This window comes from Mycobacterium toneyamaense (assembly GCF_055384815.1).
The window spans coordinates 2,602,450-2,714,642 of the sequence record NZ_AP040333.1; the positions used below are offsets into that span (position 1 = coordinate 2,602,450).

Consider the following 112,193-nt stretch of genomic DNA (forward strand, 5'->3'; position numbering starts at 1 on the left):
TTCAAGAAGATGGGCATGATGTCCTCGCCGACGGGCGAGCTGTTCTTCGACAACGTGCGCATCACGCCGGACCGTCTGCTCGGCGAGACCGAAGATCACGGCGGCGGCGACGGGCGGGAAAGCGCCCGGGCGAATTTCGTCGCCGAACGGCTCGGCGTCGCGCTGATGGCGTTGGGCATCATCAACGAATGCCACCGGCGTTGCCTCGACTACGCCAGGACCCGCACGCTCTGGGGCCAGAACATCGGGCAGTTCCAGCTGATCCAGCTCAAGCTGGCCAAGATGGAGATCGCCCGAATCAACGTGCAGAACATGGTGTTCCAGACGCTGGAGAAGGTGCAGGCCGGGAAGATTCCGTCGCTGTCGGAGGCGTCCGCGGTCAAGCTGTACTCGTCGGAGGTCGCGACCGAGGTGGCCATGGACGCCGTGCAACTGTTCGGTGGCAACGGTTACATGGCCGAGTACCGCGTCGAACAACTTGCCCGGGATGCCAAGTCGCTGATGATCTATGCGGGCAGCAATGAGGTCCAGGTGACCCACATTGCGAAGGGGCTGCTCGCCGGATGAGACCCGCGGCCCCACTCACCATGATGGCGATTGTCGATCGGATGACTGCGAACTCGGCTGCACGCATGACTTTCGGTGTCGCCCTGCGGCTGCTGACCGCCAACCCGTGGTTGATCACCCGCCTGCGGCCGGCCGCGAACACCGCGATCGTCGGCCTCAGCCCCGTGGTCGCCGGAACCCGGGTCGAGCCGGTCGACGCGCCACTGCGTGGTGAGTGGGTCCGCGCTCCGGGCGCCCGCGACGACGCGGGCGTTGTGCTGGTACTCCACGGCAGCGGCTACCTGATCTGCTCACCGCGCACGCATCGCGGGTTCGCGTCGTACGTCTCGCAGCATTCGGGGCTGCCGGCCTTGGTCATCGGTTATCCGCTGGCCCCGGAGAACACCTTTCCCGCGGCCGAGGACGCGGCGATGGCCGCGTATCGGTGGCTACTGGTCCAGGGTTACGACCCACGCAAAGTCGTGATCGCCGGCGATTCGGCGGGCGGTCACCTCGCGGTGGCGACGGCCCTGCGGGCAAAGCGGGAAGGGCTACCGGCACCCGCGGCCCTGGCGTTGTGGGGCCCGTTGATCGACCCGGCCTACCGAGCGCCGATGGCTGACCCGAGGGTGCGCCGGCAGCCGTTCGATCCACGGGGAGCCGCCCGTGCCGTGGCGTTGTACGTGGGTGGCGCCGATATCGAGGACCCACGGCTGTGCCTGCTTAACGCTGACCTCGAGACCCTGCCGCCCATTCAGTTGCACTATGGCACAAGGGAAGTGATGCGTGCCGATGCCGAGGCGTTCGCTGCCCGGGTCGTGGCCGCCGGGGGCCACTGCGAGCAACGCGTCTGGCCGGGACTGGCGCACGCCTATTGGATGTTTCCGCGCAGCCGCGACGGAAGTCTGGACAGCATGACGGCAGGCGGTGAGTTTCTCCGGGCGGCCGTGACGCAGCCCGGCCAGCCCGTGGCACAGGACTGAAGGACGTGATGACACAGCTACTGGATCAGGTGCGCGATGTGGTCGAGGCCGCCATCGTGTTGCAGCGCAGGGGATTGGTGGACGTCTGTCGACCGCTGGACGCGATAGCCGCGTCCCGGGGCCTGCGGCGCTACGGGTCGTTCGGTGGGTTGGTGGGACACGTCGCATCGCGTTACGGCGATGCCCCGGCACTCACCGATGAGGACGGCACGCTGAGCTTCGCCGACCTGGAAGCGACGTCGAACGGATTGGCGCGGGGCCTGGCCGGCCGCGGGATCGGGGCAGGCGCCGTGATCGGCCTGATCGCACGAAACCACCGCGCGCTGATGCTGTCGCTGTTCGCCGCCGGAAAGGTCGGCGCCAGAGTGGTTCTGCTCAACACCGGGTTCGCGGCGCCGCAGCTGGCCGACGTGTGCAAGCGGGAGAACGTCACCGCGGTGATCGCCGACGACGAGTTCACCGACCTGATCGACGTCCTGCCGTTCGAGGTCGACCGCATCGGCTGGTCCGGCGTGAGCGGCCTGGCGGCGCTCGCCGCGGGCCGGTCGACGGCACCGTTGCCCGCGCCGGCCTCGGTCGGGGGCATGGTCCTGCTGACCAGTGGCACCACCGGCACGCCGAAGGGTGCGCCGCGGAACAAGGTCAGCCCGTTGCAGTCCGCGCAACTACTGGACCGGATTCCGTGGCCGTCGGGCGGTGCCTACTACGTCGCCGCCCCGATGTTCCATGCCACTGGATTGGCCACCTGCGCTTTGGGTTTGGCGCTCGGTAACCGTGTCGTGCTCGCGCGCCGGTTCGATCCCGAGGCGACGCTCGCGGCGATCGAACGCCACCGGGTGGGGGCGCTCATCGTCGTGCCTACGATGCTGACCCGGATTCTCGACCTCGGCCCCGAGGTCCTGGCGCGTCATGACACGTCGTCGCTGCGGGTCGTGTTCGCCGCGGGTTCGGCGCTGTCCCCGGATCTGTGCCGCCGCACCATGGACGCTTTCGGTGACGTGCTCTACAACCTCTACGGGTCGACGGAGGTCGCCGTCGCGGCGGTCGCCACCCCGAGCGAATTGCGCAGCGCGCCGGGCACTGTGGGGCGCCCGCCGGTCGGCTGCACCCTCGCCGCGTATGACGAGCAGCGCCGCCGGATCACCGAACCCGGCCGCAGCGGAACACTTTTCGTCGCCAGCGGTCTCAGCTTCGCCGGTTACACCGACGGCGGTAACAAGGAGTCGGTCGACGGCTTGTTGTCGTCGGGTGACACCGGCCACTTCGACGAGAACGGATTGTGGTTCGTCGACGGCCGGGAGGACGACATGATCGTGTCCGGCGGCGAGAACGTCTTCCCGTTGGAGGTCGAGAATCTGCTCGCCGGCCATCCCGCGGTGGCGGAAACCTCGGTGGTCGGCGTGGACGACGCCGAGTTCGGAAAGCGGTTGTGCGCGTTCGTGGTACGCCGCCCCGGCGCCGAACTCGACGCCGACGAGGTCAAGAGCTACGTCCGGGCCGGCCTCGCGCGGCACAAGGTGCCGCGCGATGTCGTGTTCGTCGACATCCTGCCCCGCAACGAGACCGGCAAGGTGCTCAAGGCGCAATTGCAGAAGGTGATGGAGCGATGACCAAGAAGCACAACGATATTCGCGGCCGGGTGGTGGCAATCACCGGCGGTGCCAGGGGCATCGGACGCGCAACCGGCCTGGCGTTCTTGCGCGCCGGTGCGCGGGTCGCCCTCGGTGACGTCGATGTCGAGCTGGTCGAGAAGACGGCCGCCGAATTCGCCGCCACTGGCGAACAGGTCTGCGGACTACACCTCGATGTGACGAGCCGGGCGTCGTTCGCGGATTTCCTCGACGACGTCGAGAGCCGGTTGGGTCGCGTCGATGTCCTGATCAACAACGCCGGCATCATGCCCACGGGGCTGTTCGCCGACGAGACCGACGAGATGACCGACCGCATGGTCGCCATCAACCTCGGAGGCGTGCTGAACGGATCGAAACAGGCCGCCATCCGGATGCGTGGGCGCGGCGGCCACATCGTGAACGTCGCCTCACTGGCCGGCGTCAGCGCGTTCCCCGGTCTCGCCACCTACTGCGCCACCAAACATGCCGTCGTCGGATTCACCGAGACCCTGCACCTCGAACTCGCCGCCGCCGGCATCGCCGTCACCGCGGTGCTCCCGGGTGTCGTGCACACCGAGCTCTCGGCGGGCCACAGCGCCCCGCGGTGGATTCAGCCCATCAGCGAAGTGGAACCCGACGACGTGGCGGCGGCCATCGTCGAGGCCGTCACGCGAGGTAGATCGAAAGTGGCTGTGCCGCAAGCACTCGGCGCGATGATCAAGATCCTGGGCGCGCTGCCGGACGGTGCCCGGCACTGGATTTCCCATGCCGCGCACTTCGACACCGCGTTCACCCACACCGACGCCGCGGTGCGCGCGGCGTACCACAGCAGACTCCAGCATTGACCGAAAGGCGCCAACGTTGACTTCAGCCACGGCCACCATCACGGTCTGTTCTCCGGCTGATGGCCGGGTCATCGATTCGATACCGGCGATGAGCGTCGAGGCGGTGGCCGCGGTGATCGCGGACCTCCGTGTCGAACAGGCCGGGTGGGCCGGCCTGTCGCCGCGAGCGCGGGCAGCGCATCTGCTGAAATACCGGGACTGGTTGCTGGACAACGAATGTCGGCTGGCGGTGATGCTGCAGCGCGAGACCGGCAAGCCATGGGCCGAGGCCAATCTCGAGATCCCGTACATCGTGGATGCGATCAACTACTACGCGCGGACCGCACCCGGATTGCTCGCGGACCGCACGCCGCCGCGCCACGGCATGATCGCGGCGACCAAACGCCAACTTCTGGTGCAGCGGCCGTACCCGGTCGTGGGTGTGATCACCCCGTGGAACTTCCCGCTGGGGCTGTCGCTGCTGGATGCCGTGCCCGCGTTGCTCGCCGGGGCCGCCGTGGTGGTCAAGCCCTCGGAGTTCACCCCGTTGACGGTGGCAGCGGCGGTTGACGGCTGGAAAGCCGTTGGTGCGCCGCGGGTTCTGGAGTGCGTGACCGGTGGGGGTGAGACCGGTGCGGCTGTCGTCGACAACGTCGACTACATCCAGTTCACGGGCTCGACGCGAACCGGTAAGACCATTGCGCATGCGGCTGCCGAGCGGTTGATTCCGTGCGGTCTGGAGCTCGGTGGCAAGGACGCGATGATCGTGCTCGACGACGCGGACGTGGCGCGGGCGGCGAATGCGGCGGTGTGGGGCGGCATGGCCAATTCGGGCCAGATGTGTACCTCGGTCGAACGGGTCTACGTGCAGGCGGGTGTGTACGACGAGTTCGTCGGTCTCGTTGTCGAGAAGCTGAAAGCCTTGCGCGTGGGGGAGGACGACCAGCAATTCCGGTATGACGTGGGGCCGTTGGCCACCGAGGCGCAGCTGGCGATCGTGCAACAGCACGTGGACGATGCGGTGGCCCGCGGCGCCACGGTGCTGACCGGCGGCGCACGGGTCGAGAGCACCGGCTTCTTCGAGCCCACGGTCCTGGTCGAGGTCGACCACTCGATGCTGTGTATGCAGCGGGAGACGTTCGGTCCGACGCTGCCGATCATGAAGGTGCGGGACGAAGACGAGGCGGTCCGGCTGGCCAACCACTCGGATTACGGCTTGTCGGCGACGGTGTTCTGCGGCAACAGAACTCGGGCGGAACGAGTGGCGTGCCGGCTCGATGTCGGCGCGGTGAACATCAACGACGTGTTCGGCAATCTGTTCACGCTGTCGTTGCCGCAGGGCGGCTGGAAGCAGTCCGGGCTGGGCCGCCGTAACGGCGCCGATGCCGTGCTCAAATACGCACGGCCGCAGGCGATCGTGTCCGCTCGTGTGCAACCGGACAGCGAGTTCATCTGGTACCCGTACACCGCGATTCGCGGGGCCATCGTGCACCGCGTGGGGCGTCTTCTCGGTGCCCGCGATCTGCTTCGCAGGCTCGGCTGACCGGCACAACGGCAGGCCGACAGGGCCACCTGGATCAGGCGACGACCCAGATCGCTTCCGCCGCCGGGCTGCCCAGGTCGACGGTCGTCGTGTCGTCGTTCACGGCGTCGGCAGCCGTGACCGCCACCGAGATCATCCCGGCGAAGTCGCGCCGGGCCACCACGCGCAGATGTGAATCGAGCGTGATCCCGACGCTGTCGAAGTACCGCAACATTTCGGGGTCGTGATCGGAAATCCGGGCGACCGTGCCGGCGTCGCCGTCCGCGCACGCGGACAGCTGCCGGGCGGGGGGAGTCGGCACCTGGCCGTCGGCCGCGGGGATCGGGTCGCCGTGCGGGTCGCGGGTGGGGAAGCCGAGCTTGGCGTCGATGCGGTCCAGCATCCGGTCCGACACCGCGTGCTCGAGCACCTCGGCTTCGTCGTGCACCTCGTCCCAGCCGTAGCCGAGCTCGCGCACCAGGAACGTCTCCATCAAGCGGTGCCGTCGCACCATGGCCAGCGCCGCGCTGCGGCCGGTGTCGGTGAGCGTCACCGCGCCGTACTTCTCGTGGTGCACCAGGCCCTGATCGGCAAGCTTGCGAATCGACTCGGAGGCCGTCGAGGCCGACACCCCGATGCGTTCTGCCAGCATTTTCGTGCTGACTTTCTCGCGCGACCACTCCTGCGCGGTCCAGATGACCTTGAGGTAGTCCTGGGCAACCGGGGATAGATCCGGCGGGTTGCCACCGTCTTCTGCAGGACTCACAGCACAAAGTTTAGGCAATCGTCACCTCATCCGGGGATCTCACGGTGCCTGCCGCGGCGGCGCGCCGTAGGCTTGCGGTCGTGCAACGCTGGCGTGGGCAGGACGAGATCCCCACGGATTGGGGCCGATGTGTGCTCACCATCGGAGTGTTCGATGGCGTACATCGTGGACATGCAGAACTGATCAGCCATGCGGTGAAGGCCGGCCGGTCTCGCGGCGTACCCACGGTGCTGATGACGTTCGATCCGCATCCGATGGAAGTGGTCCTCCCGGGCAGTCATCCCGCGCAGCTGACGACGCTGACCCGCCGGGCCGAACTGGTCGAGGAACTCGGCGTCGACGTGTTCCTGGTGATGCCCTTCACCACCGACTTCATGAAGCTGACCCCCGAGCGGTACGTGCACGAGCTGCTCGTCGAGCGCCTGCACGTCCTCGAGGTCGTGGTCGGCGAAAACTTCACCTTCGGCAAGAAGGCCGGTGGCAACGTTCCACTGCTCCGCAAGGCCGGCGAGCGCTTCGGCTTCGCGGTCGAGGGCATCTCGCTGGTGGCCGAGCACCACCAGGCCGAGACCGTCACCTTCTCGTCGACCTACATCCGGTCGTGCGTGGACGCCGGTGACATGGCCGCCGCGACCGAGGCCCTGGGCCGCCCGCACCGCGTCGAGGGCGTCGTCGTCCGGGGTGACGGCCGCGGTCGTGGGCTGGGCTTCCCGACCGCCAACGTCGCCCCGCCCATGCACTCGGCGATCCCGGCGGACGGCGTCTACGCCGCGTGGTTCACCGTCCTGGGGCACGGTCCGTCGGTCGGCACCGTGACGCCGGGGGAGCGCTACCAGGCCGCGGTGTCGGTGGGTACCAATCCGACGTTCTCCGGCCGTACCCGCACCGTCGAGGCCTTCGTGCTCGACACCGAGGCAGACCTGTACGGACAGCACGTGGCGGTCGACTTCGTCTCGCGGATCCGCGGCCAGGAGAAGTTCGAGTCGGTGGACGACCTGGTTGTGGCCATGGACCGCGATACGCAGCGGGCTCGCGCGATTCTGGTTCCGCAGTAGCTTCCTGATAAACTGCCCGACGCGCGTGCTGCAGTTCGCGGCGGCCGCGCCCTCGTTGTTCTTCGCGGACCGAATTGATGGAGTTGTTTCGTGGCACTCACTGCCGAGCAGAAAAAAGAGATCCTGGGTCAGTACGGCCTGCATGAGACCGACACCGGTTCGCCGGAGGCTCAGGTCGCCCTGCTGACCAAGCGCATCTCGGACCTGACCGAGCACCTCAAGCAGCACAAGCACGACCACCACAGCCGTCGTGGCCTGCTGCTGCTGGTCGGCCGTCGCCGCCGGCTGCTCAAGTACGTCGCTCAGGTCGACGTCGCGCGGTACCGCTCGCTGATCGAGCGTCTGGGTCTGCGTCGCTGACGCACCACTGATTCACGACCATCGCCAGGTCTGCTCCGGCAGGCCTGGCGATGGCTGTTGGTACGGGTAGTAACATAAAACTGTTTTGGGCCCAGCGCCCAAGACGTCGGAACGTCACACAGCGTCCGCCTGAACCTCGTGGGGCGGTCTTCGGTAGTGGCTGCCGGGGCATGAACCCCGGCCGCTTCGATCGACGGCCGTCAGCAGTAAGCGGGATGGTTTTCGGGTTTTCTGGATGCTCGCGTGTGACGATGCGACAGCAGTAACAAAGAGGAACCAGAAAAAACGGAACCCGCATAGGGCGGGCCCAGAGAGGTTATTGCGACATCCATGTCTGCAGTTGAAATTGAAGAGGGCGTGTTCGAGTCGACCGCCGTCATCGACAACGGGAGCTTCGGCACCCGCACCATCCGCTTCGAGACCGGCCGTCTGGCACGTCAGGCCGCCGGCTCCGTCGTCGCCTACCTGGACGACGAGACCATGCTCCTGTCGGCCACCACGGCCAGCAAGAGCCCCAAGGACCACTTCGACTTCTTCCCCCTGACGGTGGATGTCGAGGAGCGCATGTACGCCGCGGGCCGCATCCCCGGCTCGTTCTTCCGTCGCGAGGGCCGGCCCTCCACCGACGCGATCCTGACCTGCCGCCTGATCGACCGGCCGCTGCGCCCGTCGTTCGTCTCGGGCCTGCGCAACGAAATCCAGGTCGTCGTCACCGTGCTGAGCCTGGACCCCAAGGACCTGTACGACGTCGTGGCCATCAACGCCGCGTCGGCGTCCACCCAGCTGGCCGGTCTGCCGTTCTCCGGTCCGGTCGGTGGCGTCCGCGTCGCGCTGATCGAGGGTCAGTGGGTCGCGTTCCCGACCAACGAGCAGCTCGAGAAGGCTGTCTTCGACATGGTCGTCGCCGGCCGCAAGGTTGAAGGTGACGTCGCGATCATGATGGTCGAGGCCGAGGCCACCGACAACGTGATCGACCTGATCGCCGGTGGCGCCGGCGCCCCCACCGAGGCCGTCGTGGCCGAGGGCCTGGAGGCCGCCAAGCCGTTCATCGCCGCACTGTGCACCGCCCAGGCCGAGCTGGCCGAGGCTGCCGCCAAGGAGACCGGCGAATTCCCGCTGTTCCCCGACTACGCCGACGACGCCTTCCAGGCCGTCGCCGCGGTGGCCACCGACGCGCTGTCGCAGGCGCTGACCATCGCAAGCAAGCAGGAGCGTGAAGAGCGCACCGACGAGATCAAGGTCGAGGTGCTCAGCCGGTTGGCCGAGACCTATGCCGGCCGCGAGAAGGAGATCGGCGCGGCGTTCCGCTCGCTGACCAAGAAGCTGGTTCGCCAGCGCATCCTGACCGACCACTTCCGCATCGACGGCCGTGGCATCACCGACATCCGCGCCCTGAGCGCCGAGGTCGCCGTGATCCCGCGGGCGCACGGCAGCGCGCTGTTCGAGCGCGGCGAGACCCAGATCATGGGTATCACCACGCTGGACATGATCAAGATGGCTCAGCAGATCGACTCGCTCGGTCCCGAGACCACCAAGCGCTACATGCACCACTACAACTTCCCGCCGTACTCGACCGGTGAGACCGGCCGCGTGGGTTCGCCCAAGCGCCGCGAGATCGGCCACGGTGCGCTGGCCGAGCGGGCCCTGATGCCGGTGCTGCCGAGCGTCGAGGAGTTCCCGTACGCCATCCGTCAGGTCTCGGAAGCGTTGGGCTCCAACGGTTCCACCTCGATGGGCTCGGTCTGTGCCTCGACCCTGGCGCTGCTGAACGCCGGTGTGCCGCTGAAGGCCCCGGTTGCCGGTATCGCCATGGGCCTGGTGTCCGACGAGGTCGACGGTGAGACCCGCTACGTCGCCCTGACCGACATCCTGGGCGCCGAGGATGCCTTCGGCGACATGGACTTCAAGGTCGCCGGCACCAAGGACTTCGTCACCGCCCTGCAGCTGGACACCAAGCTGGACGGCATCCCGTCCAAGGTGCTGGCCGGTGCCCTGGCCCAGGCCAAGGACGCGCGTCTGACCATCCTGGACGTCATGGCCGAGGCCATCGACGAGCCGGACGAGATGAGCCCGTACGCGCCGCGCATCACCACCATCAAGGTGCCGGTCGACAAGATCGGTGAGGTGATCGGGCCCAAGGGCAAGGTGATCAACCAGATCACCGAGGAGACCGGTGCGAACATCTCCATCGAGGACGACGGCACCGTGTTCGTCGGCGCCTCGAACGGCGAGGCGGCGCAGGCGGCGATCGACAAGATCAACGCCATCGCCAACCCGCAGCTGCCCAAGATCGGTGAGCGGTTCCTCGGTACCGTGGTGAAGACGACGGACTTCGGTGCGTTCGTCTCGCTGCTGCCGGGCCGTGACGGTCTGGTGCACATCTCCAAGCTCGGCAAGGGCAAGCGCGTCGCGAAGGTCGAGGACGTCGTGAACGTCGGCGACAAGCTGCGCGTGGAGATCGCGGACATCTCCGCGGACAACCGTGGCAAGGGTCAGAAGATCTCGCTGATCCTCGTGGATGAAGAGGGTGCGGCAGCGGCGGATTCGACCGCCGATGCTGCTGCCGAAACGGAGACTGCACCGGCAGATGCCGCGCCTGCAAACTCCTAAATCGACAACGCGCGACGGCCGGGGTTCTGCAGCGACATCGCTGCAGGCCCCGGCCGCCGTGCGCAAGACCAACCTCCCGGGCGGGCTGCGGGTCGTCACCGAACACCTGCCGCACGTGCACTCGGCGTCGGTCGGCGTGTGGGTCAACGTCGGTTCACGCGACGAGGGCCCCAGTGTCGCCGGGGCCGCGCACTTCCTGGAACACCTGCTGTTCAAGTCGACCCCGACGCGTACCGCTGTCGAGATCGCCCAGTCGATGGATGCCGTCGGCGGTGAGCTGAACGCCTTCACCGCGCGCGAGCACACCTGCTACTACGCCCACGTGCTGGACAGCGATCTCGGGCTGGCCATCGACCTGGTATCGGACGTCGTGCTCAACGGCCGTTGTGCCGCAAGCGATGTCGAGCTGGAACGCGACGTGGTGCTCGAAGAGATCGCCATGCGCGACGACGATCCCGAGGACACCCTCGCGGACGTCTTCCTCGGCTCCATGTTCGGCAACCACCCCGTGGGTCGTCCGGTGATCGGCAGCATCGATTCGATCACGTCGATGACCCGCAACCAGCTGCATTCGTTCCACGTCCGCCGGTACACCCCGGACCGGATGGTCGTCGCCGTCGCCGGCAACGTCAACCACGACGAAGTTGTGTCCATGGTGCGCAAGCACTTTCGGCCGCACCTTGTGCGTGGCCGCAAGCCCGTGCCGCCGCGTAAGGGCGCCGGCCGCGTGCCGGGCACCCCGACGCTGCAGTTCGTCAAACGTGACTCCGAGCAGGCCCACATGTACCTGGGTGTGCGTACGCCGGGGCGCAACTGGGAACACCGCTGGGCGCTGTCGGTGCTCAACACCGCGCTCGGTGGCGGGTTGAGTTCGAGGCTGTTCCAGCAGATCCGGGAGAACCGTGGTCTGGCCTACTCGGTGTACTCCACGATCGACACGTTCTCCGATGCCGGTGCGCTGTCGGTGTACTCGGCGTGCCTGCCCGATCGCTTCGACGAAGTGGTCCGCGTGACCACCGACGTGCTGGAAGACGTTGCGCGCGAAGGCATCACCGCCGACGAATTGCGCATCGCCAAGGGCTCGATGCGCGGCGGTCTGGTGCTCGGGCTGGAGGATTCCGGTTCCCGCATGCACCGCATCGGCCGCGCCGAGCTGAACTACGGCAACCACAAGTCGATCTCGGACACGCTCGCGTCGATCGACGCGGTCACCCTCGAAGAGGTCAACGCCGTTGCGCGCGAACTGCTGACGCGGCCTTTCGGTGCCGCGGTACTGGGCCCGCACCGGTCCAAGCGCTCACTGCCGAAGCAGCTGCGCGCCATCGGCTAGGGATTTGTGCACGATTATCCGCGCAGGCCGCGGATTTTCGTGCACAAATCACGTCAGCGGCTGAGGCGAAGCGAGTTGTCGCGGCGCAGCACGAAGAAATACGGCTGTGCTTCGCCGCGGAGATCCATGGCGCCCAGGACGGCGTCGTCGGTCAGCTTGCGGAACACGTCGTTGATGGGCAGCTGGTCGTAAACCATTGTCGCGGTGTCGACTCCGCGGTAGCGCGTGGTGCGCAGCCGAGCCTTGGCCGAGCGGGCCTGCAGTAGCGGGCGTAGCGCGGTGATGGTCTTGGCGACGGGAAGTCGGTGCAGGGGCACCTTGTTCGCCAGTCCGGCGCCGGAGAATGCCAGCACCGGGTTCAGGGGCCACAGCGTTTCGCCGGAGGCGTCCGGGAACAGCAGCGGGTGGACGGTCTCGGCGTCGATGAACTGCTTGCCCCACCAGCCGCTGGCTTCCAGCAGGCCGTCCATCGGATGTCCGGTGGGCACTTCGGCGCCGTGCCAGGTGCCGATCATGAAGTCGGGTTCGATGGCCGGCGCGGCATCGAAGATTTCGAGGGCTTGGGCCGCCGTGGTCGGCGGGGCGGGCAGCAGTTCCTGCAAGAGCATGGCCACGACGATACTTGACACCTGTCAAGAACGGCAGTGCCGGGCGCTGAAAAGTCATCGCCCGGCCAGCGCGACGCTGCGCTGACCGGGCGATGGGTATCAGGTTCGGGGGCTACAGCGCGACGCGGCCGAGCGGAATGTCGAGGTCCGCGGCGACCTGGCTGCACAGCAGCTCGCCGTCGTGCGTCGACAGGCCCTTGGCCAGCGCGGCGTCGTTGCGGCACGCCGCCTGCCAGCCCTGGTCGGCGAGCTTGAGGACGTACGGCAGCGTCGCGTTGGTCAGTGCGTAGGTCGACGTGCGCGGCACGGCGCCGGGCATGTTGGCCACGCAGTAGAAGACCGAGTCGTGCACGGCGAAGGTCGGGTCGTCGTGCGTGGTGGGCTTCGAGTCCTCGAAGCAACCGCCCTGGTCGATCGCGATGTCGACGAGCACGGAACCCGACTTCATGTGCGCCACAGTCGAATTGGTCACGAGCTTCGGTGCCTTGGCGCCGGGGACCAGCACCGCGCCGATCACCAGGTCGGCCTGCTTGACGGCGTCTTCCAGGTCCAGGCTCGAGGAGTACCGGGTGTGGATCCGGCCGTTGAACTCGGCGTCGATCCGACGCAGGGTGTCCAGGTTCAGGTCGAAGACGGTGACCTGCGCGCCCATGCCGCTGGCGATCTGTGCCGCGTGGAAGCCCGCGGTGCCACCGCCGATGACGACGACGTTGGCGGGGGCGACGCCGGGCACGCCGCCCATCAGGACGCCGCGGCCGCCGTGGCTGCGCATCAGGTGGTAGGCGCCGACCTGGGCCGACAGCCGGCCTGCCACCTCGCTCATCGGGGCGAGCAGGGGCAGGCGGCCGTCGGCAGTCTGAACGGTTTCGTAGGCGATCGACGTGGTGCCCGAGGCCAGCAGTGCGTCGGTGCACTCACGCGAGGCGGCCAGGTGGAGGTAGGTGAACAGGGTCTGGCCCTTGCGCATGCGGTGGTACTCGGCCGCGATGGGTTCTTTGACCTTCAGGAGCAGGTCGGCTTCGGCCCAGACCTGGTCCGCGGTGGTGACGATCTGCGCGCCGGCGGCCTTGAAGTCGGTGTCCGCGATCGCGGATCCTTCGCCGGCCCCGGCCTGGATCAGCACCTCATGGCCGTGCTTGATCAGTTCGGCGACGCCGGCCGGGGTGATGGCCACCCGGTACTCGTTGTTCTTGATTTCGGTCGGGATGCCGACGTGCATCTGGGGTTCTCCTCAGGGCGGATCAGGTGGTGTCCTAAGTGTGAATAAACGTCGACTGACCTGCAATATCTGTGATTATAATTCTCAATATGGCGCCTGCTAGTGAACGATCTTCGAATCCGCCGTTCCAGGAAGGGTCCCAGCCGAAGGATGTTCAGCCCGTCGAGCTCGACGACATCGACCGGCAGATCGTGACCGCGCTGCATGCCGACGCACGCATCCCCAACAGCGCGTTGGCGGAGCTGGTCGGCATCGCCGCTTCGACCTGTCACGGCCGGGTCCGCCGGCTACAGCAGCTCGGGGTGATCCGCGGTTTCCACGCCGACATCGATCCGGCGGCCATCGGCCTGGGTCTGCAGGCGATGATCTCGGTGAGCCTGCAATCCGGGGCCCGCGCGCGCATTCGCGACTTCATCGCCCATATGCGGCGGCTGCCGCAGGTGATGGACGTCTACTTCCTGGCCGGCGCCGACGACTTCATCCTGCACGTCGCCGCGCGCGACACCGCGCACCTGCGGGCGTTCGTGGTCGAGCACCTCAACGCCGACGCCGATGTGGCCGGCACCCAGACGTCGCTGATCTTCGAGCACCTGCGCGGCGCGTCACCGCTGTAACCGGTTGCCGCAGTTCAGGATTGGGTGGCAGCCTTGAGTTCGGCGAGTGCCTCGCGGATGTGCTCGGCGAGGCTACGCTCGGCCGGATCGGCGAGCCACTGGTCGAACGCGACCTTGAAAACCGCGATACCGGTCTCGGCGACCAGGCCGGCCGCGGGGTCGGCGACGCCGCGGCGGCGCAGCGCGTCGGCGATGCTCGTCGCCAACGACGCGAGCTTGATGAGTTCGCGCTCCTGCAGGCTGGGGTTGGCGCTGATCACCGTCTGGCGTCGGCGCGCGTGTGGGCGGCGCTCGGCGAAGAAATCCGACACCGATTCCAGTGCCGCGGCGACGGCGTCGAGCGGCGCGGTGGCTGCGGGGGCGTCGTCGATGGCTGTCTCGAGTGCGTCGGCGAGTTCGCGGCCCCGAAACAGCACCTCGCGCTTATCGGTGAAGTGCCGGAAGAACGTGCGTTCCGTGAGGCCGGCGCGAGCGGCGATCTCGGCGACTGTCGTCTCGTCGAAGCCCTGCTCCAGATACAGCTCCAGGGCGGCCTGCTCGAGGCGGCCCTGCGCGTTCGGTTCCCATCGGCCCACGGGCGGATTGTAGGCGATGTCAGTGACTGTCAGCACGACTGATGACAGTGGCTGACATCGGGTGTACGTTTGGTGATGTCATGGACTGACATCACCTGAGGAGTTGAAACCATGCGCATTTTCGTCACCGGCGCCAGCGGGCACATCGGATCCGTGGTCGTCCGCGACCTGCTCGAAGCGGGTCACCACGTCACCGGCCTGGCCAGATCGGACGCCTCGGCCGCCGCCGTTGCCGCCGCGGGCGCGCAGGTGCACCGCGGCAGTCTGGATGACCCGGACGGCCTCGCTGCCGCGGCTGCCGCTTCCGACGGCGTCATCCATCTGGCCTTCAATCACGACTTCGCCAATTACGCCGACTCGCTCCAGTTGGACCTGCGTGCGGTAGAGGCCATGGGAGAGGCTCTGGCAGGCTCGGGCAAGCCGTTCGTGAACACCTCGGGCACGCTCATGCTGGCCTTCGGTGAGCCGGGCCGGCTCGGTACAGAGGACGCCGACGTGGACCGGTCGGCACCGCGGGGCGCATCAGAACGGGCGACGCTCGCGCTGGCCGAACGCGGCGTGCGGTCATCGGTGATCCGGCTCGCCCCGACCGTGCACGGGGACACCGATCACCACGGCTTCATCCCCAGCCTCATCGAATTCGCCCGTGCAGCAGGACGATCCGGATATCAGGGTGACGGCTCTAATCGATGGCCGGCGGTGCACACCGTCGACGCCGCGCGGCTCTACCGGCTGGCCGTGGAGTCGGCGCCCGCCGGTTCGGTTTTGCACGGCGCTGCAGAACAGGGCATCGCCTTCCGCGATATCGCGCAGGCGATCGGTGACGGTCTGGGCGTGCCGGTGCAACAGATTCCGGCGGACGAGGTCCCGGCCCACTTCGGTTTTCTCGCGGGCTTCGCCGCGCTGGACAACCCGACCTCCAGTGAAAAGACGCGGGCCCTGCTCGGCTGGGATCCCGTACGTCCGACCCTGCTCGAAGACCTCAAGGCCGGTCACTATTTCGCGCACCGGGCCGGCTGAGGCAGCGGGCGGCTAGACGCCGACCAGCTCCGGGTGGAACTTGGTCACCAGACGGCGGATGCCGTCACGCCAGTCGACCGACGTGCCGCCGATCAGTTCGTGCATGCGGGTCGTGTCGGTCGGGCCGCCGCGCAGCGCGTTCGGGTCCTCGGCGAAGACCGGCTCGCGGCCGACCAGCTCACCGATGTAGGTACACCATTCCTGCAGGCTGACGGTCTGATCGCCGCACCAGTTCACGGTCGTCGCGGGCACCGATGCCACGTCCAGCAGCTTCGGCAGCGTCGCCAGGATGTCGTCTTCGTGGATCGGGTTGTACTGCGCCGGCCCACCCGGCGGCACCGGGATCGGGATGCTCGCCAGGATCATCTCCATCTGGTAGTACGGCCAGCCGCCGTTGTCGCCGTACGGCACGTTGAACCGGGCGATGGTGGCCGGCAGATCGAGGACCCGCGACATGGTGCGCACGACCGTCTCGCCGGCGATCTTGGAGATCGAATAGGTGGGGAAGAGGTGCTTGTGGTTGTCGCCCAGCGCCGCCGACTCCGAACGCGGCTCGTCGCCGGGCGGGTCGTACACCGCCGCTGACGAGGTGTGCAGGAACGCCTTGGCGTCGCGACAGTGCGCCATGAGCAGACCGACCGACTCCGCATTGGCCGCGAGGTCCTTGTCCCACCGGCCGCTCTTGGCCACCGCGAGGTTGACCACGTAGTCGAAATCGGTTGGCAGGGCACTGAAGTCGCCGACCGCCAGGTTGACCGCCGTGCACCGGACACCGCCCTGCTCCAGGTTCTGCCGGGCCTGCGGGTTGTTGAACCGGGCGACACCCCACACCTCGTTGTCGGCCGCCAGGGCCGTGGCGATCGGGGTGGCCACCTGGCCGGTGACTCCGGTGATGAGGATCTTGGCGCCGCGCATGGGGCTGATAGTAGGGGGCCGCTAGGGTTGACCTCATGCGAGTCGGAGTTCTGGGTGCCAAGGGCAAAGTCGGTGCGACCATCGTCGACGGTGTGGAAGCCGCTGACGATCTGACGTTCACCGTCGGCGTCGACGCCGGTGACGAGCTGAGCCTGTTCACCGACAGCGGCACCGAGGTCGTCGTCGACTTCACGCACCCCGACGTCGTGATGAACAACCTGAAGTTCCTCATCGACAACGGCATTCACGCCGTCGTCGGAACCACGGGCTTCACCGCCGAACGCCTCGACCAGGTTCGCGAGTGGGTGGCCGCCAAGCCCGGAGTCGCGGTGCTGATCGCCCCGAACTTCGCCATCGGCGCGGTGCTGTCCATGCACTTCGCCAAGCTGGCCGCCCCGTTCTTCGAGTCGGCCGAGGTCGTCGAGCTGCACCACCCGCAGAAGGCCGACGCCCCGTCGGGCACCGCCACCCGCACCGCCCAGCTGATCGCCGAGGCGCGAAAAGGCCTGCCGCCCAACCCCGATGCCACCAGCACCGGCCTGGAGGGCGCGCGCGGCGCCGATGTCGACGGCATCCCCGTGCACTCGGTGCGGCTGCGTGGTCTGGTGGCGCACCAGGAGGTGCTGTTCGGCACGCAGGGCGAGACGCTGACGATCCGGCACGACAGCATCGACCGCACGTCGTTCGTGCCCGGAGTGCTGCTCGGTGTCCGTGAGGTCGCCAAGTACCCCGGGCTGACCATCGGCATCGCGAAGCTCATGGGGCTGTGACGGGGCGGTGATGACGAAACCGAGCTCGCAGGTACTCCGCATCCAGCTGGTCGTCGCATTCCTGTGCGCGGCACTGGTGGTCTACTTCGTGATGCTCGGGCGCTCCGGCGTCATCCTGATGCAGTCGGGAGAGGCCGCGGCGATCGGCCTCGGCATCGGTATCTTCGTGCTGCCGCTGATCGGCCTGTGGGCCATGGTTGCCACGCTGCGCGCCGGTTTTGCGCACCAGCGGCTGGCCCGGCTGGCCCACGAGGAGGGCGTCGAGCTCGACGTCAGTGACCTGCCCAAGCGCCCGTCGGGCCGCATCGAACGCGACGCCGCCGACGCACTGTTCGAGTCGGTGCGCGACGAAGTCGAGGCCAGCCCTGACGATTGGCGCGGCTGGTACCGGCTGGCCCGGGCCTACGACTATGCCGGGGACCGGACCCGGGCCCGCGAGACGATCCGCAAGGCCGTCCGGCTGGAGCAGGCATCACGATGAAACTCCTTGTCGTGCACCACACTCCGTCTCCGCACTGCCAGGAGATGTTCGAGGCGGTGCTCGCCGGAGCAACCGATCCCGAGATCGAGGGCGTCGACGTCGTGCGCCGTCCGGCGCTGACGCTGTCGGCCGCCGACGTGCTGGAGGCCGACGGCTATCTGCTCGGCTCGCCGGCGAACCTGGGCTACATGTCGGGTGCCTTGAAGCACGCGTTCGACCAGATCTACTACCCGTGCCTCGATGCGACACGTGGCCGGCCATTCGGTCTGTGGCTGCACGGCAACGAAGGCACCGAAGGCGCCGAGAAGGCCGTCACCTCCATCACCACCGGGCTGGGGTGGGTGAAAGCGGCTGAGTACGTGGTGGTTTCGGGCAAGCCCAGCAAGGCCGACGTGGAGGCCTGCTGGAATCTGGGCGCGACGGTCGCCGCGACGTTGATGGGTTGAGTCAGCTCGTTATCAGTGCCCAGAACCGTTGACCCCGACGTGACGGCGCACCGCACTCGAACAAATGCGCCCTGGGTCCAGGATCAAATCTCAAAACGCCGTATGGTGATTGACGTTTGCGTCGATAGGGAGGGGCCGACATGGGAATCGCGGACCTGGCGTTGGGAGCCGCGCCGCTCGCCGGAGGCGCGCTGCTGGGAGCCGTCGCGGGCAACCTGAAGCCACCGGACGTGCGCGCCGCGATCAAGGCCGACATGGACCTGCTGGACCGGCTGCCGGCCGAGCAGGTCGAGCGTCGCGCCGAGTTGCAGCGCACCATCGACATGCGGATCGACGAGGTGATCGCAGCTGTCGACCGCAGCCGCCAGCTCAAGTCGACCGCGATCGGCTACGCGTTCAACCGCGAGGGCCGGCTGCGCGACATTCTGGTCTTCATCCTGGCGGTGCTGTTCACGATCATCTGGTGGAATCTCAAGCACTCGCGCACGGGCTGGTTGCCGATGTTCATCGCGCTGATCGTCTTCACCGTGCTGTCCGGCTGGTACGCACTGCGCGGCATCGCCCGGGCGTTCTCGTCGGTGCTGCACCGGAACAAGAAGGCCGGGGACGCCGCTCAGTAGTGGTAGGTGTCCGACGGCGCCGACACGTGGTCGGGGTCGTCGCCGAACATCGACGGGTGAATGCCGTAGGCCTTCGCCAGATCGAGGATCTTGTTGGCGCGCGCGATACGCGGCAGGTCCGAGCCGTTGCGGATTTCGCCGCCGTCGCGCTCGAACTCCGCGAAAAACTCCTGCGCCCAAGCGATCTCGTCGAGTGAGGGGGACAGGCCCTCGTTGACCGTGCCGCACTGCTCCGGAGTCAGACAGATCTTGCCGGTCATGCCGAACTCGAGAGACACCGCGGTGGCCTCGCTGAGCTTGCGCGAGCTGGAACCGATGGTCGGACCGTCGATGGCGCCGGGCAGGTGCGCGGCCTTGGCGGCGATGGTGAACCGCGAGCGGGCGTAGGCCAGCGTCGCCGGGTTGTCACCGAAGCCGGTGTCACGCCGGAAGTCACCGATACCGAACGCCAGCCGGAACGTGCCCTTGGCCGACGCGATCTCGGTGATGCGCTCGAGCCCGCGGGCGGTCTCCACCAGCGCGACGATCGGCACGTTGGGCAGCCGCTTGGCGGTCTCGGTGACATGGTCGACGGACTCGACCATCGCCAGCATGATGCCGCCGACGGACGTCTTCGACAGCATCTCCAGGTCGTCGGCCCACCACGGGGTACCGAAGCCGTTGACGCGCACCCAGTCGGTGTTGCCGCCGCCGAGCCAGCGCGCCGCGTTGTCGCGGGCGGAGTCCTTGTCCTTGGGCGCTACCGCGTCCTCGATGTCGATGATGACGATGTCGGCGCTGGAGCGCGTCGCCGGTGAGAACCGGTCGAACTGCGATCCGTTGACCAGCAGCCAGCTGCGCGCGAGTACCGGGTCCAGGCGGGATCCGTGCTCGTTGGCATCAGGTTCGTAGGTGCTGGTCTGGTCGTACACCCGTCAATCGTCCCGCACAGCGGGAGCAGCCCCCGCCCCGGGGGTTACTTCAGTGCCGCGCCGAACACCCGCTGCATCGCATCCCAGTGCCGCTTGGCCGCGGCTTCGTCGTAGGCGCCGACGTTGTCGGGCACCGCGAAGCCGTGTGCGGCGGGGTAGAACTCGACGGTGTGCTCGACGCCGGCGTCGGTGAGCGCGCGGTCCAGAATCTCGCCCTGCTCGGCGGTGAAGGACCCGTCGTTCTCGGCGGCGCCGACGTAGACGACGGCGCTGATCCGGTCGGCGCGCAGGTGCGGGCTGTCGTCGGTGTCGGTGACCAGGCCACCGCCGTGGAACGACATCGCCGCGGCGACGCGGTCGGGCAGCTTGCCGGCGACGACGAACGACGTGCGTCCGCCCATGCAGTAGCCGGTGGTGCCGAACTTGTCGCCCGTGACATCGGGCCGGGCCGCCAGATAGTCGAAGAAGGCGCCGGCGTCGGCGGCCATGACGTCCTGTGTGACGTTGCGCATCATCCCGAACAGCCGCGCCCGCTCGTTCTCGTCGGAGAAGGCGGTGGCCATGTCGAACGGCGCCCACCCGGCCTCGCGGTAGTAGATGTCCGGCACCAGCACCACATAGCCCAGCCCGGCGAGTTGTGCGGCCATGTCGTCGAAGGTCTGCCTGGGGCCGCCCGCGTCGGGGTACATGACGACCGCGGGCCACGGTCCGGTGCCTTCAGGGGTGGCGATGGTGACGGCACAGGTGCCGTCGGCGGTGGTGATGGTGTCCTTGGTCACTGGCATGGCTTGGTCCTCTTCCCGTCGCTTCGCTCGCCCATTACGTTCTACTCCTCGGCCCAGAACGTAAGCTGGCAGTGTGGCTGTGCCGACTCCCTATGAAGACCTGCTGCGCCTCGTGCTGGAACAGGGCACGCCCAAATCTGATCGCACCGGGACCGGCACCCGGAGCCTGTTCGGCCATCAGCTGCGCTACGACCTGGCCGCCGGGTTCCCGCTGCTGACCACCAAGAAGGTGCACACCAAGTCGGTGATCTACGAACTGCTGTGGTTCCTGCGCGGCGACTCGAACGTGCGCTGGCTGCAGGAGCGCGGCGTCACCATCTGGGACGAATGGGCTTCGGAGACAGGCGAACTCGGGCCGGTGTACGGCGTCCAGTGGCGGTCGTGGCCGACGCCGTCCGGCGAGCACGTCGACCAGATCAGCGCGGCGCTCGAGATGCTCAAGACCAACCCGGACAGCCGGCGCAACATCGTCTCGGCGTGGAACGTCGGCGAGATCGCCCAGATGGCGCTGCCGCCGTGCCACGCGCTGTTCCAGTTCTACGTCGCCGACGGCAAGCTGAGCTGCCAGCTGTACCAGCGCAGCGCCGACCTGTTTCTCGGCGTGCCGTTCAACATCGCCTCCTACGCGCTGCTGACGCACATGATGGCCGCCCAGGCGGGCCTCGAGGTGGGCGACTTCGTGTGGACCGGCGGCGACTGCCACATCTACGACAACCACGTCGAGCAGGTGCGGCTGCAGCTGTCCCGCGAGCCCCGGCCGTACCCGGAACTTGTTCTCGCGCCGCGTGATTCGATCTTCGATTACCAGTACGAGGACATCGCGATCGTCAACTACGACCCGCACCCGGCCATCAAGGCACCCGTTGCGGTCTGATGCCGTGAAGCTGATCTGGGCCCAGGCCAACGGCGGCGTCATCGGCCGCGACAACGAGATTCCGTGGCAGCTGCCCGAGGACATGGCGCGTTTCAAGGAGCTGACGCTGGGCTCCACGGTGGTGATGGGCCGGCTCACCTGGGAGTCGCTGCCTGAACGCTTCCGGCCGCTACCGGGCCGCCGCAACGTCGTGGTCAGCCGCGACGCCGGTTATGTCGCCGAGGGCGCCGAGGTGGTCACGGCGCTGCCCGCCGAGGTCGACGGCTGGGTGATGGGCGGGGCGCAACTGTACGCGCTGGCGCTGCCGTCGGCGACGCTGTGCGAGGTCACCGAGATCGATGTCGACGTGCCGGACGGTGACGCATTCGCGCCGACGTTGGACGACTCCTGGACCGTCACGCACGGCGAGTGGCAGACCAGCAGAACCGGCCTGCGCTACCGGTTCTGCACCTATCGGCGGTAGCCGGCGAGCCGCCGGACGTCGTCGTCAGGATCGTGGGCGGCCAGGTCGGCGATCCGGGCGCTCAGTGCCGCGACGTCGTCGGGGTCCAGACCTTCGGGTCCCATGGGCCCGATCAGTTCACCGAGAACGACGACGGCGTGCCGGCGGATCACCGGCTCGGCGTGGTCGAGTCCCCGCCGGGCGCCGGGAAGGTCGGCGGCATCCAGCGTGCAGTAGCCCTGACCAGGCGCCAGTTCCTGCGCGATCAGTGCTGCGATGGCCGGGTCGGCCAGTCCCGCGGCCAGGAGTGCGTAGTCGAGCGGCCGATGGCTGCGGCCGTGATCGCGGAACGACCGATACGGCGCCGTGACGGCGGCCGCGCGGCTGGCCGCGGGCAGGTCGCTCTCCAGCACCTGCGGGCCGCAGTCCAGCCGCCCCAACGCGGTGGCCGCCCAGTCGTGGCCGGGGCCCGGCAGGGGCACCGCCGCCCACAGCGCGTCGATGACGTCAGCCGATGCGATATCGAGGTCGGCCAACAGCTTGGCGCCGAGCCAGGCGGTATCCCGACGTTCGAGGGCCGCGACGGCGACCGGCACCGCGGCGGCGCCGAGATCGAGCAGCAGGGTCCGCGCGCGTTCCTGACCCAGGTCGCCCGGCGGTCCGGGCACCAGCCCGGCAGCAGCCGCGAGCGCCGCGACCCGCTGTTCGACCGGCAACGCCAGCACCGCCTGCTCGGCTTCGTCGGCCGCGAGGTACTCGGGGAAGTGTCGCCGCAATTCGTCGGGCGTCAATGAGCGCACCAGCAGGTCGCCGTCCTCGTCATCGAGGTAGACGACGACGTCGGCCGGCAGGGTGCCGTCGGCGACCAGCACCGCTCGCACGCCGGCGGCGATGGTCAGCATCGCCTGCGCGAACCGCTCCCAGGCCTGGTCCCACTGTGCGCGCGGCAAACCCGACACCGCCTCGATCAACCGGTCACCCCAGTCGCCGGCGCTGTCGCTCCACTCGTAGTCCTGGTGCTCCCAGTCCGGCGGGCTGAACCGGCAGGACGGCTCCGGCACCGACTCCTCGGTGCCCAGCGCCAGATTGGGCAGGTAGATGACGCCCGTGGTCTCGGCGTAGAACTCGCTGAATGCCACCGCGTACGGCTGTTGTCCGGACGCCGCGCCGACCAGCGCCCGGACGGCCGTCACCGCCGCAGCGGTCAGGTCGGTTTCGAATCCCGCCCAGTCGAACTGCACCGGTGCCTACGCCTCGGCAGGCACCACGTCGGCACCCGTGCCCTTCACCGAGGACTTCGCGCGCTTCTCGGCACGCACCGCCTTGCCGTTGCGCACGAACCCGGTGGGGGAGACCGCCGCCGACAGCAGCGCGTCCTCGCCACCCACGAACGGATGGAAGCCCACGCCGGCGCCGCCGCGGCCCTTGACCGGGATGTCGGCGACTTCGGTTACCTTCCAACCCTTTTCGGACGTCGACAGGATGGCTTCGCCGTTGCCGCACGTGATCGGCAGCGCGGCGATGACTTCGTCGCCGTCGCCCGCCAGCTTCACGCCCGCGACGCCATTGCCCGCCGCGCCCTGCGGGTTCACCGCCGTCGGGTCGATGCGCAGAATCTTGCCGCGGCGCGTCACGAGTGCCAGGTGATAGCCCGGCGTCAGCACACCCGAGCGCAGCAGCCCGGTGATGTCCGGGGCCACCGGGATGTCGCGGGTCTTGAACGGCAGGCCGTTGCCGTTGGTGAACTTGATGCGCCCGTCGGTCCACACCGCCCAGCCCAGCCCGGCGGAGAGCAGGTCGCCGTGGGTGTCGGAGAACACGCCGCGGTCGTCAAGCCGCCAGTTGGCGTTGACCTTCTTCTCCCGCGGGCCGTCGTCGTCGGAGCTCGACGCCGTCGGGGTGCCCTCGAAGTCCAGGACCGTGCGGCGGTCGAATTCGGGCCCCGCGAACAGCTTCGCCGTCTCTTTCAATTCGTTGTCGATCACCACGCGCCGGGCGTCGGGGTTCGACACCAGCTCGGTGAGTTCCGCGAACTCGGCGTCCAGCTTGTCCGCTTCGGCCTGCAGCTCGATGACGTCGAGCTTGGTCAGTCGCCGAAGCTGCAGTGCCAGCACGTAGTTGGCCTGTTCCTCGTCGATGCTGAACCGTTCCTGCAGCCCGCGGCGGGCGTCGTCGACGGTGTCGGAGCCGCGGATGACCGCGACGGCGGCATCGATGTCGAGGTGGATCTTCATCAACCCGGCCACCAGATGCCTACGGGCAGTGACCTTCTCGAGCCGGTACTGGCTACGGTGCAGGACGACGGAGTCGCGCAGGTGCAGGAAGGCGCCGATCAGCTCGCGCACCGTCCACCAGCGCGGCACGCGGTCCTCGTCGAGCGCGACCAGGCTGGCGGCGAACGTCGACTCCAGCGGGGTCAGGGCGAGGAGCTGGTCGCGGATGGTCTCGGCGGCGTGGCCGCGTTTGGCGGTGACGACGATCCGCAGCCCGTTGCGGCGGTCGGTCAGGTCGGACATGTCGGCCACACCGGCCAGCTCACCGGACTCGACGAGCGCCCGAATCCGGTCCTGCACAGTGTTGCTCGCGACGCCGGGCGGCAGCTCGGTGATGACGACGTTCTTGCCGTCGATCGACAAGGTGCCGCGCACGGTGAGCGCACCCCGGCCGGTGGTGAGGTACTCGCGCAGCCCGGCCGTGCCGACCACCGTCGCCCCACAGCCCCAGTCCGGGCCGGGAATGAGTTTGGCCAGCCGGTCGTCGGTCATGTTCGGCGTCTTCAGCAGCGCCCGGCAGGCCGCCATGATCTCGCGCGGATTGTGGGCGGGCACCTTGGTGGCCCAGCCTTCGGCGATACCGACGGCACCGTTGCAGAGCAGCACCGGCCACTGGGCCGGCAGCATCGTGGGCTCGATCCACTCGCCGTCGAACGTGGGCACCATCGGTACCGCGTGGTCGTCGAGTTCGGCGGTCAGTGCCGCACCGGGAGCCGACAGCCGCATCTCGGTGTACCGGTCCGCGGCGGGGATGTCGCCCTGGATGCGCGGGAAAGCACCTTGTCCGTCAATGACTTTCACGCGCTGGAACTCGGCGGCCATCAGCGCCGCGGCGCCGTACATCGAGGCGCCGCCGTGCGGGTGCAGGTTGCCGGTGACGGCCGAGCACACCTTCGAGGACTTCTGTGGCTTGTTGCCGGGCAGCAGTTTCGAGTCGTGCATCTGGTACAGCAGCCGGCGCTGGCCCGGCTTGAGGCCGTCGAAGGCCGACGGGATGGCGCGGTCGCTGACGCTGTAGAGCGCGAACGTCAGCTGGTAGTGGTTCCAGTAGTCGTCGGCGCTCTGGTCGAGGACCAGGTCCGGATTCTGCTCGGGAACGTCCAGGGTCGAGGTCACGGTTGACTCTTTCTAGTCCAGGTCCAGCGCGAGGGTGTCGACGACGGCGGCCACCTCGGCCATCCACGTGCGCCGGCCCTCGGGCGGCCCGCCGAACAGGGTGTGGTGCAGCTTCTTCTCCGCGTCGTCCGGGTGCACGCGAATCACGGTGCGCCGCTGCGGATCCAGCACGGTGTTCCAGAAGTCGTCGGCGTCCATCTCACCGAGACCCTTGTTGCGCTGCACCTCCACCCGGCGTTTCGAGCGGGCTTTCAGCTCGGCCACGGCGGTGTCGCGCTCGGACTCGTCCTGGCAGTAGATGCGCTCTTGGCCGTCCTTGACCACGAACAGCGGCGGCAGTGTCACGTAGACCATGCCGGCCTCGACGAGCGGGCGGTAGAAGTCCAGGAACATCGAGATCAGGCTCGAGTTGATGTTGCCGCCGTCGGGGTCGGCGTCGGACGCGAACAGGATCCGGTCATAGCGGCACTGTTCGGGGTCGCAGTTGTCGCGCACGCCGCAGCCCAGGATGCGTTCGATGGAATCGAACTCGTCCTTGACCCGCGCCTTGTTCACGGTGAAGCCATAGACGTTGGGCGGCTTGCCTTTCAGCGGGAAGGCGGCCTGGAAGGTGGCGTCGCGCGCCGCTTTGATGGTGCCCAGTGCCGAGTCGCCCTCGCACAGGAACAGCTCGGCGCCCGACCCGCGACCGGTCTCGCGGCTGGGCAGCAGCTTCGGCGGCAGCGACAGGTTGGTGCCCAGCCCCTTGGCCTTCGACGCCGCGCGGGACCGTGCCTTGGCGCCCTCGGCGCTGCGGCGCGCGCGGGCCGACTCCAGCGCCAGCTTCGTCCACAACGACACCGTCTCGCTGTTGGCGGGATTCGCCGCCCAGACGTTGACGCTGCGCGTCACATCCGGGGCCATCGCGACGTTCAGCGAGCGCGACGAGACCGCGGTCTTGGCCTGCGAGTCCCAGCCCACATCCGGTGCGCGGGTGTCGACGGCCAGCGCGGTCACCGCGGCGAAGTCCTGCGGTTCGGGTCCGTCCTCGCCCTTGGCCAGGCCCAGGTCGCGGATCCGGGACGCGCGGTCGGCCAGTGCCTCCGTGAGTCCCTTGATGGCCGCGGTCAGGTGCGATCCGCCGCCCGGGGTGCGCACGGTGTTGCAGAACGCGGCCACGGTGGTCGGCTCGGCCGGTCCGGCGGTCATCGACCAGCGGAACGGGGTGGGCCCGCGCCCGGTGGTGTATTCGCCACGGCCCTCCACGACGGCGCGCACCGGCGGCAGGGGAGTGCCGGCCGAGGTGCACATGAGGTCCAGCAGCGCCTCGGTGCCCCAGGGGCCGTTGAACGGCTGCAGCAGGGCGGCGGGGACCTCCTCGCCGGGCCAGCCCTCGTCGACGACGGTCAGGTGCACACCGGGGCACATCCGGGCCGCGGCGTGCGCGCGCAGCAGGACCTCGGCGATGTCCACGCTGGCGTCCGGCACCACGGCCTGGTCGAACAGAATCCGGACGGTCGTGCCGTGGGCGTCGGGTTTGCGGTTGCCGACGCCGCGCAGCTTCTGGTTGTCGGCACGCGTGAACTCGGCGTTCGGGTCGAATTCCTTGCCCTCGAACGTGCCGGGGTAGCCGTGGCCGAAACTCTGCAGGTAGGTCTTGCCGGCCCGGCGCACGGTGACGTCGGTGCGGGCGGAGATGAACACCGCGGCCGCGGCGCCGATGCCGTTCAGGCCGGCGCCGGTGCTGCTGGCGTCGGCGTGGGCCGAGAACTTGCCGCCGGCGCGCGCCGTCCCGAGGGTCTTGACGATGCCGTTCTTGCCGGTCACGGGGTCGGAGTCGATGGGAAGGCCGCGTCCGTCGTCGGCGACGCTGACCGAGCCGTCGGCATGCAGGGTGATCGTGACGGTGGAGCCGCCGTGGCTGGGGTCGGCGACCTCCTCGACCGCGTTGTCCACCAGCTCGCGCAGGGCGGTGTTGAGCACATCCAGGCCCAGGTTGACCGCCGGTCGCAGGCGGGTGTGCTGAACATCGTCGAGTTCGGTGATGTCCGCAGCGTTGTAGCTCACTGCTGGTCCTTTCCGTCAGGGCCGGCCGGGTGAGACCGAAGCCCCAATACAGGGTGTGCCGCAGGAATGGTAGGCGGTTCGGCCGACAACCTTGCAGATCCATGCGCGAGTTTGTCGGTGGTCTGCGCCACGATGTGACAGTGGCAGCACTCACCACGGTCCAGGCCCGTCGCATCGCCGTCGCCGCCCAGGGCTTTCACGAACCCAAGCCGTCCGGGGCGGTAACCCGGGCACACCTGAAGCGTTTGATGTCCAGAATACAAGTGCTGCAATTGGATTCGGTATCGGTCTGCGTGCGGGCGCACTACGCGCCGGTGTTCAGCAGGCTCGGTCCCTACAATCGCGACGCGCTCGACGCGCTGGCGTGGAGCCACAGCGCGCGGTCGCCGCGGCAGTTCATCGAATATTGGGCGCACGAAGCGGCGTTGTTGCCCGTGGAGGACTGGCCGCTGCTGCGCTGGCGGATGCGTGAGTACACCCACGGGCGCTGGGGCACCGAGATCGTCAAGCGCAACGGTGAGCTGGCCGAGAAGATCGTCGCCGCCGTCGCCGAACTCGGGCCGTCGACGGCCGGACAGATCGAGGCCCACCTCGAAGCCGAACCCCGTGGCGCGAAAGGGCCCTGGTGGGGGCGCAGTGACACCAAGTGGGTGGCCGAGGCGCTGTGGTCGGCTGGCGTGCTCACCACGGCCACCCGCGCCGGGTTCGCACGGCACTATGACCTGGTCGAACGGGTGCTGCCGGCGGAGGTGCTGGCCCGGGAGGTCTCCGACGACGAGGCGGTCCGGCAACTGGTGCTCAAGGCGGCCGGGGCGCTGGGCGTGGGGACCGAGTCCGACATCCGCGACTACTTCCGGCTGGGCGCCCGTCAGGTGAAGCCCGCTTTGGCGGCGCTGGTGGCGTCCGGAGAGCTGGAGCCCGTCACGATCGATGGGGCTGCGGCCTACCTGCGCGCCGGGCAGAAAGTACCTCGTACGGACCGGGGCACCGCACTGTTGTGCCCGTTCGACCCGCTGATCTTCTTCCGGCCCCGCGTCGAGCGGCTGTTCGGCTTCCACTACCGGATCGAGATCTACACCCCGGCCCCGAAGCGCCAATTCGGTTACTACGTCTGGCCTTTCCTGCTCGACGGCCGGCTGGTGGCGCGCGTCGACCTCAAACGCACGGCCGACGCGCTGCATGTCGTGGGCGCGTTCGCCGAGGACGGCGAGGACCGCGTGCGGGTGGCCGCGGCCCTGGTGCCGGAACTCAGCTCGATGGCGGCGTGGCTCGGCGTCGGCGACGTGACGGTCGGGGACCGCGGGGATCTGGTCGCCGAGCTGGGACGGCGGGTCTAGCGCCGGCTAGTTCGCGGCGTGGTACGCCTCGACGATGTCGGCCTTGATGCGGCCGCGGGCGGCGACGTCGTAGCCGTTCTCCTGTGCCCACTCACGGATCGCGGCGAGCTGTTCCTTCGAGGACTCGGCCTTCTTGCCGCGGCGGCGCGACGTGCCGCTCTTGGCGGCCCGAGTGCTCGGCTCCGCGACCTTCTGGGTCCGGGTGCGACGGCCGCCGACGCGGGTCGCGGCGTCCAGATACGGTGCCAGCGCCTTCTCGAACTTCGCCACGTTCGCAGCAGAAAGATCGATCTGGTAATCAACCCCGCGTACCGAGAAGTTAATCCGCTCACCCGTGTCGTCGGTGATTTCAGTGCCGTTAATATCGTCAACAAGTTGGACGACAATGCGTTCGGCCACGAATGATCTCCTTTATCGGGGGTGTTCGGCCGGAAGTGTAACGATAAAAAATAAGAAGGGCACCCCGGAGTCTTCATTGCCGGTAGTGGTACGCCCGCTCAATGCTTTTTCGCGGCAATCCTGCTGAATATCGAGAATTCAATTGGGCGGGTAATTCCCACGGCCCCAATATGATTCACTGCGCATTCCCGCGCGAACGCGATCACTGCGCGTCGTGGTGGCACACCACTTCCAGCATCATGCCGAACGGATCCAGCCAGAACATGGCGAAGTAGGGCGGCGGATATTGCGGGAACGGCTGTGGTCTGTGCAACACCTCGCCACCGGTCCGCTGGACGAACTGATGGACGCCCTCGACCGCGGATCGCGTCTTGACCATAAAGGCGAGGTGTTGCAGCCCGGTGCGGTGCCGCGAGTGATCACCGGGCGCTGCGGTCGGATAGAAAAACAGGTAGGTGCCAGGTTTGCCGCCGGCCGGGCGAAAGGCGAACTCGTCGTCGGCGGCAATGAAAGGCTCGAAACCTACCAATGGCATGAATTCGTCGTAGTAGTTCTTCGCGGCCGCAAGGTCGGGCACGTTGATTCCGAGGTGTCCCAGCATCATTGGAATCTAGACCGTCCCGGCATCCGGGTGGCAAGGTGGTGAAACGGCGCGGTAGCTCGCCGTCACGCCGAACTTATCGGCTTTGTTGCCGTAGGTGAGTGAGGTGTATTGCTCCGCAGCGGCATTCGTAAGGTACTTGCGGTGTGTACTTTCCCCTGCCGCACTTGCCGCGCCGCTGCATTGCTCTGATGGCTGCCCGCGCGTTCCGCTCGTTGGGGAATGACTGTTTGTACGGGGTGGGGCAGCACGATGCGATGCTCATCGACCGCCGATCACCTGAGTGACCGTCGCCTGGAGATTGGCTCCTTCGGGGCCGTCAATGGTTGTCTCCCGGTCGAAGGTCGCGGTGCCGTTCTTGTCGATGGAGAAGTTGCCGATCTGCGTCTGATCGCCGCCGGTGACTTTGAAAACCACGGTGGTCTTCGTCGGTAGCGCCGCGGTCCCGGTGTAGTGCGGGTCGATGGTGTAGTGGTAGCTGCAGCCTGCAGAGCCAAAGCACTTCTGTTCGGTGACCAACACGTCCACCCGAAAGTCGCCGGGCCGCGGCGAGGCCACCTCGCTCACTGAATCGGAAGTGTCCGACGTGCTGCCCACGATTGACGGCGTTGCGCCGCGCGTGTCTGTCGACACCTGTGGTGCGCACCCAGCGCACCACGCGGCGGCGATGATGGCGGCGGCGGCCTGAGTTTTGTTGATCATGTTGAATCCCTTCATTTCTGGATCGTCATCCGGGCGGTAGGGTCGTGTGACGAGCCTTGATCCCGCTGTCCGGCGCGGAACGTGACAGTTAAGCGCAGCGGTCCGACAAGTTCGGATCAGGCGACGGCGCCTGACTCGTGAGGTTGGTCGGCCGGCACTTCCGTGAGCGCCTCCAGAGCATCGGTGAGTAGGCGCTGGATCCCGGCATTGATGCCGGTGCAGTCGTTCTCGATCTTGGTGGCGTTCTTCTGGATCGAGCTAGCCAGCTTCTTGACTCCGTCGATCTTCTCGAGCTGCTTGATGGCCTCGGTGATCTTCTCCTCGGCAGTGGCGATCTCGTCCGCGCCGCGGCGGCTCGAAGCCGCCAGGGCGCTGGCGCGCAACAGCATGACCACCGTGCGCAGCAGCGCCGGATCATCAGCCTCGGGCTTGAAGGCCATCACAACTCGGCGGGGCCCCAGGACCCGGATCGACTGACCGCCATTCTGTTCCGGCGTCGGAACGATCCCGAGAGAGGCGTTGGCTTCGCGGTTCCGTTCGGCCAAGTCGAGGTACGGAGTCCATTGGCGTTCCTTGATCGAATCGGTCACCTCGATCACCACCTGTGCGGTGCCGCCGCCCACCGTCCAGACGCCATCGCCCTTTTGGCAACGCGCGATGACGCCGGTCGTGTTGCGGGTGTCTGTGTACTCGTCGCCCATGCCGGCTGCGATGTCCTGCAGGAGCCCGCCGAGGACATCCTCGAACGCTGCTCCTTTCCGAGTGGTCCGGGTGGTCACCGAGTTTCTAGCCTCTTGGATTTTCAGCGCCACCACGACTTCGTCGACCTTCTTGGCTAGGTCGGAGTGGTTGTCGGCGATCAGCTTGGTCAGCTTCTCCTGCTGGGCGTCCAGTGCCTTGGCGTGTTTGGCCATCGGCGAGGTCGGATCGGACGGGTCGAACTGCTTGGCTGCCTTGGCGAGCAGGTCGCCGGTTCCCACCTTGACTTTCGCGTCGAGGTCGGCACCGAATTTGTCCAGCACCGGCTGCAGCTTGTCGATCAGTTCGGGATTCGTGCCGCCGAAGATGCGGCGGAGTTCGGCATTGAGGGACTTCTTCGCGTTGTCGACCGACGTGGTGAATTCCTTGCGGCTGGCGGCGTCGGCCTCGGTGATCGCCTTCTTGGCATCATTGGCGGCCTTCGCCATTGCTTCGGCTGCCGTCTTGGTTGCGCGCTCAGTCGTCTCCACCGCCTTGGTGGTCGACTCGGCCGCCTTTTCGCCGACATCCTTGAGCATCTGCTGCAGAGCCTTGGCGTCGTGGGCCTGCCCGGCAGCGGACAACGCGTGCGCGCCGATCTTGATGGCCTCGGTGACGAAGGTGGTGAGGTCGGCTGCGGCGAGGACGTCAGGGTCGTCGATGACGGGGCCACGTTCGCCCGCCGTCCATCGCTGCGCTTCGTGCGCAACGTCCTTGTCGCGCACGGTGAGTCGTTCGATCTCGATCCCGGTGAGGGCGTCGTCGAAGTGGGCGGAGTTCTTCTTAGCCGGCATTTGTGCCTCCTGGGTTTGGTGCCTCCACGGAGCGCGGAAGCGGTATGCCCGAGAATCGGCGCTACGGCTGGGTCACGTCAATATCTACAACTGATAAGCGGGCTTATCAGTTGCATACGTTGGATTTGATGGCAAGACGGTCTACTTTGATGGAGAGCGCCGAAAGGAGGCCCCGTTGAACACGCTGACGCTGCAAGACATCGCTGACCTTGCCGAGGTACAGCGGCCCGTAGTCAGCATGTGGCGAAAGCGGCCAATGGTGCGTGGCGTGTCGATGCCGTTCCCGGACCCGGTGGATACCGTCGATGGCGCTGCGCGTTTCTCTCGGCACGAGGTCGTGGACTGGCTGGCCCGGACCGGGCGCGGCAACAACACCGAGCACAACTATGACGCTCCGGCGATCGCAGTTCCAGACGGTGTTGCACTTGTAGATGTGGTCACGCTGTTGTGCTGGCACGTGCTTACAGGTAGAGAGCTCACCGGTCTGTCGAAGGCGGCTCTCATCACGTCGGCAGAGCAGTTCGATCCCGACGACACCTTATTGGTCGCCGAGCTACGCGCACTTGCCGTGTCGGATGAGTTGCTCGGCTATGTCGACGATCTGTTGGAAGCCTCGCTCGGACCGGCTGATGCGCTTCAACGTGTGGACTCCGGGCGGCTCAAGCGTGATCAGCAGTTGCGCGAATTCACCGACGAGGCCGTAATTCTGTTGCGCTGCGTCATCGAAGCTGCCGCGATTCATCTCGAACACGATGAGGTGGTGCTGCGCACCGACGGCTCATCGATGGCACTGGATGTTGCGGAGGCACTGGAACTTGACGTTGTAACCAAGGACCGTCAGATGCGCCGCCGGGCAGTGATCCGGGGAATCCACGTGCGAGAAGGCATGTCACGCAAGCAGGTCTCGGCGGTATCCGTCGTGGGGCTCGACAACAGCGATGCGCTTGATCAGGCAGACGAGGTGATGCTCAGTCTGCAGCCGGGTGACATCGCGATCGTTGTCGGTTCGGCGGCCGTGCTTTCCGATGAATTGGCGGGACCGCTGCAGAATCGCCGCGCAGAAATCTTGCGGGTGGGCAACCTTGTCGCAGCTATGCGAATGCCGCGCGGGTTCTGGCGTGAGGCGCACCGGCAAAGCCTTGCGGTATGGGTTTGCGTCGGCGGGGCCCAGGCTGAGCAGATTTGGGTCGCGGACCTCGCGGCGGTCGAGCATCTCGAACTGACCGATGTCGCCGCCGATGTCGCCGGCGCGCTCGATCAGACAGACAATCGTGCCTTCCGTTACGCGCGCCGTATTCCGCTGTCGGGCGTGCTCGCCGGGGCAGCGGCAGTCGTTCCGCGAGGCGTGCGTGCGGTGCAGTTCCGTGAGCGGGACGAATCCCAGCACCTCGACCGCGTCCACCGCGTCACGATGGTGACGACGACGCCGCTACCGGTGCTGGATGTGCTTGTGGCGCAGGCTCCGGGCAGAATCCAGCTGGCTCATCGGTCGCTGGCGGAACTACGCGCCGGCAAGCGACTGGAGGTCAAGAGGGGCAGGCGCATCGACATCGGGCATGGATCGCCGGAAGGCACGGTGCGGGTAGTGCCAGAGGAATTGGTCGGAGTCCTGGCTTTGGACCCATTCGATGCGGTGGCGAAGTATCCCAGGGCGGCGCGTACCGAGCCCGGGGATGTGATCTTCCTCGAGAAGCCACGCCCACGGGCTTGGGTCGATCGGGTCGGCGGCGCCATGGTGGCGTCGCCGGCGAGAATTATCCGGTTGCGAGACACCGCCGAGGTCGGGCCGATGGTACTCGCGACGGTTATCAACCAGATGGCTGCTCCCGGAACTGAATGGCCGACGTGGAGCGTGCCGGTGCTTCGGCGCGATGAAGCCGAGCGGCTTGAAGCGGCATTGCTGGAAGCTGAGAACTACGAACAGGAAGCGTGTCGCCGAGCCGAAGCGGCGCGCGAGTTGAAGACGGCGTTGATCAACGGGGTGGCTGCGGGCGCCCTGACGCTCGACGCGCAACCCACCACACCCGGTGTTGCCGCGGTGTCGAGATAGGAAGGGCCACGATGCCTCCCCGGAAAAAGACTGAGCCACAGGCACCGTCGACCATGAAGGAACTGAAAGACACGCTCTGGAAGGCCGCCGACAAGCTGCGTGGATCGCTGTCGGCTAACCAGTACAAGGATGTGATCCTCGGTCTGGTGTTCCTCAAATACATCTCTGATGCCTACGACGAACGTCGCGAGGACATTCGCACCGAGCTTGAAGCCGATGGGATGGACGAATCGCAGATCGATGATTTGATCGACGACCCGGAGGAGTACCACGGGTACAACGTGTTCGTGGTGCCGCCGATCGCGCGGTGGAAGTTCTTGGCGGAGAACGCAAAAGGGAAACCGGCCACCGATGGCGAGGTTGCCAAGAACATCGGCCAGCTCATCGATGAGGCGATGGACGCGGTGATGAGAGAAAACCCGACACTGGTCGGCACCTTGCCGCGACTGTACAACCGTGACAACGTCGACCAGCGACGCCTCGGTGAGCTGATCGACTTGTTCAACAACGCCCGGTTCAGTCGACAGGGTGAGCACAAGGCCCGCGACCTCATGGGCGAGGTCTACGAATATTTCCTCGGCAATTTCGCTCGCGCCGAAGGCAAACGGGGTGGAGAGTTCTTCACGCCGAGGAGCGTGGTCAGGGTGATTGTCGAGGTGCTTGAGCCCACTCGTGGGCGAGTGTATGACCCCTGTTGTGGTTCGGGTGGCATGTTCGTACAGACCGAGCAGTTCATCCATGAGCACGACGGCGATCCGAAAGACATCTCGATCTACGGGCAGGAGAGCATCGAGGAGACGTGGCGAATGGCGAAGATGAACCTGGCCATCCACGGCATCGACAACAAGGGTCTCGGTGCTCGATGGGGCGACACCTTCGCGCGCGATCAGCATGCCGAGGTGCAGATGGACTACGTGATGGCCAATCCGCCGTTCAACATCAAGGATTGGGCGCGCAACGAGGAAGATGGGCGTTGGCGCTACGGCGTGCCGCCGGCGAACAACGCGAACTATGCGTGGCTGCAGCACATTCTGTCGAAGTTGGCGCCCGGCGGAAAAGCTGGCGTGGTGTTGGCCAACGGGTCGATGTCATCGAACTCCAACGGCGAAGGCGATATTCGGGCGCAGATAGTCGAAGCAGACTTGGTGTCGTGCATGATCGCGTTGCCGACCCAGCTGTTCCGCAGCACCGGTATCCCGGTGTGCCTGTGGTTCTTCGCGAAAGACAAGACAGCGGGCAAGCAGGGGTCGGTAGACAGGTCTGGGCAGGTGCTGTTCATTGACGCCCGCGAGTTGGGCTACATGGTGGACCGGGCCGAGCGCGCGCTGAGCAATGAGGACATCGTCCGGATCGGCGACACGTACCACGCCTGGCGCGGGTCTTCGTCGGCAGCCGCGAAAAAGATTACGTACAAAGATGTTCCGGGCTTCTGCAAGTCGGCGACGCTGGCGGAGATCAAAGCCGCCGATTATGCGTTGACGCCGGGCCGGTATGTCGGGGCCGCCGAAGTCGAGGACGACGGCGAGCCGATTGACGAGAAGATCGCGCGGCTGAAGGCGGAATTGCTTGCAGCGTTCGATGAGTCGGCGCGGCTGGAGAAGGTCGTGCGGGAGCAGCTGGAGCGGGTCGATGGGTGAGTGGGTTCGCACAAAATTTGGGAAGTTGGGCGAGCTGTTTGATGGCCCACACGCGACGCCCACACGTCGCTCAGAAGGTCCCTACTTCCTGAATATTTCGAGTCTGCAGTCAGGGAGACTCGTTTTGTCGCAATCGGACCATGTATCTGAGTCTGACTTTGTGAAGTGGACTCGACGAGTGACACCAGAGGCGGGCGACCTTCTGTTTTCGTATGAAACGCGGATTGGTGAAGCAGCGCTGATGCCGGCAGAAGTTCGGGCTTGCCTGGGGCGCCGGATGGCGCTGCTACGGCCGAATCGTTCACAAGTCAATCCGAGGTTCCTCTTGTACTTTTATCTAAGTCCCGATTTTCAGAGAACGATTGCGAAGCACACCATCCATGGCGCCACGGTTAGCAGAATCGGCCTCGCTTCGATGCCAGACTGGGATATTGAGATTCCGAGTTTGGGCGACCAGCACTCAATCGCCGAGGTGCTCGGCGCTCTCGATGACAAGATCGCCGCAAACGAGCGGCTGATGCATGTGGCTCGCGACCTGGCTAATGCCAGGTTTTCGCACGCATTAAACGGGGGCCTGGAGATCCGTGTCGCCGACGCTGCCGAGATGTTAAGTCGAGGCGTAAGTCCGAAGTATGTCGAGCGGGGCGGCGTGACCGTTCTGAACCAGAAGTGTGTTCGGAATCAGCGGGTGTCATTGTCGCCAGCCCGGTCGATGGCACCGCTGTCGACCCGGTTGGATCGGCTACTTCGGAAGAACGACGTTCTGGTGAATTCAACGGGCGTCGGGACGTTGGGCCGAACCGCTCGGTGGACCGATAGCGTCGAGGCAACCGTTGACTCGCACATCACGATAGTGCGGTTCGACGACGCGGTCGTCGACCCGGTCTGTGCGGGGTTCGGACTTCTCCGTTTGGAGAGTGCTATCGAGTCGCTCTCCGAAGGAAGCACAGGACAGACTGAGTTACGGCGAGATCTGCTTGGCAACTTGCGACTCCTCGTCCCACCACGAGCAGCGCAACGCCAAACTGCTGAGGAACTCGACAAATTAGATGCGCTTGAGCGTTCATCTGCGATCGAATCCGCCAAACTCGCTCGCACTCGCGACGAACTTCTTCCGCTACTTATGTCCGGCAAGGTTCGGGCCAAGGATGCCGAAACTGTCCTGTCGCAGGTGTTGCCATGAGACGCAGTCAATTTGGTCATTTTTGGACTCCTTTTTCTGTCGGTAGTGGCTGCGATACTGGAACGAAATACGCGGGCGTACATGGACGTTCGCGTGCGATCCGGTATCGGGGCGCTTATTCGAGACCGATGACGTGGGGCGATTCATCATGAGCAAAGACGAGAGCACAAGCGACCAGGCGAGGTTCCCTGCAGCACATGGCAGCGAGAGCGTTCCGAGCTGGTACCCGGAGCTGCTGAACGCGGTTGCCAACCGCGTACAAACAGGCCGTAAGCGTGCGGTGGCAGCGGCCAACCAAGAGTTGGTCGCCACATATTGGGCCGTCGGCAAGGAGATCCTCGCCCGCCAGGATGCTGAGGGCTGGGGGACCCGCGTCATCGACCGGTTGTCGGCAGATCTCCGTGAACGCTTTCCAGACGCCAAGGGATTCTCGCCTCGCAGCCTGAAGTACATGCGTGCTTTCGCCGCGGCGAGGCAGGACGCGGCAATTGTGCAGCGCAGCGCTGCACAATTGCCGTGGCGTCAACACATGGTGCTGTTGGACAAACTCGACAGTCCCGACCTGCGGCTGTGGTATGCGCAAGCGGCCATCGAACAGGGCTGGAGCCGGAACGTCCTGGTTCACCACATCGACAGCCGACTCCATGAGCGAGCTGGGCAGGCCATTACCAACTTCGCTCGTACGCTGCCGCCGGCCGATTCGGACCTCGCGCAGCAGGCCACCCGCGACCCGTACTTCTTCGACTTTGTCGGCATCGCCGACATCCGCCGCGAGCATGACCTCGAACATGCGCTGACCGAACATGTGGAGAAGTTCCTTTTGGAATTCGGTCAGGGATTCGCCTTCGTCGGCCGTCAGGTCCACCTCGAGATCGGCGACGCCGACTTCTACGCCGACCTCATCTTCTACCACTTGAGGCTGCGCTGCTTCGTGGTAATCGAACTAAAGGTGGGCGACTTCGACCCCAGCTACCTTGGGCAGCTGGGCATGTACATGGCGGCCGTCGATGACTTGCTGCGCCACCGCGACGACAAACCCACTATCGGGCTCATCCTCTGCAAGACCAAGAACAACGTCGTCGCCGAATACGCGCTGCGCGGATACACCGCGCCGATCGGTGTTGCCGAATGGAAGACCGCAATCACAGCGAATCTGCCCGCCGAACTCGAAACCAGCCTGCCCACGGTCGAAGAACTCGAGGCGGAACTGGAAAGCGGTACCTATCAAGGAGATGCACCATGACCGGATTCAGCGAAGCCGATTGGGAACTGGTCACCCTCGACACCCTCGGTGAGCACGAGTGGACGGTCATGACTGGAACCCAAATCGCCCCCGGCACCGAGAACGGCCGGGAGTCCTGGGCCGACATCGTGCTGCCCGACCGCATGCTCGCCAAGATGCGCGAACTCAATCCCGATGTGCCTGGCGAGTACCTGGACCAGGCCCGGGCCGCGATCATTCAACCGCGGTCGCAGGAGGCCATCGCCGAAAACTTCAGATTGCACATGTATCTGGTGGAGGGTTACCGCGGTATCAGCTATATCGACCATGACGGGATCGAGCAGAACCCCACCATCAGGCTGGTGAGTCACCGCCCTGAAGAGAATGAATTCCTTGCTGTGCAACAGGTTACGATCCGCACCACGGAGAAGCATCGCCGCTTCGATATCGTGCTCTACCTCAACGGAATGCCCGTCGCCATCATCGAACTCAAGCAGGCGGGCGCCGAACATGCCGACATAACCGCCGCGCACACCCAGTTACAGACTTATCTACGGGAATTTCCGATGGCGTTCCGGTTCGCGGTGCTCACCGTCGTCAGTGACGGCATCTCCGCCCGTTACGGGACTCCGTTCACCCCCCTGGAACATTTCGCGCCGTGGAACGTGAACGATGATGGCAAGCTCATCAAAGTCGGTGACCTGGGCGTTGACGAAAACGTCCCCATCGAACTCGAAACGCTCATCGATGGCTTGTTCAACACCGAGCGGTTCCTGCAACTGCAGCGCAACTTCACCGCCTTCGACGAGGACGGCGACGGTCTGACCAAGCGAATCGCCAAGCCGCACCAGTATTTTGCGGTGACCAAGGCGGTCGGGTCGACGGTGCAGGCTACCGAGACCAACGGTAAGGCCGGCGTGGTCTGGCACACCCAGGGCTCGGGCAAGTCAATGGAGATGGAGCTCTACACCCACCTCGTCGCCCAGCAGGCCAAGCTCAAGAACCCGACCATCGTCGTCGTCACCGACCGCAAAGAACTCGACTCCCAGCTCTACGAGACGTTCAACCGGTCCCGGCTGCTCGCCGAATCCCCGGTCAAGGCCACCAAGCGTGCAGAGCTACGCGACGAGCTGTCCAACCGCGCCACCGGTGGCATCTACTTCACCACGCTGCAGAAGTTCAACCTCACTGCACAGGAACGTGAATCCGGGGCCGACCACCCCCTGCTGACCGACCGGCGCAACGTCGTCGTCATTGTCGACGAAGCGCACCGCAGCCACTACGACGACCTGGACGGCTATGCCCGGCACATCCGCGACGCCATGCCCAACGCCGTGTTCATCGCTTTCACGGGCACACCGATCTCCGGGGTGGATCGCGACACCCGCGACGTGTTCGGTCCCGATATCGATGTCTATGACCTCACCCGTGCTGTCGCGGACAAGGCGACGGTGCCAGTGTTTTTCGAGCCGCGGCTGGCCAAGGTCGGCTGGTCGAGGGATTTCAGTGAAGACGATCTCGATCACGCTGTCGATGAGGCGACTCTCGGCCTCGACGACGTGGAACGTGCCCAGATCGAGAAATCCGTTGCCGTCATCAACGCGATTTACGGTGCACCCGAGCGCCTTGCCAAGCTGGCCGAAGACATTGTCACGCACTGGGAAGCTCGCTCAGAGGCGATGCGCCCCTTCATCGAATCACCGGGCAAGGCTTTGATTGTCGGTGCTACCCGAGAGATTTGCGCCCGGCTCTACGACCAGATCATCCATCTCCGACCCGACTGGCACAGCGACGCTGACAGCGAGGGCGTCATCAAAGTCGTGTACTCCGGCTCCCGCCAGGACTCCGAGCACATCGCTGCACATGTGCGCCGAGAAGCCCAGAACAAGGCAATCCAACAGCGGCTGCGCGATCCGGCCGACAAGCTGCAGATCGTCATCGTCAAGGACATGATGCTCACGGGATTCGATGCACCGCCGTTGCACACGCTGTATCTGGACCGGCCGCTGAAGGGTGCACTGCTGATGCAGACTCTGGCCCGGGTCAATCGGACCTTCCGCGGCAAACCGTCGGGTCTGTTGGTTGCCTACGCCCCATTGGTCGACAACCTGGCCGCCGCGCTTGCCGAGTACACCGAGACCGACCGCAAAGAGCAGCCCGTCGGCAGGGACATCGACGAGGCTGTCGCGCTCACCACGGCACTGATCGGTCAGCTCGACGAGCTCTGCGGCGGATACGACTGGCGGACGAAAGTTGCCTCGGGCCAAGCTAGTTGGCTGAAGACAGCGGTCAACCTCGCTGGCTATTTGCGCGCACCCAGCACGCCCGGAAACCAGACGGAGCCCACACTCGGGGACCGGTTCCGAACGCTGTCCGCACAGCTGGCGCGGGCGTGGTCACTGTGCGCTGGAAACCAGACCTTGGACGAGTTGCGGCAGACCGTCAAGTTCTACGAGCAGGTGCGGGTGGTGATGGGAAAGTTCGACGCCCAGCAGCGCCAGGCCGAAGGTAAGCCGATCCCCGAAGACATCAAGAGGCTGTTGTCGGTTCTTGTCGATGAGTCGACGGCCGCCGGTGGCATTGTCGACATCTATCAGGCGGCCGGCCTTGACAAACCCTCGCTGTCGGACCTCACGCCTGAGTTCGAAGCCAAGGCGCGTGATTCGGAGAATCCGCACCTGGCCATCGAGGCGTTGCGGGCCCTGCTGACGAAAGAACTGGGTGCCGTCACCAAGAACAACCTCGTGCGCCAGCGCGCCTTCTCCGACCGGGTTGCCGAGCTGATGCGCAAGTACACCAACCAGCAGATCACGGCAGCCGAAGTGATCGCGAAGCTGGTCGAGATGGCCAAAGAGGTTGCCGCTGAGGGCGACCGCGGAAAGAAGTTCACACCGCCGCTGTCCCATGACGAGCTCGCGTTTTACGATGCGGTCGCCGACAACGAGTCGGCCGTCGAGATTCAAGGCGAGGACGTGCTGGCCCAGATCGCCCGCGAACTGGTGGCAGTGATGCAGCGCGACACCAAGACCGACTGGACGGTCCGTGATGACGTCCGGGCGAAGCTTCGGTCGTCGATCAAGCGGCTGCTGGTCAAGTACAAGTACCCGCCGGACAAACAGCCTTCTGCCATCAAACAGGTGATCGAGCAGATGGAGGAACTGGCGCCCCAGTACGCCGAGCGGGCGCGCCGATCGACAGAAGGGGAGAGGCATGGCTGATCGACTGTCTCGGGTGTTTGCCACGGTGCAGGAGCGTTATCTGCGACGTTCAGACTTCGCGGGTGAGGAAGCTGCTGCGGCTCACGTCGATCGGTTGCGTGAGATAACGCGGCGGACCATTGAAGAGTTGCGGGCCTCGGGAGCTGACCCCGACTGGCTTGACGAGCGCGCCGAGGATCTGGTGATCGCACGGGAGATCATCGGCAGGTTGCCGCCGCGACTGGTACACGAGGTGCGGAACAATTGGGCGTATCTCGAAGCTGAGGTGACGGTCCCGGTTGATACCTCGATTCCACATGACGAGCTCAGCACCCTGCACTGGTATGACCGCGCTGCTGAAGCAAAGGTGGATTTGCCTGCGCCAGTAGGTAACCCCGCAGACTATGAAGGTGCTATCGAGGACGTCGCACTACCCCCAACCGTTCGCTGGACGGACGCCGACCAGAAAGCGGCTTTGGAGTACGCGATCGACATATTTGGCGTGGAGCCGGGGCAATGGGTTGAGCTTGAATGGCCGCCGGCTGCTCATCTCTGGGATCCGGGACGCGTGTATCAGACGGATTTCGAACCGTGTGAAGCCCACGTCGACGAGGAGAGCGAGGGCTGCGCAGCCTGTGACGAGTCAGTCCAACAACTCACCGAACGGAACGCTCAGTGGAAGTGGACGACGACCTTGCGGATCAACGAGATCGCTTTCGATCGCGATGGCAAGGAGTACTCGACTGAGATCTACAGTGACCAGGCCTTCGAAGTCGCCACCACGGAGCAGGACCCGCGCGAAATTGTGATCGGAACACCTGGACAGGGGAAGCAGTGGTGACTGCGCCCGCGGGCACAGCGGGCGGCGGTGCAAAACCAGGGCGAACCAGCGGGTAATCTTTCGCCCGTGAGCACCACCGGAATTGATGTCAGCGCACGTGTGGGCACCGTGCTGACTGCCATGGTGACGCCGTTCGGCCCGGACGGCTCGCTTGATCTGGCTGGTGCGAAGAAGGTAGCCAAGTATCTGGTCGACAAGGGGTGTGACGGCCTCGTCGTCTCCGGCACCACCGGTGAGTCGCCGACCACCACCGACGACGAGAAGGTCGCCCTGCTCGAGGCGGTTCTCGAAGAAGTCGGCGACCGCGCCCGGATCATCGCCGGCGCCGGCAGCTACGACACCGCACACAGCGTCCACCTGGCGAAGGCCTGCGCCGCCGCCGGCGCGCACGGTCTGCTCGTCGTCACGCCGTATTACTCGCGGCCGCCGCAGGCCGGTCTGCTCGCGCACTTCACGGCCGTCGCCGATGCCACCGAGTTGCCGGTGATCCTCTACGACATCCCGCCGCGGTCGTCGATCCCGATCGAGTGGGACACCATTCGCACCTTGGCGCGGCACCCGAACATCGTCGCCGTCAAGGACGCCAAGGGTGACCTCAACGGTGGCGCGCTCATGATGGCCGAGACCGGCCTGGCCTACTACTCGGGTGACGACGCGCTCAACCTGCCGTGGCTGGCGATGGGTGCCACCGGATTCATCAGCGTCTGGGGCCACGTGGCCGCCGCGGAGCTGCGCGCGCTGCTGTCGGCGTTCAACTCTGGTGACATCGCCACCGCCCGCAAGATTCACCTGGGGCTCAGCTCGTTGAGCGAAGCGCAGAACCGGCTTGGAGGCGTCACCATGAGCAAGGAAGGGCTGCGGTTGTTGGGTATCGAGGTCGGTGACCCGCGATTGCCCCAGGTGCCTGCCAGTGCCGAACAGCTCACGGCGCTCGAAGCGGACCTCCGCGCAGCATCGGTGCTTGCGTGACCAGACCCGACTTCGCACCGCCCGGCCCCTTGGAGCCGGGCGGTCTGCGTGTGACGGCCCTGGGCGGCATCAGCGAAATCGGCCGCAACATGACCGTTTTCGAGCACCTGGGCCGGCTGCTGATCATCGACTGCGGCGTGCTGTTCCCGACGCACGACGAGCCCGCCGTCGACCTGATCCTGCCGGACATCCGGCACATCGAGGACCGGCTGGCCGATATCGAGGCGCTGGTGCTCACGCACGCGCACGAGGACCACATCGGCGCGATCCCGTATCTGCTCAAGATGCGGCCCGACATCCCCGTGGTGGGCTCGCGGTTCACGTTGGCCCTGGTGGCCGCGAAGTGCCGTGAGCACCGGATCAAGCCCAAAGTGCAGATCGTCGCCGAGGGGCAGCGCAGCACCCACGGGGTGTTCGAGTGCGAGTACTTCGCGGTCAACCACTCGATTCCCGACGCCCTCGCGATCGCCGTGCACACCGGTGCCGGCACGGTGCTGCACACCGGTGACATCAAGCTCGATCAGCTGCCGCCGGACGGCCGGCCCACCGACCTGCCCGGCATGTCGCGGCTCGGCGAACAGGGCGTCGACCTGTTCCTGTGCGACTCGACCAACGCCGAGATTCCCGGGGTCAGTCCCTCCGAGAGTGAGGTCGGCCCCAACCTGCACCGGCTGATCCGCGGCGCGGACGGCCGCGTGATCGTCGCGTGCTTCGCGTCGAACGTCGACCGCGTGCAGCAGATCATCGACGCCGCCGTGGCGCTGGGGCGCAAGGTGTCCTTCGTCGGCCGCTCGATGGTCCGCAACATGGGCATCGCCAAGGAACTCGGCTTCCTCAACGTCGACGACGATGACGTCGTCGACATCGGCGCGGCCGAACTGCTGCCGGCCGACCGGGTCGTGCTGATCACCACCGGCACGCAGGGTGAGCCCATGGCGGCGCTGTCCCGGATGTCGCGCGGCGAGCACCGCAGCATCACGCTGACCGCCGGCGACCTGATCATCCTGTCCAGCTCGCTGATCCCCGGCAACGAGGAAGCCGTCTACGGCGTGATCGACTCGCTGGCCAAGATCGGCGCCCGCGTCGTGACCAATCAGCAAGTGCGCGTGCATGTTTCGGGCCACGCCTACGCCGGCGAGCTGCTGTTCCTGTACCGCGGGGTGCGGCCGCGCAACGTGATGCCGGTGCACGGCACGTGGCGGCACCTGCGCGCCAACGCCAAACTCGCGATCCGCACCGGGGTGCCGGAGGAGAACGTCGTCCTCGCCGAGAACGGTGTCAGCGTCGACCTGATCAATGGGCAGGCCCGGATCGCCGGCGCGGTGCCCGTCGGCAAGGTGTTCGTCGACGGCCTGGTGCTGGGTGACGTCGGTGACGCCACGTTGGGCGAAAGGCTCACGCTGACATCGGGTTTCATCGCCGTCACCGTCGTGCTCAGCCGCGAGACCGGCAAGCCGGTGGCTCCGGTGCATCTGCACTCGCGCGGCTTCTCCGAGGACCCGAAGGCACTCGAGCCCGGTGCGGAGAAGGCGCAGACGGCGCTGGATGCCCTTGTCTCCGAGCAGGTCGCCGACCCCGCACGCATCGCCCAGGCGGTCCGCCGGGCCGTCGGCAAATGGGTCGGCGAGACCTACCGGCGCCAGCCGATGATCGTGCCGACCGTCCTCGAGGTCTAAATCTTCCGGGCCAGCGCCGACCACTCGAGACTCGAGGTCGGCAGCGCCCGGCCGGTCGGACGCACATAGCGGTCACGCGCCTGGTCCGGCCCCAACTGGTCGAGCAGTCGCCAGCCGTAACCGTCCAGGAACCGGTCGATCTCGTCTGGTCGGAGTCCGTACTTCCAGACCTCGCTGCGCTCGCGGAACCGGCGGTACAGCGATGGCGCGGCGGCGATGTCGACGCCGTCGATGAAATCGCGCTGCACGTAGGTGAAGTCGAGTCGGCTGCCCGCCGGCGCGGAGCGTAGTTGCGCGAGCGTGGCATCGACCGCTTCGGCGGTCAGGTATTGCGTGACGCCCTCCCAGATGAAGAACGTGCGGGCATCACGGCGGTACCCCGCAGCGGCGAGGGCGGCCATCAGGTCGTCGTGCTCGAAGTCGACGGCGACCACCGGGTGGCCGCCACCAGTGTGCGAAGGCCCGGCGGCAGGAAAGATGCCGCCAGGTCGTCATCGACCAGACGACGACCCGGCGGCTCGTGCTGCTCGATCGCGGCGAGCACCATCGGCCCGAAAGCCGTCTGCGCCGCGGCATTGCGGGCCATGTCAGCGCTTGTTGACGAAGCCGGCGTCCACCGGCAGGGTCACGCCGGTGATGTACCGCCCGGCGTCCGACACCAGCCACGCCACGGTGTTGGCGATGTCCTCGGCCTCGAGCACCTGCACGGGCAACGCGTTGGTCATGTTCGGCGCTGATTTGGCCGCTTCGGAGTCGGAGGTCAACTGGCTCAACCACTTCCGGGTGAACTCGTTGTCGATCATCGGGGTGTCGACCCCGGCCGGATGGATCGAGTTGACCCGGATGTTCTGCGACGCAAGCAGATTCGCGTAAACCCGCATCAGTCCCACCATGCCGTGCTTGGCGGCGGCATAGCCCACCGACCCGGCCATCGGTGAGGCCAGCCCGACCAGTCCGGCCACCGAGCTGATCAGCACGATCGATCCACCGTTGCCGGCCTTGACCATCGGCCGCATCGCCACGTCCAGCGTGTTGTACACGCCCGTCAGGTTGACGTCGATGACGTCCTGCCAGGCGTCTTCACCGGCCATCGGCGCGATCCCGGCGTTGGCGATGACGATGTCCAACCGTCCGCCGAGTTCCTCGACGCCGGCCTTGAGCGCGGTCTTGAGGGCATCGCGGTCGCGGACGTCGGCCTGGCCGGCGACGATCCGTGCGCCGTTGTCCTGGACCAGTTTCACCGTCGCGGCCAGATCGTCGGGCGTGGCCATGGGGTAGGGGACCGACGCGATCTGGTCGCACAGGTCGACGGCGATGATGTCGGCGCCCATCGACGACAGCTTCACCGCATGCGCGCGGCCCTGGCCACGCGCCGCGCCGGTGATGAAGGCGACCTTGCCGCTCAGCTCACCCATGGCTACTGCCCCCGCAGCCGGCCCTTGGCCGGATCGCCGGCGACCACGGGAGCCAGCATCTTGATGTCGGGCGCACCGTCGAGGTGCTCGCCGATGGCGCCGAACAGCTTGCCGATGGCCGGGGCGGTGCTGTGGGTCTTGATGGCGTCCGCGTCGGCCCACTGCTCGACGAACACGAAGGTGCCGCCCTCGGCCTCGTGCAGTGAGTAGAGCTCACAGCCCGGTTCGCCGTGGACGGCGTCGACGGCCTCGACGCACGCGGCGCGGACCAGGTCGACGGACTCGGGCTTGGCTTTCATGGTGGCGACGACGACGACGGGCATGAACGACTCCTCGATAGCTAGCTGACCTAGACAGGTGTCCACGTTAGACCCGGCCGCGCGGCGCGTGTGACGTGGCTCCCACTGCGGCATGACCAGCGGATATGTGGCCGGGGTCGTGACCCAAGCGTTACTTGTGTGGCAGATGGTGCAGATGGGGTAATTGCGACTAGGCTGGCAGCCATGGCGAGTAAAACCGCAACGAGCTCAGCTAACCGGGCCAAGGCCGGGTCGGCGAATCGTGGCGCAGCCGGTTCGGGGGCGCGTTCATCGAAGTCAGGCAGTGCAAAGTCGGGCCGGCCGGCGCGTCCGCCGGCCCCGAAATCGCCCGCCCGCAAGCCGGCCCGCAAACCCGCGCCGCATCCGTCTCCCGTCGCGACCGCCGGCGCAGCGGTGGGTCGTGGCGCCCGCGCCGGCTGGCTGATGCTCGCCAAGGGTGCCGGAACCACCGCCCGCAGCGTCGGCCGCGCCCGCGAACTCGAGCCCGGACACCGCCGTGACGGCATCGCGCTGGCGCTGCTCGGTGTCGCCTTCCTGATCGCTGCGAGCTCCTGGTTCGACGCGGCCCGGCCGGTCGGTGCCTGGATCGACTACGGCGTCCGCACCGTCGTCGGATCCGCTGTCGTGGTGCTGCCGGTGCTGCTGCTCGCGCTGGCCGTCACGCTGATGCGTACCCACCCGAATCCCGACGCCCGGCCCCGGCTGATCCTCGGTGCCGCGATGATCGGGCTGCCGGTACTGGGCCTGTGGCACATCTGGGCCGGCGGGCCCACCGAGCCGGGGGAGCGCCGCGGCGCCGCCGGCTTCGTCGGCTTCGTCATCGGCGGGCCGCTGTCGGACGGCCTGACCGTCTGGATCGCCACGCCGCTGCTCATCATGGGCGTGCTGTTCGGCCTGCTGCTGGTCACCGGCACGACGATCCGCGAACTGCCGGACACGTTGCGCTACATGGTTTCCGGTCGCCTGCACGGCGAGCATGACGAGGACGACGACGCGCCGGCCGGTTTCGTCGACGACTTCGCCGATGACTTCTCCGACGGCTACTACGACGACCCGACGTACAACCGGGACGAGCCCGAGGCCTGGCCCGGTTCGGACCAGTCCACCGCGGCGATGACGCGGCCGCTGGGCCGCACGCCGATGGACAACTACCCGGTCGAGCCGGCCGCCGACGAGGCGCCGACGACTCCCGAGCCGGCCGCCAAGCCGCGCCGCCGCAAGGCGCAGAACGTCGCGGATCCCGTGCCCACCAAGGCCAAGGCCGTGGAAAAGGCGCCGGACGACGGCTTGTCGATCGACCGTGTCATCGAGGGCGACTACACCCTGCCGCCGCTGGACCTGCTCGCCGACGGCGACCCGCCAAAGCGCGTCGGCCGCGACAACGACCGCATCATGAACGCCATCGCCGAGGTGATGGAGCAGTTCAAGGTCGACGCCACGGTCGTGGGATTTCAGCGCGGCCCGACCGTCACCCGGTACGAGATCGAGCTCGGGCCCGGTGTACGCGTCGAGCGGTTCACGCAGCTGCAGCGCAACCTCGCCTATGCGGTGGCCAACGAGCACATCCGACTGCTCGCCCCGATCCCCGGCAAGTCGTTGGTCGGTGTCGAGGTCCCGAACAGCGACCGCGAGATGGTCCGGCTCAAGGACGTGCTGAACGCGCCGACCACCCGCAAGGACCACCACCCGATGGTGTTCGGCATCGGCAAGGACGTCGAAGGCCACTTCATCAGCTACAACCTGGCCAAGATGCCGCACCTGCTGGTGGCCGGCTCCACCGGTTCGGGTAAGTCGAGCTTCATCAACTCGATGCTGGTGTCGCTGCTGCAGCGCGCCACCCCGGACGAGGTCCGGATGATCCTCGTCGACCCGAAGATGGTGGAATTCCCGCCGTACCAAGGCATTCCGCACCTCATCACGCCCGTCATCATCGACCCGAAGAAGGCCGCCGCCGCGCTGGCCTGGCTCGTCGAGGAGATGGAGCAGCGCTACCAGGACATGAGCGCCAGCGGTGTCCGGCACATCGACGACTTCAACAAGAAGGTGCGCTCGGGCGAGATCACCGCACCGCTGGGCAGCGAGCGGGTCTACAAGACCTATCCGTACATCCTGTGCGTCGTCGACGAGCTGGCCGACCTGATGATGCAGGCGCCGCGCGACGTCGAGGACGCCATCGTCCGCATCACCCAGAAGGCCCGCGCCGCGGGCATCCACCTAGTGCTGGCCACCCAGCAGCCGGTGGTGTCGGTGGTGACCGGTCTGATCAAGGCAAATGTGCCGTCCCGCATGGCATTCGGCGTCACCAACGCGACCAACTCGCGCGTCATCCTCGACCAGATCGGTGCCGAGAAGCTCACCGGCAAGGGTGACGGCCTGTTCCAGCCGTCGGAGGCACCCAAGCCCATCCGTGTGCAGGGCGCCTTCGTCAGTGACGACGAAATCCAGGCCGTTGTCGCCTTCACCAAGCAGCAGGCCCAGCCCGAGTTCATCGACGGCGTCACGGTCAAGACCGTCGAGAAGCGCGACATCGACAGCGACATCGGCGACGACATGGACGTCTTCCTGCAGGCCGTGGAGCTCGTGGTGTCGAGCCAGTTCGGCTCGACCTCGATGCTGCAGCGCAAGCTGCGGGTCGGGTTCGCCAAGGCCGGCCGCCTGATGGACCTGATGGAGACACGCGGCATCGTCGGACCGTCCGAGGGCTCCAAGGCCCGCGAGGTCCTGGTCAAGCCCGACGAGCTTGCCGGCACCCTGATGCTGATCCAGGGCGGCTCCGACGCCAACGGCTCGGCGGGCGACGACCCGGGCTTCTGACCGGTGTTGCCGGGGTCACACCCGGGCTGATCGGCGGTGCGGATAACACCGACGATCGGTGGCTGACGGCGCCGACTGTGGGAGGCTGGACTCCTAAGGAGGCTTTGCCGTGGTTGACATTTCGCGCAGCGCAGCGACGGAAGCGGAGCTCGACGCCGAGTACGAATCCGGTGGCCGCAGCCGGCCCGCGCTGACGGCGTTCACCGACTTCGGGTTCCGGAAGTCGACGGCGCAGCACGTGGTCCCGCTGTTGTACGGGCTCGTCATCGCCGGTGCGGTGGTTCTGTACCTGACGGGCGCCGTCGTGGCCTTCGAGTTGTCCCCCTGGCTCGGCGTGTTCTGGCTGCTGCTCGCCGGCCCCGTGACCTGCGTCGCGATCGTGTTGGTGGCGCGGGTGGTCCTCGAGTCGCTGAGCGCCTTCATGGCGATGGGCCAGCAGGTCGACGAGCTCAACGAACTGGTGCTGGAGATCGCCGAGCTGATGATCGGGGTCTCGGACAAGATCGAGGTGATCCCGACACTGCCGTCGTTCGGCCGGGGCGGGCGGTCCCGCCGGCGGGCCGCGATCATGGACATGCGGGACCGAATCGTCGCACGCCGCAACGCCGCGGCCGACAGCGCCGATTAGCTACAGCGTGACCAGCATCCGGGTGTTGCCCAGGGTGTTCGGCTTGACGTAGGAGAGGTCGAGGAACTCCGCCACACCGGTGTCGTACGAGCGGCACATCTCCTCGTACACCTCGGCGGTGACGGGCGTGCCCTCGATCTCCTTGAAGCCGTGGCGGCTGAAGAAATCGGTCTCGAAGGTCAGCACGAAGACGCGCTGCAACTGCAGTTCCCGCGCCACGTCGAGCAGCTTGGCCACCACGGCGTGCCCGACGCCCATGCCGCGCACCTTGGGGTGCGCGGCGACGGTACGCACCTCACCGAGGTCGGCCCACAGCACGTGTAATGCGCCACAGCCGACGATCTCGCCGTGCAGGTCGGCGACCCAGAACTCCTGGACCGCCTCGTAGAGGGTCACCAGGTTCTTTTCCAGCAGGATCTTTCCCGCGTAGATGTCCACGAGGGCCTTGATTCCCGGTACATCGGAAGTCCGGGCGCGGCGAACCACCAGCCCAGTGGTGGCGGGTTTCGGTGCGTCGCTCACATGTGGAGGGTATCGGCTGCGTATCGCCCGGTAGGTGACCGGATATCCTGTGTCGGTGACAGGCCAGTCAGATACCGATCCGCGCGCCTCGCGCGCCGGCGTGGCGAACATCGCCAATCTGCTGACCGGACTGCGCATCGTGCTGGTGCCCGTGTTCCTGGCCGCGCTGTTCGCCGGAGACGGTCACGAAACTCGTTGGCGGATAGCCGCTTTCGTCGTGTTCGCGGCCGCCGTCATCACCGACCGGTTCGACGGCGAGATCGCCCGCAGCTTCGACATGGTCACCGAATTCGGCAAGCTGGCCGATCCCATCGCCGACAAGGCGCTGATCGGCGCCGCGCTGATCGGGCTGTCGATGCTCGGCGACCTGCCGTGGTGGATCACGGTCGTGATCCTGGCCCGCGAGCTCGCGGTGACGCTGTTGCGCTTCGCGGTGATCCGGCGCGGCGTCATCCCCGCCAGCCGCGGCGGCAAGCTCAAGACGTTGGTGCAGGCCGTGGCGATCGGCCTGTTCGTCCTGCCCCTGCACGCCTGGCCCGCGCCATGGCTGACCACCGCCTGGGTGTTCATGTGGGCCGCCGTCGTGCTGACGGTGCTGACCGGCATCGACTACGTCGTCTCCGCTTTTCGCCGGCCCTGATCCGGCAGCCCGGGAACCAAAGCGGTGCGTCGCCACGTTGGTGCCTACAAGACCGTGTAGAACGGGTGGTCCGGCCGGGCTGCGCGGCTGCTGTTACTTCAGGGCGAAGGGAAACACGATGACGACATTGCTGCGTGAGGTCATCGGCGACGTGCTGCGTCAGGCCCGTACCGGGCAGGGACGCACACTGCGCGAGGTGTCCGACGGTGCTCGGGTGAGCCTGGGCTACCTGTCCGAGGTCGAGCGGGGCCGCAAGGAACCCTCGAGTGAACTGCTCGGTGCCATCTGCGGCGCCCTGGACGTGCCGCTGTCCCAGGTTCTGGCCGACGCCGCCGAGCAGATGCTGCACACCGAGCGCGCCGAGGCCGACCGCACGGTGGCCAACATCGACGTCGCGACCAAGGTCGTCATCCCACAGGCTCTCGCCATGGCAGTTGCCTGAGTCGCCGGGGCCGGAACCGCAGCTCGAACGCGTCTGGCATTCGCCGCGCCGTAATCCTGCATGCGGGCTGCGTCCGGCTGTCCATACCCACTAGGTTGGCTGTAGACGCGCTGCCACCGTGTGGCCGGCAACCTGACAACCGATCCCGAATCAACGAACGACACGAAGGCGGACCGATCTCATGGCCAATCCCTTTGTCAAGGCCTGGAAGTACCTCATGGCGCTGTTCAGCTCCAAGGTCGACGAATACGCCGACCCGAAGGTGCAGATTCAGCAGGCGATCGAGGAGGCCCAGCGCCAGCACCAGGCCCTGACTCAGCAGGCCGCCTCGGTCATCGGCAACCAGCGCCAGCTGGAGATGCGCCTGAGCCGTCAGCTCGCCGACATCGAGAAGCTGCAGGCCAACGTCCGTCAGGCGCTGACCCTGGCCGACCAGGCCACCGCGGCCGGCGACGTCGCCAAGGCCACCGAGTACAACAACGCCGCCGAGGCCTTCGCCGCCCAGCTGGTGACCGCCGAGCAGAGCGTCGAGGACCTCAAGGGGCTGCACGACCAGTCGCTGCAGGCCGCGACGCAGGCCAAGAAGGCCGTCGAGCAGAACGCCATGGTGCTACAGCAGAAGATCGCCGAGCGCACCAAGCTGCTGTCGCAGCTCGAGCAGGCCAAGATGCAGGAGCAGGTCAGCGCCTCGCTGCGTTCCATGACCGAGATCGCCGCGCCGGGCAACACCCCGAGCCTCGACGAGGTGCGCGACAAGATCGAGCGTCGCTACGCCAACGCCATGGGCTCTGCCGAGCTGGCGCAGAACTCGGTGCAGGGCCGCATGATGGAGGTCCAGCAGGCCAGCGTGCAGATGGCCGGGCATTCGCGCCTGGAGCAGATCCGTGCCTCGATGCAGGGCAACTCCCTGCCGTCCGGCGGCGCCGCCGCACCGGCCACTCCCGCGGCTCCGGCAGCCAACCCGGCTCCGGAAAATCCACTGTCGCAGTAACTTTCGAGATGTGAGGGGGCAGCGGTGAACGCCCAGTCGGCCGGCCGTCCCGGGGAGACCCGGGGCTGGCAGGCAGTCCTGCAACGCAGCATCGACACCGCTGCCGAATTGTCCGACCTGGTGGCCCAGCGCCTCGGCGCCGCCGCCGACCCGCGGGCGCGCCTGCTGCGCAAGCGCCGCTGGGCGCTGCGGTTGGGCTGGCTCTTCGCCGGCGCCAGCGCCTTCTGGATCGGGCTGACGGCACTGCTGGCGGCCTGGAGCACGCCGTTCTGGGTGCTGATCATCACCGGCCCCATCGCCGGCGGCGCCGCCTTCCTGGCCACGCTGTGCTTCCTGCGGTACCGGTGGCTGCGCGGCGAGCCCCTGCCGCCCGCGCGGACTTCACGGCGGCTGCCGCCCAGAGGCTCGGCGGCCCGGCGTCCGATGGAGACCCTGGCATCGGCCGAACGCGGGCTGTACTCGCTGCTGAGCGTCATCCAGCGCGGCCAGTTGCTGCCGGCCGGCGAGATCGCCGAGGTGACCGCCGCGGCCAACGTGTCGGCTGCGGCGCTGGCCGGTACGGCCGCGGAAGTCGTCGCCATGGAACGCGCGGCCGGCTCGGTCCCGCAGTCCCGCGGACATCTGGTCCCGACCATCAAGGCGTACACGGCCCAGCTCGAGGCAGGCGTGCGGCAGTACGGCGACATCGCCACGGCGGCAGCACAATTGGTGTCCGCGGCGAACAGCGGTGCGGGCTCGGCGCGGTCGATGTCCGAGCAGCGTTACCGCAGCGAACTGGTCGCCGCCACGGACCGGCTCAGCGCCTGGGCGCAGGCCTTCGACGAACTCGGACGGCTGCGCCAGGCCTGACGGCCGCTAGATCGTGGTGCTGCCCGTGCCGTCGTCGGACCGGCGGCCGTACCGCTCTTCGTAGGCCGCGTGGATGTGGGCGTTCTTCTGCCGCAAGGACTCTTCGAGCAGCTTCGGGTCGATGCCGTGCTTGACCAGCATGTGGCGGCGCCAGATCTTGTTCAGGGCGTGCGAGAAGTAGATCACCGGGATCAGGATCGGCACTGTCGCGCTGAGGCGGATGACGAGATCCTGCCCTCCGGTGATGCCGAGGAGCTCGGGCAGGAACCAGATCGGGATCAGGATCAGAAACGCCGGGACGAACATGCGGATGACGATCCGCAGCGTCGCGCCCTTGCCGATGAGGTCCTCGGTCACCCACGCCCGCATCGAGTCGGGCAGCCGGCCGCCGTAGCTGTACTTGATGTACTGCCAGGCGTTGGGCTTCGGGCGGTTCTCATTGGCCATGGTGGCCGATTTTACCGGGGGTCACATGGTCGGACGCAGAGCCGGGACGACGGCGCCGATGAGGCCGCGCAGCGTGGCCTTGGCCATGTCGAACATGTCGAAGTAGTCGCGCCACAGCGTGATCTTGCCGTTGTGCACCTCGAAGACCCCGCAGACCCAGAACTGCAGGCGCACGGGACCGATGACCAGCGCGTCGGTGCGCTCGTTGAGCACCGTCGTGCCCTCGCCGACGATGCGGTGGAACTTGACCTCGAAACTGACCGGGCTCTTCTTCATGGGGCGGAACAGCTTCATCGCGCGCGTGCGGCCGTGGATGGTCGGCAGCCCGACGTTCTCGTAGACGAGGTTGTCGTCGAGCAGGCAGTCGGCGGTGTCCATGTCCTCGGCCTGCAGGGCGTAGAGGAAGGATTCGACGATCTCGGCGTTGGTCTGGGTCACGGCCGGTGTGCTCTGTGTCATACCGGCCACGGTAGTGCGCCTGCCCGCCGGCGCACAGGCCCCGGTGTGACAGGGTGACCCGATGCGCGTCGCCGTCGTTGCCGGGCCGGACCCCGGCCATGCCTTTCCGGCCATCGCGCTGTGCCTCCGGTTCCGGGCTGCCGGCGACCATCCGGTGCTGTTCACCGGCCGGCAATGGCTCGACACCGCACGGCAGGCCGGCGTCGATGCGCGGGAGCTGCTCGGGCTGGATCCCGAGGACGGCGACGACGACCTCGACTCGGGCGCCAAGATTCACGAGCGTGCGGCCCGGATGGCGGTGCTCAATGACTCGTCGCTGCGAGAGCCGGCGCCCGACCTGATCGTGTCCGACGTCATCACGGCCTGCGGCGGGATGGTCGCCGAGTCGATGGGCCTGCCGTGGGTCGAACTGACCCCGCACCCGCTGTACCTGCCGTCGAAAGGATTGCCGCCGCTGGGCAGTGGCCTGGCGCCCGGCGTCGGCGTGCGGGGCCGGCTGCGGGACGCGACACTACGGTTCCTCACGGCTCGTTCGGTGCGTCAGGGCAACCGGCAGCGGTCCGCGGCGCGCGTCGGGATCGGCTTGCCCGCAACCGATCCCGGGCCTGCGCGGCGGCTGATCGCGACCCTGCCCGGGCTGGAGGTGCCGCGGCCGGACTGGCCGGCCGAAGCCGTCGTCGTGGGGCCGCTGCACTTCGAGCCCACGACCGCGGTGCTCGACATACCGCCCGGTTCGGGGCCGGTCGTGGTGGTGGCGCCGTCGACCGCGACGACGGGGATGCAGGGCCTGGACGACCTGGCGCTCGAGACGCTGATCCCCGGGCAGACGCTGCCCGACGGCGCGCGCGTCGTCGTCTCGCGGCTGCGCGGTCCCGACGCGCCGGTGCCGCCGTGGGCCGCCGTCGGGCTCGGGCGGCAGGACGAACTGCTGAAGCGGGCCGATGTCATGATCTGCGGCAGTGGCCACGGCATCGTGTCCAAGACGCTGCTGGCCGGGGTACCGCTGGTCGTGGTGCCCGGTGGCGGTGACCAGTGGGAGATCGCCAATCGGATTGTGCGACAGGGGAGTGGCGAGCTGATCCGGCCGTTGACCGCCGAAGCACTGGTGGCGACAGTGGGCCGCGTGCTGGCGACGCCGTCGTACCGGGAGGCGGCCCGGCGCGCCGGTGCCAGCGGCGCGGACGTCGCCGACCCGGTGGCCGTATGCCGAGCGGCGCTCGGCGGCGCCGCTGAGTAGGTTGGTGCGGTGCGACTGACCGAATTCACCCTGCTGATCGAAGAGCAGTTCGGTGCGGCGCGCGGCGCTGCGTTGGTGTCGGACCATGTGCTGGCCGCGCTCGGTGGCCGTACCCCGGCGCAAGCGATCGAAGCGGGCGTCGAACCCCGCGACGTCTGGCGCGCCCTGTGCGCGGACTTCGACGTCCCGCGCGATCAGTGGTGAGCGCCGGTCTTTTGGTCTCTCCGCACGGTTCACGCTTCGGTGTTTGTCGGCCGACGACATGGTGTTCGCCGAGAGTGCCCCGATAGCGTCGTGCGTGAACCCCACGATGGAAGGACGACAACACGCCGATGAGCGCCAGCATTGCCGTAGTCACCGGAGCTGGGCGGGGAATCGGCCTCGCCATCGCGAAAGCCCTTGCCGCGGCGGGACACCGCGTACTGATCACCGACGTCGACGGGGACGCCGCACAGCGCGCGGCGGAGTCCGTCGGGCGCGGTGCGTGGGGCGTCGCCCAGGATGTGCGCGACGTCGCCGGCCATGAGGCCGTGGCGGCACTGGCTGCGCAGCAGGGCCGACTCGCGGTGTGGGTCAACAACGCCGGTGTGCTGCACGCGGGGAACTCCTGGGAGCAGCCCGCCGAGCACGTCGTGCAGACCCTCGACGTCAACGTCCGCGGCATGATGGCGGGCTGCATGGCGGCGGTCAACGCCATGGGAGCCGGTGGCGGTGTCATCCTCAACATCGCGTCCATCTCGGCGCTGACGCCGGTGCCGGGGCTGGCCGTGTATGCCGCGAGCAAGGCGGCGGTGCTGTCGTACACCACCTCTCTGCAGGGCGAACTGCGCGGCGCGGGCCTGCCGATCCGGGTCAGGGCGCTGTGCCCCGATGTGGTGAACACCGAGATGGTCAACTCGCGGACCCACGACCCCGGTGCGGCGCTGCTGTTCTCGGGTCCCAAGCCGCTGGCGGCCGACGACATCGCACGAGCTGCCCTGGAGCTGATGGATTCCCGTCAGATCTTCCGTGTCGTACCGCGCTGGCGCGGCGTGATCGCCCGCGGTACCGACGTGGCACCGGCCGCCGGTCTGCGCGCGCTGTCCCTGATGAGGGCGCTGGGCCTGCGGCGCCAGCGTTCACTGTGACCTCGAAGGCGATGACCACGAAGACCGTGGCGATCACCGCGTGACCGGTCATTGATCGGCGTGTCCGCTTGAAGTCGAACATCTGTTCGCTACTGTGGTGTCAGTTCGAAAAACTTGTCGGTGGCCTCATCTAGCGTCACGGCCAACCGATCGGAAACCCGATCAACGGACACCCACGAGGACGGAGACCACCATGGCAGCACAGGCCCCAGATCGCGAGAAGGCACTCGAGCTCGCGCTGGCACAGATCGACAAGAGCTTCGGCAAGGGCTCGGTCATGCGGCTGGGAGAAGAGTCGCGCCAACCGATTTCGGTCATTCCGACCGGATCCATCGCACTGGACGTCGCGCTCGGTATCGGTGGCCTGCCGCGTGGCCGCGTCGTCGAGATCTACGGCCCGGAGTCCTCGGGTAAGACCACCGTGGCCCTGCACGCCGTGGCCAACGCCCAGGCGGCCGGCGGCATCGCGGCGTTCATCGACGCCGAGCACGCCCTGGACCCCGAGTACGCCAAGAAGCTCGGCGTCGACACCGACGCGCTGCTGGTCTCCCAGCCGGACACCGGTGAGCAGGCGCTGGAGATCGCCGACATGCTGGTCCGCTCCGGCGCCATCGACATCCTGGTCATCGACTCGGTCGCCGCCCTGGTGCCGCGCGCCGAGATCGAGGGTGAGATGGGTGACAGCCACGTCGGTCTGCAGGCCCGCCTGATGAGCCAGGCGCTGCGCAAGATGACCGGTGCGCTGAACAACTCCGGTACCACCGCCATCTTCATCAACCAGCTGCGCGAGAAGATCGGCGTGATGTTCGGTTCGCCCGAAACCACCACGGGTGGTAAGGCTTTGAAGTTCTACGCCTCGGTGCGTATGGACGTGCGCCGTATCGAGACGCTCAAGGACGGCACCGACGCGGTCGGTAACCGCACCCGCGTCAAGATCGTCAAGAACAAGGTGTCGCCGCCGTTCAAGCAGGCCGAGTTCGACATCCTCTACGGTCGCGGTATCTCGCGTGAGGGCTCGCTCATCGACATGGGCGTCGAGCACGGCTTCATCCGTAAGTCCGGTTCGTGGTTCACCTACGACGGCGAGCAGCTGGGGCAGGGCAAGGAGAATGCCCGTAACTACCTGCTGCAGAACGCGGATGCCGCCAACGAGATCGAGAAGAAGATCAAGGAGAAGCTCGGTATCGGTGCAGTGGTGACCGATGGTGCGGCCGATGACGTCCTTCCCGCCCCGGTCGACTTCTGAGGCCGAGCCGGCGCAGCCGCAGCGGCGTGAGGAGCAGGCGCGGGACGTGTGCCTGCGTCTGCTCACCACCCGGGCGCGCAGTCGGGCCGAGCTCGAAGCTCAGCTGACCAAGCGCGGCTTCCCCGAGGATGTCAGCGCCCGGGTGCTGGACCGGCTCGCCGAGGTCGGCCTCGTCGACGACGTGGCCTTTGCCGAGCAGTGGGTGCGTGAACGTCGCACCAATGCGGGAAAAGGCAAGCGTGCCTTGGCTTCTGAGTTGCGGACCAAAGGAATCGACGCCGACGTGATCGCCGAGACGCTCGACAGCGTCGACGCGGGTGAGTGGCGGGTGCGCGCCGAGGAACTGGTCGCCGCGAAGCTCCGGCGGGAGAACCTCGACGACGAGATGAAGGTGACCCGGCGCCTGGTCGCGATGTTGGCACGCCGCGGGTACAGCCAGGGCATGGCCTTCGATGTGGTCAACACCCAGCTCACGCAGGAACGGCAGCGCCGCGCGGTCTAGCCTTTGGCCGCTCCCTTGGGTTGCGGGTGCGTGATCTTGGGCAGCGACAGCTTCGGTAGCGACAACTTGGGCGCGGAGAACTTCGGCGCCGAGAACTTGGGTGCCGACAACTTCGGTGGCGCGAACTTGCCGGCCGGTGGGTGATCGATGTCGCCGGCCGCCACGTCGACAAGTTGGCGGGGCTTCTTCGGCGGCGCCGGGAGCTTGGGTGGCTTGGGGCTGAACGTCGAGGCGATCGAATCCTGTTGCATGGTCGGTGTTTTCGTGGGGGCCAGTGTCTTCGGTGTCTGCGGGACGTCAATGGCTGCGGTGGGATTCACCGCAGCGATCGTTGTCGGCACTGGTGTCCCCAGCATGTTGTGGGTGAACTTTTCCACTGACGTGATCACCGCTCGTGCGAAGTCCGCCATCTGCTGTGTGACGTTGAGGCCGAGTGTGGTGGTGTCGACGACGAACTGCTGACCGGGTCCCGAGTTGAACGGCGGGAATGCGGACAGGGTGGTGGCTCGGAACTGGAGCTGGAACACCGCGATGTCCTGGGCGAACCCGACGAGATCGCGTCCGGCCTCGAACTCGATGTCGGCGAACGCACTCAAGGCTTGCGCGGCGGCAGCCGGTGGCGGCGTGCCACTGCCGATGGCCGCCACGAAGTTCCCCGGTATCTGCGCCTGGCGCTGGAACAGGGCGGCGCCGGTGGTGACCCAGTCGACCAACAGCCCGACGTTGAACATCACCTGCTGGTTGAGCAGATCGAGCGGCAGCGGCTGCGCCGTCAGCGAGATGCTCGGTTCGGTGAGCACCGGCACCGCTTGCGCGGCGGCGCGCCCTGGCGACGGTGCCGCGGTGAGAACCAGGCACGCGGTGCACAGCGCCGCGACGGTCTGGGTTGGAGCTGGAACTGCTGTGAACGCACGTACCGCGACGTTCATGACGCCTCCCGGGATCGAGTGAACCTCCATCAGGGACACGACATGCATGCCCGCGGGGTTCACCGGGAAGGCGAACCCCGCGGACTGCTGCGATGACGCGGCGTCAGATCACGAAACCGCCGTCGATGTTCCAGCTGACGCCCGTGACGAACCCCGACTCGGGGGACGCCAGATAGGCGACGGCGCTGGCCACGTCGCGCGGCTGGCCGTAGCGGCCGACGGCGATCAGCGGGCGCAGGGACTCGGCGAGCTCGCCCTCGTCAGGGTTCATGTCGGTGGCGATCGGGCCCGGCTGGATGTTGTTGATGGTGATGCCGCGTGGGCCGAGCTCGCGCACCAAGCCACGCGTCAGGCCGGCCACGGCCGCCTTGGTCATGGAGTAGACGGACAGGCCGCCCACCGGCGACCGGTCGCCGTTCACACTGCCGATGGTGATGATGCGTCCGCCCTGGCCGAGGTGCGGTACCGCGCGCTGGATCGCGGCAAACACCGCGCGCACGTTGATGTTCACCAGGCGGTCGAACTCTTCCAACGGGAAGTCGTCGATCGGGGCGATGTGCGCGACGCCGGCGTTGTTGACCAGGATGTCGAGGCCGCCGAGCCGCTCGACGGCTTCATCCACGGCCGCGGCGACGGCCAGCGCATCGGCGCTGTCGGCTTTGATGGCGGCCACCTTGGCGCCGGTCGCTTCGAGTTCGTCGACCAGGTCCTGCGCGGCATCGGGCGACGACTGGTACGTGAACGCGACCGCGGCGCCGTCGGCGGCGAGCCGGCGCACAGTCGCGGCGCCGATGCCGCGAGAACCGCCGGTGACCAGTGCACGTCGGCCGGCAAGTGGTGCTTCCGAGGTGGTGCTCATGAGCTCTCCAAGTCGTGGGGATGATTCTTTCGAACCGATCGGTTACTAAGTACGCTCAGGACAAGCTGCTACGGCGGGACTTCATTCCGAACTGTGGCCCGGATCACACAAGGGGGGCTGATGGCGATCGGCAGACCTCGCATGTACGACCCGGAGTGCGTCCTGGACATTGCGATGCGACTGTTCTGGGCGCACGGTTACGACGGAGTGTCCATCGCCGATCTCGCGGCCGCCACCGGGGTGAACCGGCGCGGGCTGTACGCCGAATACGGTTCCAAGGCCGACCTTTTCCGGGCCGCCGTGCGGCGCTACCAGGCCGGACCCGGTAGGTACGCGGAACGGGCGCTGGCCCTGCCCACCGCATGGGATACCGCGTACGCCATGGTGCACGGCGCCGTCGACGCGTCAGCGGGGACAGCGGGTCCGCGGGGCTGCCTGCTGGTGCAGAGCGCCCTGGCCTCCGGCGACGAGGCGGCGGCATTGCACGCCGAACTGGCGCAACTGCGCGAAGACGCCGTTGCTCACATGGCCGAACGGTTCACCGCAGCCCAACGTGTGGGCGAACTACCCGGGGCGGACCCGGAGGTGCTGGCCCGCTGGATCGGGGCGGTCTGTCAGGGCCTGGCAGTCCAGGCCAACAGCGGTGCCGACCGCGACGAATTGCACGCGGTCGCCGATCAGGCGCTGCGCGCCTGGCCCGAACCGCGTCAGGCCGGGGTTCCCGGCGCATCCTCCTGAACCCCGGTCTTGATCTGCAGTGGTTCGGGGCTGCGCCGGGACTTGCGCAGCCGGGCTTCGAGGCGGGTCGCCAGTGCCGACAACGCGAAGTTGAGGCTGATCATCAGGGCCGCGATCACCAGCAGCGCGGGGATGTAGTTGCTGTACGCCGAACCGATGTTCGTGCCCTGGCGCACCATCTCGACGAAGGTGATCTGGTAGCCGATCGCGGTGTCCTTGAGCACCACCACCATCTGGGACACCAGCACCGGCAGCATCGACGTCACGGCCTGGGGGAGCAGGATCAGTCGCAGGGTCTGACCGGGCCGCAGACCCAGTGCGACGGCGGCCTCACGCTGGCCGCGCGGCAGCGCGTGCACACCGGCCCGCACGATCTCCGCGATCACGGTGCCGTTGTACAGCGTCAGGCCGGTGATCACGCCGGCCAGTGCCAGTTGGCGCGACGGGAAGACGTCGTACAGCGCGTACAGGAAATACGCGAACAACATCATGATCAGGACCGGGACGGCACGGAAGAACTCGACGACCACCGAGCAGACCCAGCGCACCGGACGAGCATCCGACAACCGGCCCATGCCCAGCGCCAGACCTAGGACGAGCGCCAGCACGATCGAGACCGCGGCCGCCGTCAACGTGCCGGCCACCCCGGGCAGCACGTACGTCGTCCACAGGTTCGCCGTCAGGAACGGGTGCCATTTCGCTTCGGTCAGTTGGCCTTTCGACTCGAACTGCCACAGCACCCAGCCGGCCATCGCGATGATCACCGCGACGATGACGGCGGCGAACAACAGGTTGCGCCGCTGCGCCCGTGGGCCCGGGGCGTCGTAGAGGACGGAAGCTTCGCTCATCAGTGCCCGCCCTTCGCGCACGCGCTCAACCGGAGTCCTCTGTTCTTCGCGCAAGCGCTCATCACCGCACCACCGCGTATCGCTTACCCAACCAACCGAACAACAGCCCCAACGGCAACGTCAGGACCACGAAACCCGCGGCGAAGATCGAGCCGACCGCCAGCAGCGCCGCGGTGTTCTCGATCATTTCCTTCATCAGCAGCGCCGCCTCGGCCACGCCGATGGCCGAAGCGATGGTGGTGTTCTTCACCAGGGCGATCAGCACCGAACCCAGCGGATTGATCACCGCGCGAAAAGCCTGCGGCAACAGGATCAACCGCAGGTTCTGCCCGAAGCTCATGCCCAGCGAGCGCGCGGCCTCGGCCTGCCCCAGCGGCACGGTGTTGACGCCCGAACGCAGCGTCTCGCACACGAACGACGCGGTGTAGACCGTCAACCCGAGCGCCGCGAGCCGAAAGTTGCTGTCCACCACGGCCGTCGGTGAATGTGGATCGACCAGGGTGATCCGCAGGGTGTTCCCGATACCGAACGAACAGAACAGGATGATCAGCGTCAACGGGGTGTTGCGGACCACGTTGACGTATGCCGTGCCCAGCCAGCGCAGCACCGGCACCGGCGACAGCCGCATCGCCGCCAGCACGGTGCCCAGGATCAGTGCCCCGGCCGCGGCGAGCAGCGTCAGCTGGATCGTCGTCCAGAACGCCTTCACGATCTTGCCGCCGTAGGTGCCCCACAGATCGACGCGCTTGGCGCCGCCGGCGCCATTGATGTTGGTGTCCAGCGGAGGAGGCGGCGGCGCCGACAACCCGGCCGGCCCCAGGTTGCGGTCGAACGCGGCCTGCCACTCGCCGGTCTTCTGCATCTTCTCGATGGCGTCGTTGATCTTCTGGCGTAATTCCTTGTCGCCCTTGAGCAATCCGATGCCGTACTTCTCCACCGAGAACGGCTTGCCGACGAGTTTGAAGGCACCCGGCGTCTGCGCGGCGTAGCCCGCCAGGATCACCTCGTCGGTGCTGAGCGCGTCGATGGCGCCGGTCTTCACCGCCTCCAGGCACGCCGAGTAGGTGTCGTATTGCTGCAGCTGCACGCCCGGGTACTTGTCCTTGATGCGTTGTGCCGGTGTGGAACCCGACACCGAGCACAGCTTCTTGTGGTTCTGCAGCGACTCGACGCTGGTGATCTCGTTGTTGTCGGCGCGCACCAGCAGGCTCTGGCCCGTGACCAGATACGGTCCGGCGAACGACACCTTCTGCTTACGGGCGTCGGTGATCGAGTAGGTGGCGACGATGAAGTCGACCTGGTGGTTCTGGATCAGGTTCTCGCGCTGACCCGACGGTGCTTCTTTCCACTCGATGTCGTCGGGTTTGTAGCCCAGCTGCCCGGCCACGTAGGTCGCGACGTCGATGTCGAAGCCGGCCAGCGTGCCGTCGGGCTTCTTCGCGGCCAGGCCGGGCTGGTCGAACTTGGTGCCGATGGTGATCTTCTTGCTGTTGGCGCCGCACGCGCTCAGCGACAACAACGCCACGATCAGCACAGTGACGGCGGCCAGGCGGCGCAGAGTGCGCGTCACGAACCTCTGCCCAATCGATCGTTCCACGATCAGTGGTCCAAGATCTTGCCCAGGAAGTCCCGGGCCCGGTTGGACTTCGGCGCCGTGAAGAACTCGTCGGGCTCGGCGTCCTCGACGATGGTGCCGTCGGCCATGAACACCACCCGGTTCGACGCGCGGCGGGCGAAGCCCATCTCGTGCGTCACCACGATCATGGTCATGCCCTCGGTCGCCAGCGACGTCATCACCGACAGCACCTCGTTGACCATCTCGGGGTCCAGCGCGCTGGTGGGCTCGTCGAACAGCATCACCTTGGGGCCCATGGCCAGGGACCGGGCGATCGCGACGCGCTGCTGCTGACCACCGGACAGCTGCGCCGGGTACTTGTCGGCCTGGTTGGCGACCCCGACCCGCTCCAGCAGCTCGAGCCCCTTCTTGCGGGCCTCGTCCTTGTTCTTCCGCCGCACCTTCATCGGCGCGAGCGTGACGTTCTCGAGAATTGTCTTGTGCGCGAACAGGTTGAACGACTGGAACACCATGCCGACCTCGGACCGCAGCGTGGCCAGCTTGCGGCCCTCTTCGGGCAGGAGCTCACCGTCGATGTGGATCGACCCGGAGTCGATGGTCTCCAGCCGATTGATGGTGCGACACAACGTCGACTTACCCGAACCTGACGGCCCGAGCAGCACCACCACCTGTCCGCGCGGGACTTCGAGATTGATGTCCTTCAGCACATGCAGTGCGCCGAAGTGCTTGTTGACCCCCTTGACCGAGATCATCGGGGTGGCAGGTGACTCGCCGGTGACCATGCGCACAGACACTACCCAGGTAAGCCACGGCGCGCGGATCAGTCACAGAAACCCGGAAACCCTTCGGCAAATTTGGTATAAATCGCGCCGCCCGTACGATTGGCACGTGATTTCGACAGCGACTCCGGACGTGGAAGCTGACGCCACGGAGTCCGCTACGGGTTCCGGCGCGGGACGCACCTACCAGGTCCGCACCTACGGGTGTCAGATGAACGTCCACGATTCCGAGCGGCTCGCCGGCCTGCTCGAAGACGCCGGATACCGGCGTGCCGAGGACGGCACCGACGCCGACGTCGTGGTCTTCAACACCTGCGCGGTGCGAGAGAACGCCGACAACAAGCTCTACGGCAACATCAGCCACCTGGCGCCGCGCAAGGAAGCCGACCCGAACATGCAGATCGCCGTCGGCGGCTGCCTGGCGCAGAAGGACCGCGACACGGTGCTGAGCAAGGCGCCGTGGGTCGACGTGGTGTTCGGCACGCACAACATCGGCTCACTGCCGGTGCTGCTGGAACGCGCCCGCCACAACCGCGAAGCCCAGGTCGAGATCGTCGAGGCCCTTCAGGAGTTCCCCTCGGCGCTGCCGGCCACGCGCGAATCTTCTTACGCCGCTTGGGTTTCCATCTCGGTGGGCTGCAACAACACCTGCACGTTCTGCATCGTGCCGTCGCTGCGCGGCAAGGAAGTCGACCGGCGTCCCGGCGACATCCTCGCCGAGGTGAAGTCCCTCGTGGACCAGGGCGTCCTGGAGATCACGCTGCTGGGCCAGAACGTCAACGCGTATGGCGTTTCGTTCTCGCAGGACGAACGACTCCGCGAAAATCCGGACGCCTGGACCGACATCGAGCGCGACCGCGGCGCGTTCGCCAAACTGCTGCGCGCCTGCGGCGACATCGAGGGCCTCGAGCGGGTCCGGTTCACCTCGCCGCACCCCGCCGAGTTCACCGACGACGTCATCGAAGCCATGGCGGCCACCCCGAACATCTGCCCGACGCTGCACATGCCGCTGCAGTCGGGATCGGACCGCATCCTCAAGGAGATGCGCCGCTCCTACCGCGCCGAGAAGTACCTCGGCATCATCGAACGGGTGCGTGCCGCGATCCCGCATGCGGCCATCACCACCGACATCATCGTCGGGTTCCCCGGGGAGACCGAAGAGGACTTCCAGGCCACCCTCGACGTCGTCGAACGCGCCCGGTTCTCCAGCGCCTTCACGTTCCAGTACTCCAAGCGGCCTGGTACCCCGGCCGCCGAGCTGCCCGACCAGCTTCCGAAAGAGGTTGTGTCCGAACGGTATATGCGGCTCATCGAGCTGCAGGAGCGCATCTCCTGGGAGGAGAACCTGGCACAGGTCGGCCGTGAGGTCGAGCTGCTGGTGGCCACCGGCGAAGGCCGCAAGGATTCCGCGACCGAGAGAATGTCGGGCCGTGCGCGCGACGGCCGGCTCGTGCACTTCACCCCGGGTGACGCCGACATCCGTCCCGGCGACATCGTCGCCACGACCGTCACCGGTGCCGCCCCGCACCACCTGATCGCCGACACGCCGATCATCAGCCACCGCCGCACCCGCGCGGGCGACGCGCACGCCGCGGGCCGCAAACCCACCACCGGCGTCGGGCTGGGCATGCCGCAGATCGGCGCGCCCCCCGTCACGCCCGTAGAGCAGGGATGTTCACGATGAACGACACCAAGCCCGGACAGCCCAACGGCGGCGCGAACGGCGAATTCGAGGAATTCAAGGACGACATCGACGCCGCCGAGCAGCGCATCGCCCGGGAGATCGACCCGGGCGGCCGCGCCATGGTCGTGGCGATCTGCGTTTTCGTCATCCTGCTGTCGTTTGTGCTGCCGCACACCGGTGGCGTCAAGGGCTTCGACGTCCTGCTCGGCGATCAGGCCGCCCTGGACGCCAAGATTCTGCTGCCGTCGCGGGTGTTCGTCTGGCTGATCCTGGTCTTCAGCGTCGGCTTCTCGATGCTGGCGCTGCTGACCCGCCGCTGGGGCCTGGCCTGGATCGCGCTGGCCGGCTCCGCCGTGTCGTGCTTCCTCGGGATGCTGGCCATCTGGTCGCGCAACACCGTCGTCAAGCCCTACCCGGGACCCGGATTCGGGCTCTACCTGGCATGGATCGCCGTCATCCTGCTGACGTTCCACTGGGCCCGCGTGGTGTGGTCACGCACCGCGGTGCAGCTGGCCGCCGAGGCGCAGCGCCGCGAATCGACCGCCGAGCAGCAGAAACGCGGGCTGCTCGACGGCCCGGACGAACCTACTTCTTGATCGCGGCGGAAGCCGCGTCGGCCCACTCACGCCACTGCGCCGCACTGGCCCGCGCCTTCTCGGCATCCTTCGTCTTGCCGGCGGCCTCGGCCTTCTCGGCCTGACGCTCGAACTGCTCGGCGCGCTCGCGGAACTGGTCGGCCCGGGCCTGCGCCTCCGGGTCGCTCCAGCCGCTCTGCGCGGCGTCGCGGATCTTCTTCTCGACGGCCCGCAGCCGGCGCTCCAGCTCCGCGGTGCGGTCGCGTGAAGCCTTGCCGATGGCGTCCCACTTGTCGCCGATGGCCCGGAATGCCGCGCGCGCGGCCTCGACATCGCTGATGTCGATCTTCTCGGCCTCGGCCAGCAGCTCGGCCTTGGCGTCGGCGTTGGCGTTGAACTCGGCGTCCTTCTCGGCGTTGACCGCGTTGCGGGCGCTGAAGAACGTGTCCTGGGCGGCCTTGAACCGCTTCCACAGGGCGTCGTCGACGTCCTTGGCGGCGCGGCCCGCGGCCTTCCACTGCGTCAGCAGATCGCGGAATGTCGCGGAGGTGGCGCCCCAGTCCGTGGAGCTGGACAGCGCCTCGGCGCGTTCACACAGCGCCTCCTTGGCCTGACGGACGCCGACCCGCTCGCGATCGAGCTCGGCGAAGTGCGAGCCCCGGCGCCGGTTGAACGCCTCGCGGGCCGCCGAGTAGCGCTTCCACAGCGCGTCGTCGACCTTGCGGTCCAGGCCGGTGATGGTCCGCCACTCGTCGAGGATCGCGCGCAGCCGGTCGCCGCCGGCCTTCCACTGTGTGGAGTTGGCGCCGATCTCCTCGGCCTCGGCGGCCAGGGCTTCCTTGCGGGCAGTCTGGGCGGCCCGGTGCTCGTCGCGCTTGGCCCGCTCCTCCTGCGCGCTGGCGCCCGCCTGCTCGACGATGGTGCTCAGCCGGGCACTCAGGGCATCGACATCGCCCAGTACCGAGGCCTCCGGCAGCGATTCCAGCAGCGTCGCGGCGGCCGACTTGATCTTGCGGGCGTCGCCACTACCGCTACCGAGCCGGTGCTCCAGCAGCGCCACCTCGGTGCTCAGGTCGTCGTACCGGCGGCCGAAGTGGGCGTACGCGGCCTCCGCGTCGCCCGCCTGCCACGACGCGATCTTGCGCTCGCCGGCGGCGGTGATGAGCCATACCGTGCCGTCGTCGTCGACGCGGCCGAAGCGGTGCGGATCGCACGTCGGCGCGGCAGCCACAGGTGGCGCCGGAGGGTGGTGCGGGATGGCGCTCGGTTTGGGACCGGGGCGCGGCGGACCGGGCCGAGGAGTCGGTTTCGGGGTGTTGCCGGGTTCGGTGGTGGTCATCTCGTGCTCCTCATGCCCGCGCGTGGGTGACCCACGCTTCTGCCGCGCGACGCGGCGCCGTCATCTGGTACTCGCACGCTATTCAAACAGGTCGACCCGCCGTCTGCGCAGGCGTTTGCCGGACTCGTTAGCGTGGACGCGTGCGTAGCGCCGGCCTGACACATATCGCCATCGTCCCGTCGGCCCCCATTCTGGTGCCTGAGCTGGCGTCCGGCGCGGCGGTCGAACTGGCCGACCTGACGGCGGCCGTGCGCGGGGCGGTGCAGGACCTGCCGTCGCGTTGGGTGGCGGTCGGCGTCGGTCCGGAGGATGGCCGGGTGCCCGGCGACGCGGTCGGCACCTTCGCCGGTTACGGCGCAGACGTCCGGGTGACGTTCACGCCGGCCGCGGACGGGGAGGTACGGCCTCTGCCGCTGTGCGCGCTGATCGCCGGCTGGCTGCGGGGGAGTGTCGACGCGGGAGCGACCGTCGACGTGCGGGTTTTCGCCGACGGTCTGGCGTCGGACATCGCGCTGGAGCGCGGCCGTGCCCTGCGCGCGGAGCTGGACGCGGTCGCTGACCCCGTCGGCGTGCTGGTGGTCGCCGACGGCGCGAACACCCTGACGGCCGCGGCGCCCGGCGGCTTCGATCCGGATTCCGTTGCGCGACAAGCACAGTGGGATGACGCGTTGGCCACCGGTGACGTGGCGGCGATCGCGGGGCTGTCCGGCGTCCTCGGCCGCGTCGCCTACCAGGTGCTGGCCGGGCTGGCCGGACCCGACCCGAAAGCGACGGAGCTGTATCGCGGCGCGCCCTACGGCGTCGGCTACTTCGTCGGTACCTGGACCGCGCAGTGAGGCCCATCGCGGTCGTCGGCCCCACCGGCACCGGCAAGTCGGCCCTGGCACTCGACCTCGCCGAACAGCTGGGCGGCGAGATCGTGAACGCCGACGCCATGCAGCTCTACCGCGGCATGGACATCGGCACCGCCAAGCTGACGGTGCCCGAGCGGCGCGGCATCGTGCACCACCAGCTCGACGTCCTCGAGGTCACCGACAACGCGACCGTCGCGAAGTACCAGGCGGCCGCCGCGGCCGACATCGAGGACATCGCCGCTCGCGGCGCCGTGCCGGTGATCGTCGGCGGATCGATGATGTACATCCAGGCACTGCTCGACGAATGGTCGTTCCCGGCGACCGATCCCGCGGTGCGGGCCCGGTGGGAGGACCGGCTGGCCGAGGTCGGGGTCACCGCCCTGCACGGCGAGCTGGCGCGCGTCGACCCCGAGGCCGCCGCGTCGATCCTGAACACCGACGGCCGGCGCATCGTGCGGGCGCTCGAGGTCGTCGAACTCACCGGGCAGCCGTTCGCGGCGTCGGCGCCACAGATCGGGGCCCCGCGCTGGGACACCCTGATCGTCGGATTGGACTGGGACACAGAGGTTCTCGATGACCGGCTGCAGCGCCGTACCGACTTGATGTTCGCCTCCGGGCTGGTCGAGGAGGTGGTGGCGCTGCGTGCCCGCGGCCTGCGCGACGGAGTGACGGCGGCCCGGGCCCTGGGCTACGCGCAGGTGCTGGCGGCGCTGGACGCCGGGGGCGACCCCGCTACGGCCGATGCCGCGATGGCAGAAGCCAAGGAGCGGACGTTCATCGGCACCCGGCGCTACGTGCGCCGGCAGCGGTCGTGGTTCCGGCGCGATCACCGGATCGTCTGGCTGGCCGGTGACGCTCCGGACAACGCAGCCGAGGTGGCGCGTCGGTGGCGCCACGTATCCTGAAGCTGTGCGGTTTTCGAAAGGGCACGGCACCCAGAACGACTTCGTGGTGCTGCCCGATGTCGACGCCGAACTGAACCTGACCCCCGCGGTCATCGCTGCGCTGTGCGACCGGCGCCGCGGACTCGGGGCCGACGGCCTGCTGCGCGTCACCAAGGCCGGCGCCGCGCAGAACGCCGGTGTGTTCGACGACCTTCCCGACGGCGTCGCCGCCGACGACTGGTACATGGACTACCGCAACGCCGACGGCTCCATCGCCCAGATGTGCGGCAACGGTGTCCGGGTCTTCGCGCACTACCTGCGCGCGTCCGGGCTCGAGCACCGCGACGAATTCGTGGTCGGTTCCCTGGCCGGGCCGCGTCCGGTGGTCGTGCACGGCGCCGACGCGGTCAACGCCGAGGTGACGGTCGAGATGGGCAAGGCCCGTTCGTTCGGGCCCGGCAAGGCCGTCATCGCCGGGCGCACCTTCGCGGGCCTGGCGGTGGACGTCGGCAACCCGCACCTGGCCTGTGTCGACCCGTCGCTGAACATGGCCGGGCTCACCGCGCTGGATGTCGCGGCGCCGGTGTCCTTCGACGCTGACCAGTTCCCCGAGGGCGTCAATGTCGAGGTGCTGACTGCGCCCGCCAACGGGGTCGTCGCGATGCGGGTGCACGAGCGGGGCGTGGGCGAAACCCGCTCCTGCGGAACCGGAACCGTCGCTGCCACGTTGGCAGCACTGAACCACATCGGCGCCGACACCGGCAGCCTGCGGGTGGTGATCCCCGGCGGCGAGGTCAGCGTGACCATCACCGAGGACACCAGCTTCCTGCGCGGGCCGTCGGTGCTGCTGGCGCACGGTGAACTCGCCGCCGAATGGTGGCACGAGAACGAAGGAAATTCAGATGCGTCCCGCTGACTTTGCGGGCACCATCGATAACTACCTATGACCTCTCCTTTCGATCCTGACAACACCCCCAGCGTCGGTGAACTGGCGCTCGAAGACCGCGCGGCACTGCGCCGCGTTGCCGGCCTGTCGACCGAACTGGCCGACATCTCCGAAGTCGAATACCGCCAGCTGCGCCTCGAACGCGTGGTGCTGGTCGGCGTGTGGACCGACGGCACGTCGGCCGACGCCGACAACAGCCTCGCCGAACTGGCCGCGCTCGCCGAGACCGCGGGTTCCGAGGTGCTCGAAGGCCTGATCCAGCGCCGTGACAAGCCGGACGCCTCGACCTACATCGGCTCCGGAAAGGCCCTGGAGCTGCGTGAGATCGTGCTCGCCACCGGCGCCGACACCGTCATCTGCGACGGTGAACTGAGCCCCGCCCAGCTGAACTCGCTGGAAAAAGTGGTGAAGGTCAAGGTCATCGACCGCACCGCGCTGATCCTCGACATCTTCGCCCAGCACGCCACCAGCCGCGAAGGCAAGGCCCAGGTGTCGCTGGCCCAGATGGAGTACATGCTGCCGCGACTGCGCGGCTGGGGTGAGTCGATGTCCCGGCAGGCCGGTGGTCGTGCCGGTGGCGCCGGCGGCGGCGTGGGTACCCGTGGCCCCGGTGAAACCAAGATCGAGACCGACCGGCGGCGGATCCGTGAGCGGATGGCCAAGCTGCGCCGCGAGATCAAGGACATGAAGAAGATTCGCGACACCCAGCGGCACAGCCGCCGGGCCAGCGACACCCCGTCCGTCGCGATCGTCGGCTACACCAACGCCGGCAAGTCCAGCCTGCTCAACGCCCTCACCGGCGCCGGCGTGCTGGTGCAGAACGCGCTGTTCGCCACCCTCGAACCCACCACGCGCCGGGGCCAGCTCGACGACGGCCGGCCGTTCACCCTGACCGACACCGTCGGGTTCGTGCGGCACCTGCCGACGCAGCTGGTCGAGGCGTTCCGGTCGACGCTGGAGGAGGTCGTCGACGCCGACCTGCTCGTCCACGTCGTCGACGGCTCCGACGCCGATCCGCTGGCGCAGATCAACGCGGTCCGCACGGTCGTCGGGGAAGTCGTCGCCGAGTACGACATCGCCGCCCCGCGAGAGCTGTTGGTGGTCAACAAGATCGACGCCGCCGGCGATCTGGCGCTGGCCCACCTGCGGCGCGCGTTGCCGGACGCCGTGTTCGTGTCGGCGCACACCGGTGAGGGGCTGGACCGGCTACGGATGCGCATGTGCGAGCTGGTCGAGCCGACCGACGCCGCCGTCGACGTGACCATTCCCTACGACCGCGGTGACCTCGTGGCTCGTGTCCACGCCGAAGGTCGTGTCGAGGCCACCGAGCACACCACCGACGGCACCCGGATCAAGGGCTGGGTGCCGATGGCGCTGGCCGCCAGCCTCGGCGAGTTCGTCACCGCCTAGTTCACGCGGCGGCCTTGGCCGGCTTGTCGGCCTTGTCGGCGGCCGGCTTCACGGCCTTGGGGGCCTTGACCTTCTTGTCCTTCTTCGGCTTCTTGGTCTTATCGGTGGTCTTGTCGCCGGTCTTGTCATTGGTCTTGTCGGTGGCGCCGGTCTGACCGTCCTTGGCCGGGTCGGTGCCGGGCTTCGGGTCCTGCTTCGGGCCGGTGGTGTCGGTGGTCTTTGGATCCGTCACCTTGGTGTCCGGGGTCTTGGTGTCGGTGTCCTTGACGGCCGTGATCTTCGTGTCGCCGTCCTTGGTGTCGGTGTCCTTGGTGTCCGGGGTGGTCGAGAGCTTCGGAGCAGTCACGGGCGCGAGCTTGGTGTCACCGGTCGGGGTGGCGGAAACCGCCTTCGGTGCGGTCGAGCCGGACAGGGCCGCGACCGTCGCCGGCGCGGGGGTCGGGGTGGTCGCGGCGATGGGAAGCTGCACCTTGCCGCCGGTGATGTCGCTGATCGCGGCCTTGACACCCTCGCCCGCGGCGTTGATCAGGTCCACCGTCAGCGTGATCGGGTTGATCAGCGGGATCAACCGGAACGGCGCCGGGACGCCCGGGCTCAGGCTGCGGTCATAGCCGGTGTCGATGAGCACCCGCAGCACGGGGGAGACCAGGTCGACGATCGGCTTGATGATGAAGCTGGTGTGGGTGAAGCCGCCGAACTCCAGGAACGGCCGCACGATCGGCAGGGTCTTGGTCGGGATCGTGATGTAGGTGGTGTCGCCGTACACGGTCTGGTTCGCGGGGTCCTTCAATGCGGCGTCGAGCTCTGCGGGCGTGTACTCGAGGTCGGGGATCTCACCGGGATCGCTGTTCTCGTTGGGCGCCAGGTAGGTGCCGTGGGTGTACCAGAAACCGGCGATGGCGTTGAGGTCGGCGAGCAGGTTGATCGGGTAGAGCGGGAAGTCGGACACGCCGTCGTACTCGAACGCGATGTCGGTGGTCTTGATGCCGGTGTTGGTGGGTGCCGGCAGACCGAAGGTGACATCGAGGATCGGCACCGTGCCGAGGAAGGCCAGTCGCTCGAACAGACCGCCGTTGGGCCGGTTGGTGTTGCCGATCATCACGAAGGCCAACGAGGCCTTCTGCGCGTCGGTCAGTCCCGACAGCGTGGCCTTCTCGCGGCTCACGATGTTGCCGCCCTGGGAGTAGCCGAAGATGATGACCGGATTGGCCGGCGTCGCGGTCGGCAGCAGGCCGGTCAGTGCGGTATCCAGGTTGGCGATGCCCTGTCCGGTCGAGTCGTTCCACTTGGCGCCGGACAGGCCACCCCAGCCGGGCAGCGGGATCGGCCAGAACTGGGCGGGGTAGTTGATACCCGTCAGGGTGCAGGTGGGCTGCGTGCACAGCGGGTTGAAGGGCGCGATGTAGTAGTTGTCGGCGTTCTCCTTGTACCCCGCAACAACATTCGCGTTCGGGGTGCCGGTGCCCGGGACGATCAGCGCGGTCGCGGCGAGGGTGAACGCGGCCGTCACCATCGAGACCACGCCCAGCAGAACCGTGCTCAGCACCGTCAGCATCACGGCCACGGCTGCGGGGATGGTGCGTCCGAAGTTGCGCATGGCCTCGCGCCCTTTCGACGTCGCCGATCCGATGATCGGCACCTGTTTCGCATCGTCGCACTGTGACCGGACCGGGACCGGGTGTTTGCCGAAAATTTGTCGAGCGTGTCGATTCTCTGGTACGGCAGCGCGCGGATCGTGGGTGAAATCACACCACCGCGATACTCATTGCGGGACAGGGCTTTTCGTCCCGCGACCGGCCGTACCGATTGCCGTGGTCGGCGACGGGCGATGTTCGGTACTAAGCTCTGACTCAACATCAGTTGCGCTCCTTCGCAGGACACGCCCGCTGATCACGTCGTGGAACGGCTGAGAGCCGTGTCAGTCCATCTGCACCAGCACTTCTCGCGGCGACCGATACTGCCGCCGGCATTGTCGACCCTCCGTGCCGGAAAGGCTGTACTCATCCATGTCTGCAGAACAATCGTCGTCCTTCGCTGAACTCGGCGTCCCGGAGGCGCTCGTCGCCTCGCTCGCCGGCCGCGGCATCGCCGCGCCGTTCCCAATCCAGGTCAGCACCCTGCCCGACACCCTGGCCGGCCGGGACGTCCTCGGCCGCGGCCGCACGGGCAGCGGTAAGACGCTCGCCTTCTCCATTCCGCTGGTGGCCCGGCTGGTCGGCGCCTCGCGACGTCCGTCGCGGCCCACCGGCCTGGTGCTGGCCCCGACCCGCGAGCTGGCGACCCAGATCGCCGCGACCGTCGAACCGCTCGCCACTGCTGTGGGACTCAAGGTGACCACCATCTTCGGTGGCGTTTCGCAGAACCGTCAGGTCGACGCGTTGCGCGGCGGCGTGGACATCGTCATCGCCTGCCCGGGCCGTCTCGAAGACCTCATGAAGCAGAAGCTGGTGAGCCTGGACGCCGTGCAGGTCACCGTGCTGGACGAGGCTGATCACATGGCCGACCTGGGCTTCCTGCCCGGCGTCACCCGGATTCTGGCGGCCACTCCCGCCGGCGGCCAGCGCATGTTGTTCTCCGCGACGCTCGACAACGGCGTCGACAAGCTCGTGCGGCGCTTCCTGTCCGATCCCATCACGCATTCGGTCGACGAGATCGATGCGCCGCCGCCGGCCATGACGCACCACGTGTTCCACGTCGCCGGTGTCGCCGAGAAGCGCGACCTGGTGCAGCGGCTGGCGTCCGGCACCGGCCGGCGCATCCTGTTCATGCGCACCAAGCACCAGGCTCGCAAGCTGGCCCGGCAGCTCACCGAATCCGGTGTGCCGTCGGTCGACCTGCACGGCAACCTGTCCCAGCCCGCGCGGGACCGCAACCTCGCCGCTTTCAGCTCGGGAGAGGCGCGCGTCCTCGTCGCCACCGACATCGCCGCGCGCGGTGTGCACGTCGACGAGGTCGAGCTCGTGGTCCACGTGGACCCGCCCGCCGAGCACAAGGCGTACCTGCACCGCTCGGGACGTACGGCCCGTGCCGGAAGCGCCGGCGACGTCGTGACCGTGGTGCTCCCGGAGCAGCGCAAGGATGCCCAGCAGCTGCTGCGCAAGGCCGGCATCACGGCCCGGCCGCAGGAAGTCGTCGCCGATTCGGCGTCGGTGCAGGCGCTGGTCGGAGAGATCGCGCCGTACCGCGCGCCGGCCCCCAAGGAGGCGCCCGCGCCCCGGGGCGGCAACCGTCCGGCCAAGACGGCGACCGCCGGGCAGGCGCAGCGCCGCCGCCGGCGTTCGAGCGGTGGGCTGCAGGCGCCCGGGCGTACCCAGGGTGGTCGTTCGCAGGGGCAGCCGGGCCGTTCGCAGTCCGGCCGCAGCCAGGCGAGGTAGTCGCCACCCGGCGACGCGCCGGGTGTGGGCCCGCTCACAACCAACCGCCCGGTTGGGATAAGTTGTTGCAAACTTATCCAGTACCGGAGGTCTCACATGGGTGTCATCAAGTACGACCGCACGTTGTTCGAACCCGAGCACGAGCTGTTCCGGGAGTCGTACCGCGCGTTCCTCGACCGCCATGCCGAGCCCTACCGCGAGGAGTGGGAGAAGGCCAAGATCGTCGACCGCGAGGTCTGGCGCGAGGCGGGTAAACAGGGTTTTCTCGGCATGGCCGTGCCGGAGGAGTACGGCGGCGGCGGAAACCCGGACTTCCGCTACAACGTCATCGTCAGCGAGGAGACCGCGGCGGGACGACACAGCGGTCTGGGCTTCACGCTGCAGAACGACGTCATCGCGCCGTACCTGCTCGAGCTGACCAACGACGAGCAGAAGCAGCGCTGGCTGCCCGGTTTCTGCAGCGGCGAACTGATCTGTGCCATCGCGATGACCGAACCGGGCACCGGTAGTGACTTGCAGGGCATCAAGACCCGTGCGGTCAAAGACGGCGACCACTACGTGCTCAACGGCTCGAAGACGTTCATCACCAACGGTATTCACGCCGACCTGGTGATCGTCGTCGCTCAGACCGACCCGGACAAGGGCGCGCAGGGCTTCAGCCTGCTGGTGGTCGAGCGCGGCATGGCGGGTTTCGAGCGCGGCCGTCACCTCGACAAGATCGGCCTCGACGCGCAGGACACCGCGGAATTGTCGTTCACCGACGTCAAAGTCCCGGCCGAGAACCTGCTGGGCGTCGAGGGCATGGGGTTCGTCTATCTGATGCAGAACCTGCCGCAGGAGCGTATTTCCATCGCCGTGATGGCTGCCGCGGCGATGGAGGCCGTGCTGGAATCGACATTGCAATACGCCAAGGAGCGTAAAGCGTTCGGCAAGCCGATCGGCAGCTTCCAGAACAGCCGATTCGTGTTGGCGGAACTGGCGACAGAGGCCACGGCGGTGCGAATCATGGTCGATGAGTTCATTCGCCTGCATCTCGATCGAAAGCTGACAATCGACCAGGCGGCGATGGCCAAATGGTATTCCACAGAGGCGCAGGTTCGCCTGGTCGACCGGTGTCTGCAGCTGCACGGCGGCTACGGCTATATGCGCGAATATCCCATTGCGCGGGCATTCCTGGACTCGCGCATCCAGACCATCTACGGCGGGACCACCGAGATCATGAAGGAGATCATCGGCCGCGGATTGGGCGTTTAACAAATTGCCGCGCGAATTTATTCGCATATCGAAGCGCGACACACTGGTGCGTCACCGCCCGATATCCCGCACGATGGGCATGAACTGAAGCAAAGTTGACAGAATCTCTCAATCAAGAGAGTTTGTCTGACGGAATTTTGTATCCGGAGTTTTGCCGACCGCGGGAGGAATTCGATGACCGGGCTGCGAACCCGTGGCGGATGGGCTGGTGTCGGGGCCCTTTCTGTCGCGGTGGCATTGCTCATGGCTCCGACGGCATACGCGACACCGGAAAGCGACGCCGACGCGGCGATATCCCACACGTGGGATGCCGCGGGCGGTGACACGGGTGAGCTGGGTGCCAAGGACGGTGACGTCTACCAGGTCGGCGCGGGCTTTGCGCAGAACTTCGCGGGCGGCAAGATCTATTTCAGCGAGGGCACCGGCGCCCATCTCATTTACGGCGCGATCCTCGACAAGTACCAGGCCTTGGGCGGCGCCGCGGACAGCGATCTCGGCTTCCCGACCATCGACGAGGGCGCGGGCAAGGCCACTGACAGCCGCAACAGCACCTTCAGTGCCGCTGACAAGCCGGTCATCTTCTGGACGCCCGACAACGGCGCCTGGGTGGTGCGCGGCGCCATCAACGCCGCCTGGGACAAGCTCGGCGGGTCGGCCGGCACCCTCGGCGTACCCACTGCCGACGAGTCCTGGAAGGGCGACGTCGTCACCCAGCCCTTCACCGGCGGTGAGGTGAGCTGGAACGCCAAGACCAAGGCGTTCACCACCACGCCGGCCGACCTGGCCGGCCAGCTGACCGGCCTCGACGTGCCGGGCGACGCGACGACGGCCATCGCCGCCGCACGACGGGCAGCCGGCGGGCCGCAGGGCACCCTCGGAGACGAGCAGGGTGCCCAGTACAAGGTCGGCGACGGCGTGGCACAGAACTTCGCCGGCGGCACCATCTTCTATTCACCGGCGACCGGTGCGCACGCGATCACCGGCGACGTACTGGCCAAATACCGCGCGGCCGGCGGCCCGCAGGGCGATCTCGGATTCCCGGCGAGCAACGAGACCGACGGCGGCATCTCGCCCACGAGCCGCATCGCCACGTTCGCCGCCGCCGACAACCCGGCGATCTTCTGGACGCCCGAGCACGGCGCGTTCGTCGTCCGCGGCGCGATGAACGCGGCGTGGGACAAGCTCGGTGGCGCGACCGGCAAGCTCGGCGCGCCGACCGCCGATCAGACCGTCAGCGGCGACGTCGTCAGCCAGAAGTTCACGGGCGGTTCGATCTCGTGGAACAAGTCCAGCCGTGCGTTCAGCACCGAGCCGGCAGAACTGGCGTCGCAACTGAGCGGCCTCCAGGTGCCCAGTGTCGATCTGCCGGGTGGCGTGACCTCGCAGGCCGATGAGTCCGGCAAGTGGTACCAGTTCCACTGGTGGTGGCTGCTGGCGATCATCCCGCTGTTGCTGGTGGTGGTCGGCATCGTGATCGCGGCACTGCTGCGGCGCCGGCGGAATGCCGGTCAGGACGCCATCGACGACCAGGACGCGTACGACTACGACGACCACGAGTTCGGCGACGGCGAGTACGGCGACCCGCAGTATGCCGATGGCGGCGCCGACAGCGAGTACGGCGACGAGTACGCGGCCGAGGACCAGCAGTTCGACAACCCGCACGGCGGCCCCGCGTTCCAGAGCAACCCTGATGTCATCGACACCGCGCCGACGGTGTACCCGGATTTCACGGCCGAACAGCCCACTGAAACGCCGGCCGAGACGGCCGAGGGTGAGCGGTCCGAGGAGGTGCCCGAGGCGCAGGCCGAAGCCGAGGCCCAGCCGGTGGACGCGGCCGAGCCCACCGAGCCGGAGCCGGAGCCGGACGCCGACGAATCCGCCGACGAGCCGACGACATCGGTGCAACTGCCCGACGCCCTGCGTCGCGGCGGTGCGGCGGCAGGCCTCACCGCGGCCGGGTTGGCGGGCTTCGCGGGCCTACGGCCCCGGGACCCCGGCGACCGCGTCTGGGCAGCGCCGGCCGACGGCCGCGACGCCGACGCCCAGGCCGGTGACGAGTGCGCGCCCGAGCCGCAAGAACAGGCCCCCGAGGTCGAGGCGGCTGAGACACCGGCAGCGGAACCGGCCACCGAGACGCCCGTGGACGAGCCTCCTGTGCACGAGCCGCCTGCGGTCGCGACACCGCCGGAGGAGACGGTGGTGGCCGGTCCCGCCAGCGGCAGACACCATGCGCTGGGGGCCGAGGAACCCGAGACCGCGCAGATGTCGTTCCGCGTGGCCACCGGTGCCGAGCCGCCCGAGGGCTATGACATCAAGGCCAATACGGAGTCGGGTTTGTACTGGGTGCCGGGGTCTCCCGGATATGCCGAGGCGCCTGTCCAAATCTGGTTTGCCAGTGAGGAATTCGCGGTCACCAACGGGTTCATCCGCGGCTGACCGGAGTCACGACTGAGCCCCGCTGCGAGCGACTGCAGCGGGGCTCATCTGTAGGTCTGGCCGGCGTCAGATCTTGCGGATGACGGTCACGACCTTGCCGAGTACGACCGCGTCGTTGCCCGGGATCGGATCGAACGCCGGGTTGTGCGGCATCAGCCACACCTGGCCCTTCGTGCGCTTGAAGGTCTTCACCGTGGCCTCGCCGTCGATCATCGCCGCGACGATGTCGCCGTTGTCGGCCACGTTCTGCTGCCGCACGACGACCCAGTCGCCGTCGCAGATCGCGGCGTCGATCATCGACTCGCCGACGACCTTCAGCAGGAACAACGAGCCCTCGCCCACGAGTTCGCGGGGGAGCGGGAAGACGTCTTCGACGGCCTCTTCGGCCAGGATCGGGCCACCGGCCGCGATCCGGCCGAGCACCGGGACGAAGGTCGGCTCGGGCAGCGCGTCCGAACCGGCGACATCGGTGGTGATGGTGGCTCCGGTCGAATCGTCCGCGCCGCGCACGTCCACCGCGCGCGGGCGGTTCGGGTCACGGCGCAGGTAGCCCTTCTTCTCCAATGTGCGCAGCTGGTGGGCCACCGACGATGTCGAGGTGAGACCGACGGCGTCACCGATCTCCCGGATGCTGGGCGGATAACCGCGCGTGGTGACCGAGGTGCGGATGACATCGAGGATGGTCCGCTGGCGCTCGGTGAGGCTGCTGGACCGTCCGCCTGCCTGGGTGTCCGGGGTATCGGTGCTGTCGCTCATGGAGACGAATCTAGCCCAGCGCACCCGATTCATCAAACATGTGTTCGAGATCGGGCGGCTCGGCGTGTCGCGGGCGTGATCCGGTGGTGACGTCGTGAAAGGGGTGGCGGAGTCGGGGTACGGAACTTGTCGGTGGGTGGTCGTATCGTTCGCAACAGTTCGATCACATGTTCTACCCTTCGAACATTTGGGCGATATAGTCGAACACAAGAGCGATCGAACCTATGTACGAACTCCTGAGAGGAACCGACATGACCGTCATCACCCGCGAATACCCGACCGACGTCGTCGTCCGCACCGTGCCTCGGCGTTCAGATGTCAACCGGCACCGCCAGGCCCGGCTGCGGCCGGCCGGCGCGCGTCCCTCGGGCGCGGCCTTCCGGCACCGGGGTACGGGCGTGCTGACGTCGCGTGCCTCGCACCGCCGCAATCCGATCACCCCGTTGACCACGGTGATGCTGGCCCTGGTCGCGGCCGGGATCACGGTGTGGCTGGGTCTGGTGGCGCAGTTCGGCGAAGCGGTCCAGCCGACTTCTTCGACGGCCTCCGTGCCCGCGCAGCTCGCGGTGGTCCGGGTGCAGACGGGGGAGTCGATCCAGCAGGTCGCGCGGCGGGTGGCGCCCGACGCGCCGGTCAGTGCCGTCGTCGACCGCATCAAGGAGCTGAACAAGCTCCCGTCGGTGGCCCTGAACGCCGGGCAGACGCTGATCGCGCCGGTCGGCTGAGGACAGTCCGTGCGCGCGTCGATCGGCACGGCGCCCGGCCGCGTCAGAGCGGCACGGGTAGGCTCGAGACCGTTCGAAACGGTCGATTGTCGGTGCGGCGAAGGAGCGGTGATGCACTGTCCGTTCTGCCGGCATCCGAACTCGCGTGTAGTCGATTCACGAGAAGCTGACGAAGGGCAGGCGATTCGGCGTCGCCGGTCATGCCCGGAGTGCGGTCGCCGGTTCACCACGGTGGAGACCGCAGTCGTCGCGGTGGTCAAACGCAGCGGCGTCACCGAACCGTTCAGCCGGGACAAGGTGATCAAGGGCGTACGGCGCGCCTGCCAGGGGCGGCAGGTCGACGACGATGCCCTGAACCAGTTGGCGCAGAAGGTCGAAGATGCGGTGCGGGCCACCGGATCTCCCGAAGTGCCGAGCCATGAGGTCGGGTTGGCGATCCTCGGTCCTCTGCGTGACCTCGATGAGGTCGCCTATCTGCGGTTCGCGTCGGTGTACCGCTCATTCTCGTCCGCGGAGGACTTCGAACGCGAAATCGAGGCGCTGCGGGCGCACCGCGGTGTGACGTCGTCGGGCTGACGGCAGCTAGGTCGCGCTGCGCTCGTCGGTCTCCATGGCGTCGAGAACCGCATACTTCGTATCTTGCGGGGCGTCGATGGACTTCGCGGTGACACCGGTCTGCAGGAGTCCGCGCAGCGCATCACGGTCGTAGACCGACGGCGCCGTCGTGTCGATGAATTCCTCGATGAGTTTCACGAACCGATCGGGGTCGTCGTGAAATGGGAAATGTCCTGAGTTGTCGAAGAACTCGAGCCGGGAGCCCGGCATCGCGGCGTGGGCGAGTTCTCCGTGGGCGGCCGGGATGACGGCATCCTGGGTGCCCCAAACCAATTGCACCGGAATGGCTTCGGTCAAATAACATCGGTCCAGCATCGTGACCACCTGGCCGCGCCAGTCGACCACTGCGCGCAGGGTCCGGGCGAAGGCGGATGAGGCCTTGGGTTCGGGCAGGTCGTTGAGGATGCGCAGCATGTTCGGCAGGTCGTGGCCCAGGCCGGTCGACCCGAGCAGCGCTCCGCCGAGACGCCCGGCGAGCTGAAGGGCGGGCAGTACCAACGGGATTCGCAACAGTGCCAGCGCTTCGGTGCCCAGCGGCAGCGCCGCGAGTCGCAGTGCGATGTTCACGTCGCGGGTGACACCGCCGGCACCCACCAGCACGAGGCGATCGACCAATTGCGGGAACTGATAGGCGAACTGCATGGCCACGCCGCCGCCCAGTGAATGGCCGATGACCGTCACGCGTTCGATGTCGAGCACGCTGAGCAGGTCCCGCATGCCGTTGGCGTACGCCGCCACCGAGTAGTCGGCGCGCGGCTTGTCGGACTGGCCGTGGCCCAGCAGGTCAGGGGCGATGACGGTGAACCGCTGGGCGAGGCGCGTCTGAACGGTTTCCCACGTGGTGGAGTTGTCGCCGATGCCGTGGATCAGCAGGATCGCCGGCCCCGAGCCCGCCACCCGGTACGCGCGGCGGTAACCATGGATGGTGCGGTACTCCAGCCGCGGCGTCACGTCGCGCACCGAGTGCAGGTTGGGCTTTCCATCGGACATCGTCCCAGCTCCTTCCCATGGTGTCGGCCAAGCCGACCGCGTGGTCAGTCGCCGACAGTGCCGTCGTCGCCGGCTTGGGGATCGGAGAATCCGTCACCGGACTGTTCGGCGAGGAACTGCTCGAACTGTGCGCCGAGTTCGTCGCCGCTGGGTAGTTCCTCGTCACGTGCCAGCAACGACCGATTTTCCTGAGCAGCGACGAACGAATCGTACTGTTGTTCCAGTGCACTGACCACTTGAGCGACTTCGGCGCTGGCCTCCACCTGCTCGCTGATCTTGGCGTACACCTCGGCGCCCGCCTCCGACAGCGCGTGCAGCGGAATCTGCAGCGACGCGATCCGGGAGACCTCACCCAGCAGCGCCTCGGCGGCGGGCGGATACGCGGTCTGCGCTAGGTAGTGCGGCACATGCACGGTGAAGCCGAGGGCTTCGTGGCCGTGCTGAATCATCCGGTACTCCAACAGGTTCGACACGCTGGCCGGAACCTGTACCTCGCCAACCCACGGCGTGTGATCGGCGATCAGCTCCTTGTTGCCGGCGTGTGCCGTCATGGTGACGGGGCGGGTGTGCGGGACCGCCATCGGGATGGCGCCCAGCCCGATGATCTGCCGGACCCCGAGCCGCTCGGACAGCAGCCGCACCGCCGTGATGAAACGTTCCCAGCGCAGATCCGGCTCCATCCCGGCCAGCAGCAGGAACGGCGTCCCGGCGGTGTCGTGCAGCGCGTACAGGTTCAGTTCGGGATCGTCGTACTTGGTGAAGTGGTCGGTGGTGAACGTCATCAGCGGCCGGCGTGACCGGTAGTCCAGCAGTTCGTCGATGGCGAACGACGCGACCAGTTCGGTGTCGAGCGTGTTCTTCAGGTGCTCGGCGGCCAGCCGGATGGCGTGACCGGCATCGGAGAAGCCTTCGAGGGCGTGCACCATCACCGGTCCGCGGCCGTCGGCGGCGGACAACTGGGGCGCGGGGAATTCCAGCTCGTACATACCGCTCTGCTCGGGCTGATACTGCTGGCCCCGGCTGTTGTCGGGCCGCTGGCCGCTCGCGTTGCGCGCGTTCCCGTCGTGCTCGCTCACCTTCACACTCCTTGCCGTCGTGCGTTCACATCTCGCCGGATGTGTCTCCTACAAGTGTCGCGCATTCTTGTGTTGTTCCCGGTGTCGGCCCGCAGTACGCATGGTGCACCAGGTGCTGCTCGTGCCGTCGGTATCGGGCAAGATCGGACAGATGCTTCGCACCCGACTGGCCGTGAGCGCATTCGCCGCGCTGCTGGCCACCGCGTGCAGCCCGCCTGCGATCAAGGCCGATCCCCGTGCCGGCGACCCCGGTACGGTCGCCGCCGGCGCGGCCGTGGTCCCGGGACCCCGGCCCGATCCGCGCGTCGGAGCGGTGTTCCTGGGCAGCGATTCCGTGCACACCTGCAGTGGCGCGGTCCTCGACTCGCTGGCCGGGAATCTGATCATCACGGCCGCACACTGCCTGGACGCGGCGTTCGACGCGACGTTCGCGCCCGGTTACCGCGGCGGTGTGCCCGGCGACTTCTGGCACATCGATGCGGTGTACCTGGACCCGCGCTGGGTTCGCAGCCAGGACCCGGCCGCCGACTACGCGATCGCCCGCGTCAGCCACGGCGGCGCGGCCACGACCGAGACGCTGGAACGTCACGCCGGCGGCGGCTTCGTGCTCGGCGCCGCACCGGGCCCCGACGTTCCGATCACGGTGACGGGATACCCGCTCGGTGACGGCGGGGACCAGGTCAGCTGTAGTGCGCCGACATCACGCCCCGACCGCGGGTTCCCGGCGCTGCGCTGCCCGGGCCTGGTCGACGGCACCAGCGGCTCGCCGTGGGTGTCGGCGACCGAGGTCAGGGGAGTGGTCGGCGGCCTGCAGGGCGGTGGCTGCAGCGGCAACGACGTGTCGTACTCGTCACCCTTCGATGTGCAGATCCAGCTGCTGTATCAGCGAGCCCAGGAGGGCGGTCCCGCGGACCGCGCCACCGGCGCCCCTGACGACGGCTGCAGCGCCTAGCGTCTGAACTGGTTCAGCGCCCGCAGCTTGTTCATCACGTCGAGCGCGGCGACCTTGTAGGCCTCCGAGAAGGTCGGGTAGTTGAAGACGGCGTCGACCAGGTATTCCACCGTCCCGCCGCACCCCATCACGGCCTGGCCGATGTGGACCAGTTCGGTCGCGTTGGAGCCGAAGATGTGCACGCCGAGCAGCGTCAGGTCCTCGGTGGACACCAGCAGCTTGAGCATGCCGTACGAGTCACCGGCGATCTGCCCGCGCGCCAGTTCGCGGTAGCGCGACACCCCGACCTCGTAGGGAATCGAGCTGTCGGTGAGATCGACTTCGGTGGCGCCGACGTACGACACCTCGGGAATGGAGTAGATGCCGATCGGCTGCAGGTCGGTCATGCCCTTACAGGGCTCGCCGAACGCGTGGTACGCCGCCAGCCGGCCCTGGTCCATCGAGGTCGCGGCCAGCGCCGGGAAGCCGATGACGTCACCGACGGCGTAGATGTGGTCGACCTTGGTCTGGTAGTTGTCGTCGACGAAAATCCTTCCGCGACTGTCGACCTCGAGGCCCGCCTGGCCGACGTCGAGGTGCTCGGTCTGCCCCTGCCGGCCGGCCGAGTACATCACCGTCTCGGCGGGGATCTGCTTTCCGCTGGCGAGCGTGGTCAAGGTTCCGCCGGGACCCACGTCCACCGCGGTCACCTCTTCGCCGAACCGGAAGGTCACCGCGAGGTCGCGCAGGTGGAATTTGAGGGACTCGATGATCTCGGAATCGCAGAAGTCCAGCATTGTCGGGCGCTTCTCGATCACGGTCACCTTGGTGCCGAGCGCCGCGAACATCGACGCGTACTCGATACCGATGACTCCCGCGCCGACCACCACCATCGACTGCGGCAGGCTCTTGAGGTCCAGGATCCCGTCGGAGTCCAGGACGCGTTCCTCGTCGAACTTCACCCCGGCCGGACGGACCGGCTTGGTACCGGTGGCGATGACGACATACCGCGCCCTGATGTTGACGTTCTCGTCGCGGGTGGGGTCCTCGATGACCAGGGTGTGCGGGTCGAGGAACCGGCCGTGGCCTTCGAACAGCTCGACCCCGTTGCGCAGCAGCTGGTTGCGGACCACGTCCTGTTCCCTGCCGATGACGTGCGTGGTGCGGCGCAACAGATCGGCGGGGGTGATCCGTTCCTTGACCCGGTAGCTGGAGCCGTACAGTTCGCGCTGACTCATCCCGGTGAGGTAGACGACCGCCTCACGCAATGTCTTGGACGGGATGGTCCCGGTGTTCACGCAGACCCCGCCGAGCATGCGCCCACGCTCGATGACTGCGACGGATTTTCCCAGCTTGGCGGCGGCGATCGCAGCCTTCTGCCCGCCGGGACCGGATCCGATGACGACGAGGTCGAACTCCTGCGTGGAACCCATGACAGCCAGGTTGGCACGGCACGCGTGATCATGCAGCCGGATCATCGGCGAACTTTGCGGAAACACCACGGGTGCGGCCCGTTATCCACAGATCCGAGTTCATCCACAGCCGGGGTCGCCGGCGGTGTCGGCCGACGATTCCTGACGGACCGTGCTGCCACGTTCAGGGCATGACAACTTTCAGCTCATTCGATTTCCAACTGAACCGGCCCGGCGCCCTGATCGCGGCAGTGCCCGCGGTCCTGGGGTTCGCGCCCGAGAAGTCGCTGGTCCTCGTCACCATCATCGGCGGTGAGATGGGCGCGGTCCTGCGCGTGGACCTCTCGGCAGGATTCTTCGAGGCCCTGCCCGAGGCCCTCGGCCATCTCTCCGGCATGGCCGCCGCGGCAGATGCGGACGCCGCCGTCGGGGTGATCGTCGACGAACACGGCGTCGACTGCGTGATGTGCGCGGACATGTACCGCGACGTGACCGACGAACTCGAGGAGGCGCTGGCCGAGCGCGGCATCGAACTGCTCGCGGTGCACGTCGTCGACCGGGTGGCGGCCGGCGGCCGCTGGCAGTGCGCCGACGGCTGCGGGAACGCCGGCGTCGTCGAGGATCCCGAATCGTCACCCGTCACCATGGCCGCGGTGCTCGACGGCCGGCGCCTCTACGCCCGGCGCGCGGACCTCGTCGACGTCGTCGCCGTCACCGACGCGCGGCGTGCCGAGGCGTTGCGGCCGGCGATCGAAAAGCGCGCTGCCACAGTGGATTACCGCGGGCGTCCCGATGCCGAGGTGCGCGCCGATATCGAGCATGCGGTGGCGTGTGCCACCGGGTCCCCGGACGGCTCGCCACTACCCGACGACGACGCGGTGCGCCTGGCGTGCGCGGTGACGGATTCGCGGGTGCGGGACACGCTGTACGCGTTGGCGGTCGGGGAGCGCGCGGCCGCGGCCGAGTCGGTGTGGGCCGCGCTGACCCGCACCCTGCCCGCGCCGTGGCGGGTGGAGGTATTGGTGTTGCTGGCGTTCAGCGCGTACGCCCGGGGCGACGGACCGCTCGCCGGGGTGGCGTTGCAGGCCGCACTGGACGTCGACAGTGGGCACCGGATGGCGGGCATGCTCGACGCTGCCCTGCAAAACGGTATGCGGCCGGACCGCATCCGCGAGTTGGCGCTGACGGGCTACAAGCTGGCCGAGCGCCTCGGCGTGCAGATGCCGCCGCGGCGCATCTTCGGCAGGTCGGCGTGAGCCTCGTGGGCCCGGGTCAGACCTTCTCGACGCGAACCGCGTGCGCCATGTGATGCGGCAGCTCGACCTGTTCGTGGCCGGGGATGACGATCAGCACGCTGCCCTGCTCGGTGGCCTGCACGGTGACGCGCGCGTTCGGCACGACGCCGGCGTCCTTGAGCCGGGCGATCAGCTCGGTGTCGCCCTGGACGTGTTCGGTCAGCTGACGCACGCGGACCGCGACCGGGAATCCGGTGGGCAGCTCGGTGAGCCGGACGAGGCTGACGTCGGAGTCACCGGTCGAGATGACGCCGAGTTCGGCGAGGCCGGGGATCGGGTTACCGAACGGGGAGGTGGTCGGATTGTCGAGCACCTGGACCAGCCGGCGTTCGACGTCCTCGCTCATCACGTGTTCCCAGCGGCACGCCTCGGCGTGGACTTCCTCCCACGGCAGGCCGATCACATCGACCAGCAGACGCTCGGCAAGCCGGTGCTTGCGCATCACCGACACGGCCAGCGAGCGGCCCTTGTCGGTCAGTTCGAGGTGGCGATCACCGGCGACGTGCAGCAGCCCGTCGCGCTCCATCCGCGACACCGTCTGGCTGACGGTGGGGCCGCTCTGCTCGAGTCGTTCGGCAATGCGCGCACGCAGCGGCACCACGCCCTCTTCTTCGAGGTCGTAGATCGTCCGCAGGTACATCTCGGTCGTATCGATCAGATCGTTCATGCCAAATTCCTCCAGGCCTCCGCCGGTGCCCAGCTTACCGGTTTGGCCGGGTCAACAGGCATCCACCACGGCCGATCGACGCTGTGATTGCTGCGGCGGACAACGGCGGGCAGACCGGCCGGAAAAAACGGTGCCCGCCGGATATTCCGGCGGGCACCAGGGTGTGCAGTTGTTGGGTGGCGGCGATCAGCTCGCGTAGGCCCGCAGGCGCTCGGCGCGCTCGCCGTTGCGGAGCTTCGACATGACCTCGCGCTCGATCTGGCGGACCCGCTCGCGGGACAGGCCGAACAGCTTGCCGATCTGGTCCAGGGTGCGGGGCTGGCCGTCGTCGAGGCCGAACCGCAGCCGGATCACCTGCTGCTCGCGCTCGTCCAAGGTGGCGAGCACGTGCCGGATGTCGGTGTGCAGCAGCTCCGAGATGACGGCGTTCTCGGCAGAGAGCGCCTCGGAGTCCTCGATGAAGTCCCCGAGCGGAGCCTCCTCGTCGGTGCCGACCGGCATGTCCAGGCTCACCGGGTCGCGGCTGTGCTCGAGCAGGTCGTTGATCTTCTCGACCGGGATGCCCGACTCTTCGGCGAGCTCTTCGTCGGTGGCCTCACGTCCCAGGCTCTGGTGCATCTCGCGCTTGATCCGAGCCAGCTTGTTGACCTGCTCCACCAGGTGGACGGGGAGCCGGATGGTCCGGCTCTGGTCGGCCATGCCGCGGGTGATCGCCTGACGAATCCACCAGGTGGCGTACGTCGAGAACTTGAAGCCCTTGGCGTAGTCGAACTTCTCCATCGCCCGGATGAGGCCGAGGTTGCCTTCCTGGATCAGGTCCAGCAGCGGCATGCCGCGGCCGGTGTAACGCTTGGCCAGCGACACCACGAGGCGGAGGTTGGCTTCGAGCAGGTGCCGGCGTGCGGCTTCGCCGTCGCGGACGATGGCGGCCAGGTCACGCTTGCGGTTGTCGCCGAGTCGCTTCTTGGTCTCCAGCAGGTGGGCTGCGTACAGGCCGGCCTCGATGCGCTTGGCCAGTTCCACCTCGTCCTCGGCGTTGAGCAGAGCGGTCTTACCGATGCCGTTCAGGTACACGCGCACCAGGTCCGCGGCGGGACTCTGGGCGTCAAGATCGGAATCGATACGGCTTGTGGTGGCGTTTGCCATTTGCGGCCTCCTGCTCGTGCTCAGCTCGAACTGTCACTTGCTTCAACGCCCCAGCGGCAGGAGAAGTTCCCGAGGCCCTCTTGGCTCATGGCCTCTGACCAGCGGTTTTTCGAGGTCGACCTGAGAATGTCCTTAGAAAGGAGAAAGAAGGAAACTCAGGTAGAGGTCAAGACTCGATATCCCCGTCGATGACGGGGTGCCGGTCCTCGATCGCGGGCCGCTCGGCAGTGGGGAACATCGGCGCCCGGCGGGCCGCGTCGTAGCGGCGCGGTTCCTGCGCGGTGCGCGGTGGGCGGTCGTTGGCGATCAGCACCGCGATCCACGGCAGGGGAATGGATGCGATCAGGATGCCCAGCGAGATCAGGCCGTTGTGCCAGATGCTGTAGGCCAGTGCGGCCAGCAACAGCGCCGGCACGCGGAACGACATGATGGTGAGGTAGCGACGGACGCGCGCGCGGTGCTGCTCCTCATAGGCGGGTGCTGCGCGAGTGATGAGGACCGGCCGACCGTCGTCGTCGAAACTCAGCTCAGGGCCGTGTTTCATAGCTCCACTGTCCCACATCTGGCTCAGTGCCGCCGCGACCGGTTCGCCTGAGGTGCCACAATGAATCCATGCAGACCGACACCCTCGAACGCACCGATTCCGATGAACAGGTCGACGACGGTACGGACGACGACCGACCTAAGCACTTCCACTACGTCAAGAAGGACAAGATCGCCGAGAGTGCCGTCATGGGCACCCATGTCGTCGCGCTGTGCGGCGAGGTGTTCCCGGTGACCAAGTCACCCAAGCCCGGGTCGCCCGTGTGCCCGGATTGCAAGCGCATCTACGAACAGATGAAGAAATAGCCGCAACCGGTCAGGCCGGCGGCTCGGCCACCCGCTCGGCTGGTTGATCGGTGGGCTGATCGCCCGTGAGGGTCTCGGCTTTTTCTTCGAGCCATTCGCGCAGGCGCCGGGCGTGGGTGTCCGGCGCCGGCCATTCCTCCTGGATCGCCGCGTTGAGTTCGGCGCCGATCATGATGGCGAATCCCAGCGCGAAGGCGAACAGGAGGAACGCGATCGGCGTCGCGAGCGCGCCGTAGGTGTAGCCGGTCGCGGTGATCCAGGTCAGATAGAACCGCAGGCCCACCGTCGCCACCACGAAGACCACGGTCGCCAGCACCGCGCCGAACAGCAGCCGATGGGTCGGCAGCGGTTGGGGCAGCGCAACGCGATACAGCACGGTCACGGCCAGCACGATGCCCAGCAGTAGCGCGGGCCAGTACCCGTACTTCATCGCGTTGGACCACGTCTGGGGAATGTGCTGGGCGATCTTCATCGGTCCGATGGCGGCCACCGGGGCCGTCGCGATCACGAACAGCAGCATCACGAGATACAGCCCGAGCGCGTAGAAACGCTGCCGCACCGGGTGGCGCAACGGCGTCTGATCATGGGCCTCGACGACCGCGTCGACGAATGCCGAGATCGCGGACGAGCCCGCCCACAGCGAGATGACGAACCCGAGGGACACCACCTCGCCGCGGGCGCCCACGGCGATGTCGCGCACCGTGGGTTGGATGATCTCGTTGATCACGTTCGGCGAGAAGAAGTTCTTCGCCGTCCCGATCAGTTGTTCCTGGATCATCGGCAGCGTCTCGGGGCCGAACAACGGCGCCACGTACGCCAAGCTGCCCAGCATGCCCAGCAGCAAGGGCGGTAGGGACAGTGCCGACCAGAACGCAGCCTGAGCCGACTCGGAAAAGATCGAGTCGTCCCAGCTTTTCGACAGTGCGCGTCGGATGACCCGTAACACGTGGTGACGTGTCGGCTTGATCGGCTTCGTCTGGTCGTTCATGACCAGACCAGCATTACCGAAGAGATCCCATCAGGACCGTATTTGAGGTGACCGGCGGGTCACTCGGTCTCGGCGCTGACCACCAGCACAGCGGCCAGCTCGACCAGCTTGGATTCGTGCTCGTTGGCGTGGTGCTGGCAGAACAGGAGCTCCATGCCGGACGGCAGGGTAGCGCGAACGCGGGCGGCAGCGCCGCACCGGTCACAGCGGTCGGCCCGTGTCAGTGCCGGGCCCGTCAGAGTTGCGTTCATGGCGCCTCCTTCTGCTCGTCGCCGCCTGGGCGCTTTGCCGGTTACACATCTCTACTCTCTCAGACGATTTGGATTCCAGCGTTGTTCCCCAGGTGTTCACGGGTGTGTCGTGTCTCACCTATCGCTGGAGTTGCGGGCGCGGCAGGCTGACCGCATGATCGCCGCGCCCACAGTCCTGGTCCATCTGTGTAGTGAAACGGATTGGGCGCGTGCCCAGTTCGATGGCGAGCTCAGACCACCCTCACTCGACGAGGTGGGGTTCGTGCACCTGTCGGCTCCGGAACAGGTCCACCTGCCGGCCAATCGGCTCTACCGCGGGCAGTCCGACCTGCTGCTCTTGGTCTGTGACCCGGACCTGCTCGGGTCGCCGGTTCGCTGGGAGCCCGGGGTGCCTACGGATCCGGCCTCGATGCTCTTCCCGCATCTGTACGGTGCCCTGCCCGCCGGCGCGGTGACGCGCACCGTGCCCTACCGGCCTGATGCCGAGGGCGTTTTCCCTGTTCTGCCGGCAAATTTCGGGGCCGGCGCCGTTGGTTAACGGAAAATGAACGACACTGTGAGAAATCTGTCCACTCATCGGGATTGTGGCCCGAGTCACCGTCCGGGGATTGACACGATCGCGCGCGTAAATATCCCCGACACGGTGAGGACATGATCAACCACACGAATTCTGAAGACGCGACGGGTAAGCGCCGTCGCGCAAGAGGACTGAAGGGACTCGGTGTCGCACTGACGGCGAGCGCCCTTCTAGTCATGTCGGCGCTGCCGGCATGGGCGGCCGAGAACATGACGATCACGTTCATCCGGCACGGTCAGTCGTACGGCAATACGTCGGGCAACATCGACACCCAGGTGCCGGGCCCGGTACTGACGCCGGACGGTCAGCAGCAGGCCAAGGACATCGCGGCCAAGCTGGGCGACCGGAACTTCGATGCCATCTACGCGTCCACGATGGTTCGGACGCAGCAGACGGCGACGCCGTTGTCGCAGTACCTCGGTCTGCCGATCCAGGTGTTGCCGGGTCTGCGGGAGATCGAAGCCGGCAAGTACGAAGGCACCCCGGAGCGCGCGGGCATCTTCGGCTACCTGACGGCACCGCTGGCGTGGGCGGGCATCACCGTGACGCCGCCGCCGAACATCGCCTTCAACCCGACCACCCCGAACCTGGACGCGTTCATCCCGTCCGCGGCCGATCCGACCACCGGTCTGAACGGTCACCAGTTCGAGGACCGGGTCAACGGCGCGTTGCAGACGATCTACGACAACGGCGACCGCAACGCAGCGGTGTTCTCGCACGGCGGCACCATCATGATCTGGACGATGATGAACGCCAAGAACCTGAGCGCCGAACAGAAGATCATGCTGTTCACCCAGCATCCGCTGGGTAACACGGGCGTTGTCGTCGTCGAGGGCAACCCCGAGGACGGCTGGAACCTGGTCGAGTGGAACGGCGTCAAGATCGCCGGCATGCAGAAGGGCCCGATCGAGAACGTGCTGACGCAGGTCCGCACGCTGTCGCGTCAGCTCAACTCGGTGGTGCAGGACGTCGCCGCGGCGTTCCAGACCGGCAACGTCGGCAAGATCCTGACCGCGATCAACCACGGTGCCGCGGACGCGCTGTTCTCGACGGCCAAGTTCGTCCGGGCCATCAACGCCCAGGTCATCGGCGGGGTCACCACGGCCATCGACAACCTGCAGAAGAAGCTGGCCCCGCCGGCTCCGGCTGCGGGCACGCAGACCACCGCCCCGACCTCGGGTGCTGCGGTCTCGCCGGCCGCGTTCTCGGCTCCGGCTCCGGTTGCGGCCAAGGCTCCGGCCGCGGCGCAGGCGGGCGACTCGCCGGCCAAGGTGGCGGACGCTCCGGCGTCGGACAACAAGGTTGACGGTCAGGTCAAGGCCGAGGCGGCCAAGGCCGACGCCGACGCCGCCAAGGCGGAGGGGCAGGCCAAGGCTGACGACGCCAAGGCCGACGCCGATGCCGCCAAGGCGGAGGGCCAGACCAAGGCCGACGAGGCCAAGGCCAAGGCTGACGCCAAGAAGGCTGCGGCCGAGGCCAAGAAGGCCGCTGCCAAGGCCAAGGCCGAGGAGAAGAAGGCTGCCGCCGAGGCCAAGAAGGCGGAGGCCAAGGCCAAGGCTGACGCCAAGAAGGCTGCCGCCGAGGCCAAGAAGGCCGAGGCGAAGGCCAAGGCAGAGTCTGCGAAGGCCACTGCCGGCGCAAGCGCTGGAAGCACCGACTGACAGCTCGCTGTCGGGTAACCACAGATCGGCCCCCTTCTCCCTCGGGAAGGGGGCCGATTTGCGTCGTCGAGGTTTCGTCAATTGTGACGAAACCTGTCCACTGGCCGGGATTGTGGCCTGTATCACCATTACCGGGCTGGCACTGTCGCGCGGGTAAATATCCCCCCGAGACAGTGAGGACATCATTAACCACACAAATTCAGGCGCGGGACATCGTCGTCGCGCGCGTGGGCTCAAGGGACTCGGTGTCGCTCTGACCGCGGGCGCCCTTCTGGTCATGTCGGCGCTGCCGGCATGGGCAGCCGAGAACATGACGATCACGTTCATCCGGCACGGTCAGTCGTACGGCAACCTGTCGGGGGTCGGTGACACCTCGACACCCGGGCCGACGCTGACCGACCTCGGCCAGCAGCAGGCCAAGGACATCGCGGCCAAACTCGGTGACAACAACTACGACGCGATCTACGCCTCGACGATGGTCCGGACGCAGCAGACGGCCGTGCCCATGTCGCAGTATCTGGGTCTGCCGATCACGGTGTTGCCGGGCATCCAGGAGATCGAAGCCGGCATGTACGAGGGCACGCCCGAACGGGCAGCGCTGTTCGGCTACCTGACGGCACCGCTGGCGTGGGCGGGCATCACCGTGACGCCGCCGCCGAACATCGCCTTCAACCCGATCACCCCGAACCTGGACGCGTTCATCCCGTCCGCGGCCGATCCGACCACCGGTCTGAACGGTCACCAGTTCGAGGACCGGGTCAACGGCGCGTTGCAGACGATCTACGACAACGGCGACCGCAATGCGGCGGTGTTCTCGCACGGCGGCACCATCATGATCTGGACGATGATGAACGCCAAGAACCTGAGCGCCGAACAGAAGATCATGCTGTTCACCCAGCATCCGCTGGGTAACACGGGCGTTGTCGTCGTCGAGGGCAACCCCGAGGACGGCTGGAACCTGGTCGAGTGGAACGGCGTCAAGATCGCCGGCATGCAGAAGGGCCCGATCGAGAACGTGCTGACGCAGGTCCGCACGCTGTCGCGTCAGCTCAACTCGGTGGTGCAGGACGTCGCCGCGGCGTTCCAGACCGGCAACGTCGGCAAGATCCTGACCGCGATCAACCATGGTGCGGCCGACGCGCTGTTCTCGACGGCCAAGTTCGTCCGGGCCATCAATGCCCAGGTCATCGGCGGGGTCACCACGGCCATCGACAACCTGCAGAAGAAGCTGCACCCGCCGGCGCCTGCGGCCGGCACCGAGGCTCCGGCTGCGCACTCGGGTGCAGCGGTGTCGCCGGCCGCGTTCTCGGCTCCGGCTCCGGCTCCGGTTGCGGCCAAGGCCCCGGCCGCGGCGCAGGCGGGCGACTCGCCGGCCAAGATGGCGGACGCTCCGGCTTCCGATGCCAAGGCTGCCGAGGTCAAGCCTGCGGAGGTCAAGGGCGACGCCGTGAAGGTCGACGCGAACGCCAAGGCCGACGACAACCAGGCCGACCAGGCCAAGGTCGACGGGCCCACCAAGGCCGAGGCCGCCAAGGCCAAGGCCGAGGAGAAGAAGGCTGCCGCCGAGGCCAAGAAGGCGGAGGCCAAGGCCAAGGCTGACGCCAAGAAGGCGGAGGCCAAGGCCAAGGCTGACGCCAAGAAGGCTGCCGCCGAGGCCAAGAAGGCCGAGGCGAAGGCCAAGGCAGAGTCTGCGAAGGCCACTGCCGGCGCAGGCGCTGGAAGCACCGACTGACGGTCACCGTCGCGCGATCGGCCCCCTGCTCCGCGGAGGAGGGGGCCGATTCGTGTCAGCTGTTCGAGCGGGCGGCCAGCAGCAGGTCTCTGGTGATCTCCATGTGCCCGACGTGCTGCGCGATGTCGTGCAGGATGTGCAGCAGCGTCCACTCCGGGCTCGCCGTGGCCAGCACCGAGGCGCGCGTGGTGCCGCCGCGCACCCCGTCGGCCAGCTCGCGGTCCCGGATGCCCTCGGTGACCGCCACCTCGACCCAGCCGGGGAAGCGCTGCTGCAGGGCCGTCAGCCGTGCCAGCAGCTCGTCGACCGGCCCGGTGGCGGTGAACTCGCTGTCGCGGTCGCGCGGGATGCGTTGTCCGGCAATGAAAGAGCCGGCCCAGTAGTCGACCACACCGATGCAGTGGTTGACGATGGCGTAGCAGCTGTTTGCACCGGGCAGGTCGGGCCGGCGGTTGGCGAGGTCGTCACCGAGCACGGTGAGGATGTCGGCCATCGCGGCGAAGCATTCGGACGAGACGTCCAGCATGGCCTGGCCCAGCGGGTGCTGCGAGATCGGCATGCACGAAAGCCTTTCACACGCAGGACTTTTCCCGCTTCCGGTTTTTCGGGGGTGTCGCGCACGCGGCCGCTGGAACCCGCGCAGACGACGACTGCCCCGAAACCGGAGTTTCGGGGCAGTCGTCGTTGAAGCGGGGGACTAGTCCAGGTAGTCGCGCAGGACCTGCGAGCGCGACGGGTGCCGCAGCTTGCTCATGGTCTTGGACTCGATCTGGCGGATGCGCTCACGGGTGACGCCGTAGACCTGGCCGATTTCGTCCAGCGTGCGCGGCTGGCCGTCGGTCAGCCCGAACCGGAGGCGGACGACGCCGGCCTCGCGCTCGGACAGGGTCTCCAGCACCGACTGCAGCTGGTCCTGCAGCAGCGTGAACGACACGGCGTCCACGGCCACGACGGCCTCGCTGTCCTCGATGAAGTCACCGAGCTGGCTGTCGCCTTCGTCACCGATGGTCTGGTCCAGCGAGATGGGCTCACGCGCGTACTGCTGGATTTCCAGCACCTTCTCCGGCGTGATGTCCATTTCCTTGGCGAGCTCTTCGGGCGTGGGTTCGCGGCCCAGGTCCTGCAGCAGCTCACGCTGGATACGGCCGAGCTTGTTGATGACCTCGACCATGTGCACCGGGATACGGATGGTGCGGGCCTGGTCGGCCATGGCGCGGGTGATGGCCTGACGGATCCACCAGGTGGCGTACGTCGAGAACTTGTAGCCCTTGGTGTAGTCGAACTTCTCGACCGCGCGGATCAGGCCCAGGTTGCCTTCCTGGATGAGGTCGAGGAACGCCATGCCGCGGCCGGTGTAGCGCTTGGCCAGCGACACCACCAGACGCAGGTTGGCTTCCAGCAGGTGGTTCTTGGCGCGGTCGCCGTCGCGGCAGATCCACTGCATGTCGCGACGCTGCGCGGCGGGCAGCTTCTCGCCCTTCTCCATCAGCTCGGACATCAGCTGCGTGGCGTAGAGGCCGGCTTCGATGCGCTTGGCGAGCTCGACCTCCTCCTCGGCGTTCAGCAGCGCGACCTTGCCGATCTGCTTGAGGTAGGCACGCACCGAGTCGGCGGACGCGGTGAGCTCGGCATCCTTGCGGGCCTGCCGCAGCGCCTCGGACTCTTCCTCGTCCCAGACGAAGTCGCCGGAGGCCTTGTCCTTCTCGGACGGCTCGTCGGTGTCGTCGCCGTCGGCGGCCTTCGGCGCGGCCTTGGTGCCTTCGGTGTTGGCTTCGGCTTCGGACTCGCCTTCTTCGGCGTCATCCTCGTCGTCATCGTCACTGACGTCGTCGTCGGCCTCGAGGTCGTCGTCGAGTTCCAGGTCGGCGTCGTCGACGTCGATCTCGTCGGGTTCGACGGCGAGGTCGTCGACGTCGGTCACGTCGTCAGCGACGCCACCGTCCTCGGGCTTGGTGGTGGCCTTCGCCGCGCGCTTGGCGGGCGCCTTCGCGGCGGCCTTCTTCGCGGGTGCCTTGGCGGCGCGCTTGGCCGGCGCAGCCTTGGCGGCGGCCTTCTTCGCGGGGGCTTTGGTGGTGCGCTTCACCGGCTCGTCGGCTGTCTCGCTGGCTTTGGTCGCTACCACGGCCACCCTTTCGGTCTTTCGTACAACGGTGGCGTGGGCATGCGCCACCGAAAAGCGTCGGCTGTCGAATATTGGCGTCGATCTTCGATCGGATGATCACCGCTATCCGTTCAGGCGGCCGCCGTTGACCATTGTAACGACATAGTGGCCAGAAGCCGTATCAGCGCCGGTCTCGGAGCGTTGGCGGCCGTCAACGGCCCGTCAATGGCGATGCAGGGCGCCGTCGGCGGCCATCGCGGCGCCGACGATGCCGGCCGAATTCTGCAGCGTCGCGGCGACCACCGGGGTGCGGTTCTTCAGCAGCGGCACCCACTTGTCGGCCTTCTTGCTGATGCCGCCGCCGACGATGAACAGGTCCGGCCAGATGGCGTTCTCGACCGCCACCAGCACCTTGGTGACCTCCTCGGTCCAGCGCTCGTACGACCAGTCCTTGCGCTCCTTGACCGACGACGCGGCCCGGTGCTCGGCCTCCTTACCGCCGACCTCGATGTGCCCGAACTCGGTGTTGGGCAACAGAACCCCGTCGTAGATCACCGCCGAGCCGATGCCCGTGCCGAACGTCAGCAGCACGACCAGTCCGCTCACCTCGCGGCCCGCGCCGAACTTCTCCTCGGCCAGTCCGGCCGCGTCCGCGTCGTTGAGCACCGTCACGTCCTGGCCGTCCAGCCGCGACGCGAACATGTCCCGCACGTTGGTGCCGATCCAGCTGCTGTCGACGTTGGCCGCGGTCCGCACGATGCCCTCGGTCACCACGCCCGGATACGTGACGCCCAGTGGTCCGGTCCAGCCGAACTCACGCACGACGGCGGCCACGGTCTCCGACACGGCTTCGGGCGTCGCCGGCTGCGGGGTGGGGAGACGGAAGCGCTCGCCGATCAGCTGGCCGGTGTCGAGGTCGACGATGCCGCCTTTGACGCCGCTGCCGCCGACATCGATCCCCAGCGCTCGATGCTGTGAGGCGTCGGTCGCGGCGGTGGGCGTCTCGGTCATCTGCACTCCTTGGAGGGGGTGGGCAAGAGGGCGCGACCCACACCCTAACCGCGTGTGCTGCGATAGGTGTCATGACAGCACGCGAACCCGGAAGTGGCACCGCACCTGCTGCACTGCGCGCACTCGCCGAGCAGTTGGCCACCGAGGCCGCCGCCTTCGTCCGCCGGCGGCGCGCCGAGGTTTTCGCCGGTGCCCAGCAGGACGACGGCGCGGTGCGCACCAAGAGCAGTCCGACCGACCCGGTGACCGTGGTCGACACCGAGACCGAGCGGCTGCTGCGCGCGCGGCTGGCGGTGCTGCGCCCGGATGACGCGATCCTGGGCGAGGAGGAAGGCGGTGCGGCGCGGGCGCCCGCCGGCGTGCCGGTGTGGGTGCTCGACCCCATCGACGGCACGGTGAACTTCATGTACGGGCTGGGCGCCTACGCGGTGTCGGTCGGGGTGCAGATCGACGGCGTGTCCGTGGCAGGCGCGGTGGCCAACGCGGCGACCGGCGAGGTGTTCTCCGCCGCGCGTGGCCACGGGGCCGTGGTGACCCGGGACGGGGCGCGGGCGGCCTTGCGCTGCAACGTCATCGACGAACTCCCGATGGCGCTGGTGGCCACCGGGTTCGCCTACGCGCGGGAGCGGCGGCGGCAGCAGGCCGGCGCCGTGGCCGAGCTGCTGGCCGAGGTGCGCGACATCCGCCGGGTCGGGTCGTGCGCCCTGGACCTGTGCATGGTCGCCGCGGGCCGGCTCGACGCGTATTTCGAATCCGGTGTGCACGTGTGGGATTGGGCGGTCGCGGCGCTGGTCGCCGAGGAGGCGGGCGCGGTGGTGCGGCTGCCCGCGCCGGGTGCGGACGACGACGACCTGGTCATCGCCGCGGCGCCTGGTGTCGCCGCGGCGCTGGCCCGGCAGCTGGCGCGGGTCGGCTACCGCTAGCTAGCAGGTCCCGCTGTGGATCTTCGGCAGCAGCGAGATGTCGGCGGGCTGCGTGGCGTCGGGCTTCAGGCTGGCCAGCATGGCCTCGATGTCGTCGCTGTGGGCGAGCTCGTTGAACTCGGTGCCGATCGCGAGATCGACGGAGTCGTCGGGGCGCTGGTCCTGGAACAGCTGGGTGCACGGCGCGACGAGCCACAGCGCGGCGGCCGCGGACTTGCCGGCCGGGCCGAACCGGATCTGGCCCTGGCATTCCATGCGGGTGCTGGCGTACACCGGGTCATTGCTGGCCGCGGGCTGGCCGAATCCGAGGTCGCGCAGCTCGCCGGCGACCTCGCTGGCCTGGCCGCCCTGGCCGCTGGCGTTGAGCACCTTGATCTTGGTGTCGGCGAGCTTGGCCGGCACCACGTTGACCATCGAGGACTGCGACACCTCATCGCCGAGCTTCGGCTGGTTCGGGTCGGTCGGTGCGGGCGGGGGATTGCAGGTGATCGCCTGGTGGATTTCGGCGGGCTGGTTCGCGACGACGAGCCAGGCGATCAGCGTCGCCACGGCCAGCACCGCGAACAGGACCGCGGCGGGCACGTAGTTGCGGCGGCGGAACGGCCGACCGTGCTTGTCGAAGGCCGTGCCCTCGGTGATTTGTGCGACCACATGAGCACTGTAGATGCACCGCACCCTGCGTGATTACGAACCACCTCTTGCTCATGTGATGCAAATCACATATAGTCGGCGCGCTTTTCGGGCACGAATCATTTGGCGGAAGCGTTCGACGCTGGTACAAAGCTCTGCTGCAAGGTAACGGAGGGGATGACCATGGCTACCGATTACGACGCCCCGCGGCGTTCTGAGACTGACGAGGTTTCCGAGGACTCTCTGGAGGAGCTGAAAGCACGGCGCAACGAGGCACAGTCCGCCGTCGTCGACGTCGACGAGACCGACTCGGCCGAGAACTTCGAGTTGCCGGGCGCTGACCTGTCGGGCGAGGAACTCTCGGTCCGTGTGGTGCCCAAGCAGGCCGATGAGTTCACCTGCTCGAGCTGTTTCCTGGTGCAACACCGCAGCCGTCTCGCCAGTGAGAAGAACGGCGTGATGATCTGCACCGACTGCGCCGCCTAGGGATTCATCTTCACGTCAGTGGCCGGTCTCGCACGCATACCGTGCGGGGACCGGCCATTCGGCGTCTTATGGGGCCGCGTCAGCGACCCTGCAGCGCTGCCAGGATCCGATCGGGATGACGGGTGCTCACCAGCCAGTACGGCGTGGGGTCGTCCGGGTCGTCGAGAACCACGAGGATCAACGGCCCGACCCAGGCCCGGTGCACGACGTACGCGGCCGGGTCCAGCTGGCGTCCCAGTGCCGCCGACTTCGCCGAGCGCGGCACCTCGGCCGACCGCGAGATGACGCCGGTCGGGATGTGCGCCGGCCCCACCCACAGCTCGGTCTCGGCGTCCGGCCCGGTTCCGGTGCTCACCACGCGCAGCTCGATGCGCCCCATCCACACCAGCGTCGCCGCCGCGACCGGCAGCAGGACGGCGAACGGCGCCCAGGTCGGTACGCCCGACACGCCTTGCACCACTTCCAGCGCGATCAGGGCCGCCAGCCCGAAACCCGGTAACCACCACCACAAAGGCACCGTCAACCGCTCCCGATAGCGGACGGTTTGGGTGGCTGCTCGCGTGTCTGACACGCGGCCAAGGGTAGTCTGTGCGGTCGTGTCCACCTCTCTGGCGGTAGTTCGGTTGGACCGGGATCTGCCGATGCCGGCCCGTGCTCACGACGGCGATGCCGGCGTCGATCTGTTCAGCGCGATCGACCTCGAACTGGCCCCCGGTCAGCGCGAATTGGTGCCGACGGGGATCGCCGTCGCGATTCCGCACGGCATGGTCGGCCTGGTGCATCCGCGATCGGGATTGGCCATCCGCGTTGGCCTTTCGATCGTCAACGCGCCCGGGACCGTCGACGCCGGGTACCGCGGTGAGATCAAGGTGGCGCTCATCAACCTCGACCCCAGCGAGCCCATCATCGTGAAACGCGGTGACCGGATCGCGCAGCTGCTCGTGCAGCGGGTCGAGTTGCCCGAGCTGGTCGAGGTCACGTCGTTCGACGAGGCGGGGCTGGCTGACACCTCACGTGGCGCGGGCGGCCACGGTTCCTCCGGCGGACATGCGAGTTTGTGATGGCATTCGAGTTCAACCCCGAAGAAGACGGCCCCTTCGACATCGAGGACTTCGACGACCCGGCCGACGCCGAGGCGGCCCGCCTGGACCTGGGTGGCGTGCTCGTCCCGGTGCCCGACGGTTCGCAGCTCAACGTCGAGGTCAACGAGCAGGGCGTGCCGAACGCCGTCTGGATCATGACGCCCAACGGGCGGTTCTCCGTGGCCGCGTACGCCGCACCCAAGACCGGCGGGCTGTGGCGTGAGATCGCCGCGGAACTGGCCGAATCGCTGCGCAACGACAACGCGCAGGCGCGCATCGAAGACGGGCCGTGGGGCCGGGAGGTCGTGGGCCTGCCGGTGCCGCAGCCCGGCCAGCCGCAGGTCGTGATGCGTTTCATCGGAACCGACGGCTACCGGTGGATGGTGCGCTGTGTCGTCGTCGGCACCGAGGAGACCATCGACGCCATCGCCGACGAGGCGCGAACCTCGTTGGCGGACACCGTGGTTCGTCGTGGTGACACCCCGCTGCCGGTTCGCAGCCCGCTGCCGGTGCAACTGTCCGAGCCGCTGCTGGAGCAGCTGCGCGCCGCGGCCCAGCAGATGGCGCAACAGCAGATGGAGCAGGCTCAGCAGGCGCTCGAACAGCTGCAGCAGCAGTTCGGGCAGCAGCAGCCCGAAGGGGAGCCCGACGCCCGTCGTAGCGAGCAGGGCTCGGCCATGCAGCAGCTGCGCACCCAGCAGATGGGCACCATCACAGGAGGCTGACGGCCTCCCGCAACGCGGCCACACAGGCGTCACCGAGCACTGTCGGCTCTTCGCCCATCGCATCGAGGGTGACGGTCCGCAGCGCGGCCCGGGGAGCCGCCACGGCCCACTCCGCGGCGACCGCGACGGGGTGCACGGCGTCGTCGACCGCCCCGGCGACACCCATCGGCACCTGCAGCTCGGCGAGCTGTTCGCGCGTCGGCCCGCCATAACCGGCCGCTTCTTCCATCGCATCCGGCAGGCCCGGCCACTGTGCCGTCCACGACCGTGTCAGTTCGTCCGCGAGCCAGGCCGGGCTGCCCGCGCGCATGCCGGCGACCGCCGCATCGAGCCCGATCTCGCGGAGCTGCTGCGCCGAGTAGCGGGCGGCCTGGGCGGCCGGCGCGCCGTCGGACTCGCCGGTCCAGGCGGGCAGGGCGGCCAGGACAGCAATGCACTGTTCGGGATGCTTGAGCGCCCAGTTCGTGGCGACGGCAGCGCCCAGGGACACGCCGCCGACGATGATGGGGCCGTGCTGCGCGGCGGCGTCGAGCGCCTCGACATAACCGGCGATCAGGTCGCCCGGCAGCGGCCGCGGGGCGATCACCACGGCACCCGCTTCGAGCAGGGCGCCGCCGAAGGCCCGGCGGATGTAGTCGTCGTCCGATCCCGTCCCGGGCAGCAGTACCGCGGTCATCCCCTGCAAGTTGGCCGTCATCCCTCGATGGTGCCCGGCGGCCGGGACGGCGCACGCAAGGGGGTCCGGGCGGGCGTGCCGTCCAGTGAGCGGGATAACGAAGATATATCCCGTGCCGAAATGGCGAATCGGAACCAAGAGGTCTAGCGTGACGTTGGTTAGATAGCGGGTCCACGGTGGATTCGCAGCAAGTCTCAGGAGAGACCATGGCTACGGCGGAAGGCTATTTACGCCGACTCACCCGGCGGCTTACCGAGGACCTCGAACAGAGCGATGTCCAGGAGCTGAACGACGAGGCCCTGAACACCGGCGCCATGCGAGCGGTGGACTGCACGCGCGGACAGGAAGTGACGATGGTCGGCACGCTGCGGTGTGTCGAGACCAACGGCAAGGGCTGTTCGGGCGGCGTGCGAGCCGAGCTGTTCGACGGCACCGACACGGTCACGCTGGTCTGGTTGGGTCAGCGGCGTATCCCAGGCATCGAATCCGGGCGCACCCTGCGGGTGCACGGACGACTCGGCAACTTGGACAGCGGGGCCAAAGCGATCTACAACCCGCATTACGAGATTCAGAAGTGACCTTCCCCGACAAGGGGACCGCGAACGACGCGCAGGCCGAAGCCGACATCGAGGCCCAGCAGGATGACGGCGACGCCAAACTGACGGCGCACGTCCTGCTGGAGCAGATGGGCGGCCTGAGCGGCCTCATCTATTCGTCCCTGCCGGTCCTCGTTTTCGTCCCCGTCTCGAGCTTTTTCGGGCTGACCGCCGCGATCTACGCAGCGCTCGGCGTCGCCGCCCTGGTTCTCATCTGGCGGCTGGCGCGGCGCGAATCGGTGCAGCCGGCGGTGTCGGGCTTCATCGGCGTCGGGATCAGCGCGCTGATCGCCTACGTGATCGGCGCCTCGAAAGGCTATTTCCTGCTTGGCATCTGGTCATCGCTGATCTATGCCGCGGTGTTCGCGATCTCGATCGTCATCCGGCGTCCCCTGGTCGGCTACGGCTGGAGCTGGGTCACCGGACACGACCGCAGCTGGCGCGACGTCCGGCGGGCGGTGCTGGCGTTCGACATCGCGACCGCGGTGTGGGCGCTGGTGTTCGGGGCACGCTTCCTGGTCCAGAACCACCTGTACGGGCTGGACCAGACGGGTCTGCTCGGGGTGGCCCGGATCGCCATGGGCTGGCCGCTCACCGCGGTCGCCGCGCTGGCGTCCTACCTGGCCATCCGGACGGCCCAGAAGGCCATCCGCGACGCCGAACACCACGTCACCGAGGATTAGCCCGGATTCAGCACCTGGTTGCGCAGATCCTGCTCGACCTCGGCGACCGCGACGAACAGCAGCTCGTCGCCGCCCTCGAGCGGCTCGTCCGATTCGGGCACGATGACGCGCGGGCCGCGCAGGATGGTCACCAACGTGGCATCCCGGGGCAGTTGGAGGCGCTTGACGGCCTTGCCGCCCCACGGGGTGTCGTCGGGCAGAGTGATCTCGACCAGGTTGGCCTGGCCCTTGCGGAAGCTCATCAGCCGGACCAGGTCGCCCACCGACACGGCTTCTTCGACCAGCGACGCCAGCATGCGCGGCGTCGACACGGCGACGTCGACGCCCCAGCTGTCGTCGAACAGCCACTCGTTGCGCGGGTCGTTGACGCGGGCCACGACGCGCGGGACCGCGAACTCGGTCTTGGCGAGCAGGCTCACCACCACGTTGGCCTTATCGTCGCCGGTGGCGGCGATGACAACGTCGAACTCATGCAGCTTGACGGACTCGAGCAGCGAGATCTCGCAGGCGTCGCCGAGGCGCCACTGCGCCGCGGGGACGGCGTCGACGTCGATGTGGTCCGGATTGCGTTCCAGCAGCGTCACCTCGTGGTGATCGACCAGTTCCCGCGCGATGGAGCGGCCGACGGCGCCGGCGCCCGCGATTGCGACCTTCATGTGCGCTCCTAGTGGCTTTCGACGTCGTCGCCGGGCGGCAGTGATGCGATGGCGATGGCTTCGGCGACACGGCCCGACACCGCGGCCATGTACACCTGATCGCCGGCCTGGATGACGGTCTTGGCGTCGGGCAGCACGCCGCTGCCGAACCGGATGAGGAACGCGACGCGGCCGCCGGTCGCGCCTTCCAGCGCGGTGACGCGGTAGCCGACCCAGTCCTCGTGCAGGGACAGTTCGGTGACGCCGACGTTGCCCGACGGATCGCGCCACTTGGTGGTCTCGGTCTCGCGGGTCAGCAGATTCAGCAACCGGTCGGTGGTCCACGGCACCGTCGCGATGGTCGGGATGCCCAGCCGCTCGTACACCGCCGCGCGCTTGGCGTCATAGATACGCGCCACGACGCGCTGCACACCGAACGTCTCGCGCGCGACGCGCGCCGAGATGATGTTCGAGTTGTCACCGGAGGACACCGCGGCGAAGGCACCGGCCTCTTCGATACCGGCCCGCTCCAGCACATCCCGGTCAAAACCCATGCCCAGCACGCGTTCTCCGGGGAATTCGGGGGACAGCCGGTGGAACGCCGTCTTGTCCCGGTCGATCACGGCGACCTCATGGCCGATGCGGGCCAATCCGTCCGCCAGCGATGCGCCAACGCGGCCGCAGCCCATCACGACTACTCGCACCAGCCGATCCTTTCTGGGCCGGAAGCCGGCCCTGAAGCGAATTTCATGCCTCAGCTCAGTCCGAACGCTACAACCCGGGCCCTTGGGGCTTACCCTTGGCTCTCGTGTCCAAGCTTTCGACCGCGACGCGCCGGTTGGTCCTCGGCCGACCCTTCCGAAGCGACAAGCTCGCCCACACGTTGCTGCCCAAACGTATCGCTCTTCCGGTGTTCGCGTCGGATGCGCTGTCGTCGGTGGCCTACGCGCCGGAGGAAATCTTCCTGGTGCTGTCGGTCGCCGGTCTGTCCGCCTATTCGATGGCGCCTTGGGTCGGTCTCGCGGTGGCCGCAGTCATGCTCATCGTGATCGCCAGTTACCGGCAGAACGTGCATGCCTATCCGTCCGGTGGCGGCGACTATGAAGTGGTCACGACCAACCTCGGGCACACCGCGGGGTTGACGGTGGCGAGCGCGCTGCTGGTCGACTATGTGCTGACGGTCGCGGTGTCGACGGCGTCCGCGATGTCCAACATCGGATCGGCCGTACCGTTCATCGCCCAGAACAAGGTGTTGCTGTCGGTCCTGGCGATCCTGATCCTGGCGTCGCTGAACCTGCGCGGCATCCGGGAATCGGGTACTGCCTTCGCGGTTCCCACCTACGCCTTCATGATCGGCATGTACATCATGTTGGCCTGGGGCTTCATCCAGATCTTCGTGCTGGGCCACCCGCTGCGGGCCGAGTCCGCCGGTTTCACCATCAAGTCCGAGCACGGCGACGTGCTGGGCTTCGCGATGGTCTTTCTCGTGGCCCGGGCGTTCTCGTCGGGCTGTGCCGCCCTCACGGGTGTGGAAGCCATCAGCAACGGCGTGCCGGCGTTCCAGAAGCCCAAGTCGCGCAACGCCGCAACGACGCTGCTGCTGCTCGGCGCCATCGCGGTGTCGTTGTTCATGGGCATCATCGTGCTGGCGAAGCAGATCGGCCTGAAGATGGCCGACAGCGTCGACCAGCTGGAGGGCGCGCCCGCCGACTACCACCAGAAGACGGTCGTCACCCAGCTGGCCGAGGCGGTGTTCCAGGGCTTCCCGGTGGGGCTCTATCTGATCGCCGGTGTCACGGCGCTGATCCTGGTGCTGGCCGCCAACACCGCGTTCAACGGTTTCCCGGTGCTGGGCTCGATCCTGGCGCAGGACCGCTACCTGCCGCGGCAGCTGCACACCCGCGGTGACCGGCTCGCGTTCTCCAACGGCATCCTGTTCCTCGCGTTCGCCGCCATCGCCTTCGTGGTGGCGTTCAACGCCGAGGTCACGGCGCTGATCCAGCTGTACATCGTCGGCGTGTTCGTGTCGTTCACACTGAGCCAGATCGGCATGGTGCGGCACTGGAACCGGTTGCTGCGCACCGAGACCGAAGCGTCCGAGCGTTGCCGCATGCAGCGCGCGCGGGTCGTCAACACCATCGGATTCATCTGCACGGGCGCCGTGCTGCTGGTGGTCATCGTGACGAAGTTCCTGGCCGGCGCGTGGATCGCGATCCTGGCGATGAGCCTGCTGTTCGTCCTCATGAAGGCGATCCACAAGCACTACGACACCGTCGCCCAGGAGCTGCGCTCCCAATCGGGGCCGGACGAGGACGTGGTGCTGCCCAGCCGAAACCACGCCGTCGTGCTGGTGTCCAATCTGCACCTGCCGACGCTGCGGGCCCTGGCCTACGCGAAGGCGACCCGCCCGGATGTCCTGGAGGCCATCACCGTCAGCGTCGACGACGCCGAGACCCGCGAGCTGGTGCACAAGTGGGAAGACAGCGACGTGTCGGTACCGCTCAAGGTCATCGCCTCGCCGTACCGCGAGATCACCAGGCCCATCCTCGATTACGTCAAGCGCATCACGGCCGAGTCGAAGCGCACCGTCGTGACGGTGTTCATCCCGGAGTATGTGGTGGGCCACTGGTGGGAGCACATCCTGCACAACCAGAGCGCGCTGCGCCTCAAGGGCAGGCTGCTGTTCATCCCGAATGTGATGGTGACATCCGTTCCGTGGCAGCTGAATTCGTCCGAGCGCGTGAAGGTGACCATGACGCCGGGCTCGGCGCCCGGTGACACCCGACGGGGCATCATCGAGTGAGTGAAGTAACACTGACCGTGGGCCCGCCGGCCAACGGTGGCAGCTGCGTCGCGCGCCACGACGGCCGCGTGATCTTCGTCCGCCATGCCCTGCCGGGCGAGGTGGTGCGCGCCGAGGTGACATCCGAGCGCGGGTCGTACTGGCACGCCGACGCTGTCGAGGTGCTCGAGCCTTCGCCCGACCGGGTGGCATCACTGTGCGCGATCGCCGGTGCACAGGGATCCGGTTGCTGCGACCTGGCTTTCGTCGATCCCGCCGCGGCTCGGCGGCTCAAGGGCGAGGTGGTGGCCAATCAGCTGGCGCGCCTCGGCGGCTATGAGGCGGGCGACCTCGTCGCCGAAGAGGTCGGCACCGTCGGCCCGACCGGGTGGCGTACCCGGGTGCGCCTGGAGGTCGGCGCGGACGGCCGCGCCGGGTTCCACCGGTATCACAGCGACGAACTGGTGACCGACCTGTCGTGTGCCCAGGTGCCGGCCGGGATGTTGGACGATCTGCCGTTGCAACCGCCCGGCGCGCACCTGCATGTCGTGCTCGACGACGCCGGACACCGGCACGTCGTGCGGTCCGTTCCGCACGCCAAGAAGGGCGCGGGCAAGAACGCCAAACGCGGCCTGACCGAGGTGGTCTCGGGCGAGTACGAGGCCGTGCAGCGCGTCGGCGATCGGGAATGGCGCGTGCCCGTGACGGCGTTCTGGCAGTCCCATCGTGACGCCGCCACCACCTACAGTGCCCTGGTCACCGAGTGGGCGGAGCTGTCCGAGGGCCAGACGGCATGGGATTTGTACGGCGGCGCAGGCGTTTTCGCGGCGGCACTGGCCGGCGCGGTGGGGGAGTCGGGTCACGTGCTGACAGTCGACACGTCGCGCGGATCGGCGCGCGCGGCCCGGGCCGCGCTGGGCGACCTGGGCAGCGTCGAGGTGCTGACCGATTCGGTGCGCCGGGCGCTGGGCACCCAGCGGGTGGCGGCCGACGTCGCGGTGCTGGACCCGCCCCGGACCGGCGCCGGGCACGAGGTCATCGATCAGCTGGCCGCTGCAGGGGTGCCCCGCGTGATCCACATCGGTTGTGAGGCAGCCTCTTTCGCGCGCGACATCGGTCTCTACCGTGGACACGGTTACGAGGTGGCGAACCTGCGGGTTTTCGACTCGTTCCCGCTGACGCACCACGTCGAGTGTGTGGCGCTGCTGACGCGCTAGCGGTTTCGGAAGTAGAAGGGCTGCCTGATGGCCACCGTGGATGTGTCTGTGGAATGCGTCATTGCGCGGCCCCGCGGTGTCGTGGCCGCCTACGCCGCCGAACCCGACAACGCCCCACAGTGGTACGTCAACATCCGGTCTGCGAGTTGGGTCACCGCCCGACCGTTGGCGGTGGGGTCGCAATTCACCTTCACCGCCTCGTTTCTGCGCCGGACGCTGACGTACACCTACGAGGTCGTGGAGTTGGTTCCCGACCGCCGTCTCGTCATGCGCACCGCCGAAGGCCCATTCCCGATGGAAACCGTCTACGAGTGGACCGATGTCGACGCGCAGACCACGCGGATGCGGCTGCGCAATCGCGGTGCGCCGAGCGGTTTCTCGCGCCTCGTCGCGCCGCTGATGGCTCCGGCGATGAAGCGCGCCACCACCAATGACCTCAAGCGGTTGAAGACCATCCTCGAATCGGAGGTCACGTAGCGCAGCGACGCGGACCGCTGTCGGTGCTCGGCCCGGCTGCTAACTTAGCGGGCAGGTGTGCCGGGAAGCCTGGTCGGCGCCGTTCAACGCTGCCCAGGAGAGTCCCGATGACCAACCGCAACACGCGCCGGCGCCTGCTGACCCGGGGCAGCTGGCCCGAAGCCCAGCGGTTCACCGAAATCCTCCGCAAGGAGACCGTCGGCGGCATCCTGCTGTTGCTGGCGGCGGGCGTCGCCCTGGTGTGGGCCAATTCGCCTGCCGCGCACAGCTATCACGCACTGTCCGAATTCGCAGTCGGCCCGGACTCGTGGCATCTGCACCTGAGCCTGTCGGCCTGGGCGGCCGACGGGCTCCTGGCGATCTTCTTCTTCGTCGTCGGCGTCGAACTCAAACGCGAGTTCGTCGCGGGCGACCTGCGGGACCCGGCGCGTGCGGCGCTGCCCATCGCCGCCGCCGTCGGCGGCATGCTGGCGCCCGCTGCCATCTTCGTGGGCCTCAACCTGGCGCTGGGGCACCCCGAGAATCTGGACGGCTGGGCGGTGCCGATCGCGACGGACATCGCCTTCGCCCTCGCCGTGCTGGCCGTCATCTCCACGCACCTGCCGACCGCGCTGCGCACCTTCCTGCTGACGCTCGCCGTGGTCGACGACTTGCTGGCCATCATCGTCATCGCGTGCTTCTACACCGATCACCTCAATCCCACGGCGCTGGCGCTGGCCGTCATCCCCGGTGGGTTGTTCGTCGCGGCCGTGCAGCGTGGCATCCGGCACTGGTGGCTGCTGTTGCCGCTCGCGGTGGCGACCTGGGCGCTGGTGCACGCGAGCGGCATCCATGCCACGGTGGCCGGCGTGCTCCTCGGGTTCGGGGTACCCGTTCTGGGCAAGCACGCCTCGGCCGAGGCGTTCGAGCACGCGCTGCGGCCGCTGTCCGCCGGGGTGGCGGTGCCGGTCTTCGCGTTCTTCGCGGCGGGCGTCAGCGTCGGTGGCTGGCCCGGCCTGGTTGACGCGATCACCCATCCGGTGACCGGTGGCGTCCTGCTGGGGCTGGTGTTCGGCAAAGCCATCGGTGTGTTCAGCACCACATTCCTGCTGGCGCGATTCACCGGCGCCGAACTCGACGAGGGCCTGGGCTGGCTGGACGTCGCCGGGGTGGCGATGCTGGCCGGGATCGGCTTCACGGTCTCGCTGCTGATCGGTGAGCTGGCGTTCGGTACCGGCACGGCCACCGGCGCCGATGCCAAGATCGGCGTGCTCGCCGGTTCGGTGATCGCCGGGATGCTGGCCGCGGTCGTGCTGCTGTCGCGCAACGCCGCATACCGCCGCATCCACGAACGTGAGACCGCCGACGACGACGGCGACGGTGTGCCGGACATCTATCAGCCTTGACCGGCTCTACCCGGGGTGCGTGCGTAGACTGTCGGAATGCTTGAACAGGTCCGCGGCCCAGCTGATCTGGCGCACCTGTCGCAGCCTCAGCTGACGGAACTTGCCGCCGAGATCAGGAAATTCCTGGTGCACAAGGTGGCCGCCACCGGCGGGCATCTGGGCCCCAACCTGGGCGTCGTGGAGCTGACGCTCGCCCTGCACCGCGTCTTCGATTCGCCGCACGACCCGATCATCTTCGACACCGGTCACCAGGCCTATGTCCACAAGATGCTGACCGGCCGGTGCCCGGACTTCGAGACCCTGCGCATGAAGGGCGGCCTGTCCGGCTACCCGTGCCGCGCCGAGAGCGAACACGACTGGGTCGAGTCGAGCCACGCCAGCACCGCGCTGTCCTACGCCGACGGCCTGGCCAAGGCCTTCGAACTCTCCGGCTACCGGAACCGGCACGTCGTCGCCGTCGTCGGTGACGGCGCGCTCACCGGCGGTATGTGCTGGGAGGCGCTCAACAACATCGCGGCCGCCAACCGGCCCATCGTCATCGTCGTCAACGACAACGGGCGCAGCTACGCGCCGACCATCGGCGGCCTGGCCGACCACTTCGCGGCACTGCGCCTGCAGCCCGGCTACGAGAAGGCACTGGAGCGGGGCAAGCACGCGCTGCGCGGCGTGCCCGTCGTCGGCGAGTTCTGCTACCAGTGCGTGCACAGCATCAAGGCCGGCATCAAGGACGCGCTGGCACCGCAGGCGCTGTTCACCGATCTGGGGCTCAAGTACGTCGGGCCCATCGACGGGCACGACGAGCACGCCGTCGAGGCGGCGCTGCGGCATGCCCGCGGGTTCAACGCGCCGGTGATCGTGCACGTCGTCACCCGCAAGGGCATGGGTTACTCGCACGCGGAGAACGACGAAGCCGAGCAGATGCACTCGACCGGCATCATCGACCCGCACACCGGGCGGTCCACGGCCGAGTCGGTGCTGGGCTGGACGTCGGTGTTCTCCGAGGAGCTGATCAAGCAGGCCACCAAGCGGCGCGACATCGTCGCGATCACCGCGGCCATGCCGGGGCCGACGGGCCTGTCGGCGTTCCGGCAGCGGTTCCCCGACCGGTTCTTCGATGTCGGTATCGCCGAGCAGCACGCGATGACGTCGGCCGCGGGTCTCGCCATGGGCGGGATGCACCCCGTCGTCGCCATCTACTCGACGTTCCTGAACCGGGCGTTCGACCAGATCATGATGGACGTGGCGCTGCACAAGCTGCCCGTCACCATGGTTCTCGACCGCGCCGGCATCACCGGCAACGACGGCGCCAGCCACAACGGTGTGTGGGACATGTCGATGCTCGGCATCGTGCCCGGCATGCGGGTCGCCGCACCGCGCGACGCCGCCCGGCTGCGTGAGGAACTCGGCGAGGCAGTGGCCGTCGATGACGGGCCGACCGCCATCCGCTTCCCGAAAGGCGCTGTCGGCGAAGACATCCCGGCCGTCCGCCGCCAGCATGGCGTCGACATCCTGACCGAGCCCGCCGACGGCCTGTCCGACGACGTGCTGCTGGTCGCCGTCGGCGCGTTCGCCCGGATGGCGCTGCTGGTCGCCGACCGGTTGCGCAAGCAGGGCATCGGCGTCACCGTCGTCGACCCCCGCTGGGTGCTGCCCGTTCCGACGGCCATCGCCGATCTGGCCCGGGCGCACAAACTCGTTGTCACGCTTGAGGACAACGGTGTTGCCGGCGGCATCGGCTCCGCGGTCTCGGCCTCGCTGCGTCGTGCCGAGATCGACGTGCCGTGCCGCGACGTCGGTGTGCCGCAGGAATTCCAGGAGCACGCGACTCGCAGCGAGGTTCTGATGTCGGTCGGCCTGACCGATCAGGACATCGCCCGCCAGGTCACCGGGTGGGTCGCCGCCATCGGCAGCTCGGTCGACATCGCCTCGCAGTAGTAGCTCACTTCCCGCGAGCGGCCGTGTTTGTACACCCAAACCCGGTGTGTCGCGTGCATTTTGGGGCCGCTCGATCGAGCGGAGGGACATTTCTGCCCGCGCCCTTCGTGCTGTACAAGTTCGGCAGGCGCACACTCGAGTTCGGGTGAATCGAAACGAATTTCGCCAAGGATCGAGTGCACTGCCGCGAGCCCAGCTCCCCGCCGTGTGCGCGCAGATTGACCGGTGCCGTCGTCGTTTGGCTACGACTGGGGCGGTGAAATTGCCGTCGGCGACCGTTGCCTGGCGGCCCTATCATTTTCTGTGGGGGCTAGTTTGAGGGGGTTTACGTGGCCGTGCCGAGCGATCCGTTGAAGGTCGATCCAATCGAGCTGCGAATGACTGCTG

Annotated in this window: 111 protein-coding genes and 2 pseudogenes (2 of these 113 only partly in view); 68 read left to right on the forward strand and 45 right to left on the reverse strand. The window is 67.6% G+C overall.

The genetic code is table 11. The annotated features are described in order from the left end of the window. The 5 genes from ACZ5IQ_RS12560 to ACZ5IQ_RS12580 all read left to right on the forward strand — a co-directional run. Positions 1-567, forward strand: the 3' end of a protein-coding gene (locus tag ACZ5IQ_RS12560; protein ID WP_318984341.1) for an acyl-CoA dehydrogenase family protein. The gene continues 702 nt to the left of window position 1, outside the view; 567 of the gene's 1,269 nt are visible here — the last part of the coding sequence; its start codon lies off the left edge, out of view; its stop codon occupies positions 565-567. A gap of 65 nt (positions 568-632) precedes the next feature. Beyond that, positions 633-1,529 (forward strand): alpha/beta hydrolase, encoded by an 897-nt coding sequence (locus ACZ5IQ_RS12565; protein ID WP_244881358.1) that lies wholly within the window; start codon positions 633-635, stop codon positions 1,527-1,529. An 8-nt stretch (positions 1,530-1,537) separates the two neighbouring features. Beyond that, positions 1,538-3,139, forward strand: coding sequence for an acyl-CoA synthetase (locus ACZ5IQ_RS12570; protein ID WP_212811772.1), 1,602 nt, complete (start codon positions 1,538-1,540; stop codon positions 3,137-3,139). Further along, complete coding sequence (locus ACZ5IQ_RS12575; RefSeq protein WP_212811771.1) at positions 3,136-3,984, forward strand: SDR family oxidoreductase; 849 nt, start codon at positions 3,136-3,138, stop codon at positions 3,982-3,984. The genes ACZ5IQ_RS12570 and ACZ5IQ_RS12575 overlap by 4 nt, the downstream gene beginning before the upstream one ends. 16 nt (positions 3,985-4,000) lie before the next feature. Then, entirely contained in the window at positions 4,001-5,506 is a 1,506-nt protein-coding gene (locus ACZ5IQ_RS12580) for an aldehyde dehydrogenase family protein (protein WP_244872577.1), read from the forward strand. A 34-nt stretch (positions 5,507-5,540) separates the two neighbouring features. On the opposite strand, the gene mntR is transcribed toward ACZ5IQ_RS12580, so the two are convergent. Next, positions 5,541-6,251: a metal-dependent transcriptional regulator gene (gene mntR, locus ACZ5IQ_RS12585; RefSeq protein WP_212811769.1), complete on the reverse strand. Its 711-nt coding sequence runs from the start codon at positions 6,249-6,251 to the stop codon at positions 5,541-5,543. Between the two features lie 80 nt (positions 6,252-6,331). On the opposite strand from mntR, the gene ACZ5IQ_RS12590 reads away from it, so the two are divergent. The 4 genes from ACZ5IQ_RS12590 (at position 6,332) to ACZ5IQ_RS12605 (ending at position 11,606) form a co-directional block, all read left to right on the forward strand. Continuing rightward, positions 6,332-7,306, forward strand: coding sequence for a bifunctional riboflavin kinase/FAD synthetase (locus ACZ5IQ_RS12590; RefSeq protein ID WP_212811768.1), 975 nt, complete (start codon positions 6,332-6,334; stop codon positions 7,304-7,306). A 90-nt stretch (positions 7,307-7,396) separates the two neighbouring features. Beyond that, positions 7,397-7,666: a 30S ribosomal protein S15 gene (gene rpsO, locus ACZ5IQ_RS12595; protein WP_020101924.1), complete on the forward strand. Its 270-nt coding sequence runs from the start codon at positions 7,397-7,399 to the stop codon at positions 7,664-7,666. A gap of 330 nt (positions 7,667-7,996) precedes the next feature. Further along, positions 7,997-10,276 (forward strand): polyribonucleotide nucleotidyltransferase, encoded by a 2,280-nt coding sequence (locus ACZ5IQ_RS12600; RefSeq protein WP_212811767.1) that lies wholly within the window; start codon positions 7,997-7,999, stop codon positions 10,274-10,276. Then, positions 10,254-11,606, forward strand: coding sequence for a M16 family metallopeptidase (locus ACZ5IQ_RS12605; RefSeq protein ID WP_318984342.1), 1,353 nt, complete (start codon positions 10,254-10,256; stop codon positions 11,604-11,606). The genes ACZ5IQ_RS12600 and ACZ5IQ_RS12605 overlap by 23 nt, the downstream gene beginning before the upstream one ends. A 53-nt stretch (positions 11,607-11,659) precedes the next feature. On the opposite strand, the gene ACZ5IQ_RS12610 is transcribed toward ACZ5IQ_RS12605, so the two are convergent. Together ACZ5IQ_RS12610 and ald are read right to left on the reverse strand one after the other, a co-directional pair. Next, positions 11,660-12,214, reverse strand: a complete 555-nt coding sequence (locus ACZ5IQ_RS12610) for a DUF4334 domain-containing protein (RefSeq protein ID WP_318984343.1) — start codon at positions 12,212-12,214, stop codon at positions 11,660-11,662. Between the two features lie 112 nt (positions 12,215-12,326). Continuing rightward, the gene (gene ald, locus ACZ5IQ_RS12615; protein ID WP_318984344.1) at positions 12,327-13,433 is read right to left on the reverse strand and encodes an alanine dehydrogenase; all 1,107 of its coding nucleotides are present in this window, start codon (positions 13,431-13,433) and stop codon (positions 12,327-12,329) included. Between the two features lie 89 nt (positions 13,434-13,522). On the opposite strand from ald, the gene aldR reads away from it, so the two are divergent. Continuing rightward, positions 13,523-14,047 carry an HTH-type transcriptional regulator AldR gene (gene aldR / locus ACZ5IQ_RS12620; protein ID WP_318984345.1) on the forward strand — a complete coding sequence of 175 codons (525 nt, stop codon included), beginning with the start codon at positions 13,523-13,525 and terminating at the stop codon, positions 14,045-14,047. 14 nt (positions 14,048-14,061) lie between these two features. Here the strand turns inward: aldR and ACZ5IQ_RS12625 are convergent, their stop codons facing one another. Then, a complete protein-coding gene (locus ACZ5IQ_RS12625; RefSeq protein ID WP_318984346.1) occupies positions 14,062-14,622 on the reverse strand; it encodes a TetR family transcriptional regulator in 561 nt (186 codons plus the stop codon). A 111-nt stretch (positions 14,623-14,733) separates the two neighbouring features. On the opposite strand from ACZ5IQ_RS12625, the gene ACZ5IQ_RS12630 reads away from it, so the two are divergent. Then, a complete protein-coding gene (locus ACZ5IQ_RS12630; protein WP_318984347.1) occupies positions 14,734-15,642 on the forward strand; it encodes an SDR family oxidoreductase in 909 nt (302 codons plus the stop codon). A gap of 12 nt (positions 15,643-15,654) precedes the next feature. Here ACZ5IQ_RS12630 and ACZ5IQ_RS12635 read toward each other — a convergent pair whose 3' ends face one another. Continuing rightward, a complete protein-coding gene (locus tag ACZ5IQ_RS12635; protein WP_318984348.1) occupies positions 15,655-16,557 on the reverse strand; it encodes an NAD-dependent epimerase/dehydratase family protein in 903 nt (300 codons plus the stop codon). A gap of 35 nt (positions 16,558-16,592) precedes the next feature. Between ACZ5IQ_RS12635 and dapB the strand changes: the two genes are divergently transcribed. From dapB to ACZ5IQ_RS12655, 4 genes are all read left to right on the forward strand, one after another. Then, entirely contained in the window at positions 16,593-17,327 is a 735-nt protein-coding gene (gene dapB / locus ACZ5IQ_RS12640) for a 4-hydroxy-tetrahydrodipicolinate reductase (protein WP_318984349.1), read from the forward strand. Positions 17,328-17,337: 10 nt separating this feature from the next. Next, positions 17,338-17,808, forward strand: a complete 471-nt coding sequence (locus ACZ5IQ_RS12645; RefSeq protein WP_318984350.1) for a tetratricopeptide repeat protein — start codon at positions 17,338-17,340, stop codon at positions 17,806-17,808. Next, entirely contained in the window at positions 17,805-18,254 is a 450-nt protein-coding gene (locus ACZ5IQ_RS12650; protein WP_318984351.1) for a flavodoxin family protein, read from the forward strand. The genes ACZ5IQ_RS12645 and ACZ5IQ_RS12650 overlap by 4 nt, the downstream gene beginning before the upstream one ends. A gap of 140 nt (positions 18,255-18,394) precedes the next feature. Next, positions 18,395-18,874 (forward strand): hypothetical protein, encoded by a 480-nt coding sequence (locus ACZ5IQ_RS12655; protein WP_318984352.1) that lies wholly within the window; start codon positions 18,395-18,397, stop codon positions 18,872-18,874. On the opposite strand, the gene ACZ5IQ_RS12660 is transcribed toward ACZ5IQ_RS12655, so the two are convergent. Together ACZ5IQ_RS12660 and ACZ5IQ_RS12665 are read right to left on the reverse strand one after the other, a co-directional pair. Beyond that, positions 18,868-19,785 (reverse strand): HpcH/HpaI aldolase/citrate lyase family protein, encoded by a 918-nt coding sequence (locus ACZ5IQ_RS12660; RefSeq protein ID WP_318984353.1) that lies wholly within the window; start codon positions 19,783-19,785, stop codon positions 18,868-18,870. The two genes, ACZ5IQ_RS12655 and ACZ5IQ_RS12660, sit on opposite strands and share 7 nt — an antisense overlap. 44 nt (positions 19,786-19,829) lie before the next feature. After that, a complete protein-coding gene (locus ACZ5IQ_RS12665) occupies positions 19,830-20,570 on the reverse strand; it encodes a dienelactone hydrolase family protein (RefSeq protein WP_464481324.1) in 741 nt (246 codons plus the stop codon). Between the two features lie 73 nt (positions 20,571-20,643). On the opposite strand from ACZ5IQ_RS12665, the gene ACZ5IQ_RS12670 reads away from it, so the two are divergent. After that, positions 20,644-21,444, forward strand: a complete 801-nt coding sequence (locus ACZ5IQ_RS12670) for a thymidylate synthase (RefSeq protein ID WP_346415527.1) — start codon at positions 20,644-20,646, stop codon at positions 21,442-21,444. Positions 21,445-21,448: 4 nt separating this feature from the next. Beyond that, positions 21,449-21,907 carry a dihydrofolate reductase gene (locus ACZ5IQ_RS12675; protein ID WP_406774955.1) on the forward strand — a complete coding sequence of 153 codons (459 nt, stop codon included), beginning with the start codon at positions 21,449-21,451 and terminating at the stop codon, positions 21,905-21,907. Here the strand turns inward: ACZ5IQ_RS12675 and ACZ5IQ_RS12680 are convergent. The 3 genes from ACZ5IQ_RS12680 to ACZ5IQ_RS12690 are packed head-to-tail and all read right to left on the reverse strand — an operon-like array spanning position 21,895 to position 27,321. Further along, a complete protein-coding gene (locus ACZ5IQ_RS12680) occupies positions 21,895-23,127 on the reverse strand; it encodes a hypothetical protein (RefSeq protein WP_464481325.1) in 1,233 nt (410 codons plus the stop codon). The genes ACZ5IQ_RS12675 and ACZ5IQ_RS12680 overlap by 13 nt on opposite strands. Positions 23,128-23,133: 6 nt before the next feature. Then, complete coding sequence (locus ACZ5IQ_RS12685) at positions 23,134-25,275, reverse strand: DNA gyrase subunit A (protein ID WP_406774957.1); 2,142 nt, start codon at positions 25,273-25,275, stop codon at positions 23,134-23,136. A 12-nt stretch (positions 25,276-25,287) separates the two neighbouring features. Next, on the reverse strand, positions 25,288-27,321 hold the full coding sequence (locus ACZ5IQ_RS12690) for a toprim domain-containing protein (RefSeq protein WP_318984359.1): 2,034 nt from the start codon (positions 27,319-27,321) through the stop codon (positions 25,288-25,290). A 140-nt stretch (positions 27,322-27,461) separates the two neighbouring features. Here ACZ5IQ_RS12690 and ACZ5IQ_RS12695 point away from each other — a divergent pair, with 140 nt between their 5' ends. Next, complete coding sequence (locus ACZ5IQ_RS12695) at positions 27,462-28,658, forward strand: winged helix-turn-helix domain-containing protein (protein ID WP_406774958.1); 1,197 nt, start codon at positions 27,462-27,464, stop codon at positions 28,656-28,658. Positions 28,659-28,664: 6 nt separating this feature from the next. On the opposite strand, the gene ACZ5IQ_RS12700 is transcribed toward ACZ5IQ_RS12695, so the two are convergent. The 3 genes from ACZ5IQ_RS12700 to ACZ5IQ_RS12710 form a co-directional block, all read right to left on the reverse strand. Continuing rightward, positions 28,665-29,057: a histone-like nucleoid-structuring protein Lsr2 gene (locus ACZ5IQ_RS12700; protein WP_406774959.1), complete on the reverse strand. Its 393-nt coding sequence runs from the start codon at positions 29,055-29,057 to the stop codon at positions 28,665-28,667. Positions 29,058-29,259: 202 nt separating this feature from the next. Continuing rightward, complete coding sequence (locus ACZ5IQ_RS12705) at positions 29,260-29,658, reverse strand: VOC family protein (protein WP_464481326.1); 399 nt, start codon at positions 29,656-29,658, stop codon at positions 29,260-29,262. Between the two features lie 261 nt (positions 29,659-29,919). Next, entirely contained in the window at positions 29,920-30,177 is a 258-nt protein-coding gene (locus ACZ5IQ_RS12710) for a hypothetical protein (protein WP_464481327.1), read from the reverse strand. Between ACZ5IQ_RS12710 and ACZ5IQ_RS12715 the strand changes: the two genes are divergently transcribed. Continuing rightward, the gene (locus ACZ5IQ_RS12715; protein ID WP_464481328.1) at positions 30,170-30,346 is read left to right on the forward strand and encodes a hypothetical protein; all 177 of its coding nucleotides are present in this window, start codon (positions 30,170-30,172) and stop codon (positions 30,344-30,346) included. The two genes, ACZ5IQ_RS12710 and ACZ5IQ_RS12715, sit on opposite strands and share 8 nt — an antisense overlap. 130 nt (positions 30,347-30,476) lie before the next feature. On the opposite strand, the gene ACZ5IQ_RS12720 is transcribed toward ACZ5IQ_RS12715, so the two are convergent. Beyond that, on the reverse strand, positions 30,477-31,892 hold the full coding sequence (locus tag ACZ5IQ_RS12720; RefSeq protein WP_060999725.1) for a hypothetical protein: 1,416 nt from the start codon (positions 31,890-31,892) through the stop codon (positions 30,477-30,479). A gap of 175 nt (positions 31,893-32,067) precedes the next feature. Here ACZ5IQ_RS12720 and ACZ5IQ_RS12725 point away from each other — a divergent pair, with 175 nt between their 5' ends. From ACZ5IQ_RS12725 to ACZ5IQ_RS12760, 8 genes are all read left to right on the forward strand, one after another. Beyond that, the gene (locus ACZ5IQ_RS12725) at positions 32,068-33,942 is read left to right on the forward strand and encodes a hypothetical protein (RefSeq protein ID WP_060999727.1); all 1,875 of its coding nucleotides are present in this window, start codon (positions 32,068-32,070) and stop codon (positions 33,940-33,942) included. A gap of 11 nt (positions 33,943-33,953) precedes the next feature. After that, positions 33,954-35,579 (forward strand): class I SAM-dependent DNA methyltransferase, encoded by a 1,626-nt coding sequence (locus ACZ5IQ_RS12730; protein WP_135356262.1) that lies wholly within the window; start codon positions 33,954-33,956, stop codon positions 35,577-35,579. A gap of 178 nt (positions 35,580-35,757) precedes the next feature. Further along, on the forward strand, positions 35,758-36,762 hold the full coding sequence (locus ACZ5IQ_RS12735) for a restriction endonuclease subunit S (protein WP_204158264.1): 1,005 nt from the start codon (positions 35,758-35,760) through the stop codon (positions 36,760-36,762). A gap of 148 nt (positions 36,763-36,910) precedes the next feature. Next, positions 36,911-38,005, forward strand: coding sequence for a PDDEXK nuclease domain-containing protein (locus tag ACZ5IQ_RS12740; protein WP_060999766.1), 1,095 nt, complete (start codon positions 36,911-36,913; stop codon positions 38,003-38,005). Further along, a complete protein-coding gene (locus ACZ5IQ_RS12745; RefSeq protein ID WP_464481329.1) occupies positions 38,002-41,202 on the forward strand; it encodes a type I restriction endonuclease subunit R in 3,201 nt (1,066 codons plus the stop codon). The genes ACZ5IQ_RS12740 and ACZ5IQ_RS12745 overlap by 4 nt, the downstream gene beginning before the upstream one ends. Further along, complete coding sequence (locus ACZ5IQ_RS12750) at positions 41,195-42,022, forward strand: hypothetical protein (protein ID WP_061010765.1); 828 nt, start codon at positions 41,195-41,197, stop codon at positions 42,020-42,022. Before ACZ5IQ_RS12745 ends, ACZ5IQ_RS12750 begins: the two co-directional genes overlap by 8 nt. Positions 42,023-42,088: 66 nt before the next feature. Continuing rightward, on the forward strand, positions 42,089-42,991 hold the full coding sequence (dapA, locus tag ACZ5IQ_RS12755; RefSeq protein WP_464481330.1) for a 4-hydroxy-tetrahydrodipicolinate synthase: 903 nt from the start codon (positions 42,089-42,091) through the stop codon (positions 42,989-42,991). Next, positions 42,988-44,667, forward strand: a complete 1,680-nt coding sequence (locus ACZ5IQ_RS12760) for a ribonuclease J (protein ID WP_464481331.1) — start codon at positions 42,988-42,990, stop codon at positions 44,665-44,667. The genes dapA and ACZ5IQ_RS12760 overlap by 4 nt, the downstream gene beginning before the upstream one ends. Here the strand turns inward: ACZ5IQ_RS12760 and ACZ5IQ_RS12765 are convergent. The 3 genes and pseudogenes from ACZ5IQ_RS12765 to ACZ5IQ_RS12775 form a co-directional block, all read right to left on the reverse strand. Further along, positions 44,664-45,253 (reverse strand): annotated as a pseudogene (locus tag ACZ5IQ_RS12765) (class I SAM-dependent methyltransferase). The gene ACZ5IQ_RS12760 and the pseudogene ACZ5IQ_RS12765 overlap by 4 nt on opposite strands. 1 nt (position 45,254) lies before the next feature. Continuing rightward, the gene (locus ACZ5IQ_RS12770; protein WP_073694890.1) at positions 45,255-46,082 is read right to left on the reverse strand and encodes a mycofactocin-coupled SDR family oxidoreductase; all 828 of its coding nucleotides are present in this window, start codon (positions 46,080-46,082) and stop codon (positions 45,255-45,257) included. Between the two features lie 2 nt (positions 46,083-46,084). Next, positions 46,085-46,405 carry a putative quinol monooxygenase gene (locus ACZ5IQ_RS12775; protein ID WP_464481332.1) on the reverse strand — a complete coding sequence of 107 codons (321 nt, stop codon included), beginning with the start codon at positions 46,403-46,405 and terminating at the stop codon, positions 46,085-46,087. 180 nt (positions 46,406-46,585) lie between these two features. On the opposite strand from ACZ5IQ_RS12775, the gene ACZ5IQ_RS12780 reads away from it, so the two are divergent. Then, positions 46,586-49,216: a DNA translocase FtsK gene (locus tag ACZ5IQ_RS12780; protein ID WP_406775680.1), complete on the forward strand. Its 2,631-nt coding sequence runs from the start codon at positions 46,586-46,588 to the stop codon at positions 49,214-49,216. A 109-nt stretch (positions 49,217-49,325) separates the two neighbouring features. Beyond that, positions 49,326-49,844: a DUF4282 domain-containing protein gene (locus ACZ5IQ_RS12785; protein WP_406775681.1), complete on the forward strand. Its 519-nt coding sequence runs from the start codon at positions 49,326-49,328 to the stop codon at positions 49,842-49,844. On the opposite strand, the gene ACZ5IQ_RS12790 is transcribed toward ACZ5IQ_RS12785, so the two are convergent. Then, positions 49,845-50,366 (reverse strand): amino-acid N-acetyltransferase, encoded by a 522-nt coding sequence (locus ACZ5IQ_RS12790; protein ID WP_020101886.1) that lies wholly within the window; start codon positions 50,364-50,366, stop codon positions 49,845-49,847. A gap of 55 nt (positions 50,367-50,421) precedes the next feature. Between ACZ5IQ_RS12790 and pgsA the strand changes: the two genes are divergently transcribed. The 4 genes from pgsA (at position 50,422) to pspM (ending at position 53,288) form a co-directional block, all read left to right on the forward strand. Beyond that, complete coding sequence (gene pgsA, locus ACZ5IQ_RS12795) at positions 50,422-51,006, forward strand: CDP-diacylglycerol--glycerol-3-phosphate 3-phosphatidyltransferase (RefSeq protein WP_212811744.1); 585 nt, start codon at positions 50,422-50,424, stop codon at positions 51,004-51,006. A 118-nt stretch (positions 51,007-51,124) separates the two neighbouring features. Continuing rightward, positions 51,125-51,448, forward strand: a complete 324-nt coding sequence (gene clgR / locus ACZ5IQ_RS12800) for a transcriptional regulator ClgR (RefSeq protein ID WP_212811743.1) — start codon at positions 51,125-51,127, stop codon at positions 51,446-51,448. 181 nt (positions 51,449-51,629) lie between these two features. Continuing rightward, positions 51,630-52,439, forward strand: a complete 810-nt coding sequence (gene pspA, locus ACZ5IQ_RS12805; RefSeq protein ID WP_061006850.1) for a phage shock protein PspA — start codon at positions 51,630-51,632, stop codon at positions 52,437-52,439. Positions 52,440-52,463: 24 nt separating this feature from the next. Beyond that, complete coding sequence (gene pspM, locus ACZ5IQ_RS12810) at positions 52,464-53,288, forward strand: phage shock envelope stress response protein PspM (protein ID WP_212811742.1); 825 nt, start codon at positions 52,464-52,466, stop codon at positions 53,286-53,288. A 6-nt stretch (positions 53,289-53,294) separates the two neighbouring features. Here the strand turns inward: pspM and ACZ5IQ_RS12815 are convergent, their stop codons facing one another. Both ACZ5IQ_RS12815 and ACZ5IQ_RS12820 read right to left on the reverse strand, forming a co-directional pair. Further along, the gene (locus ACZ5IQ_RS12815) at positions 53,295-53,735 is read right to left on the reverse strand and encodes a DUF5313 domain-containing protein (RefSeq protein ID WP_212811741.1); all 441 of its coding nucleotides are present in this window, start codon (positions 53,733-53,735) and stop codon (positions 53,295-53,297) included. A 21-nt stretch (positions 53,736-53,756) separates the two neighbouring features. Then, on the reverse strand, positions 53,757-54,194 hold the full coding sequence (locus ACZ5IQ_RS12820; protein ID WP_212811740.1) for a limonene-1,2-epoxide hydrolase family protein: 438 nt from the start codon (positions 54,192-54,194) through the stop codon (positions 53,757-53,759). Between the two features lie 61 nt (positions 54,195-54,255). On the opposite strand from ACZ5IQ_RS12820, the gene ACZ5IQ_RS12825 reads away from it, so the two are divergent. From ACZ5IQ_RS12825 to recX, 5 genes are all read left to right on the forward strand, one after another. Continuing rightward, positions 54,256-55,431: a glycosyltransferase gene (locus ACZ5IQ_RS12825; protein ID WP_212811739.1), complete on the forward strand. Its 1,176-nt coding sequence runs from the start codon at positions 54,256-54,258 to the stop codon at positions 55,429-55,431. 9 nt (positions 55,432-55,440) lie between these two features. Further along, entirely contained in the window at positions 55,441-55,635 is a 195-nt protein-coding gene (locus tag ACZ5IQ_RS12830; RefSeq protein WP_212811738.1) for a DUF3046 domain-containing protein, read from the forward strand. Between the two features lie 128 nt (positions 55,636-55,763). Continuing rightward, on the forward strand, positions 55,764-56,558 hold the full coding sequence (locus tag ACZ5IQ_RS12835; RefSeq protein ID WP_212811737.1) for an SDR family NAD(P)-dependent oxidoreductase: 795 nt from the start codon (positions 55,764-55,766) through the stop codon (positions 56,556-56,558). Positions 56,559-56,751: 193 nt separating this feature from the next. Further along, on the forward strand, positions 56,752-57,804 hold the full coding sequence (gene recA / locus ACZ5IQ_RS12840; RefSeq protein WP_212811736.1) for a recombinase RecA: 1,053 nt from the start codon (positions 56,752-56,754) through the stop codon (positions 57,802-57,804). Then, complete coding sequence (recX, locus tag ACZ5IQ_RS12845) at positions 57,773-58,306, forward strand: recombination regulator RecX (protein WP_212811735.1); 534 nt, start codon at positions 57,773-57,775, stop codon at positions 58,304-58,306. Before recA ends, recX begins: the two co-directional genes overlap by 32 nt. On the opposite strand, the gene ACZ5IQ_RS12850 is transcribed toward recX, so the two are convergent. Together ACZ5IQ_RS12850 and ACZ5IQ_RS12855 are read right to left on the reverse strand one after the other, a co-directional pair. Next, the gene (locus ACZ5IQ_RS12850; RefSeq protein ID WP_212811734.1) at positions 58,303-59,265 is read right to left on the reverse strand and encodes a hypothetical protein; all 963 of its coding nucleotides are present in this window, start codon (positions 59,263-59,265) and stop codon (positions 58,303-58,305) included. The genes recX and ACZ5IQ_RS12850 overlap by 4 nt on opposite strands. A gap of 73 nt (positions 59,266-59,338) precedes the next feature. Further along, complete coding sequence (locus ACZ5IQ_RS12855; RefSeq protein WP_212811733.1) at positions 59,339-60,094, reverse strand: 3-oxoacyl-ACP reductase family protein; 756 nt, start codon at positions 60,092-60,094, stop codon at positions 59,339-59,341. A gap of 120 nt (positions 60,095-60,214) precedes the next feature. Between ACZ5IQ_RS12855 and ACZ5IQ_RS12860 the strand changes: the two genes are divergently transcribed. Then, positions 60,215-60,832 carry a TetR/AcrR family transcriptional regulator gene (locus ACZ5IQ_RS12860; protein WP_212811732.1) on the forward strand — a complete coding sequence of 206 codons (618 nt, stop codon included), beginning with the start codon at positions 60,215-60,217 and terminating at the stop codon, positions 60,830-60,832. Here ACZ5IQ_RS12860 and ACZ5IQ_RS12865 read toward each other — a convergent pair. From ACZ5IQ_RS12865 to ACZ5IQ_RS12880, 4 genes and pseudogenes are all read right to left on the reverse strand, one after another. Then, complete coding sequence (locus ACZ5IQ_RS12865) at positions 60,802-61,680, reverse strand: amino acid ABC transporter permease (protein ID WP_212811731.1); 879 nt, start codon at positions 61,678-61,680, stop codon at positions 60,802-60,804. The two genes, ACZ5IQ_RS12860 and ACZ5IQ_RS12865, sit on opposite strands and share 31 nt — an antisense overlap. A gap of 61 nt (positions 61,681-61,741) precedes the next feature. Further along, entirely contained in the window at positions 61,742-62,416 is a 675-nt protein-coding gene (locus ACZ5IQ_RS12870; RefSeq protein ID WP_234791633.1) for an amino acid ABC transporter permease, read from the reverse strand. A gap of 39 nt (positions 62,417-62,455) precedes the next feature. After that, positions 62,456-63,250, reverse strand: a pseudogene (locus tag ACZ5IQ_RS12875) (glutamate ABC transporter substrate-binding protein); the annotation flags it as partial. Positions 63,251-63,279: 29 nt separating this feature from the next. Next, on the reverse strand, positions 63,280-64,008 hold the full coding sequence (locus tag ACZ5IQ_RS12880; protein ID WP_165605466.1) for an amino acid ABC transporter ATP-binding protein: 729 nt from the start codon (positions 64,006-64,008) through the stop codon (positions 63,280-63,282). A 160-nt stretch (positions 64,009-64,168) separates the two neighbouring features. Between ACZ5IQ_RS12880 and miaB the strand changes: the two genes are divergently transcribed. Both miaB and ACZ5IQ_RS12890 read left to right on the forward strand, forming a co-directional pair. Further along, complete coding sequence (gene miaB / locus ACZ5IQ_RS12885) at positions 64,169-65,719, forward strand: tRNA (N6-isopentenyl adenosine(37)-C2)-methylthiotransferase MiaB (RefSeq protein WP_212814840.1); 1,551 nt, start codon at positions 64,169-64,171, stop codon at positions 65,717-65,719. Then, positions 65,707-66,315 carry an Rv2732c family membrane protein gene (locus ACZ5IQ_RS12890; protein ID WP_212811729.1) on the forward strand — a complete coding sequence of 203 codons (609 nt, stop codon included), beginning with the start codon at positions 65,707-65,709 and terminating at the stop codon, positions 66,313-66,315. The genes miaB and ACZ5IQ_RS12890 overlap by 13 nt, the downstream gene beginning before the upstream one ends. Here ACZ5IQ_RS12890 and ACZ5IQ_RS12895 read toward each other — a convergent pair. Then, entirely contained in the window at positions 66,305-67,633 is a 1,329-nt protein-coding gene (locus tag ACZ5IQ_RS12895) for a DUF349 domain-containing protein (protein ID WP_212811728.1), read from the reverse strand. The two genes, ACZ5IQ_RS12890 and ACZ5IQ_RS12895, sit on opposite strands and share 11 nt — an antisense overlap. A gap of 140 nt (positions 67,634-67,773) precedes the next feature. Between ACZ5IQ_RS12895 and ACZ5IQ_RS12900 the strand changes: the two genes are divergently transcribed. Genes ACZ5IQ_RS12900 through hflX form a run of 4 tightly spaced genes read left to right on the forward strand, consistent with a single transcriptional unit; the run spans position 67,774 to position 71,727 of the window. Continuing rightward, positions 67,774-68,469 (forward strand): class III extradiol ring-cleavage dioxygenase family protein, encoded by a 696-nt coding sequence (locus tag ACZ5IQ_RS12900; RefSeq protein ID WP_212811727.1) that lies wholly within the window; start codon positions 67,774-67,776, stop codon positions 68,467-68,469. Then, positions 68,466-69,392: a tRNA (adenosine(37)-N6)-dimethylallyltransferase MiaA gene (gene miaA / locus ACZ5IQ_RS12905; RefSeq protein ID WP_212811726.1), complete on the forward strand. Its 927-nt coding sequence runs from the start codon at positions 68,466-68,468 to the stop codon at positions 69,390-69,392. Before ACZ5IQ_RS12900 ends, miaA begins: the two co-directional genes overlap by 4 nt. A 4-nt stretch (positions 69,393-69,396) precedes the next feature. Then, positions 69,397-70,287 (forward strand): diaminopimelate epimerase, encoded by an 891-nt coding sequence (gene dapF, locus ACZ5IQ_RS12910; RefSeq protein WP_464481333.1) that lies wholly within the window; start codon positions 69,397-69,399, stop codon positions 70,285-70,287. Between the two features lie 27 nt (positions 70,288-70,314). Then, positions 70,315-71,727 (forward strand): GTPase HflX, encoded by a 1,413-nt coding sequence (gene hflX, locus ACZ5IQ_RS12915; protein ID WP_138248978.1) that lies wholly within the window; start codon positions 70,315-70,317, stop codon positions 71,725-71,727. A gap of 1 nt (position 71,728) precedes the next feature. On the opposite strand, the gene ACZ5IQ_RS12920 is transcribed toward hflX, so the two are convergent. Continuing rightward, the gene (locus tag ACZ5IQ_RS12920) at positions 71,729-73,366 is read right to left on the reverse strand and encodes a PE-PPE domain-containing protein (RefSeq protein ID WP_464481334.1); all 1,638 of its coding nucleotides are present in this window, start codon (positions 73,364-73,366) and stop codon (positions 71,729-71,731) included. 367 nt (positions 73,367-73,733) lie between these two features. Between ACZ5IQ_RS12920 and ACZ5IQ_RS12925 the strand changes: the two genes are divergently transcribed. From ACZ5IQ_RS12925 to ACZ5IQ_RS12935, 3 genes are all read left to right on the forward strand, one after another. Further along, entirely contained in the window at positions 73,734-75,101 is a 1,368-nt protein-coding gene (locus ACZ5IQ_RS12925; protein ID WP_267325553.1) for a DEAD/DEAH box helicase, read from the forward strand. A 96-nt stretch (positions 75,102-75,197) separates the two neighbouring features. Beyond that, complete coding sequence (locus ACZ5IQ_RS12930; RefSeq protein ID WP_061006448.1) at positions 75,198-76,355, forward strand: acyl-CoA dehydrogenase family protein; 1,158 nt, start codon at positions 75,198-75,200, stop codon at positions 76,353-76,355. 174 nt (positions 76,356-76,529) lie between these two features. Next, a complete protein-coding gene (locus ACZ5IQ_RS12935) occupies positions 76,530-78,791 on the forward strand; it encodes an LGFP repeat-containing protein (protein ID WP_464481335.1) in 2,262 nt (753 codons plus the stop codon). Between the two features lie 66 nt (positions 78,792-78,857). Here the strand turns inward: ACZ5IQ_RS12935 and lexA are convergent, their stop codons facing one another. After that, entirely contained in the window at positions 78,858-79,547 is a 690-nt protein-coding gene (gene lexA / locus ACZ5IQ_RS12940; RefSeq protein WP_212811719.1) for a transcriptional repressor LexA, read from the reverse strand. A 251-nt stretch (positions 79,548-79,798) separates the two neighbouring features. On the opposite strand from lexA, the gene ACZ5IQ_RS12945 reads away from it, so the two are divergent. Both ACZ5IQ_RS12945 and nrdR read left to right on the forward strand, forming a co-directional pair. Further along, entirely contained in the window at positions 79,799-80,272 is a 474-nt protein-coding gene (locus ACZ5IQ_RS12945) for a LysM peptidoglycan-binding domain-containing protein (RefSeq protein WP_212811718.1), read from the forward strand. Positions 80,273-80,383: 111 nt separating this feature from the next. After that, a complete protein-coding gene (gene nrdR / locus ACZ5IQ_RS12950; RefSeq protein WP_138248984.1) occupies positions 80,384-80,848 on the forward strand; it encodes a transcriptional regulator NrdR in 465 nt (154 codons plus the stop codon). Positions 80,849-80,854: 6 nt separating this feature from the next. On the opposite strand, the gene ACZ5IQ_RS12955 is transcribed toward nrdR, so the two are convergent. Beyond that, positions 80,855-81,877, reverse strand: a complete 1,023-nt coding sequence (locus ACZ5IQ_RS12955; RefSeq protein ID WP_406775685.1) for an alpha/beta fold hydrolase — start codon at positions 81,875-81,877, stop codon at positions 80,855-80,857. Positions 81,878-81,921: 44 nt separating this feature from the next. Continuing rightward, on the reverse strand, positions 81,922-82,863 hold the full coding sequence (locus ACZ5IQ_RS12960; protein ID WP_212814839.1) for a proteasome assembly chaperone family protein: 942 nt from the start codon (positions 82,861-82,863) through the stop codon (positions 81,922-81,924). Positions 82,864-83,053: 190 nt separating this feature from the next. Between ACZ5IQ_RS12960 and ACZ5IQ_RS12965 the strand changes: the two genes are divergently transcribed. Then, positions 83,054-83,905 (forward strand): trypsin-like serine peptidase, encoded by an 852-nt coding sequence (locus ACZ5IQ_RS12965; protein WP_212811716.1) that lies wholly within the window; start codon positions 83,054-83,056, stop codon positions 83,903-83,905. On the opposite strand, the gene sthA is transcribed toward ACZ5IQ_RS12965, so the two are convergent. After that, positions 83,902-85,317 carry a Si-specific NAD(P)(+) transhydrogenase gene (gene sthA, locus ACZ5IQ_RS12970; RefSeq protein ID WP_212811715.1) on the reverse strand — a complete coding sequence of 472 codons (1,416 nt, stop codon included), beginning with the start codon at positions 85,315-85,317 and terminating at the stop codon, positions 83,902-83,904. The two genes, ACZ5IQ_RS12965 and sthA, sit on opposite strands and share 4 nt — an antisense overlap. 170 nt (positions 85,318-85,487) lie before the next feature. Here sthA and ACZ5IQ_RS12975 point away from each other — a divergent pair, with 170 nt between their 5' ends. Continuing rightward, positions 85,488-86,552, forward strand: coding sequence for a DUF4192 domain-containing protein (locus tag ACZ5IQ_RS12975; RefSeq protein ID WP_212811714.1), 1,065 nt, complete (start codon positions 85,488-85,490; stop codon positions 86,550-86,552). A 16-nt stretch (positions 86,553-86,568) separates the two neighbouring features. Here ACZ5IQ_RS12975 and ACZ5IQ_RS12980 read toward each other — a convergent pair whose 3' ends face one another. From ACZ5IQ_RS12980 to ACZ5IQ_RS12990, 3 genes are all read right to left on the reverse strand, one after another. Beyond that, positions 86,569-87,258: a metal-dependent transcriptional regulator gene (locus tag ACZ5IQ_RS12980; RefSeq protein ID WP_212811713.1), complete on the reverse strand. Its 690-nt coding sequence runs from the start codon at positions 87,256-87,258 to the stop codon at positions 86,569-86,571. Positions 87,259-87,444: 186 nt separating this feature from the next. After that, positions 87,445-88,404, reverse strand: a complete 960-nt coding sequence (locus ACZ5IQ_RS12985) for a sigma-70 family RNA polymerase sigma factor (RefSeq protein WP_212811712.1) — start codon at positions 88,402-88,404, stop codon at positions 87,445-87,447. A gap of 166 nt (positions 88,405-88,570) precedes the next feature. Next, positions 88,571-88,966 (reverse strand): DUF3099 domain-containing protein, encoded by a 396-nt coding sequence (locus ACZ5IQ_RS12990; RefSeq protein ID WP_212811711.1) that lies wholly within the window; start codon positions 88,964-88,966, stop codon positions 88,571-88,573. 50 nt (positions 88,967-89,016) lie between these two features. Between ACZ5IQ_RS12990 and ACZ5IQ_RS12995 the strand changes: the two genes are divergently transcribed. After that, on the forward strand, positions 89,017-89,253 hold the full coding sequence (locus ACZ5IQ_RS12995) for a DUF3039 domain-containing protein (protein ID WP_029105322.1): 237 nt from the start codon (positions 89,017-89,019) through the stop codon (positions 89,251-89,253). Positions 89,254-89,263: 10 nt separating this feature from the next. On the opposite strand, the gene ACZ5IQ_RS13000 is transcribed toward ACZ5IQ_RS12995, so the two are convergent. After that, entirely contained in the window at positions 89,264-90,241 is a 978-nt protein-coding gene (locus tag ACZ5IQ_RS13000) for a YihY/virulence factor BrkB family protein (RefSeq protein ID WP_406775686.1), read from the reverse strand. Between the two features lie 59 nt (positions 90,242-90,300). After that, positions 90,301-90,492 carry a DUF7455 domain-containing protein gene (locus ACZ5IQ_RS13005; protein ID WP_212811709.1) on the reverse strand — a complete coding sequence of 64 codons (192 nt, stop codon included), beginning with the start codon at positions 90,490-90,492 and terminating at the stop codon, positions 90,301-90,303. Between the two features lie 154 nt (positions 90,493-90,646). Here ACZ5IQ_RS13005 and ACZ5IQ_RS13010 point away from each other — a divergent pair, with 154 nt between their 5' ends. The 3 genes from ACZ5IQ_RS13010 (at position 90,647) to ACZ5IQ_RS13020 (ending at position 94,462) form a co-directional block, all read left to right on the forward strand. After that, the gene (locus tag ACZ5IQ_RS13010; RefSeq protein ID WP_318984396.1) at positions 90,647-91,030 is read left to right on the forward strand and encodes a DUF952 domain-containing protein; all 384 of its coding nucleotides are present in this window, start codon (positions 90,647-90,649) and stop codon (positions 91,028-91,030) included. A 113-nt stretch (positions 91,031-91,143) separates the two neighbouring features. Next, the gene (locus ACZ5IQ_RS13015) at positions 91,144-92,730 is read left to right on the forward strand and encodes a histidine phosphatase family protein (RefSeq protein ID WP_406775687.1); all 1,587 of its coding nucleotides are present in this window, start codon (positions 91,144-91,146) and stop codon (positions 92,728-92,730) included. 277 nt (positions 92,731-93,007) lie between these two features. Beyond that, positions 93,008-94,462 (forward strand): histidine phosphatase family protein, encoded by a 1,455-nt coding sequence (locus ACZ5IQ_RS13020; RefSeq protein ID WP_406775688.1) that lies wholly within the window; start codon positions 93,008-93,010, stop codon positions 94,460-94,462. A gap of 55 nt (positions 94,463-94,517) precedes the next feature. On the opposite strand, the gene ACZ5IQ_RS13025 is transcribed toward ACZ5IQ_RS13020, so the two are convergent. From ACZ5IQ_RS13025 to ppgK, 3 genes are all read right to left on the reverse strand, one after another. Then, positions 94,518-95,021, reverse strand: a complete 504-nt coding sequence (locus tag ACZ5IQ_RS13025; protein WP_244872574.1) for a mycothiol transferase — start codon at positions 95,019-95,021, stop codon at positions 94,518-94,520. Positions 95,022-95,159: 138 nt separating this feature from the next. Next, a complete protein-coding gene (locus ACZ5IQ_RS13030; RefSeq protein ID WP_244872947.1) occupies positions 95,160-96,584 on the reverse strand; it encodes an RNA polymerase sigma factor in 1,425 nt (474 codons plus the stop codon). Between the two features lie 201 nt (positions 96,585-96,785). Next, positions 96,786-97,574 carry a polyphosphate--glucose phosphotransferase gene (ppgK, locus tag ACZ5IQ_RS13035; protein WP_064984481.1) on the reverse strand — a complete coding sequence of 263 codons (789 nt, stop codon included), beginning with the start codon at positions 97,572-97,574 and terminating at the stop codon, positions 96,786-96,788. Between the two features lie 71 nt (positions 97,575-97,645). Between ppgK and ACZ5IQ_RS13040 the strand changes: the two genes are divergently transcribed. Then, positions 97,646-98,497 (forward strand): inositol monophosphatase family protein, encoded by an 852-nt coding sequence (locus tag ACZ5IQ_RS13040; RefSeq protein WP_464481336.1) that lies wholly within the window; start codon positions 97,646-97,648, stop codon positions 98,495-98,497. On the opposite strand, the gene cei is transcribed toward ACZ5IQ_RS13040, so the two are convergent. Beyond that, positions 98,498-99,148, reverse strand: a complete 651-nt coding sequence (gene cei / locus ACZ5IQ_RS13045; RefSeq protein ID WP_464481337.1) for an envelope integrity protein Cei — start codon at positions 99,146-99,148, stop codon at positions 98,498-98,500. A gap of 162 nt (positions 99,149-99,310) precedes the next feature. On the opposite strand from cei, the gene ACZ5IQ_RS13050 reads away from it, so the two are divergent. Further along, positions 99,311-99,613, forward strand: a complete 303-nt coding sequence (locus ACZ5IQ_RS13050; protein WP_029105318.1) for a DUF4193 domain-containing protein — start codon at positions 99,311-99,313, stop codon at positions 99,611-99,613. 79 nt (positions 99,614-99,692) lie between these two features. On the opposite strand, the gene ACZ5IQ_RS13055 is transcribed toward ACZ5IQ_RS13050, so the two are convergent. Then, on the reverse strand, positions 99,693-100,184 hold the full coding sequence (locus ACZ5IQ_RS13055; protein WP_061006053.1) for a DUF3093 domain-containing protein: 492 nt from the start codon (positions 100,182-100,184) through the stop codon (positions 99,693-99,695). 25 nt (positions 100,185-100,209) lie between these two features. On the opposite strand from ACZ5IQ_RS13055, the gene dut reads away from it, so the two are divergent. Both dut and ACZ5IQ_RS13065 read left to right on the forward strand, forming a co-directional pair. After that, a complete protein-coding gene (gene dut / locus ACZ5IQ_RS13060; RefSeq protein WP_061006033.1) occupies positions 100,210-100,674 on the forward strand; it encodes a dUTP diphosphatase in 465 nt (154 codons plus the stop codon). Continuing rightward, positions 100,674-101,420 carry a DUF3710 domain-containing protein gene (locus tag ACZ5IQ_RS13065; RefSeq protein WP_318984403.1) on the forward strand — a complete coding sequence of 249 codons (747 nt, stop codon included), beginning with the start codon at positions 100,674-100,676 and terminating at the stop codon, positions 101,418-101,420. The genes dut and ACZ5IQ_RS13065 overlap by 1 nt, the downstream gene beginning before the upstream one ends. Here the strand turns inward: ACZ5IQ_RS13065 and ACZ5IQ_RS13070 are convergent. Next, on the reverse strand, positions 101,407-102,117 hold the full coding sequence (locus tag ACZ5IQ_RS13070; protein WP_318984404.1) for an alpha/beta hydrolase: 711 nt from the start codon (positions 102,115-102,117) through the stop codon (positions 101,407-101,409). The two genes, ACZ5IQ_RS13065 and ACZ5IQ_RS13070, sit on opposite strands and share 14 nt — an antisense overlap. A 185-nt stretch (positions 102,118-102,302) precedes the next feature. On the opposite strand from ACZ5IQ_RS13070, the gene ACZ5IQ_RS13075 reads away from it, so the two are divergent. Together ACZ5IQ_RS13075 and ACZ5IQ_RS13080 are read left to right on the forward strand one after the other, a co-directional pair. After that, on the forward strand, positions 102,303-102,674 hold the full coding sequence (locus ACZ5IQ_RS13075; RefSeq protein WP_020101829.1) for an OB-fold nucleic acid binding domain-containing protein: 372 nt from the start codon (positions 102,303-102,305) through the stop codon (positions 102,672-102,674). 107 nt (positions 102,675-102,781) lie between these two features. Beyond that, the gene (locus ACZ5IQ_RS13080) at positions 102,782-103,375 is read left to right on the forward strand and encodes a DUF3159 domain-containing protein (protein WP_464481467.1); all 594 of its coding nucleotides are present in this window, start codon (positions 102,782-102,784) and stop codon (positions 103,373-103,375) included. Here ACZ5IQ_RS13080 and ACZ5IQ_RS13085 read toward each other — a convergent pair. Further along, positions 103,372-104,031, reverse strand: coding sequence for a potassium channel family protein (locus ACZ5IQ_RS13085; RefSeq protein WP_464481338.1), 660 nt, complete (start codon positions 104,029-104,031; stop codon positions 103,372-103,374). The two genes, ACZ5IQ_RS13080 and ACZ5IQ_RS13085, sit on opposite strands and share 4 nt — an antisense overlap. 8 nt (positions 104,032-104,039) lie before the next feature. Then, complete coding sequence (locus ACZ5IQ_RS13090) at positions 104,040-104,714, reverse strand: potassium channel family protein (RefSeq protein WP_081633431.1); 675 nt, start codon at positions 104,712-104,714, stop codon at positions 104,040-104,042. 104 nt (positions 104,715-104,818) lie between these two features. On the opposite strand from ACZ5IQ_RS13090, the gene ACZ5IQ_RS13095 reads away from it, so the two are divergent. From ACZ5IQ_RS13095 to ACZ5IQ_RS13120, 6 genes are all read left to right on the forward strand, one after another. Then, positions 104,819-106,813, forward strand: coding sequence for an APC family permease (locus ACZ5IQ_RS13095; RefSeq protein WP_464481339.1), 1,995 nt, complete (start codon positions 104,819-104,821; stop codon positions 106,811-106,813). Then, the gene (locus ACZ5IQ_RS13100; RefSeq protein ID WP_406775691.1) at positions 106,810-108,009 is read left to right on the forward strand and encodes a class I SAM-dependent RNA methyltransferase; all 1,200 of its coding nucleotides are present in this window, start codon (positions 106,810-106,812) and stop codon (positions 108,007-108,009) included. Before ACZ5IQ_RS13095 ends, ACZ5IQ_RS13100 begins: the two co-directional genes overlap by 4 nt. A gap of 27 nt (positions 108,010-108,036) precedes the next feature. Beyond that, positions 108,037-108,486: an SRPBCC family protein gene (locus tag ACZ5IQ_RS13105; RefSeq protein WP_406775692.1), complete on the forward strand. Its 450-nt coding sequence runs from the start codon at positions 108,037-108,039 to the stop codon at positions 108,484-108,486. 107 nt (positions 108,487-108,593) lie between these two features. Next, on the forward strand, positions 108,594-109,871 hold the full coding sequence (nhaA, locus tag ACZ5IQ_RS13110; protein WP_406775693.1) for a Na+/H+ antiporter NhaA: 1,278 nt from the start codon (positions 108,594-108,596) through the stop codon (positions 109,869-109,871). Positions 109,872-109,907: 36 nt separating this feature from the next. Continuing rightward, on the forward strand, positions 109,908-111,806 hold the full coding sequence (gene dxs, locus ACZ5IQ_RS13115) for a 1-deoxy-D-xylulose-5-phosphate synthase (protein WP_464481340.1): 1,899 nt from the start codon (positions 109,908-109,910) through the stop codon (positions 111,804-111,806). A 329-nt stretch (positions 111,807-112,135) separates the two neighbouring features. After that, positions 112,136-112,193, forward strand: the 5' portion of a protein-coding gene (locus tag ACZ5IQ_RS13120; protein WP_406804793.1) for an ESX-1 secretion-associated protein. The gene runs 251 nt beyond the window's last position; the window shows 58 of its 309 coding nt (coding positions 1-58); its start codon is at positions 112,136-112,138; its stop codon lies off the right edge, out of view.

Coding starts and splice junctions, on each gene's coding strand:
- ACZ5IQ_RS12770 (WP_073694890.1), bottom strand. CDS start 46,082: ATGGGTGAGCTGAGCGGCAAGGTCGCCTTCATCACCGGCGCGGCGCGT.
- ACZ5IQ_RS13070 (WP_318984404.1), bottom strand. CDS start 102,117: ATGACGGCCAACTTGCAGGGGATGACCGCGGTACTGCTGCCCGGGACG.
- ACZ5IQ_RS12605 (WP_318984342.1), top strand. CDS start 10,254: ATGCCGCGCCTGCAAACTCCTAAATCGACAACGCGCGACGGCCGGGGT.
- ACZ5IQ_RS13050 (WP_029105318.1), top strand. CDS start 99,311: ATGGCTACCGATTACGACGCCCCGCGGCGTTCTGAGACTGACGAGGTT.
- ACZ5IQ_RS12570 (WP_212811772.1), top strand. CDS start 1,538: ATGACACAGCTACTGGATCAGGTGCGCGATGTGGTCGAGGCCGCCATC.
- lexA (WP_212811719.1), bottom strand. CDS start 79,547: ATGAGCGACAGCACCGATACCCCGGACACCCAGGCAGGCGGACGGTCC.
- ACZ5IQ_RS12860 (WP_212811732.1), top strand. CDS start 60,215: ATGGCGATCGGCAGACCTCGCATGTACGACCCGGAGTGCGTCCTGGAC.
- ACZ5IQ_RS12965 (WP_212811716.1), top strand. CDS start 83,054: ATGGTGCACCAGGTGCTGCTCGTGCCGTCGGTATCGGGCAAGATCGGA.
- ACZ5IQ_RS12930 (WP_061006448.1), top strand. CDS start 75,198: ATGGGTGTCATCAAGTACGACCGCACGTTGTTCGAACCCGAGCACGAG.
- ACZ5IQ_RS12610 (WP_318984343.1), bottom strand. CDS start 12,214: ATGCTCTTGCAGGAACTGCTGCCCGCCCCGCCGACCACGGCGGCCCAA.
- ACZ5IQ_RS12945 (WP_212811718.1), top strand. CDS start 79,799: ATGACCGTCATCACCCGCGAATACCCGACCGACGTCGTCGTCCGCACC.
- ACZ5IQ_RS12635 (WP_318984348.1), bottom strand. CDS start 16,557: ATGCGCGGCGCCAAGATCCTCATCACCGGAGTCACCGGCCAGGTGGCC.
- sthA (WP_212811715.1), bottom strand. CDS start 85,317: ATGGGTTCCACGCAGGAGTTCGACCTCGTCGTCATCGGATCCGGTCCC.
- dapB (WP_318984349.1), top strand. CDS start 16,593: ATGCGAGTCGGAGTTCTGGGTGCCAAGGGCAAAGTCGGTGCGACCATC.
- aldR (WP_318984345.1), top strand. CDS start 13,523: ATGGCGCCTGCTAGTGAACGATCTTCGAATCCGCCGTTCCAGGAAGGG.
- ACZ5IQ_RS12935 (WP_464481335.1), top strand. CDS start 76,530: ATGACCGGGCTGCGAACCCGTGGCGGATGGGCTGGTGTCGGGGCCCTT.
- ACZ5IQ_RS12705 (WP_464481326.1), bottom strand. CDS start 29,658: ATGCTGGGACACCTCGGAATCAACGTGCCCGACCTTGCGGCCGCGAAG.
- ACZ5IQ_RS12955 (WP_406775685.1), bottom strand. CDS start 81,877: ATGTCCGATGGAAAGCCCAACCTGCACTCGGTGCGCGACGTGACGCCG.
- ACZ5IQ_RS12750 (WP_061010765.1), top strand. CDS start 41,195: ATGGCTGATCGACTGTCTCGGGTGTTTGCCACGGTGCAGGAGCGTTAT.
- ACZ5IQ_RS12855 (WP_212811733.1), bottom strand. CDS start 60,094: ATGAGCACCACCTCGGAAGCACCACTTGCCGGCCGACGTGCACTGGTC.
- ald (WP_318984344.1), bottom strand. CDS start 13,433: ATGCACGTCGGCATCCCGACCGAAATCAAGAACAACGAGTACCGGGTG.
- ACZ5IQ_RS12925 (WP_267325553.1), top strand. CDS start 73,734: ATGTCTGCAGAACAATCGTCGTCCTTCGCTGAACTCGGCGTCCCGGAG.
- ACZ5IQ_RS12645 (WP_318984350.1), top strand. CDS start 17,338: ATGACGAAACCGAGCTCGCAGGTACTCCGCATCCAGCTGGTCGTCGCA.
- ACZ5IQ_RS12815 (WP_212811741.1), bottom strand. CDS start 53,735: ATGGCCAATGAGAACCGCCCGAAGCCCAACGCCTGGCAGTACATCAAG.
- ACZ5IQ_RS12600 (WP_212811767.1), top strand. CDS start 7,997: ATGTCTGCAGTTGAAATTGAAGAGGGCGTGTTCGAGTCGACCGCCGTC.
- recX (WP_212811735.1), top strand. CDS start 57,773: ATGACGTCCTTCCCGCCCCGGTCGACTTCTGAGGCCGAGCCGGCGCAG.
- ACZ5IQ_RS12835 (WP_212811737.1), top strand. CDS start 55,764: ATGAGCGCCAGCATTGCCGTAGTCACCGGAGCTGGGCGGGGAATCGGC.
- pspA (WP_061006850.1), top strand. CDS start 51,630: ATGGCCAATCCCTTTGTCAAGGCCTGGAAGTACCTCATGGCGCTGTTC.
- ACZ5IQ_RS12655 (WP_318984352.1), top strand. CDS start 18,395: ATGGGAATCGCGGACCTGGCGTTGGGAGCCGCGCCGCTCGCCGGAGGC.
- ACZ5IQ_RS12980 (WP_212811713.1), bottom strand. CDS start 87,258: ATGAACGATCTGATCGATACGACCGAGATGTACCTGCGGACGATCTAC.
- ACZ5IQ_RS12960 (WP_212814839.1), bottom strand. CDS start 82,863: ATGTACGAGCTGGAATTCCCCGCGCCCCAGTTGTCCGCCGCCGACGGC.
- hflX (WP_138248978.1), top strand. CDS start 70,315: ATGACCTCTCCTTTCGATCCTGACAACACCCCCAGCGTCGGTGAACTG.
- ACZ5IQ_RS12650 (WP_318984351.1), top strand. CDS start 17,805: ATGAAACTCCTTGTCGTGCACCACACTCCGTCTCCGCACTGCCAGGAG.
- ACZ5IQ_RS12995 (WP_029105322.1), top strand. CDS start 89,017: ATGCAGACCGACACCCTCGAACGCACCGATTCCGATGAACAGGTCGAC.
- ACZ5IQ_RS12630 (WP_318984347.1), top strand. CDS start 14,734: ATGCGCATTTTCGTCACCGGCGCCAGCGGGCACATCGGATCCGTGGTC.
- recA (WP_212811736.1), top strand. CDS start 56,752: ATGGCAGCACAGGCCCCAGATCGCGAGAAGGCACTCGAGCTCGCGCTG.
- ACZ5IQ_RS12665 (WP_464481324.1), bottom strand. CDS start 20,570: ATGCCAGTGACCAAGGACACCATCACCACCGCCGACGGCACCTGTGCC.
- ACZ5IQ_RS12780 (WP_406775680.1), top strand. CDS start 46,586: ATGGCGAGTAAAACCGCAACGAGCTCAGCTAACCGGGCCAAGGCCGGG.
- ACZ5IQ_RS12975 (WP_212811714.1), top strand. CDS start 85,488: ATGACAACTTTCAGCTCATTCGATTTCCAACTGAACCGGCCCGGCGCC.
- ACZ5IQ_RS13080 (WP_464481467.1), top strand. CDS start 102,782: ATGGGCGGCCTGAGCGGCCTCATCTATTCGTCCCTGCCGGTCCTCGTT.
- ACZ5IQ_RS12865 (WP_212811731.1), bottom strand. CDS start 61,680: ATGAGCGAAGCTTCCGTCCTCTACGACGCCCCGGGCCCACGGGCGCAG.
- ACZ5IQ_RS13025 (WP_244872574.1), bottom strand. CDS start 95,021: ATGCCGATCTCGCAGCACCCGCTGGGCCAGGCCATGCTGGACGTCTCG.
- ACZ5IQ_RS13105 (WP_406775692.1), top strand. CDS start 108,037: ATGGCCACCGTGGATGTGTCTGTGGAATGCGTCATTGCGCGGCCCCGC.
- nrdR (WP_138248984.1), top strand. CDS start 80,384: ATGCACTGTCCGTTCTGCCGGCATCCGAACTCGCGTGTAGTCGATTCA.
- ACZ5IQ_RS13000 (WP_406775686.1), bottom strand. CDS start 90,241: ATGAACGACCAGACGAAGCCGATCAAGCCGACACGTCACCACGTGTTA.
- ACZ5IQ_RS12985 (WP_212811712.1), bottom strand. CDS start 88,404: ATGGCAAACGCCACCACAAGCCGTATCGATTCCGATCTTGACGCCCAG.
- ACZ5IQ_RS12880 (WP_165605466.1), bottom strand. CDS start 64,008: ATGATCTCGGTCAAGGGGGTCAACAAGCACTTCGGCGCACTGCATGTG.
- ACZ5IQ_RS12575 (WP_212811771.1), top strand. CDS start 3,136: ATGACCAAGAAGCACAACGATATTCGCGGCCGGGTGGTGGCAATCACC.
- ACZ5IQ_RS13040 (WP_464481336.1), top strand. CDS start 97,646: ATGACAGCACGCGAACCCGGAAGTGGCACCGCACCTGCTGCACTGCGC.
- ACZ5IQ_RS12895 (WP_212811728.1), bottom strand. CDS start 67,633: ATGACCACCACCGAACCCGGCAACACCCCGAAACCGACTCCTCGGCCC.
- ACZ5IQ_RS13005 (WP_212811709.1), bottom strand. CDS start 90,492: ATGAACGCAACTCTGACGGGCCCGGCACTGACACGGGCCGACCGCTGT.
- ACZ5IQ_RS12740 (WP_060999766.1), top strand. CDS start 36,911: ATGAGCAAAGACGAGAGCACAAGCGACCAGGCGAGGTTCCCTGCAGCA.
- ACZ5IQ_RS12850 (WP_212811734.1), bottom strand. CDS start 59,265: ATGGAGGTTCACTCGATCCCGGGAGGCGTCATGAACGTCGCGGTACGT.
- ACZ5IQ_RS13010 (WP_318984396.1), top strand. CDS start 90,647: ATGATCGCCGCGCCCACAGTCCTGGTCCATCTGTGTAGTGAAACGGAT.
- ACZ5IQ_RS13065 (WP_318984403.1), top strand. CDS start 100,674: ATGGCATTCGAGTTCAACCCCGAAGAAGACGGCCCCTTCGACATCGAG.
- ACZ5IQ_RS13085 (WP_464481338.1), bottom strand. CDS start 104,031: ATGAAGGTCGCAATCGCGGGCGCCGGCGCCGTCGGCCGCTCCATCGCG.
- ACZ5IQ_RS12745 (WP_464481329.1), top strand. CDS start 38,002: ATGACCGGATTCAGCGAAGCCGATTGGGAACTGGTCACCCTCGACACC.
- ACZ5IQ_RS12775 (WP_464481332.1), bottom strand. CDS start 46,405: ATGCCCGTCGTCGTCGTCGCCACCATGAAAGCCAAGCCCGAGTCCGTC.
- ACZ5IQ_RS12730 (WP_135356262.1), top strand. CDS start 33,954: ATGCCTCCCCGGAAAAAGACTGAGCCACAGGCACCGTCGACCATGAAG.
- ACZ5IQ_RS12825 (WP_212811739.1), top strand. CDS start 54,256: ATGCGCGTCGCCGTCGTTGCCGGGCCGGACCCCGGCCATGCCTTTCCG.
- ACZ5IQ_RS13020 (WP_406775688.1), top strand. CDS start 93,008: ATGTCGGCGCTGCCGGCATGGGCAGCCGAGAACATGACGATCACGTTC.
- ACZ5IQ_RS12890 (WP_212811729.1), top strand. CDS start 65,707: ATGTTCACGATGAACGACACCAAGCCCGGACAGCCCAACGGCGGCGCG.
- ACZ5IQ_RS13015 (WP_406775687.1), top strand. CDS start 91,144: ATGATCAACCACACGAATTCTGAAGACGCGACGGGTAAGCGCCGTCGC.
- nhaA (WP_406775693.1), top strand. CDS start 108,594: ATGACCAACCGCAACACGCGCCGGCGCCTGCTGACCCGGGGCAGCTGG.
- ppgK (WP_064984481.1), bottom strand. CDS start 97,574: ATGACCGAGACGCCCACCGCCGCGACCGACGCCTCACAGCATCGAGCG.
- ACZ5IQ_RS12820 (WP_212811740.1), bottom strand. CDS start 54,194: ATGACACAGAGCACACCGGCCGTGACCCAGACCAACGCCGAGATCGTC.
- ACZ5IQ_RS12565 (WP_244881358.1), top strand. CDS start 633: ATGACTTTCGGTGTCGCCCTGCGGCTGCTGACCGCCAACCCGTGGTTG.
- dxs (WP_464481340.1), top strand. CDS start 109,908: ATGCTTGAACAGGTCCGCGGCCCAGCTGATCTGGCGCACCTGTCGCAG.
- ACZ5IQ_RS12720 (WP_060999725.1), bottom strand. CDS start 31,892: ATGCCGGCTAAGAAGAACTCCGCCCACTTCGACGACGCCCTCACCGGG.
- ACZ5IQ_RS13075 (WP_020101829.1), top strand. CDS start 102,303: ATGGCTACGGCGGAAGGCTATTTACGCCGACTCACCCGGCGGCTTACC.
- ACZ5IQ_RS12990 (WP_212811711.1), bottom strand. CDS start 88,966: ATGTGGGACAGTGGAGCTATGAAACACGGCCCTGAGCTGAGTTTCGAC.
- clgR (WP_212811743.1), top strand. CDS start 51,125: ATGACGACATTGCTGCGTGAGGTCATCGGCGACGTGCTGCGTCAGGCC.